Below are 114,461 nucleotides of genomic sequence, written 5' to 3' on the forward strand. Positions count from 1 at the left end.
GGCTTCTCGTCATTCGGTGTGCTGCTCTATTACCTGGTGGCGAACGTCGCTGCCTTCACCCAGCCAGGCGAGGATCGTCGCTACCCGAAGTTCCTGCAGGTGGCCGGTGCGGTTGCGTGCGTTGTTCTTGTCGCGACGCTGCCGCCGTTGTCCGCCGGGCTGGGTGTGCTGATGTTCGTTGTTGGTATCTCTTACAGGGTGATCCGTCTGCGGGTCAGCCGCTAGGCGGCTGAGCGGGCGGGAACCGGCAAGAATCGGCGGATTGCAACAGCCGAGACCACAGCGATAACGCCAGTGAACAGCCACGGCGAGGCGGCCGCCGTCGACGTTTGGTCAGCAAACTCGTATAACGGTGCCATGGCCGTGTTGCCGATCAGCACCATGGCACCTCCGCAACTGGCGAGGAGTCCGTAGTAGGCGCCGGTGGGGCGGCCGCCCGCGAAGTCGAGGACGAGCCGCATCGCCGTGGGAGTCGCGCACATGTTCCCCAGGCACAGGCCTGTGACGAGTGCCAGTGCCGGCAGAACCGGCAGCGAGGCGATGGGTGGCTGAGTAGCAAGGATTGCGACGGCGGTGAATCCTGCGGCTTTCAGACTGAGGCCTAAAGTCAGGGCGTTGCGCTCGCCGAATCGGCGCATGAGCTTGGCGACGGGCCACTGCAGTGTGACTGTCAACAACGAGGCGTACGCGAAAACCAAGCCGAGCGTGCCGGCGTCTAGACCGTTGCGTCGCAGCTCCACCGGGAGGCCGAAGTACAACTGATTGTGCGCCAGCAGGCTGACACTGAAGAAGCAGGCGAACGCCACGAAGCGCTTGTCGCGCAGGCAGGCCAGGAGCTGGTGTTTGGGGACTGCTGCGTCAGTTGGCTGTCCGCTGTGGTCGGCGCGTGGCAGGAAGCGCCAGAAGACGAAAGCCATGACCGCGAAGATGGCCGAGGCGACGTAGAGGGAGACTTCGAAGCCGAAACCCAGGAGCAGGCTGCCGAGCAGTGGGCCAGCCACGGCGCCGAATTCGCCGACGATGACCAGCGAAGCGAAGAGGGTTGGCCGGTGTTTCCCGGACGGTTCGCGTCGTTCCTCGGCTGCGGCGACCAGGCTTTCGAGCGCGGGCGAGAACAACGCGCCACCGACGCCGGTGACGATCGCACCCGCGAGGAAGAGACTGAAATTGTCGGCCGCCGCCAACAGCAAATAGCCACTGACCCGGACTATGCACCCGGCGACCATGGTGTAGCGGGCGCCCCAGCGATCGGAGATGGCACCGCCCACCAGGAACATCCCTTGCTGTGCGAAGGTCCGTGCTCCCAGGACGACGCCGATGGCCACCGCACTCATGGCGAAGTCGTTGGCCATGGTGAGGGCAATGAACGGCACCACAGAGTAGAACCCGATGTTGAAAATCAGCTGGCTGGAGAGCAGGAGCTTCGGGTTGGGCCTGGCTGGCCGTTCCACAGTCTGGAGGGGTGTCTGGGTGGAGCTGGTGGCGGGTTTCATGAACGGCTTTCCTTGGCGGCAGGCACGTTCGAGATTATCAATAATCGTTCTCGTTTACTCCTGTGACGACTCGCGGCGTCTCTGGCTAGGGCACGACTCCACCTGGGGGTAGACGGGTGGAGCCGTGCCGTAGTGCCTCCTACGCCAAAGCGGGTGGGGCTCCCGCCGGACACCGGGACTCCCGCTTCGGAGGCACAAGAGGAGACTATGGCCCGTTTCCCGGCACTAGGTGGCAAATCCGGGCAACTAGGTGCCGTCAGTGGAGAAATTAGGTGTTGGTGCGGAAGAAATAGGTGGTGGCGGGGAGCGCCTAGGTGGTGGCCGCCCGGCCGCTTGGCTTAGATGCCCGACTCACCCGCGTCGCCCGGCTCACACGGTTTGCGAAGCCGATCACCGCCTGCACCGCGAGGCGAAGAGTGACGGTGACGCTGACGACAATGAGGGAGATGGCGAACCCCCGCGCCATGGCCGGCGCCCAGATGCTCAGCAGCACGTCCCACGGCACTGAATCCGTGCTGGCCAACCAAAAGACAGCAACACCCATGGCACAGAGCGCCAGCGTCAGAGGTCCCGCGATGAACGTAGTGGCAGGACCAGTAGCGGGATTTACCAGGCAGAGCACGGCTGACACTGAAGCCCAGCACAGCACCGTTGTGCTTACCCAGAGGAAGTCGGCGTGGGAGGCGGCTTCCGCGGTCCTGATGGGACTGATCAGCAAGAGCTGCGACACGAGGAAAATGCTCCCTGCGATGCCTGCCACCAAGCCCAGGACCAAGGGCAACCAGAACGAACTGCCGGGAGCCTTAAGGTGAGGACGACGCTGGGAGTCAAGGCCGCCGTCGTCGTTGTTGTCGTTAAAGTACATCCAGCCACGGGCTTCACGTCCACGGAAGAACTGTCCATAACAAGCCGCGATGGTGGCTGTGATGCCCAGCACCAAGGCAACGCCGATTCCCGGCCACTCGTCGTAGCCGTACTGGATCCACAATGCGGCGCCCACCCATCCGAAGTTTGTGAGGGCAAGGTCCAAGCTGTCGGCCATCCAGGTGGTGACCACAAAAGTTGCGGTGCTGAGCAATGCCACAGGCAGCCAGAAATGCCGGGGACGCCTGGCCAGGACTGCCAGGGGGAGACCTATACTGGCGAAACCCGCGCAGATGAACACTGTTCCGAGCCCGGCGATGATGGGAGCGATCAACGTCATGGGATCCACCGGTGCTGAAACGTCCTGCCCTATTCCCGCGAACGACAGGACTTGCCCCAGCGCCAGGCCCACGGCAACACCGACGGCAACCCTGAAGACACCCGGCAACCCGTGCCCCGACAGTGGAACCCCCGCACTCCGGGCCGAATGAGGGGATACCGCCGGATAGGCCCCCGCTAACGCAACCGCGAACCGTGATCGCCAAAGATCAAGCCCGACGGTAAAACCGAGGAGCGATCCCGTCACCACCGCTGAAGCCCAGATGCCACCCAATACGACGCCGGATCCCATCAGCAGCGCGGTGGCGGTTCCCACCACCAAGGGACCGAGAGTCCCGGCGAGGGCACCGGCGCTCAGCGAGCGGAGGAAGTCGCTGGTGGCGGCTTTACTCGGAGCATTGAGGACAGCAAACCTCGCTTCGCGTGTCGGGTGGCGCATGCGCAGGCGCCGTATCCACGTGGCGGGGGTGCGGGGTCCGAGGAGTCCCAAACTGGCGCTGACCTTCCCGTATGAGCCCTGCGCGGCCCGCAGGTCGGCATCATGCTCACGTGACCTGAGCAGCGCAGCTGTCACAATCTCCACCACTACAGCCAGAAGGACCGCACGCCAGAGGTAGTACGGAAGCAGCGAAGGCCCTTCCCATATGGCGCCGGCGACGGGAACGAGAAGCACCACCAGGGTCACGTACCACGAGCTCCGAGCCAGCCACGCCAATTCAACGTCGCGGTGACGGATATGCGCGAACTCATGGAGAACGACGCCGTCGGCCGGTCCGGGCCGTACAAGCAGACCGACAATTTTTGGCGGCAGGGCAACCGCCGTTGAGCCGGGCCTGCCGAAGGAGAAAGCATCTCCCATTCGTGCCGGACCGATGAATAGCTTCGGTACACGACGCAGGCCGGCCTCGGACGCCAATTGGCCGAAACGTTCCACCACCGCGCTGTGCTTTGGCGCGGGCACCTGCAGGGCGCGCCGCCGTCGAATCACTAGTGGAACAACAAACATGACGGCCACGGCAAACACTGCCATGACCCCCGCTCCGGCCAGAGACCACAGACCCCGCCTGATCTCCAGCGGCGCCGTGCATTGCTGTTGCTGGGCGAAATCCAGGGCCAAACACTTACCCAACTCCTGGACCCATTCCCTGCCAAGGACCACGTTGTGCATCCATGAGCCCACAAACAAGCCGACCGCCAGAAGCGCAGCAATGAAGAGAACATACAGGCCAGTGGTGGGTGCGGGGAGGGCGAGTACGTTAACCCGGCGACGATCAACTGCTGGCGCCAACGGCTTCTGGTCCATGCTGACCGCCTTCTAAGGGTTGGAGAGCTACCTGCTGAGGACCCCGAGGATTGCGTTTCCCAGCAGATCTGCCTTGGTTTCGTCGAGGCCAAGCCGTTTGGACTGCTCTTTTGCGGCGGCGAAGACGCGGTCGCGCTGTTCCGCGGTGAGTTCGATCGCTGCACTGCTGGAATCCTGTGGGGAGCCCAGCCGCAACACCCTGCGAACGGCTCCCGTCACTGCGGGTTTGGCGGCGTCCTTCACCGCGTCCTTGGCCACGTCGCGGAGCAAGTCACCGAGGAAACCGATGATGAACTGGGCCACGGCGAGGGCAAAAGGTGCCAGCAAGGCCAGCTCCAGGCCGAAACCAACGGCCTCATCATTCCTGGCCGGGTTCAGAGTGGATTCGGGATCCGCGTAATACTCGTCGGCGACTTCGTCGAAGGTGAGCAGTTCATCCGGGGCGGCCCGCTCGATCATCAGTCGGGCCAGTTCAGTGCTCACATCACGTGTCTCGCCCATTGGGATGTCCGTGCCAAGCTCTCCCATGGTGCCCCCTTGGTGAGAATCGAACAGACTCGGAGGTCTGCCGTGGGACACATTGTCCGCCTGACGATGGGGGACCACAAGACCATTGGCCCGGGCCGTCGAGCTTCGCTTTTCGATCCGCGGAACGGAGCCGCTGATCTGGCGTCAACTGGCCCGGCGACTAGCAACCGAGCGGAAGAATGGTGCCGCGCCAAGTGGCTAGTGCGGTGCGGTTGCGCTCGGGGAGGTCGGCGGCCTCGATGAACTCGTGAAGGTCCAACCCGGCCAAAGCCGTCCTGAAGGCTCCTTCGGTGGTGGTCCCGTGGCGCTCGCAGAGTTCGTTGAGTAGGGATTCGGCATTGTTTCTGTTGCTGCTGGCAGCGCGGACGTCGCCGAGTCTTACGGTTTCGAGGTAGTCATCTACGATTTCCTCGGTGCCGGCGTTCACGGCCGACAGCAGAATCATGGCAATAATTCCGGTCCTGTCCCTGCCACCCATGCAGTGAAAAAGGACGCCGCCCGGCGCCGCGTTGAGTATGGCTGAGATAGCCGCCCCGGCTCGTTCGGGCATTTCATTGAGGTGCGGCAGGAAATACAGCGCCGTTCCCACCAAACCGTTGTCCCAGTAGTCAGCCCAGAACTCGGTGTTCTCAAGGCCGTCGAGATCCACGTTGATCGTGGTGAGCCAGGGTGGGCGTGTCCGGGTGTCCTTTTTACGTTCCCCAGGTTGCCGAAGATCGACGACGGTTCGGATGCCCGCCTCGTGGACTTGCTGCCAGCCATCGGGGCTTATCCGGTCCACGTTGTCGCTCCGGAAAAACACCCCGTGCGGCGTCAGGGTTCCGTCTGCACGTTCCAGACCGCCAAGATCCCGGGCGTTGACCAGACCATCAACCCGGAGCGCGCGGTCCTTCCTGCCAGACTCTTCCATGCCCCAAGTAAAGCAAAGCGGGCCCTACGCCCGTGCGTGCAACATGGGGGTGACCGCAGCCTCTCGGCCACGGTCACCCGCACGATGACTACTTCTCGCAGCCGACTCCGTCTCCGTCGCTATCGAGACCGTAGATGTCAGAACCGGTGACAGTCACAGGGCCTCGTACATATGCCGGGCCGTTGCCTTTGCCGCCAGCGCAATCGACGTCGGATGCAACAGGAACGCAACCAGAGTAGTTCGGATCGCAGTTACTTTGTGCCTGCGGCGCCGCCGGGACAGCAGCTTTGGGAACCAGCTTGGCAGCCGCGGCGTCAGCGGCCGCTCTGTCCGCTGCTGCCTTCTCGGCTGCTGCCTTTGCGGCCGCAGCTTGAGCTGCCGCTGCCTGGTCAGCTGCAGCTTTGTCAGCAGCTGCCTTATCCGCAGCGGCTTTGTCCGCTGCCGCCTTCTCAGCGGCAGCTTTGGTAGCCGCCTCAGCAGCTCGATCATCGGACAGTTTCTTGGCGGTCGCTGAGTCCAACCACGTTAATGTGCCGGCACGGTCAACCGCGCAGACGTACGTCTCGCCGGAAGAAGTTTGAGTCGCTTTCTCACTTTTGCAGGCCGTCCCAGCGACCTTGCTGGGTGTTGGCGATGGTGTCGCAGAAGGTGTTGACGTTGTGCTGTTCACCGAGCTGGCGCTTGTTGTCGCCCCCTGACCGCAGGCTGTGGTCATAGCCAGCATCGACGTGATCGCCACCAGCCCCAATGTCTTCCTGCGTTGAGTCCAGAAAGACTTGCCTGCTGTATGCCGGTTTTGGGCCGTGCGAATAGAACCGTTTTTCACTTATTGCCCCCTTGTAGATGCGCCGATGCGATGGCGCGTCCCGTGACCATAACATTCGGCGGAACGGCAAGGGGAGGGAAAGTTATCTATGACTTAGCGTGCTTCGCAGATGACAGGAGGCACACCAGACCTTCGGGCCCTACGCCCGCGCGTGCTTCTTCCCGCCGACACGTGTCGCAGCGGCACCCTCGCCCCGCTCCCCGGCAGTAACCGACCCCCCCCGTCCCCAAGCCGCGGACCGTCCACCCGGCACTCCGCCAGGCCTCAGCGTCCAGGACGTTTCGAGCGTCCAGCACCATCCGCCGTCGTACTAGGCCTCCCACAACGGAAGGCGACAGCGAGACGTATTCGTCCCACTCCGTCAGCAGCAGGACCAGTTCGGCGCCTTCGAGGGCGCGTTTTGTGTCGGCCTCGAAGCGGATTTGCGGGTAGCGGATCCAGGCGTTGTTGATGGCTTTGGGGTCCGTGACGGTGACGTGGGCGCCCGCGGCAGCGAGTTGTTGGGCGACGTCCAGGGCAGGGGAGTCGCGGATGTCGTCGGTGTCGGGCTTGAACGCTGCGCCCAGGATGGTCACCGTGCGGCCAGAGAGGAAGCCGCGGCACATCTCGCGGGCCACGTCCACGGCACGGGAACGCTGGTCCAGATTCACCGAATCAACCAGGGCCATCCACTTGTCCACGGACGGCACCGACAGTTCGCGGGCCTGCGCGCGGAACGACCGGATGTCCTTGGGCAGGCAGCCGCCACCGAACCCGAGCCCGGCGTGCAGGTAACGGTTGCCGATGCGCGGGTCCAGGCCCATCGCCTCGCTGAGCTCGCTCACGTCAGCGCCCGACGCGTCGCACAGCTCGGCCATCGCGTTGATGAAACTGACCTTGGTGGCCAGGAACGCATTCGACGCCGACTTGATCAGTTCCGCCGTCGCGAAATTGCAGACGAGCCGCGGAATACCGGCGCTGATCAGCGGTTCGTACACGGCATCCAGCACGGCGGTGACCGGTGCGCCGGCAGCGGCACCCTTGCCGCCCGGGACGCCGTAAACCAGACGATCGGGAACCAACGAATCCTTGACCGCAGTGCCCTGGCGCAGGAACTCGGGGTTCCAGCCGAGCAGCACATCGGAGCGTCGGGCCAGTATCGTGCGGAGCGTTTCCACCGTGCCTACCGGCACCGTCGATTTACCCACGACGGCGGCGCCCTTTGCCAGGTGCGGCAGGAGGCTCTTCGTGGCGCCCATCAAGTAGGAGAGATCGGCTGTGTCAGAAGTCTTGGACTGCGGGGTACCCACGCAGAGGAAGTGCACCTGGGCCTCGGCTGCGGTGGAGAAATCGGTGGTGAACACGAGGCGGCCAGTGGTGCGCCCGTCCTGAAGGAGCTCGTCCAAACCCGGTTCATGGAATGGCGCCACAGCTTTGTTGAGCTGTTCAACCTTGGAGGAATCGACGTCGATGCCCACCACACTGTGGCCCATCGAAGCGAGCGTTGCTGCATGGACTGCGCCGAGGTAGCCGCAGCCGATCACGGAAATCTTCATGAGGAGGGTCCTTTGCTTGAGGTGAGTTCTGTGGGCCCGTTTTCGCGGGAGAAGGAGGCGATGACTTCGGTGTAGTGCCGGACCAGGTCGGCGCTGAGCACAGGCCACGTCCGCCCCTGGACCGAGGCGGTTGCTGCCGTCGCGAACGCGCGGCGTTTGGCGTCGTCGCCCATCAAGTCCTGGACGTATGCCCTGAGTTGGGTGAGGTTTCCGGGCTCGTACAGCCAGCCGGTGCGGGAGTTTTCGACCAAGTCCAAGGGCCCGCCGCGTCCGGTAGCGACCACTGGAACGCCCGATGCCATGGCCTCCTGGATGGTCTGGCAGAAGGTCTCGAACTCGCCGGGATGAACAAAGAGGTCAAAACCCGCGACCGCCTCAGCCAGTGCATCCCCGCCGAGGAAACCCGTGAATACAGCGTCCGGCAGCTGAGCTTCCAGCGCCGCACGCTGCGGACCATCGCCCACAATCACCAGCTTCGTGTTGGGCAGATCAGCCAGCACGGCAAGATCCTCAACCTGTTTCTCCACGGCGAGCCGGCCGACGTAGCCGATGATCCGGTGACCGTCCGGCGCTACTGAGCTGCGCCACGCCGTCGAACGTTTGGCGGGGTTGAAGCGCGCGGTATCCACGCCGCGACGCCACATGTCCACGCGCAGGATGCCTCGCCCGCGCAACTGGTTCAGTGCGAATGTGGAGGGCACAAGGGTTCGGGTGGCCAGGAGGTGGATGTTGTCCACGCGGTTCCAGGCCCAGTTCTCCAGGAACGGCACGCCATAGCGGGCGGCGTAGCTGGGAACCTCGGTTTGGTAGATCGCCACGGTCGGGATGCCGAGTTGGTGGGCGGCCTGCACGGCGCGCCAGCCGAGGACGAAAGGGGAGGCGAGATGAACAACATCGGGGGAGAAATCGGCAAGGATTCGCTTGACCCGATTCACACCACCCAACGCAACCCGCACATTCGTGTAGCCGGCCAGCGGCACCGAAGGAAGCCGGTGCACATACGCACCCTTCTCGACGCTCGAAACATCAGTGTCCGACGTCGACGGCGCGATCACCATCACCTCATCCCCGCGCTCTTGCAGATGCTCCAACACCCGCAGGATGGAGTGGGTTACCCCGTTCATCAATGGCAGGAATGATTCGGCGACGATTGCGATCCTCACGCCTTCCACGGTGGTCGCGGCGGTTGGCGTGGCGGGTTCGAACGGGTGGCCTGTGGAGGAAGAGTTGGTTAACAGGTGGGGCTCCAGTTTGTCTCAGGGCGCGCGTAGACTCTGCTTCACCGACGCGCTGGGGCGTCATGACTTCTGGGGGTCTTGCCATGTTTGCTGCTGGGGATAATTCGCGCGCGCTTGGAGTACGACGGCGGCGCTGGGCGGCGGTGCGGTCAGTCGCTGTCGGTTTGGGCTTGGCGGTGTTGTTGGGAGCTTTCGGTTCGCCCGGATCGCCGGCTGTTGCTGACGCCGTGACGGACATCGTTCCTGTGGGCGACAAACCTGGTGCCATCGCCGTGAACCCTGTGACGAACAAGGCGTACGTTGCCTCATTCGAAGGCGTTTCGGTCATCAACGGAACGTCCGGCGGAGGCCTCCTGTACTCGGGAGACATGCCCGTGGACGTTGCCGTGAACTCGGCGACGAACAAGATCTACGTCAGCGAGATCGGCGGCTCGGTTGCTGTTGTAAATGGGGCTTCCGGTGCCGTGACGTGGGTTCCCGTGGGGGCTGAGCCAGGCGTTGTGGCGGTGAACGAAACGACCAACAAGATCTACGTGGCCGTGAAGACCGGCATCACCATCATTGATGGGGCTACGAACACGACCACCTCCGTGCCATTCGACGGAGGTGCGCAGGACATCCTGGTGAATTCCGTGACGGACAAGGTCTATGTTCAGTCCAGTGGCACCATCAAGGTCATCAACGCCAGCGGCAATCTCTCGTCAACGATCGTCATCGGCGCCGGCATCTTGGGCGCAGCGATGAACGAGACAACGAACAAGCTTTACATCACGACGATCAGCAGGTTCGGGCCACGGCTCTCCGTAATCAACGGCGCAACCGACACCAGTGGAGTGAGCCTCACATTCTCGCAGACCGTCGGTACCCTCGCGGTTAATCCTGGGACGAACAAGATATACGTAGCCGCAGACAGTGCTTCAACGGACGGCTTTGTGAAAATCATTGATGGGGCAACCTTCACGGAAGTGACCACCATCAGCACCGCCACGCGTGTCAGCGAGATCATCGTGAACCCCACGAGCAACAAGGTCTATGCGCCGACCAGCGGCGGTGGCACCGTCATCATCGATGGCCAGAGCAACAGCAGCTACGCCGTTTACACAGGCAGCGAGCCGGTCTCCGCTGCCGTCAACACCTCCACCAACAAGGCGTACGTCGTCAGCTACGGCACTGCTTCTGTACGGATCATCGACGGGACCGTGGAGCAGCCTGTCAAGAATGATTTCAACGGGGACGGGTTCACGGACGTTTTGGCTCGGGAAGCTTCCGGCGTCCTGTGGCTCTACCCGGGGGATGGCTCGGGCGGGTGGCTGAATCGCGTTCAAGTAGGGCAGGGCTGGAACATCATGACGGCTCTGGTTACTCCCGGCGACTTCAACGGCGACGGGAATGCCGACGTCCTTGCCCGTGATGGCGGAGGGCTGCTCTGGCTCTACCCCGGCAATGGCTCGAGTAGTTGGCTGCCTCGTGTGCAGGTAGGCATGGGCTGGGCTGGCATGACCGCGATCGAGTCCGTCGGGGACTTCAACGGCGACACGTTCGTGGATATCGCTGCCCGTACCGCCTCAGGCGTTCTGTGGGTGTACCGGGGTAACGGCTCCGGCGGTTGGCTGTCTGCCATCCAGGTGGGTACCGGTTGGAACGGAATGTCCGAGATGGCCGGCGTCGGCGACTTCAACAGCGACGGCACGCCCGATGTTGCCGCCCGGGACTCCTCCGGCGTGCTCTGGCTTTACCCAGGCAACGGCTCCGGTGGATGGCTGCCGCAGCGGGCTATTGGGCAGGGCTGGAACGTCATGAACTCGCTGCTTGGTCCAGGTGACTTCGACGGTGATGGACATGCAGACATCCTCGCGCGGAACGCCGCGGGTGAGCTGTGGTTGTATGCGGGCAGTGGGGGAGCTGCATGGCCCACGGCTTCCCGCGTGGGTACGGGGTGGGGCGGGATGACGGCGATTCTGTAAAGCAGGCGGCCAAAACGGGACGTGTCGACGTCATGGTTTGATGCCACCTTCCATTCACCACATCCAGTTGGCCTGTACTCCTTGACTTCTTCTCTTCCGTGGAGAGTGCTCAGGTCCGGGTCCCGGTAAGTGCACTGTTCACTCGCGGACTCAAGCGTCCCCACCCCGCGCCCGCTTCAGATCCTTCCGCAGCCCCCGATTATCAGCCCGGAGCTCCCGGTTGTCGTCAACCAGCCCCCGGTTGTCCTCCGTCAGCCCGCGGTTCTCCGCCTCCAACTCGAGCACCAGCTTCACTCCGGCCAGGTTCAGCCCCTCATCCAGGAGTGCGCCGATCCGCCGCAGGGTCGCAAGGTCGTCCTCGCTGTAACGCCGGGTGCCGCCGTCGGTCCTTTCCGGGGTGACCAGCCCTTTGCGCTCGTACTGCCTGATGTTTTGCTGCCCCGTGCCAACCAGTTCCGCCGCCACTGAGATCGCGTAGACGCCGCGAGCGTCCCGGCCACCGGCAGAGGTGCCGTCCGCCCCGGAAGAAGCCGGGCCGCCGTCGTGCGTCTCCGCAGCAGCGCCGTCCGAACCCGCCATCAAGAACCTCCGAAAATCTTCGAAAACCTACTTGCACCACTCTGTCTCTGGTGCTATAAAAAATCTATACCAGCCACCACAGATCAGGGAAGGCTGGGAGAACAACAAATCAGCATCACGACCAGAGGAGTGAGAACAAAATGCTGATGCGCACTGACCCGTTCCGCGAATTCGACAGGCTCGCCCAACAGGTTTTTGGCACAACAGCACGACCTGCAGGCATGCCCATGGATGCCTGGCAGGAGGGCGAGGAGTTTGTCGTTGCCTTTGATTTGCCCGGTGTGAGCCCCGACTCCGTCGACCTCGACGTCGAGCGCAACGTCCTCACGGTCAAGGCAGAACGGAAGTCGCCGGCCGGCGAGAACTCAGAGATGATCGCCGCCGAACGTCCGCAAGGCGTCTTCAGCCGGCAACTGATCCTGGGCGACACCTTGGACACCGAAGGCGTCAAGGCCAGCTACGACGCGGGCGTGCTTACACTCCGCATCCCCGTCGCCGAGAAGGCCAAGCCCCGGCGCATCGAAATCACGTCCAACGAACAACGTCAAGAGATCAACGCCTAATCCTCTGCCCTGCCGGAAGGCTTCCCCGGGGGTGGCCAACCGGCAGGGCGCCGACCGGGAACAACGGAGGCGGCCGCATCGGAATAGTTGGGCGCAGGCTTCGTGCCACGTCACAGCGTTTTTTAGCGCACATGAAAGCGGTCCCCGCCCGTCGTCTCCCGATTGATGGCCCCCGGTTCACCCCGGGGGCCATCCCCAAGTCTGCTGCAGGAAACCGGAACCAACCGTGAGCGATCAACCTGACCACTACGCCACTTTGCACGTGTCGCCGGACGCGACGACCCGTGAGATCGCCCGCGCCTACCGCACGCTGCTCCGGACCCATCACCCGGATACACGCCAAAAGGTCGACGACGGCGACACCACCTCCGCGGCCGACCTCCAGGAACTGCACGCCATCATGCAGGCGTACGTCGTTTTGTCGGACCCAGGAAAGCGGGCGGCTTACGATCAGGCGCGGCGGAGCGGTGTGCCCGCAGGAAGGCCCGGAACGCCGGTCAACGTGCGAGTCCATCGACACGAACCAGCGGCCAGCAAGGAACCAGGGCGTCCCCAGCCGCCCTTGTCTTTCGGGCCAACCCGTTGGGAGCCTTCATCCAGAACCCTCAGAACACCAAGGAGCCATTCATGAGTGCCTGGCGTCCCTACGACGGCCACATCATTCCCGCGTTCTACGAACGGTTCGAGAAACGCTGGGGGAGGGGAACGGCTCCATTCCTGGATCCCGAGGTCCACGAACAGCCGATGCCCCGTGCCCAGTGGATCAACCCGGATACCGGGGCTGCAGTTGCTGTGGTGCCCATCTGGACCGACGACCCCGAACATCGCTCATTTGGCGTGTTCTACCTCCCGCCGGCTGGGGACATCTGGATGCTCCGACCGGGCCCCACCACGTTCCTGGAACCCAGTGCAGGGGCCAGCGGGGAGCAGGTGACACTCCGCAACGACGCTTTCAAGAAGGCCGTCAACCACGCCAAGGAGTTCATCTACGGGCCCCAGCTCTAGCGGGCTCACCCGAGGGGTTGGCTCTCGGCCCTAAGCGAGCCCTCAAAGTGCTGAGATGTCGCCCCTCGGCGCTTGGAGCAAAAGCGGACGCATCCTGACCTCAAGTAGTCGTAGCCTGAAAGTACTGAACTCCCGACGAAGAGGACACAGTCATGACCGCGGCAAACCCGAGTATCAGCACAGTTCCCAGCGGCTACTCCAGCGTCAGTCCGTGGCTCATCACGCGTGACACCAACGCCCTCTTCGAGTTCATCACCGCAGCGTTTGGCGCAGAGGAGATCGACCGCGTCGTCGGGGAAGATGGCACCATCGGGCACGCGGAGGCGCGGATTGGCGACTCAGTAGTCCTCGCGTTCGATAGCCGGCCGCACTGGCCCGAAACGCCGTCGTACCTTCGCCTGTACACGCACGACGCCGACGCCGCCTTCCACGCCGCCCTCGCCGCGGGTGCCACCGCGGTTTCGGTCCTCGACAACAGCGCCTGGGGTGACCGGGGCGCCCGGATCCAGGACCCGTTGGGCAACGTCTGGTGGATCATGTCGCACATGGAGGACGTCTCCGACGACGAAGCGGCCAGCCGCTGGGACGCCCCGGAATACGCCGCCGGAATGGAGTACGCGGTCGAATCCCTCCGACGGCATATGACCGGTCAGCCGGATGCGCCGGTCCCGGATGAGGTCAAGGCGATGGCTCCGGTGACACGTACCGAAGGAGTCCCTGCCGTCCCGGCCGGATATCGATCCGTTGAGCCCTGGATAATCTCGCGCAGCACTCCGGAACTCCTCGATTTCATCACGGCTGCGTTCGGCGCCAAGGAAGCGTTTCGCGTCCCGATGGAGGATGGGTCGATCGGGCACGCTGAAGCCAAGATCGGCGACTCGAACATCCTCGCCTTTGATTCCCAGCCCGACTGGCCTCCTACTCCTGCTTTCCTGCGGGTCTACGTCGACGACGGCGATGCCGCCTTCGCTGCTGCCCTCGCCGCTGGTGCCACGGCAGTCACGAATATGACGGAGATGTTCTGGGGAGACGTGGTGGGCCGGGTCCGGGATCCTTTGGGAAATCTTTGGTGGATCCACTCCCGCGTTGCTGAGCCCACCGAAGAAGAGGCCTACGAGCGGATGATGGATCCGAAGTTCGTGAAAGCCATGGAGTACGTGTCGGGAGTGGACTTCTTCGCGAAGGGTTAGCTCTCGGCCGTAAAGCAACCACCCGCCGTCGTACTTCTCGCCGAGGGGTCAGCTCTCGGCACTAAGCGAGCCCCAAAGTGCCGAGACGTCGCCCCTCGGGGAAGGCGGGGAAGATCACGACCCAAAAGAAGGCTGGTGCAGCCTAAGGAGAGAATCCCGAGGCGGCTGCACCAGCTGCTAGTACGACTTTCTGTTATGAGTTGTGACACCTATCCATTGGCCGCTCCTAGTTCCCGGCTTCGATTGTTTCCGGGCCTTGCAAAGTCTGTGCAGGTGGGGGCGGAGCTGAGATGGTCGGTGAGGGCTCCGTGCCCCGGGAGAACACCTCCCATTTTACGGCGGCTTCGTGGAAAAAGCGCTGGAATTCGCGGTATTTCAGGGGCGCCTGCGGGGTGGGAGCGGCCTGCCGTGGCACGATAGATCACGATGAAACTGCGCGCTGATCAGACCGGAAACCGTGGCCTCCCGATGCCCCTTTGGCTGCAGGGTGGTTTGGAAGCGGCGCAGGCAGCGTTCATTTCGGCCATCGTTGTGGTGTTGCCGCTGGTGGGAGTGTGGGCAACCGATGGTTTCCAGGACCGGAACGTCGACTCCCTGGCCCGTTTGGGCGGCCAGGCGTGGCTGCTGATCCATGGTGTTCCGCTGGAGCTGGCGCAGGTCAATATCGGGACTGCGGCCCAGCCGGGGTCGGGTCTGCTGTCCCTCATTCCGCTGGGGTTGACGCTCATCCCGTTCCTGCTTGCGTGGCGTGCGGGTCGTCGGCTCGCCCGGGCCTCCTACACCGACCAACTGTGGCAGGCATTCCTCGGCGCTTTCGTTGTGTACGCCGCGTTCGGGGCAGCCACCGGCTTCGTGTGCCGCACCCCTGAAGTAGTCATCAACCTCTGGTTCGCCATGACCATCCCCCTGGTGTCCTTCGGCCTTGGCATGATTGTGGGCGCTCGCCGAGAGGCCGGTTCGTGGAGCCGACTGATCGGCGTCGACGCCGTTGCGTGGCTCGCCAAAACCAGCCAGCATTCGCGCTGGGCGGGCTCCTACGTGGGCTCGGCGTTGAAGGCCGGATTCGTCGCGGCGATGGCTTCGGTCTGTTTGGCCGCGGTCCTGCTGGCCGTCACCATCGTTTGGCACTGGACGGACATCATCGCCGTCTACGAAGGCATCCAGGCCGGCGCCCTCGGGGGAGCCGTGCTCACCATCGCGCAGCTGGGCTTCCTGCCGAACCTCGTCATTTTCGCTCTTTCATGGTCCACCGGCGCGGGCTTCTCGCTCGGCGTCGGCTCCACGGCGGGTCCGCTTGGTACGGCGGTCGGGCCGCTCCCGGCCGTTCCGGTCCTCGGTGCCCTCCCCGCAGGACAGCTCGACGCCGGCGCCATGGCACTCGCGCTGCCCGTCGTCGCCGGTATCCTCGCGGGCTGGTGGTTTCTCCGCGAAGGCGAGAACCACTTTGACGAGTGGCTCTCCATCAAGATCAAAGCCCGATGGTTCACAGCCGCCGCCTCAACCCTGTTCCTGGGTGTGTTCATTGGCGCCGTTGCGGGGCTCCTTGGTGGTGCCTTGGCGTGGATCTCCCGCGGTTCGGCCGGGATTGGGCGGCTCACGGAAATCGGACCCCACCCGCTGTGGACGGCAGTCTGGCTGGCCGCGGAAGTGGGTATCGGCGTCGTGATTGGCTACGCAGTGGGGCCGTGGCTGGAACGCAGCCAGAAGCAGCGCGAAGCGAACCTCGACGAAGCAGTGTACGACGACGAACACGCCTGAGCTGGTCCTCGTCCGTCAGCGCTGGGCAACTGCCGCGAACGGGGTTAGCGAAGCGGTCCCGGCATGGAGTTCTCGAGCTGCGTCAGGCACTGCGATTTGGCGGATTCCGTCAGCGCCCCGCGGGAGCAGTCCTGGTACTGGCTGACCTGGTTGAAGAAGAGCACCGACGTCAGGATGAGCAGGCACATCACGGCCGTGACCACCAGGCCTGAGATCGTCCCGAAGAGAATCAGCCGGGGGTGCTTGTACTTCAGCGTGCGGACCAGGACGACGATCCCCAGCACCATACCCGCGAGCGTCAGAATGGCGCTCAACCACACATAGTTCACGTTCAGGGAGAACACGAAGAACGCGCCCAACGCCGTCAAAAGGAATGCACGGAACAGGATCTGGGTCTTGCCGAGGGCGGACTTTTCGGCCTCGGAGCGGGGTTGCTGGCTCGGCTTGGGACCGACGTCGGGATTCATGTTTTCCAGCCTACGCGAGCCGCCCATAAGCTAGTGCAATGCGCATTGTTGTCCTCGTCTCCGGTACCGGTTCCAACCTTCAGGCAGTCATCGACGCCGTGAAGTCGGGTGAACTGGATGTCGAGATCGCCGCCGTGGGCGCCGACCGCCCCGACACGTACGGCGTGGAGCGCTCCGATGAGGCCGGCATTGAGACCTTCGTGGTCAACTTCAACTCGTTTGAAACCCGCGCTGAATGGGACACCGCCCTGCGCGACAAGGTGCTTTCCTACAGCCCGGACGTCGTGGTGTCCTCCGGATTCATGAGGATCGTCAGCGAAGACTTCATCAACGCTTTCGACGGCAAGTACGTCAACACACACCCCGCGCTCCTCCCGTCCTTCCCGGGCGCCCACGGAGTACGCGATGCCATGGCGTACGGCGTGAAGGTCACGGGCTGCACCGTTCACTGGGCCGACGCCGGCGTGGACACCGGGCCCATCATCGCCCAGGAAGCCGTCGCAGTGCTTCCGGAGGACTCCGAGGAAACCCTGCACGAGCGCATCAAGGTAGTGGAGCGCCGCCTGCTGGTCCAGACCCTGCGGGACCTCGCAGCCGCCCCCGCGTAGCGCGCCCCACCCAAGTAGCGCGCCCCACCCAACTGAGTAACAGCAAGTGTTCCACTCAGCCCTGAGTAGAGCGTTTGCTGTTACCTAGTTGGGTGGCAGGAACGAAAGGCTGTGGATAACTCCCCACGCTCCCGGCACATTTGCCAGCATGGGCTGATGAAGATCCCGCGGCCGCTCCCGGCAGACCTCACTGCGAAGCCCTTTACAAGGCAGGAAGCGCTCGACGCCGGAGTGTCAGGTGGGCGACTGCGTTACCGGGATCTGGACTCGCCAAGCCGTCAGATATATGTACCCGGCTCCGTTGACGAGTTGCAGTTGGCCGATCGCGCCAGACCCTTGACGTTGGTCACGCCGTTCTCCGCGGCTTCGCATGCGACGGCGTTCCTTCTTTGGGGGTTTCCCGGATTCCTCCCACGCAGCCATGAGCCGGGTATTCACATTTCGCGACCTGACACCGTCGGAATCCCGCGCCGCCGGGGCGTGATCGGGCATAGGGGACAGTTCTTCGAAGACGAGATCACCACTTTGGATGGAATGTACATCACCAGCCGGGCCCGGACATGGCTGGACTGTGCCCGGAGAATGGATATTGATGAGATCACTGTCGTGGCTGACCATCTGTTGCGTGTGCCCAAGCCGGAATTTGAAGGACGCAGTTCCCCGTATTGCACCATGGATGAGCTCGAAGAGATGCTTGACCGGCACTGGGGGACACCGGGTATGCGAAAGGCCCGCCCCGCCTTGGAACAAGCTTGCGTGGGTGCCGACTCCGCACCCAAAACGCGACTTAGGCTGGCGCTGAACAGGGCTGGGCTGCCCACAGCGGAAGTAAACGTGCCCACGGAACTGAGTCCCGGCGTCGTACGTCAACCGGACCTGGCGTATCGCGAACAGCGTGTTGCCGTGGAATACGAAGGTGAGGGTCATTCAGATCCGGAGCAGATTGTCCGGGACATAGCCCGTGAGGAAGACTTCAGCCGCGCAGGATGGACCTTGGTGAGGATCTCAAAGCGGCACATGGGCAACGACGCGAGGTCCGCCGTGGCCAAAGTGCGCAGGGCGCTCGAACAACGCGGCTGGGCTCCCAACTAGGTAACAGTAAACGTCCCACTGAGCGCTCAATGGGACGTTTACTGTTACCTAGTTGGGTTAGGAGAGGACGCGCTGCTTCGTCTCCGGGGCGAAGAACGCCATCCACAGCACGGACAGCAGCACCAGGCCGCCAGCCATCGCGAACGACTGCGCCAACCCGAACTCGGGCCAGAAGAAGGAGGCGAACACCAGCGGGCCGAAGCCGGCGCCGATGCGGGAGAACGTCGAAGCCCAGCCGAAGCCCGAGCCGCGAAGTTCGGTGGGGTACAGCTCGGACACGTAGGCATAGAGGACCGGAATGGCCACCTGGACCACGAAGCCGAACACCAGCAGCCAGAACACAGCAGCCGATGGCACATCCACCACGAACGCCACGATCACCAGCGTCAGCGCGGACAACGGACCGGTGATGGCAAGGATCCACTTGCGTCCCACCCGCTCCACCAGCAGCGCTGCCACCACCACGCCCAGAAGTCCGACGGCGGCCATGCTCGCCGTCGTGACGAACGCCTTGTACTCCTCGAATCCGGCGCCGATAAGAATGCGCGGCATCCACGTGAGGGACAAGTAATAGACCAACAGGATGCTGAAGAACAGGGCCCAGGCCGCGGTCGTAATCTTCCAATTGAACTGCCAGATCCCGCGCAACTGTGCCCACGCGCTGCCGGGGGAGAGGCGCGGTGCGGCCTGAGGCTCGGGCAAACTGTATGCGCGGGGCTCGGCACCGGTGGCTTCCACCAGACCGTCAATCACCGCCGCCGCCTCTTGCCGTCTACCCGCTCGAATCAAGAACAGCGGAGATTCCGGCACCGAACGCCGAACCCAGAAAACGAGCAATGCGGGCAACACCATGATGAGCATCGTGAGCCGCCAATCGCCGAAGGCAGCAACCAGGCCGGCGGAGACGAAACCACAGAGCGCAGCACCGATCGGCCACCACCCGTCCATGGCCGTCAGCACCTTGCCGCGTTGTTTCCGGGGAGTGAACTCACCCACCAGCGCGTAATCCACGGGGATGCAGCCGCCCAAGCCGAAGCCGGCCATGAAGCGGAAGATGCAGAACCACACGATGTCCGGCGCAAAAGCACCCAGGACCGTGAAGATGCTGAAAATCAGGAGGGTCGCTGTGAAGGCTTTCTTGCGGCCAATGGTGTCGGCAATGGTGCCCCACGCGAACGCACCCACGGCCATGCCGATCAGGTTGGCCGTGCCGATCCACGCAGCGTCAGTCGGTTGCAGCGACCAGTGCTTGGACAGCAGTGGTATCAGGATGCCGTTGAGCGTGACATCCCAAGCGTCGAACATGAACCCGAGCCCGCCGATCAGGAAAATCCGTCCCTGGACCTTCCACCGCCATGGCAGTTCCTGCACAACTTGCTCGCCGCTGGGCACGGCTGTGTATGTATTCATTGGGCCTCCTGCATGCAACTTTATGCGTTGTGCACCGAGCGGAAGTCCGCGTTACTTCTGGTTCTCGATTGCCCTTCGGAGGAAACCACCGGCTTCCTCCAACGCACCCTTGGCCTGACCAGCCTCGATACCTGTCAGGAGCACCAAAATAGCCGCCTTCACGGAACCACCAACGGCGTCCAAAGCAGTGGCAGCTTCTTGGGCCGACACTCCGGTGGCGTGCTGGACCGTCCGCTGCGAACGGGCGAGCAACTTCTCGTTCGTCGCCCGGAGATCCACCATCAGGTTTCCGTAGGTCTTGCCGAGCTTCACCATCACCAAAGTGCTAATCATGTTGAGGACAAGTTTCTGGGCGGTACCCGAGTTCAGCCTGGTCGAGCCCGCAATAAACTCCGGACCTACGACAACCTCAATCGCCGCGTCCGCCAGGTGACTCACGGCCGAGCCCTTGTTGCACGCCAGCGACGCCGTAAACGCACCCCGTTTCCGCGCTTCTTCCAGCGCACCGATCACGTACGGCGTCCTGCCGGAGGCGGTAATACCCACGACGGCGTCTGCTTCCGTCACGTTGATGTCGTGCAGGTCGCGCGCGCCAGCCGTTGCGTTGTCCTCTGCGTACTCCACCGGATGTTGGATGGCTTTGGTGCCGCCCGCAATAAGTCCGACGACGAGACCCGGCGGGGTGCCGAATGTCGGCGGGCACTCGCTCGCGTCGAGCACACCCAACCGTCCGGCCGTTCCCGCTCCCACATACAAAAGGCGCCCGCCGCGCTGGAGTCGCTCCGCAACGGCGTCGACCGTTTGAACTATCGCCGGGCTCGCAGCCTCAACGGCAGCATGTACTCCTGCACTGTGGGCAAGCATCGCCGAAACGAGTTCTTCAGTCCCCAGGATGTCCAGATTGTCCAAACCCTCGGCAGTGGCCTCGGTCGCCAACCCGGCGAGTTCCGTGCGCAGGCCCGCAAGTTTGTCGGCGTCAGTCGGGCCAGTTTGTTCCGTCACGGTGGATGTACCTTTCCTGGATGAGCCCGCGGCGCGTCGCAGCGAGGGCAGCACCATCCAAGCCATCGCCGAGCGGCGCCACCACCTCAATCCCAGCCGAAGCGAGGGACTTCCGCAAGAGCGCCGCGAAGAACTCCGATCCCACCACTCCACCCAGGAGCGCCACGCGCGGCGTGCTGCCGCGCTCACCACTGGACGCGAGCTTCACCGTGTGGGTCAGAATGCGGCACGCCTCGCCGATGATGTCATGCGCGACGGCGTCACCCGCCTCCGCTGCGTGCAGAACCAGCGGCGTGAACCGGGCCATCGCACGGTACGGGTTTTCGCTGGCAGCGAGCCAGCCCGGGAGCATCTCCGGCGACTCGACCAGGGCGCCGGCCGCGGCCGACAACGAGGTGGCGGGGCCGCCGTCGTGCGCTTCAAGAACTGCCTGCAGACCTTGCTGGCCAATCCATCGTCCGCTGCCGCGGTCGCCAAGGTAGGGGCCCCAGCCGTCGGCCCGGTGCAGGACTCCGGCTTCGTCGAAACGGAACGCCACGGCGCCGGTCCCCACGATGAGCGTGGTGCCCGGAGCGCCTTGGAGAGCCCCGAGCTGGGCGGCTGTCGCGTCTGAAAGGACGGCTGCGGGGACACTGAATCTCTGGGCCAGCATGGTGGCGAGTTCCCGGGATTTTTCGGCGGATGCTTCGACGCCGGCCACTGCGGCGCCGATTCCTGTCAACGTGCTGACGGGGAGACCGGGCGGCAACAAGCTGACCGTCTCGAGGAGCAGCTCGAACGCCAGCGTGGGCCCGTTGTCCACGTGCACGCCGGGGAAGCCGTGCTGGTCGGCCGCGCCCAGCAACTCGCCGCCGCTGCGCAACTCCACGCGGCAGCGGCTCTTCCCTACATCGGCAACAAGAACGACCTCGGTGGCTTCCATGGATCAACCCTATGTTGTGAGGCCCGTTCTGCAGGGCATGGGTCTCGCTTTGCCTGCAGAGTGGGCCTCGCAGTGGGTGGGCTTGGTGTTGTGAGGCCCGTTCTGCAGGGTATGGGTCGCGCTTTGTCTGCAGAGTGGGCCTCGCAACGCGGGCGCAACTTCTGTGGAGGAACAGTCGCAGCGCCCCCAGGGGCCAAATCTGTGGATAACGCAACACCGCCGACCGTTTCCGGCAAGCATGGTCCATTGCTGAAACCCACGCCCCTGCCGTCGGAGATCGACCCGGATGGCTTCCTTGTCCGAGATGCGTACGCGGCTGGCGTTCCCCGCGGGAGGTTGCAATCGGCGGGCCTCGTCACACCCAGCCGGGGAATCCGGCTCAACCGAAGCGATAGCCCCAACGTGGCGCTACTTGCACGACTGCATACGGCCATCACTCCCAGATGTGCGGTGAGCCATGTAACCGCGGCGCTCCTCTGGTCGATCCCACTTCCGATCTATCTGGAGGAGGAGGGCAACAACGGCGTTATCCATGTGACGCGTCGACACGAGATTGGGCGGGTTAAGCGTCGCGGTGTGGTGGGGCATCGGGCGCCGCTCTTGGCCAGGGATGTTCGTGTTGTGAACGGGGTCCAACTGACGTCGCCCGAGTGGACCTGGATGGATTTGGCCCGGCAGATAGGGCGGTCTTCGCTTGTGGCCGCCGGAGACTTTCTGTTGGCCCGGGAGAATCCGTTGTCCTCCATTGAGGCGATCCAGGAAGTCATTAACCGGCGACCGAAGGTAAAGGGAATCAGGATGGCCCGGGAGATACTGCCGTTGCTGCGCGTTGGAGTCGATTCTCCGCAGGAATCCCGGCTGCGGTTGAAAATCGTCGACGCCGGCCTGCCGGAGCCAGCGGTCACGCAGCCGATCTTTGATGAGCATGGCAGGTACATATCCACGCCGGACCTCCAGTACAAGGAATACAAAATTGCCATGGAGTATGAGGGGGACCATCACCGCTCCGATCCCGTGCAATGGGGTAAAGACATCGAACGTGACGATCGGCTTCGGGCTATGGGATGGATCGTGCTCAGGTTCTCCGATGTCCAGATGAAAGGTGGATGGGCCAACGCGGAACGTAAGGTTCGCGATGCGTTGGTGTCGCGCGGGTGGCGAGGCCCGGCGTCGTAATTCTCACGTACGGGTTGATTAGTGCGGAGTGGGCCTCGCATTGCAGGGGGTGTGTTTGTGGGGCCTGGTGTGCAGGGGTTGGGCGGGGTGTTGGGTGTGGAGTGGGCCTCGCATTGCAGGGGGTGTGTTTGTGGGGCCTGGTGTGCAGGGGTTGGGCGGGGTGTTGGGTGCGGAGTGGGCCTCGCATTGCAGGGGGTGTGTTTGTGGGGCCTGGTGTGCAGGGGTTGGGAGGGTTGATGGGTGCAGAGTAGGCCTCCCAATGCAAGGGGTGTGTTTGTGGGGCCTGGTGTGCAGGGGTTGGGGAGGGTTGATGGGTGTGGAGTGGGCCTCGCAACGCAGGGGGCGGGATTTGTGGGGCCTGGTGTGCAGGGGTTGGGAGGGTTGATGGGTGCGGAGTGGGCCGCGCAACGCAAGAGCCCCCAAAGACGCAAAACGAGCCATCGAGCGAAACGCGATAAACTCTCCGTATCCCACACCCGCGACACCACCCGCGACTTCTACGCGAACTAAGACGGAGACTTTTGTGAGCTTGACGCAGCTTGACCGTGTTCCCATCCGCCGTGCACTGATCTCGGTTTACGACAAGACGGGACTGGAGGAGCTCGCGAGGGGCCTGCACGCAGCCGGCGTTGCCATTGTTTCCACCGGCTCCACCGCCAAGAAGATCGCCGCCGCAGGCATCCCGGTCAAGGAAGTCGAAGAAGTCACCGGCTCCCCGGAAATGCTGGACGGCCGCGTCAAGACCCTGCATCCGCGCGTGCACGGCGGCATCCTGGCCGACCGCCGCGTCCCGTCCCATATGGACACCCTTGCGGGCATGGAGATCGAAACCTTCGACCTCGTGGTGGTGAACCTGTACCCGTTCGTCGAGACTGTGAAGTCCGGCGCAGCGCAGGACGACGTTGTTGAGCAGATCGACATCGGAGGCCCCGCGATGGTGCGTTCGGCCGCTAAGAACCACGCCGCCGTCGCCATTGTCACGGACCCCAACTTCTACGGCGAAGTGGTTGCCGCAGCACAGGAAGGCGGCTTCGACCTGAACACCCGCCGCCGCCTGGCTGCCAAGGCCTTTGCGCACACGGCCAGCTACGACAATGCTGTTGCTTCCTGGACCGCCAGCCAGTTCCTGGACGAAGACGGCGACGGCATCATCGACTGGCCCGCCTACGCCGGCCTGTCGCTGGAACGCTCCGAGGTCCTCCGCTACGGCGAAAACCCGCACCAGCAGGCGGCTCTCTACGTGGACAAGGCTGCTCCGGCTGGCATCGCCCAGGCCGACCAGCTGCACGGCAAGGCCATGAGCTACAACAACTTCGTCGACGCCGATGCCGCCCTGCGCGCTGCCTTCGACTTCGCCGAGCCGGCTGTCGCGATCATCAAGCACGCCAACCCTTGCGGTGTAGCTGTCGGTTCGGCCGACGCTGCAGACCCGATCGCCGACGCACACGCCAAGGCCCACGCCTGCGACCCCGTTTCCGCCTTCGGTGGCGTCATCGCTGCAAACCGCACCGTCACCGCAGGCATGGCCCGCACGGTTGCCGACATCTTCACCGAGGTTGTCATCGCCCCGGACTTCGAGCCCGAAGCCGTGGAGATCCTTTCCAAGAAGAAGAACATCCGCCTCCTCGCCCTGCCCGAGGGCTACGGCCGCTACCCCTCAGAGATGCGCCAGGTTTCCGGCGGCGTCCTGGTCCAGATGAGCGACAAGGTAGATGCCGACGGTGACAACCCCGCCAACTGGACCCTCGCTGCCGGCGAAGCCGCCGACGAAGCAACGCTCGCGGACCTCGCCTTTGCCTGGACCGCTTGCCGCGCTGCCAAGTCCAACGCCATCCTGATCGCCAACCACGGTGCAGCCGTGGGCATCGGCATGGGCCAGGTCAACCGCCTGGACTCGTGCCGCCTGGCCGTCGAGCGCGCCAACACGCTGGGCGTGACGGTAGAGTCCGACGTCGAAGGTGCCGGCGGCGCGTCCAACACCAGCGGTTCTGACGCACCTGAGCGCGCCCGCGGCGCCGTTGCATCCTCGGACGCGTTCTTCCCGTTCGCTGACGGCCTGCAGATCCTGATCGACGCCGGTGTCCGCGCCGTCGTCCAGCCGGGCGGTTCGGTCCGCGACGAGGAAGTCATCGCCGCAGCCAACGCTGCAGGCATCACGATGTACTTCACCGGCGCACGCCACTTCTTCCACTAGAAGAAGAGCCCGCCAGGGCCCTGGCACAAAGAACCACAACGCAACGGCGGCCGCCCCCGGGAGGGGACGGCCGCCGTCGTGCTTGATGCGCACGTACTTAACAGGGACGTGCCAGCAAAAGAGGGTCCGCTACGAAGCCGCTGCCGCGGTGTTGTACGTGGACTGGATCACGGTGCCCCAGTAGGGGCCGTACATGGTGGTGGAGTTGCTGCCATATCCGTAGCTGTTCACGGAGTTCTGGTAGCCCGAGGAGCTGGTGCCGATGAACCATGGACCGCCCGAGGAACCACCGGTCATGTTGCAGGGGATTCCCTGGCTGTTGAACTGCGGGTTGTAGGGATCATTGGTTGCCTTGCCGGAGCAGCTCTTGAGCGATTCACCGTTGAAGGGCGAGCCTGCCGGGTAGCCGAAGGCCTTGTAGCTCAGGCCGCGGGCGGCGTTGAACTGGACGCCGGAGGCCCCGACGACGTCGGCGAGCTTCTGGCCGTTGAGGGTGTTGACCACGGCGAAAGCGGTGTCGTACTGCATGTTGCCGTTGGATGCCCACTGGGTGGGGGCGTACAGCGCCTTTGCCGTCCACTTCCCGTAGGGTGCGGCACCGTTGAGGTAAGCCGGGACAAACACGAAGTTGGTGGCGTACGCGCCCGGGCCTTCGTTGAGGCAGTGGCCTGCAGTGGAGACCGTGCTCTTGTTGGTTGAGGTGACGGAGTTGCCGGAGCAGACGTAGTTGGAGCCACCCAGGGTGAAGAAGACCTTGCCGATGTGCTTGACGGGGGTTTCGCTCTGGTTGACCTTGCGGTCGATGGTCTTGGAGTCGGTGGTGGCCTGCTGGCCTGCGATGCTGCTGAGGGCGCCCGGGGCTTCGGTGACCGGGGCTTTGCCGAGGTTGAGGAGCTTGCCGCGGTCAAGTGCTTTGGCCGCGAGGATTTCGCCGGACTTGGCATTCTTCATGCGCTCCGGCGTCCAGTAGTCTGCAGCGCCGGTGTCCGACACTACATGGCTGCTGACCGCAGCGCCGATGGAGTCTGCGTTCTGGGCCGGTGCCGCGTTGGCGCTGGTGGTTCCAACCAGCGCCAGGATTGCGGCAGCGGACAGACTCAGCAGGCTTGTGGCCAGGGTCTTGGTTTTCGTCACGTTGTTCCTACCTATCGAGGGAGTGAGGCGGCCAGTGATGGCGACCGCCGACTGACGGAATTGAAGGTATCGAACGTATGACAAGTTTGTAAAGAGATGTTTCATAGTTTGTGATAATTTGGTGTCACTTCCTCGTCAAGTGGCGCGGTCCCTTTCGTGATCCCAGTGACAGCCCGTGGCAGGAGGCCGTCAGTGCTCTTTGACCGTGACTCTGTCAGGGAGGGGCTTGGGTGTGACGCCAGGCCATGAACCGTCCTGTGAGAGCAGGGATAGATTGCGCGCTCCCTCGGGATCGTCGGCGCTGAGCGGGATGATGATGGTGTTGTGCTGCGAAGGAGCCGAGGGCTGTCCGCCCATCCAGGCTGATCCCACGCCTGCAGTGGAGAGGTCGAAGAACGGCTCCCCGTCAGCGGTTCGGGCGCTGATCTGAATCTGAGTGTTGGGCATGTAACCCTCGCCTACAGACCAAACGTTCCGGACGATGTAATCGACCAGCAAATCGCCGTAAAGAACGGTGTAACCAGGGTCGATGGCTATCTGTACGGAGTATCCGGTGTTGCCCTTCACATTGGGGGGACCTCCTCCGGCGAAGCCAGTCACCGAGATCCCGGGGACGGCGTCGATTGCTTCGCGGGCTTCGGCCATCGTCTGGCCGGTGTCGGCATCGTGCGGGATGGTCTCCCGGGGTGTCGGCGCCGGGACAGCGCAAGCTGTCAGCGCGAGGAGAATCCCGGCCGCCAGGGCGGTCAGCCAGGCAGCAAAGGAGGTGGGTCGAATGGTGCGGGTCATGACTTCACTATGTTCGGTTTCGCCGTGAATGAGATGCTGGCGCGCCAGGGGACCAGACATTTGCCGGCAACCAGCCTGCAGGCAACCAGCTCTCCGCAACCAGGGTCCGACGGCGGCGGGCAGCAGCGGCGGTCAGGCCGCCGTCGGACGTTATCGCCGGAGAGTGGTAACGAACACGTGATCCCGGACACGAAGGGCCGCCTTATCCGTCTACTCGGGTAAGTTAGGAGATGTTGAAATCTGCAGACTTTCAGGGAGAACCCCGCCAATGGCCAAGATTATCTATACCCACACAGACGAAGCGCCGATGCTGGCAACGTACTCATTCCTGCCGATTGTGGAAGCGTACGCCTCGACCGCAGGTGTAGAGGTGGAGACCCGCGACATTTCGCTGGCCGGCCGCATCATCGCCGTTTTCGGCGATTTCCTGACCGAAGAGCAGCGTACGGGCAACGCCCTGGCTGAACTTGGTGAACTGGCAAAGCAGCCGGAAGCCAACATCATCAAGCTGCCCAACATCAGCGCCTCCGTGCCGCAGCTCAAGGCTGCCATTGCCGAACTCCAGGCCCAGGGCTACGCCCTCCCGGACTACCCGGACAACCCCTCCTCGGACACCGAGACGGACATCCGCTCGCGCTACGACAAGATCAAGGGCTCCGCTGTGAACCCGGTGCTGCGCGAAGGCAACTCCGACCGCCGCGCACCCCTGTCGGTGAAGAACTACGCCCGCCAGAACCCGCACTCCATGGGCGCCTGGACCCCGGAGTCCAAGACCAACGTTGCCACCATGGGCGAGAACGACTTCCGCTCCAACGAGAAGTCCGTTGTTCTCAAGGCCGACGACTCCCTGACCATCCAGCTGGTCCGCGAAGACGGCACCACCAAGGTCCTCAAGAAGGACTTCCCCGTCCTGGCCGGCGAAGTTGTTGACGCAACTGTCCTGCGCGCCGACGCCCTGGACGAGTTCCTCAAGGCACAGGTTGCCCGCGCCAAAGAAGAGGGCGTCCTCTTCTCGGCACACCTGAAGGCCACCATGATGAAGGTCTCGGACCCCATCATCTTCGGCCACGTGGTCAAGGCCTACTTCTCCGAGCTGTTCGACACCTACGGCAAGCAGCTCGCAGCCGCAGGCATCAGCCCGAACAATGGCCTGGCAGCCATCCTCAGTGGCCTGGAAGACCTGCCCGAGGACGTCCGTGAAGGCGTCAAGGCAGCCATCACCAAGGGCCTCGAAGACGGTCCCGCACTGGCCATGGTCGATTCCGACAAGGGCATCACCAGCCTGCACGTCCCTTCGGACATCATCGTTGACGCTTCCATGCCTGCCATGATCCGTTCCTCCGGCCACATGTGGGGCCCGGACGACAAGGAAGCCGACACCCTGGCGGTCATCCCGGACAGCTCCTACGCCGGCATCTACCAGGTTGTCCTGGACGACTGCCGCGCCAACGGTGCTTTCGATCCCACCACCATGGGCACCGTTCCCAACGTGGGCCTCATGGCGCAGGCAGCCGAAGAATACGGCAGCCACGACAAGACCTTCGAGATCCAGGCAGCCGGCACCGTCCAGCTCGTGGACAGCAAGGGCACGGTCCTCACCGAGCACCAGGTCTTCCCGGGCGACATCTGGCGTGCATGCCAGACCAAGGACATCCCGGTCCGCGACTGGGTCAAACTGGCCGTCACCCGCGCCCGCGCCTCCCAGACCCCGGCCGTGTTCTGGCTGGACGAGACCCGTGCGCACGACGCCAACCTGATCGCCAAGGTCAACGAGTACCTCAAGGAACACGACACCGAGGGCCTTGAGATCAAGATCCTCTCCCCGGTTGAGGCCACGGCCTTCACCCTGGAGCGCATCCGCAAGGGCGAGGACACCATCTCCGTCACGGGTAACGTCCTCCGCGACTACCTCACGGACCTGTTCCCGATCCTCGAGCTCGGCACCAGTGCCAAGATGCTCTCCATCGTTCCGCTGATCAACGGTGGCGGCCTGTTCGAGACCGGCGCCGGTGGCTCCGCTCCCAAGCACGTCCAGCAGCTGGTCAAGGAAAACCACCTCCGCTGGGACAGCCTGGGCGAATTCCTTGCCCTGGCAGTCAGCTTCGAGCACCTTGCCACCACCACGGGCAACGCCCGCGCCCAGGTCCTGGCTGACACGCTGGACCGCGCAACGGGTACGTTCCTGCTGGAAAACAAGTCCCCGCGCCGCAGCGTCGGCGAGCTGGACAACCGCGGAAGCCACTTCTACCTGGCCACCTACTGGGCTCAGGAGCTGGCCAAGCAGACCGAAGACGCCGAGTTGGCCCAGGACTTCGCAGCAATCGCTGACGCCCTGACCTCCAACGAAGAGGCCATTGTCGGCGAGCTGGCCGCAGTCCAGGGTCCCGCCGTCGATCTGGGCGGTTACTACCGTCCGGACGCCGCCAAGGCCGCTGAGATCATGCGCCCGTCAGCTACGTTCAACAAGGTCCTTGCTGACCTGAAGAAGTAGTCTCCGCAAAGCGAAACTGGCCCGCAGGCGTTGCCTGCGGGCCAGTTTGCTTTTAAGACCCTGTTCAGCGTTCGGCCAGGAACCGCTCCGGTGCCACGCCGCCGTCGACGATGTCCTTCAGCACCCGGCCAATAGCCGGCGTGAACTTGAACCCATGTCCGGAGAAGCCGGCACCCACCACCAGCGGACCGAAACGGTCCAGCACAAAGTCCTCGTTGGGCGTGGTGGTGTAGGTGCAGCTGATGGGTACCGCGGTGGAAGGGTCGACGCCGGGAAGCCACTCTTCTGCGTACCGCACCAACGCCTCGAGCTGCTGGGGGATGGGCTCGAAGGTGCGCTCGTCGGGGTCCATGACGGGACCGACTCCGTGCCAGCCTGCTTTCACGCCTTCGCCGGGAGTGAGCATGCCGTAGACGGGGCTGAACCAGTATTCGTAGAGTTCGTTGTTCGGATCGGGGTCCGGGTTGTGGTTGAAGCTGGGCCACACCAGGGTGTTGTCCGTCGGGGTGAAGTGAGCGGGTTGCTCCTGGGTCACCACCAACGCGGGGAGCTTGACGAGTCCGTTCAACACCTTCGTCGTCCAGGCGCCCGCTGTCACCACCACGCGGGTTGCCGTGTATTCGGTCTCCTCCGTCACAACCACTACCGTTTCGGCCCCATCGATGCGGATGTCGCGGACCGGCGTCGAGTACTTGAAGACGGCGCCATGGGCTTCAGCGGATTCCCGCAGCGCCACCAGGGCATCTGCCGACCGGATCCGACCGGAACCCGGCACGAACAGGACATCGGTGGCGAAGTTCATTCCCCGCCAGCGGTTGGCGGCCTCGTCGGCCGAGATGAAGTAGCTCTCGATGCCGCGCTCCTGGTGGGCCGCGTGGATCAGTTCCAGCTTGGGCACGTTGCCGTGGTTCGCCAATCCCACCATGTCCAGCAGGGGAGCGCCGTGCTGGGCTGCGAGTTCGTCCCAGAGCGTTTTGGATTCGGCCAGGAGATCCAGGTAATCAGCCTCGGCGTACGCGGTATTGAAGTTGCGGGTGGCGCCGTGGGAAGCACCAATGTGGTGTCCGGCTTCGAACTGCTCGAGCAGGACCACGGAACGGCCCGCCCGGGCGAGTTGCCACGCGGCCGCCGATCCCATGGCTCCTCCGCCAACAACTACAACGTCAACCTGCATGCCTGCTCCATCCACCGTTGGCCCTCTTGAGAATCGCACCCCCCGAAGAGGGCCACCTCCCATTCTGCCCCCACTCACCCAACTGAGTCGCAGCAAACGTCGTAATGGGGGCGCATTGGAGCGTTTGCTGTGACTCAGTTGGGCCAGGGCAGCAGTGTTACGCGGCCAGGCGCCTGCGGATCCACGCGGAGAACTGGTCCACCACGATGATCAGCACCAACACGATCAGGATGTGGGTGAGCATGGAGTCGAACTGGAACGACTTGATGGACTGGTTGATCAGCAGCCCGATGCCGCCGGCTCCCACCAGCCCGAGGACCAGCGAGGACCGCACGTTGACGTCGAAGCGGTACAGCAGCAGGCCCACGAACTGGGGGACCACCATGGGCAGCGTGGCATTGGCGACCTGCTGGATCCTGTTGGCACCGGCTGTGCGGAGTGCCTCCTGCGGCCCGGCATCGATTTCCTCCATGGACTCGGCCCACAGCTTCCCCATGACACCCGTGTTGTGGCAGATCAAGGCGAGCACGCCGGCAAAGGGACCGAGCCCCACTGCTGTGACGAAGATCAGCGCAAACACGATGTCCGGTACAGCCCGGAAGAACGACAAGACAGCCCGCGCTGCCTGGTACACGAGCCGATGCGGACTGGTGTTCCCAGCAGCCAGGGCCGCGAGCAGCAGGGCGAACGGCACGGACAACGTGGTTCCCAGCAGGCCAATCCACAGCGTCACCAGCGTCGCTTCGAGGCCGGGCTTGAGTGTCTTCTCCCAGCTCAGGTCCGGCGGGAACGCGTCGCCAATGAAGGCTGCCATGCCTTTCCAGCCGTCAACCAGGAGTTCCGGTTTGAAGTCCGTCCCCTCGATGGCCACGGCGTGAAGTCCGACGACGGCGGCTGCCACTGCCGCCGTCGTGATCCACCGCAGCGGCTTCTTGGGGCGGACCAGTGCCACGCGGGTTGTGCCGGTGGAGTCACGGCGGGCTACGGCCGGGGTCAGAGTGTGCGGAGTCATGCTGCCTGGGTCCTGTCTGAAACGACACTGTCTGAAACGTCCCGGTCCGGGGCGTACAACGTGTCGAGATGATCGGCTGTGACCTCTGTGGAGGGGAGGTCGAAGGTCATGGAGCCCTGGAGCAGCCCGATGGACCGGTCGGCGTAGCGCAGCGCGAGATCGGGCTGATGCAGGACTGCGGCCACTGCCAACCCTTCGGAGTGGGCGAGTTCACGCAGCAGAGCCATCACTTGCTCTGCGGCGTGCGGGTCCAGTGCGGAGACAGGTTCGTCGGCGAGTACGATGTCGGCCCGCTGGCAGAGTGCCCGGGCTACGGCGACACGCTGCTGCTGTCCGCCGGAAAGCCGGCCCACCCGGTCGAAGGCGCGATCGGCCAAGCCCACGCGGTCCAGACAGTCGAGGGCTTCCTGCTGGACGTCGGCCGGAAACAGCAGAGGACTGAGGGAACGAACCGTGGGGATGCGGGCCAAGGCGCCGGCGCAAACGTTGTCCAACGCCGTGCGCCGGGGGACCAGATGGATCTTCTGGAAAATCATGGCCATGCGTTGGCGCGCTTGCTGCAGGTCACGCCCTTGGAGGGTTTCCAGCGCAGTTCCGTCGATGCTGATGCTGCCGGAATGCCGAGCGGTGATACCCATGACGCAGCGCAGTGTGGTGGACTTTCCGGAGCCATTGGCGCCCAGGAACGCGACGAGTTCGCCGGCTGCAACGGAGAAGTCCACGCCTTGAAGGACATTCCTGCCGCTGAAGGACTTCCGCAAGCCTCGGACGGCGAGAAGGGGGTCAGGCATTACAGATCCTTCTCGGTGAGGCCCATGGTCTCGGCGAGTTCGAACAGCGGCGTGTAGTTGTCCTTGGTGACTTCCAGCAGCGGGCCCGGAGGGGTGACGTCCAGGAACTCGCCCACCTTGGCCACGTCGGCGGGTTCCAGGCTGAGGAAAGCGTCCTTGACGGCTGCCTTGAACGCTGGGTCCGCGTCGCCGCGCACGGTGATGGGGTCGTTGGGGATGGGGTTGGACGTCCACACCTGGCGGAAGTCGTCCTTCTTGAAGGTGCCTGCGGCAATGGCGGTGGCCAATGTCTGGGAGTTGATCTCCGCTGCATCAACCTTGCCGTTGGTCAGCGCGAGCAGGGCTTCAGGATGACCGCCCGTGTAGTCCATCGTGATGTCGGCGTCGGCGATTCCGGCTTCACGGAGGCCGAAGCGGGGCAGGACGTCGCCCGAGGTGGATCCGACGCTGCCCAGGGCGAGGGACTTACCCTTCAAATCCCCGATGGCCTGGATCGGGCTGTCCTTGGCAACCCAAATCCCGGCCGTGTACGTGCTGAGTTCCTTCTCGGCAGTGCCAAAGGAAACCAGCGGCTCGGCGCCGGCCTTGGCATCAGCGAATACGTAGCCCAGCGGGCCGAACTGGCCCAGGTCCAGTTTGCCGTTGCGCATGGCCAGGACCTCGGCAGCGTAGTCCTCAACCACCTGGACGCTGACGGGGCATTCGAGCTTCTTGGACAGCGCGGCCGCAAGGACGTCGTACGCGGGCTTCAGCTTGGCGGGGTCTTCGTACGGCTCGATGCCGAACTTGATCTCCCCGTTGGGGCAGGTGGCGGACGTCGGCTCAGGTGAGGACTGGGCTGAACCGCTACAGGCGGTAAGTGCCAGAACGGTAGCGAGGGCAAGCGCGGAACCGGTGAAGAGCGGGGTTTTCATGGGAATCCTTATGCGAAGGGGAGGGGGAGAACGGGCAAATTCAGGACAAGATGAGTCAGTACAGGCGCGATACGTTGCGGTGTGCCAAACCGAAGGACAGGGTCATGCCCACGCCGGAGGTCACGGACACCACCGTGACGCCGGGCTGAACCTCGCGGACCAGGATGGGTGCTACGTCGGAGGAAGCGTAGATGCCTTGCCACCGCTGGATGATCTCCAGTGGTTCGCCGATCCGGCCGGTGATTTCAGCGTTGAGCGTGGAGGTGACACCTTCATCCAGGAACGGATCGGCGGTGCGGTGGTAGTGGTGGGAATCGCCCAGAATGACCGTGCCGTCCGGGCGTTGGGTGAACATAACGTTGGCCCCGATCTCCAGCAATTCGGGCTGGTTCTCCAACACCTGGGAGCGGAGGGCTGCAGCGGCGGGCATGTCCGTGAACGCCGGGTACCGGAGCATGGACGTTGCGGTGAGGACTGCGGGAGCGAATTCGACGCCGGAAGGCTTGGCCGCCAGCGACATCTGCAGAGCACACCGCTGGATCCGGTGTTCTTCGGCGAGGTCCGGGAAGAGGTAGTCGACGTCGTGGCCAACACATACAAAGACCTGCTTCGCTCGAAGCCCGCCGCGCGACGTCTGGACGGTGACGCCCTCCGAGGACCCGCTGAAGCCCAGTGCGGCGGTGTTCCAGTGAAGGTCGACGCCGGGCTGCCGGCTCAGCCATTCGGCCAACGTTGCGACCGTGGTGCGGGGGTCGACGCGAAGGTCGTCCCGGAGGAAGGCGCCGCCAACGAGGCCCGGCCACTGAGCGCCCGAAGTGCCGCCGTCGTCGTGAGCTTCTTCCACAGCGAAAGCCGAAGTGCCCAGCCGTTCCCGGGTCCCGGCGGGGGAGAGCAGCTCGACTTGTCCAGGCTCGCGCACCTCGGAGAGTTCGCGGAGGACATCCATCTCCGCCTCGGTGCGGGCCAGGACGACGGCACCGGATTCGGCGGCCCAGAATCCGGCGTGCTCGGCGAACTCCAGCCAGTACTTCCGCGAGGTCTGTGCGAGTTCGTAGAGCTCACCGGACTGCGCGGTGATGCAGCAATGGCCGAAGTTGCGGACGGAGGCGCCGGCGGCGTGGTGGTCGCGCTCGATGATGGTGACGGTCAGGCCGTTGGCAACAGCGTGGGCGGCATGCGCCAGGCCCACGATTCCGGCACCGACAATGATGACATCGGTGGCCTGGTTCGCGGTCCTGTTGGCGGTAGTGGGGGAAGTGCTTGGGTTGTTCACACCACTGACAATGTCGGCTTCGGGAGAGTGAATCAAGCCAAAATGGCACTTGTATATACAAGTTAACCTAATTTTAACTTCTGTTCATGTGAGTTCATGCCAAGTTCATCTGCAGGCCCTGAGAACAGCTGTTTTCCCACCAGCGGACTTGTATTATCAACTGGTGACCACACAGACGAACGCGCCCCTCCACGTCAAGCTGAGCGAAGAATTCATGCGCCGGATCAACGACGGCGACTGGCCGCCGGGCTTCCAACTGCCCAGTGAAGCGGAGCTGTGCCGCGAGTTCGGGACGTCGCGTGGCCCGATCCGTCAGGCGCTCGCGTTCCTCCGTTCCGAAGGTGCTGTCACAGGCGGACGGGGGCGCCCTCCCATGGTTCGCTCGTCTGTGCCGTCGCAGTCGTTCTCCACGTTCAACTCGTTCACTGAGTGGGCCAGCGGGATCGGAAAAAAGCCCGGCCAGCGGACACTCGAAGTGGCACGGCGCGAAGCCAGTCCGGAAGCCGCTGAGGCACTCGGCCTGATGCCTGGCACCACTGTGGTGGAGGTCCTTCGCGTCCGTTACCTGGACGAGGCGCCGGCCATGATCGAGCGCACCACTTTCATTTTGGACGTGGGACGCAAGCTGTTCGACTTCGACACCGACTCCGGGTCCATCTTCGCGTTCCTCAAAGAGCAGGGTGTAGACCTGCACAGTGCGCGCCACACCATCGACGCCGTTGCTGCCAGTGACGAGGACGCCGAACTGTTGGAGCAACCCGAAGGTATTCCGCTTCTGCGTGAACGCCGCATCACCCGCTCCGCCGACGGGCAGCCCCTGGAATACTCCGAGGACCGCTACCTGCCGGCACTGACCAACTTCACCATCGACAACACAGTGGAGCGCAGGGCCGCCCTGGTCCGCATCCACACTGAAGGAGCCACCCCATGATCAAGCTTGTTGCCTGCGATATGGCCGGAACCACCATCGACGAACACGGCGATGTGTACGTAGCACTTGCCCGCTGCGTTGAGGAAACCGGGGTGACCACCACACCTGAGGCTGTGCAGGAATGGATGGGCGCGGACAAGGTTGAGGCCATCACAGCCCTCATCGAAGCCGGTGGGGGAGCGGCCACCCCGGAAGTGGTGGCGGCCGCATTCAAGCGCTTCAAGGAATTGCTCGTGGAGTTCTACGACGCCAACCCGCCAGTCGCGCTGGAGGGCGTGGAAGACGCCTTCCGCGCACTCCGCAGCCAAGGCATCAAAGTGGCCCTGACAACCGGATTTTCCCGCGACGTTGCCGAACCTCTCCTGGAGCGGCTGGGCTGGAGCGTCGATGACGATACGCTGCTGGACGCCGTCGTCTGCTCCGACGAGGTAGCCGCCGGACGACCGGCACCACACATGATTCACCGGGCCATGGAACTGACCGGAGTCCAGGACGTCCGCGCTGTGATGGCCGCGGGCGACACCGTGAATGACCTCGCCGCTGCCAACAACGCCGGCGTCACGGCCGTGGGCGTCCTAACCGGCAAACTGGGCCGCGAAGACTTGTCCGTGCACCCGCACCACCACATCCTGGACGGCGTGAAGGACATTCCGGCGCTGCTTTCCTGATCCTCAGCGTCGGGCCCGTACAGCCCGGCGTTTTGGCGCCCAGCCCCAGGCATGGAAGATTGGAACGCGTGAAATTCCTTCACCCGTCACCCAAGTCCTCCGCCCGCGGCGTCACCATCCTGCGCGTGGTTTTCGGCGCGCTCATCATGGTCCACGGCATCCAGAAGCTCATGGCCGGGCACGCTGCCTTTGCTGCGTCGGTTGCCGCCATGGGCGTGCAGAAGCCGGAGATCGTGGCGTGGCTGGTGATCGCCGGCGAGCTGGGCCTGGGCCTGCTTCTGGTCCTCGGCGCCCTGACCCGGGTGGCAGGGTTCTTTGCCGCCATCATGTTTGCTGGAATCTGGTTCGTTACCGAGGCCGGCAAACCCTTGCTCACGGACAAGGCAGGGGTGACTGCCGAGCTCCTGATCATCTACGCAGCAATCTCGGTAGCGTTCGTCTTCCTGGGACCCGGAGCTTTGTCCTTGGACCGCAAGCTGGCCCGGCAATCAGCCGGCTCGCGGCGTTAGCCCTTCGGGACGCCTCACCGCGCGTCGTTCGGATACCGGATGCCCAGCTGGGAGCGCACGCCGTCGAAGAGGCGCATGACGTTGACGGAGTCCTCCAGCGGCATCACCGGGCTCTCAGTGAGGCCTTGCTGGATGCAGCGCGTCACTTCCCGGAGCTCGTACGTGTAGCCGGTACCCACCACATCGAAGTGCTCGTGTCGCGGTTCGTCCCAGCCGACCCGGATCATCAGCTCGCGAGGATTGTTCACTGAGCCAACGGTCTGCAGGAATCCGAGCCCGCCCGCAACGGTGGCTGTCCGGGGTCCGTGCGCCATCAGGGACGACGTCAGCTGAACCTGGGCACCACTGGAGTAGCCCAACGTCAGGGCGTTCTGGGTGTCCACGCCGTCGTCGTTGAGGGTGCCGATCGCGGTGACGGACTGCGGGAAACCCAGCGTGCCCAAGGCCCAGAGCAGCGGGTAGACGGTGATGTCCAGAAGTGCGCCACCACCATCATTGAGAGCCCAGATACGGGCCGAAGGGTCGTAGGGCGCCGGGAAGCCAAGATCCGCGCTGACCCATTGGATCTGTCCAAGCTCGCCGGAAGCAGCGATTTCGAACGCCCGCTGCATGCTCGGCAGGAAGCGGCTCCACACGGCCTCCATGAAGAACACGTTGTTCTCCCGGGCCATTTTCACCAGCTCGGAGGCCTCACGGGCGTTGATGGTGAGGGCCTTCTCGCAGAGCACGTGCTTGCCGGCACGCAGGGCGGCCGAGGCGATCAGGAAGTGCTGGGCATGGGGTGTGGCCACATAGACCACATCCACTGCGGGGTCCTCCACCAGGCGCTGGTAGCCGGGAACACCGCCGTCGTCCCCGTAGCCCTTGGCGAAACCCAGCGTGTGCGCGAACGCATCAGCGGCAGCCTGCGTCCGGGAACTCACGGCGTAAGGCTCCGCATCTTCCAGCAGGGCCAGGTCCTTGGAAACACTGTTGGCAATGTTGCCTGTAGACACGACGCCCCACTTCAAGCGCCGGCCGGTAGCTGCCCGGGGATCCTTGTTGGTCTGGGTGGACAGCCATGGCACGGCGATAGGGAGAGTCATGTCTGACATCCTCTCATTTCGGCCGCCGCTAACCGGGAAGTTGCAGCTGCTCCAAATCAGCCAAGGTTCCCGTTGATTCGAACGTCAGCCTGACATTGACGTTGTACGCGCCAGGCCTTCCAAGGTCCGGTATCCAAACTTCAGCGACACCGGCGTCATGGTTCGTGGTGGCCACGATCCTGTAGGCGAGGTTCTCGGCCTTCCAACTTTCGGAAATATCAACGCCATCCAGGGACCAGGTCAGAAGCATCGGTACGTGGGCCAGTCCCTCAAGGTCCAGTCTCACGGCTACAGTCCACCCGAGGGGGTCCTTTCCCTGGGTACCGTCGACGACCAGCACTTCCTCCAAGGCCTTGACCAGTTCTGCTGCCACTTGCGCGGGTGGAAGCAGTTCGCCGGCATCGTTGACGGTCACCGGTGGGAGCAGCGCTGGAAGGACTATGAGGGCTCCGGGAACGTAGCCTTCCAACACCTTCTGTTCCTTCACCGCGGACCGATACTCCTCCGGCGGACGGGAAGTGATCTTGGTTGCCATGGTGGGCGATCCAGTGGACGTGCCCTGGGTAGTTGATGTTGTCACGGGGGTTGTGGGAAGAGTGGGGGTGATGGTCGCCGTGGACGTCGTCGGAGGAGGCGTGGTGGGCGGAACAGTGGTGGGCGTCGGCTTTTTGGTGCCGGTAGACGCGGCACGACCAACGGAATACGGCTCTAGGGCGGCTGCTGCGGCCGGGTTGAGTGTCAGGTCCTTGCCCAAGTCAGCCGGGGCGAATGCCGCAAGCGAGGTCTGCTTGATGATGGTGATCGATTCGATGTCGGCAACATCTTCGGTATTGGGCGGAATGATCCGGTCCCACAGGGCGATGATGCTGATGAGGGCTGCGGCGATGGCTCCCGCGGTAATGATCCAGGTCTTGCCGCGTCGATGCCAGGGAGTCTTTTTTCCTTTTTTCTTGTGTGCGGACACGCCCGCCACCTCCTGCCCTGCTCACAGATTGCTCCCGCGCCGGAGCAGCGTCAACCCTGCGCGGCGATGAATCCCCGGCGACACGTAAGCAATCTGTCAAGTCACAGGAATGCCCCGCCCGCGGAATTTCCTCGCCTAGGCTTAGGCCATCATCCCTCGCAGAGGTTCTGTGGGGAGTTACCGAAATGGAGCAGGGATGGGTATCTTTCGGCGCGTCATTTTGCCGGTTTCCTGGTTGTTGGTTTTCGCGGTTATCGCGGTGGCGTTGGTCAAGATCGCTTTTGTCGATGGTCTTGAAGCGTCCGGATCCGAGCCGGCGCCGTTGGCCCAGGTGGATATCCCGGTGGTCCCCGCCACCCGCGCCACTGTGACCAATACCGTGCAGATCAAGGGAACCGTCCAGAGCGACGTCGCCGACACCGTCCGGAGCACGTCCGCAGGCAAGGTCATCAAGATCTTCGTTGAAGAAGGCGGAACCGTAGCCGAGGGTCAAGCCTTGTTCCAGGTCAAAGCTGAGCGACCTGTCACCACCCCACAGCTTTCCAAGGACGGCACACCAACTACGCCCAAGCCTGTGTACGACTACTTCGACATCCTCGCTCCCAGCGCCGGCACCCTGCAGCAGCTCACAACGCTCATCGACCAGCAGGTAACCGTCGGCGAGGCGGTGGGCAAGATCGATCCCGGAACCTACACGGTGGCCGGCTCAGTGACAGCGGCCCAGCAGTACCGTCTGCTGGGCAAGCCCGGCCCAGCGGAGATTGCGTTGGTGGGTGGACCGGCGCCGTTCCAGTGCGCCGAAGTGACGCTCAAGAACAACGCGTCCGACGACGGCGGCAGCGCCTCAGGCGGGTTGGCCGCCACTGGCGGAGGTGCCGGCATGGGCGTGGGCGCAGCGATCGCGGGACCTGGCGCCGGCGGGAGCCAGCCGGAAGAAGGCGGAACCCCCACGGGAACGCTGAGCTGTGCGGTCCCCTCAGACCAGCAGGTTTTCGCCGGGCTCGGAGCCACCATGACCGTCAGTGCTGGAGTGGCCCCGGACGTGGTGACGGTTCCGTTGACCTCCGTCAAGGGCAGCGTCAAGGACGGAATCGTCTGGATTGCCGGGCCGGGCGGAACAGGCGCTGCGCCCGAGCAGCGCACGGTCCAGCTGGGCCTCAACGACGGAAACGTTGTGGAAGTGACCTCTGGCCTGGCCGAGGGCGAGCAGGTCCTGGAGTTCGTTCCCGGTGCACCGGCTGCCCCGGGCCCCATGATGGGGCCGGGCCAGGTCGCCTACGCTCCGGCGGGCTAGGGCCATGGAAGAAGCACGCGAACGTCCACGTCGGGAAACCGCCAAAGTTAGCGCCGAGGTGGCCGCCAAGGAAACGCTGGTCAGCCTGCGATCAGTCACCCGGTCTGTCACACTGCCGGACGAGCAGCAGCTGCATATCCTCAGGGGCATCGACCTTGAGGTGTACAGCGGCGATCACACCGCAATTGTCGGCCGTTCCGGTTGCGGCAAATCGACGCTGCTGAATCTGCTCGGCCTCCTGGACGTCCCTACGTCGGGTGAGCTGGAGTTCCTCGGCCAACCCGCGGACCAGCTCGGTAACAACGCCCGGGCACGCCTGCGCGGCTCCACCGTGGGCTTTGTGTTCCAGCAGTTCAACCTGTTGCCCGGACGCAGCGCCCTGGACAACGTGATCACCCCGTTGTTCTACGCCAAGGGCAAGGAGTTCTGGCGCCGCCGGGAGATCGCTATGGACATGCTGGACCGCGTGGGCCTCGCCGCCCGGGCCAACACCATGCCCAACATGCTCTCCGGCGGTGAGCAGCAGCGTGTAGCCATTGCCCGTGCCTTGGTCCGGAGGCCACGGCTCATCCTGGCTGATGAACCCACGGGGGCATTGGATGTGGAAACCGGCCAGTCCGTCATGGCACTGCTGGACACCGTCGCCACGGAAACCGCGGCGGCTTTGGTGACCATCACCCACGACACCAACGTGGCAGCCCTGGCCCGGGCCTGTTACCGGCTGGACTCCGGCGTGCTCAGTCCACTGTCGGTTCCCGCAGCAGCAGGTGCCAGCGCATGACCGGCTTTGTTTCCACGCTGGTTGAAGCGTGGCAGGAGCTTCGCATCAATAAAGTCCGGATCCTCTTGGCGCTGATGGGCGTGGCGTTGTCCGTGGCAGCGTTGACCTCCGTGGTGGGCGTCGGGAATCTGGCCCGTGAAGGCTACAAGGTACAGTCCGAACGAAACGGCGGACGGGTGGCAACGTTGTCGCTGAGCGTCAATGGACCAAGCATGCCGGACCCGGTGAAACTCGAGAAGGCATACCAAGGGATCCAGCAGCGCTACGGCATCACCACTTCCACCCACGTCGGTCAGACGCAGGCCGGCTTTCAATTTCCCCGCGGCGTGACCGCCGTGAGCATGACCATCGTGGACATCGGCTACGGCACCATCCACCGGGTTCCGCTTCAACAGGGAAGCTGGTTCGCAGCCGATGACGGTCAGAGGCTCGCACCCGCCGTCGTGGTTTCCGAGTCCTTCTACAACCAGGCGGGCAGGCCCAACCTCACCACCCATCCCACGGTGAGCATCCCCGGTGACCGGCCAGCTACGGCGGTGATTATCGGCGTCGTCCCTGATACGTACCCCGATACGCCGCCGTCCGCGTTCATCCTCAGCGAGGGTGCGGCCATGACTGGGATGGAACCGCAGACGTCCCAGTTCAAGATGTGGGTGGGCGAGGAGCAGTCCGACGCACTCAAAGCGGCGATCTCCGCTGACCTCCAAGGCCAGTTTCCCGGCTATTACGCCCAAGCCGACCGCATGGACTACGCGGCGTGGGGCGACCCCTTGGCTCCCGTGCAGTTGGTGGTAGGCGGTGTAGCAGGCTTGGTGCTGCTGCTCGGCGCCGTGGGGATGCTGAACATCTCCATGGTCACTGTGCGCTACAGGGTCCGCGAGATCGGCATCCGCCGCAGCTTCGGAGCAACGTCGGGCCGGATCTTTGTTGGCGTGATGATGGAATCCGTGGTGGCCACCGCAGTCGCCGGCGTGGCCGGTGTCATGCTGGCGGTCGCGGTGGTCAAGCACCCGTGGATTGAATCGAAGGTTGCGCCCGGCCTCACCGAGTACCCGGCATTCCCCATCGACGCCGCGCTCCTTGGATTCGGTGCGGCCGTCCTGGTGGGCGCACTCGCCGGAGCCATTCCTGCACTCGTGGCGGTGCGCGTCAAGGTCATCGACGCGATCCGGTTCTGACCTCCTCCGTGAGCCTGCCCTGCTGAAGCCGGAAGCAACGCTCGGTTTTCTGCGCCAGGCTGCGGTCATGCGTAACCACCAGGATGGTGGTGTTGTGATCGCGGCTCAGTGAGCTGAGCAGCTCGATGATGTGCTCACCGGTTTGTTCGTCCAGGTTGCCTGTGGGCTCATCAGCGAGGATCAGCTTTGGCTCATTGGCCAGGGCACGGGCAATTGCCACGCGCTGCTGCTCGCCGCCGGACAGACGGTTGGTCCGGCGTGCGTGCTTCTCCGGATCCAACTGCACCTGCTCCAGCAACTCCTTGGCCCGCTGCAGCCTGGCTGCCTTGCGGACGCCCGCGAACTCCATGGGCAGCATGACGTTGTCCACGGCACTGAGGTTGGGAATCAGGTTGAACTGCTGGAACACGAAGCCGATGTCCCGGCGACGGTACTCAGTCAGCTTGCCGTCCGGGAGTCCCGCCAGGCTGACGCCATCCACGACGACGTCACCTGAGGTGGGCTTATCCAGCGCACCCAAGAGGGACAACAGCGTGCTTTTGCCGCTGCCGCTTTTGCCCACGATGGATGCCAGCGAGCCCTTTTCGAGCTCGAAGCTCACGCCGTTGACGGGCTTGATGGTCCGGTCACCGGACTTGAACTGACGGACCAGGTCCTTGACGACGATCACGGCTATTCTCCTCGGAGTACTTCGATGGGACGGATACGGGCAGTCAGCAAGGCCGGGACCAGCGCGCCGATGATGGCCACCGCGAACACTGCTGCGATGCCGGCTGCGAGGACGCCGGGGGAGACGCTCGCGGTCACGGAGGTGAGCAGTTGCGACGCGCCGCCGAAGGGGCCGCCTTGTCCGCCGCCCGGGAAGCCACCGGGCATTCCGCCACCCGGGACCGCGCCGTTGGGCATGGCCCCGGCAAGACCGCCGCCCCGCTGGGTGGTGGTGGCCGCCGTCGTGCTTGAATTCGAACTGATGAGCGCCGATGCGATACCGCCGCTGGCCAGTGACGCAATCACCGCACCCACCACGCTGCCGAGGGCCACCAGAACCAGCGACTCGAGGACGAACTGCAGGCCGATGGTGCGGTTACGGGCACCGATCGCCTTCAGGACACCGATTTCGCGGCGGCGCTCGCGGACCAGCATCACCATGATGAGCAGGATGATGATGCCGGCGGTAGCCAGGGCTGCGATGAAGGCGATCAGGGAGATGTTCTTGACGCTGTCCAGCGAGCTGACAGCGGTCTCAAGGTTGCGCTGGCCCTGGGTGACGTCGGCCTTGTCCGTGCCGAGTGCGTCCTGGACGGCCGTTTTGGTGCTGTCCACGTTTTCCATGCTGTTGACCGTGACGATCATGCTTGAGAGTTCGTCAGGGGTTTCGGCCAACGTCTGGGCTTCCGGGAGCGTCACGTAGACGGCGTTGTTGCCAAAGGTGGTGCCGGCGTCGAAGATGCCCGCCACGGTGAAGGTCTTGTCCTGGATGGTGAACGTGGAACCGACTGTCAGGCTGTTCTTCTCCGCAAGCGAGGTGCCCACCAGTGCCTTGGCTTCGGCTGCGGTGTAGTCGCCCAGTCCTGCGCCGCCGGTGATGTCCAAAGCTTTGCCGGTGCTGTCAACCTCCGCACCGATGCCCGTTGCGGTGATCGGCAAAGTACGCACAGGCTGGGTGGTGCTGCCCGTAGTTCCCGCGGAGCCGTTCCGGTTGCCCAGCGTACCGGCGTCGACGGCGGCCGTCAGGTTGGTGCTGACCGTCGCCTGCTGCCCGCCGGGACCGAATCCGCCGCCGGGTCCAACCTGCTGGGTGGCGCCGGCGGCCGCGTCGCCGGTGGCTGTGGCAGTGGCCGCCGTCTGGAGGCGCAGTGCTTTGGTGCCCACCACCGATGTTACGTTGGCGACGGAAGCCGCAGTCTCGGCCTCCGCCGTCGTGAGTGGCTCGCCGCCGCCTTCAAAGCCTTGGCCGCCCGCGGGGTTCACCGTCAGGGTAGTTCCCACGGACGCGTTGAGCTCCTGGACCTTGGCGCCGACGGCCTGGTTGGCCACCAGCATGGCCAGCGCCAAGCCGATGGCGACGGCCAGCACGGCGACTACCGCTGCCGTTCTGATCTTGTTGCGGAAGGCATTGCCTACGCTTCGGGCAAGGACGCTCACGTTTCTCCTCTTGACCTGCAGGTGTGTTCGGCCCGCTGAACGCGGGCTGCAACTCCTACCTTGCTGAGCGCTGCTGTGCGGCAAGCCAGCCGAAGCTATGCGTGGGCTGTGAAAGCACCTGCGTCCGCGGTGCGGGAGGCAAGCGAAAGCCCCGGCCCGCCTGCTGGCGGACCGGGGCTGACTGTCGTGCTTTAAGGGGTGTTACTTGGTGATCGGGCCGAGTACCGGATCGTCAACGTAAGCCGTCTTGACGTTCTCTGCCGTAACAATCTGCGGCGGGAGGAGGTAAGCCGGGACGGTCTTAACGCCGTTCTTGTAGGAGTCCTTGTCGTTGATTTCCAGTTCCTTGCCGGCCTGGAGGTCCTTCACCATGGTGATGGCGTGCTCAACGAGCTTGCGGGTGTCCTTGTTGATGGTGGAGTACTGCTCGCCGGCGATGATCGACTTCACAGACTCAACTTCGGAGTCCTGGCCGGTGACAACCGGGAGCGGCTTGCCGGCGGCCTTGACGGACGTCAGCACTGCGCGGGCCAGGGTATCGTTCGGGGACAGGACACCGTCCAGGGAAACGGTGCCGTAGCTGCCGGTGAGCAGCGTGTCAGCGCGACGCTGGGCGTTTTCTGCCTTCCAACCCTGGGTCACAGCCTGCTCGAACGAGGTCTGGCCGGAGACTACCTTGAGGGTGCCGTCGTCGATCTTCGGCTTCAGGACGCTCATGGCGCCGTCAAAGAAGACCTTCGCGTTGGCATCATCCGGGGAGCCTGCGAACAGCTCGATGTTGTACGGACCGTTTGCCTTCTTGGCCTTCATGCCGTCCAACAGGGCCTGGCCCTGCAGTTCGCCCACCTTGAAGTTGTCGTAGGCCACGTAGTAGTCCACGTTCTCGGTGTTCAGGAGCAGGCGGTCATAAGCGATGACCGTTGCGCCGGAGTCCTTGGCCTGCTGGAGCTGAGTGCCCAGCTGCGCACCGTCGATGGCACCGACGATGATGACCTTGGCACCCTTGGTGACCATGGCACTGATCTGGTTCTGCTGCTCGGATACGCCGCCGTTGGCGAACTGGACGTCCGGCTTGAAGCCGGCGCTGGTGAGGCCGTCGTTGAACAGCTTCTCCGCGAGGACCCAGTTTTCACTGGTCTTCTGCGGAAGTGCGACGCCGATCAGCGAGTCCTTGGGGAACGCTTCCCCGCCTGCTGTGCTGCTGCTTGAGCCGCTGTCAGAGCGGCCGCAGGCTGTCAGCGCCAGTGCCGCGATGGCAGCGACTGCTGCTGCCTTTCCTGCTTTACCAAACATTCGCATATCTTGGTTCACTTTCTGTGTGGGTGGGGTGGAGCGAGTCTGTGAGGAAGCGGATCACGCTTCCTTGGAGATGACCTCTTTGGTGGATGTGGTTTCGTCGGGCTTGATCTCGTTGTTGCGCTGGAAGTTCTTCATCAGCAGTCCGGTAATGGACCGCTTGCCCTGTGACTTGTTGTAGACATCGAAGGCGACTGCTGCCAGGAGCACCAGGCCCTTGATGATCTGGGTCAGGTCGGCGCCTACGCCCAGCAGCTGGAGGCCGTTGTTGAGCACAGCCATGACCAGGCCACCGACGATCGAGCCGATCACGGTGCCAACACCACCGGTGACGGCTGCGCCACCGATGAACACTGCTGCGATGGCGTCCAGTTCCCACCCGACGCCGTCAAAGGGGCCGGATGCGGTGGAACGTCCGACGAAGATCATGCCTGCCAAGCCCGCAAGGACGGACATGTTCATCATGACCAGGAAGTTGACCTTCTTGGACTGAACGCCGGACAGCTCAGCTGCGTGGCGGTTGCCACCCACGGCGTAGACGTGGCGGCCCAGGACGGTCTTGTCGGCGATGAATCCGTAGATGAGGACCAGGACGGCCAGGATCAAGCCGGGGATGGGGAAGGAAGTGCCGGGGCGGCCGGTGGCGAACAGGTACGTGGCGTAGAGGATCGCGCCGCAGATCAGGACCAGTTTGGTGACCTCGACCCAGAGCTCGGGTACGTCGGCGCCAAGTGCCTTGGCGGTAGCGCGGGCACGCAGGGACATGATGACCACGAAAGCTACGGCGATCAGGCCGAGCAACACCGTGAGGTTGTTGAAGCCCGTTTCCGGTCCAACCTCAGGCAGGTAGCCGGAACCGAGGAACTGGAACTCTTTAGGGACGGGGATGGTGTTGGACTTACCGACGAACTGGTTGAAGCCTCGGAACAGGAGCATGCCCGCCAGGGTCACGATGAAGGCAGGGATGCCCACATACGCCACCCAGAACCCTTGCCAGGCGCCAATCACAGCTCCCAGGACCAGTCCGAAGAGCACGCCTGCCCACCAGGGGAAGCCCCAGTCACGCATTGCCAGGGCTACGAAAACCCCCACGAAGGCGGCCACGGACCCCACGGAAAGGTCAATGTGTCCGGCGATAATGACCAAGACCATGCCGATGGCCAGGATCAGGATGTAGGAGTTGCCGTTGAACAGGTTGATCACGTTGCCGGGGGTCAGCGTGCGGCCCTCGGTGAAGATCTGGAAGAAGACGATAAGTGCCACCAGGGCGAAGATCATGCCAAACTGGCGGGTATTGCCACCAAATAGCTTCTTGAGCGCGTTCATTGTTTTGGTCCTTGTGTCAGGAAGGGGCGAGGCTGGGCCAACGGGTCAGGCGGTTTTGCGGGCGGAAGTCATGAGCTTCATGAGGCTTTCCTGGCTTGCTTCGTTCTTGTCCAGGACGCCGGTGATGGCGCCTTCGAAGATGGTGTATATGCGGTCGGACAGGCCCAGGAGCTCCGGGAGCTCCGAGGAAATGACAATCACTCCCTTGCCCTGGTTGGCGAGTTTCTGAATGATGCCGTAAATCTCGTACTTGGCACCCACATCGATTCCGCGGGTGGGTTCGTCCAGGATCAGGAGGTCCGGATCGGTGAACATCCACTTGGCCAGGACCACTTTTTGCTGGTTGCCGCCGGAGAGCTTGGCTACGCCTTCTTCCACCGACGGGGTCTTTGTCCGCAAAGACTTCCGGTACTCCTCGGCAACGGAGAATTCCTTGCGGGTATCCACTACCGAGTAGTTGCTGATCTTGTTCAGCGCCGCCGAAACTGTGGTGGTCTTGATGTCATCCAGCAGGTTCAGGCCCAGGGACTTGCGGTCCTCAGTGACGTAACCCAGTCCGGCGTCGATTGCTGCTTTGACCGAGCGGAGGTTGACCTGCTTGCCGTCCTTGTAGACCTGGCCCTTGATGAAGCGGCCGTAAGAGTGTCCAAAGAGGGACCGGGCAAGTTCCGTGCGGCCGGCGCCCATGAGGCCTGCGAAACCGACAATCTCGCCACGGCGGACAAAGAAGTTCGAACCCTTGCAGATCAGGCGGTCCTGGATCTGTGGGTGGCCGACCGTCCAGTCCTTGACCTCGAAGAAGACCTCGCCGATCTTGGGTTCGTGATCCGGGAAGCGGGACTCCAAGGTCCTGCCCACCATGCCCTTGATGATCCGGTCCTCGTCCACGCCATCACGCTTGACGTTCAGGGTCTCGATGGACTTGCCGTCACGGATGATGGTGATCTCGTCCGCAATTTGTTCGATCTCGTTGAGCTTGTGGGAAATGATGATCGAGGTGATGCCCTTGCCCTTGAGGCCCAGGATCAGGTCCAGAAGGTGCTGGGAGTCGGATTCATTCAGTGCAGCCGTGGGCTCATCCAGGATCAGGAGTTTCACGGACTTGTTTAATGCCTTGGCGATTTCCACCAGCTGCTGCTTGCCGACGCCGATTTCCTTAATGGGGGTATCGGGATCCTCGCGGAGCCCAACGCGGGCCAGGAGTTCGAGGGAGCGCTTGCGGGCCTCGGCCCAGTCGATCACACCCCACTTGGTGGGTTCGTTGCCGAGGAAGATGTTCTCCATGATGGACAGTTCCGGGATCAGGGCCAGTTCCTGGTGGATGATCACGATGCCGGCCGCTTCACTGGCGCGGATGTCCTTGAACTGCTGGGTTTCGGCTTGGTACACGATGTCTCCCGTGTAGCTTCCGTACCCGTAAACGCCGGAAAGAACCTTCATGAGCGTGGACTTGCCGGCACCGTTTTCCCCGCAGATTGCGTGGATTTCGCCGGCCATCACGCGCAGGCTCACGTTCGACAAGGCCTTCACGCCGGGGAATTCCTTCGTGATCGAGCGCATCTCCAAAAGGATGGGATCACCTTGCGTGTCGAGGGATGTCATCAGCCCTTACGCCTCCAATGCATGACTTCGTTGTCGGCCCCGCAATGGCGAGGCTGTCTGATGAAAAAGTAAACTGGATCACCCGTCTTGTCGTCAAGACTTGAACGCATGATCCAGCTAACGATTTCGTTACCTACCGGTAATACCTGCGTGTTGGAACACCAAAGCGGCAGCTCCCAAGGCCTCTGCGCGTGCACCCAGCGACGACATCGCGAGGTGGGTTGTCTCGCCCACCACTGGCACGGCGTGCCGCACCAGGCCCCTGCGGATCGGGTCCAGCAAGAGGTCGCCGAGGCCCGCCAAGGGGCCGCCCACCACAATCACTTCAGGGTTGATGAGGTTGGAAACGTTGCCCAAAGCGCGTCCTACCGCCAGTCCGGCGTCGTCCACCACCCGCTGTGTTGCGGAGTCGCCGGAGAGGCAGTTGCGGACGATGTCCTGTGGCGTCAGCAAGGTCTCCTGGCCGCGGCCCAACAGTTCGATCATGGTGGTGGTGGACGCTATGGTTTCGAGGCAACCCCTGTTCCCACAGCGGCACACCAGGCCGTGCTCATGGATGGTCGCATGGCCTATTTCACCCGTGATGCCCACATTGCCGTAATAGGGGAAACCGTTGAGAATCAGGCCCGCGCCGATGCCCGAACCGATCTTGAGGAACATCAGGTTGGACACCCCGCTGTGGGGTCCCCACGTCACTTCGGACAACGCACCGAGGTTGGCGTCGTTGTCAACAAAGACGGGGCAATTCAGCGCTTCCTCCAGCCGGTGGAGAATATCGATGCCCACCCATTCCGGGAGGATTGCGCCTTGCGCCACCGTGCCGGAACGGCGGTCGATCGGGCCAGGAATGCCCGCTCCTGCGCCCACTACGGCAGTGCGGTCGATGCCGTTTTCGCGGAGCAGTTTTTCCAGCAGCAGGACAGCCGCCGCGATGCCTTCTTCCGCCTGGTGGCCCAGCGGTAATTCGATGTAATCCTCGGCAATGACGTGGTAGCCCAGTGAAGCAAGGACTACGCGCAGGTGGCGGCGTCCGAAGTCGATGCCGACGGCCACGGCGCCGTTGCTGTTCAGCCTGACGTTGGTTGCGCGGCGACCGGAACTGGTGGTGGGTTCGGTGGAAACGAGGCCAGCGTCCTGCATGATTTTCACGATGTTGGAAATCGTTGCGGTGGACAGCCCGGTCTGCCGTGAAAGCTCGGCCTGCGTTGATGGTCCGCTCAGCAGGCACTCGATGATGCGCTGCTGGTTCAGGTGGCGCAGTGCGGACTGCGAGCCGGGTTTTCTTGGGTGGCTCTTCGTTGAGCGCTGCGTAGCGGGCATGACAAGAAGATTGCCCCACAAGCGACGTTGTAGTCAAGAAGTGAACACAAGGAGTCAACTCACCGCGACATACTCCAACGCAAGAACATGGGATAAGTACCCCCTTTAGGGCCCGCTAATCGTTCGAAATCCATGTCGTGGGGCGCAGGACGGGCCCCGCAACGGGAGGAATGGCGGGCAATGCGTCCCGCTTCGGCGGCCCCCGGGTCCAATTGCCCCGCCCAACGTCCGCGGGCCGCGCCTACGCTGGAAGCAAGAAACATCCCGGGCACGTGTACGAGGCATCGGGAACAGGCGAAAACCTAGGTGGTAATGATGCTGCTCTCAGTCCTGCAGGCGAACGCTTCCGTCATGGACGTCGACGCCAATCTCCGAACGATCGACGACGCCGCGCAGCGCGCCGCCCAGGCAGGAGCAGGCCTGCTGCTCACTCCGGAGCTGTTCCCCGTGGGATACGCTCCGCTGCGCCTCCATGCCGAACTGGATCCGGCCACGCTTCCCATCATCCGGGAACGCCTGGCCGGCATCGCCCTCCGGCACAGCATAGGCCTGGTGTACAGCCTTCCGGCAGTCGCCAACGACCAGAACGCCTGGCACATCACCGCCACTCTGCTGGACGCATCAGGCGCCGAGATCCTGAACTACGCCAAGGTCCACCTCTTTGGCCCGGAAGAGCACAAGGCGTTCATTGGCGCCCAAGAACCTCCCGCCGTCGTGGATTTCAACGGGATCCGCACATCGATGCTGATCTGCTACGACGTCGAATTCCCGGAGGCGGTGCGGGCTGCTGCCACCCGCGGGGCTGAACTCCTCCTGGTGCCAACGGCCCTGTCCGCGGGGTTCGACAACGTGCCGCAGGTCCTGATCCGTGCCCGTGCGTTGGAAAGCCAGCTCAACGTGGCCTATGCCAACCACTCCGGCCACGAGGACGTCTACACCTTCCTGGGCGGCAGCGTCGTGGCCGGTCCTGACGGATCGTTGCTCGCCGCAGCCGGGGAGTCCCCGGCTCTGCTGTTCGCGGAGGTCGGCACGGATTCAGTGAACGCAGCCCGCGAGGAAGTCCCCTACCTGCGCGAACGCCGGACGGAACTCTACGAGGAGTGGGACAAGCGCGCCTAGTCGCCGTTCCCGTCCGCGGGAAGGCCCGCCACCAACTCGTCCACGTACTGCAACGCAAACCACAGCTCGGCTCGAACCTGGGCCTGGTTGAGGTCCATGTCCAGAAGGTCGGCCAGCACGCCGATCTGCCGCCGCACGCTGTTACGGTGCAGGCCCAGCAGTTTGGCCGAGCCGTCCCAGCTGCCGTTTTCGCTGAGCCAACCCCTCAACACGGCAAGAAGCGGGTCTCGCCTCTCCGGCTCGAGCGCCAGCACGGGTGCAAGGAGGCGTTCGGCCAGCATGGTCCCGGCTTCGCGGCCCAGGAGGCCTGCGACAGACCACGTGACCTCGTCCACGCGTGCGCTCTTGCCGCTCTGCTGGACGCGGCTGCGCAGCGAGCCCACCCGCTGATAGGCCGCTTGGAGTCCAAGAAGCTCCGTCGGTTCTCCGATGACCAGTCGCCAGCCGAGTTTCTCGATGTCCGCCAGGAGCGAATCGTCCACCTTCAGCCGCGTAATCGCCGCGAAACCATACTCCGTGATCTCCACAAGCTTGGTGTCGAAGAGCCTCCGCCATTGCAGCAGTTCACGGACAGGCCCGTCCTCAGCAGCGCCATCCACCCGGACCCCTTGCACCACGCGCATCTGCCCGGATCTGGTGGAGGACAGACTCTGGGCGAGCAGGTCCTTGAGGCCGTTGACATGCTTGGTGGAGCCGGACGTCAGCGAGTCCGGGTGAAGCAGCACCGCCGTGGCCAGTTGGCTGGGAGCCAGCGACCCACTGGTCCTTTGCCGCACCAGCAGTTCCAACAACCCCACAGCCGACTGCACCACGTTGTTCTGCGCAGACGTCAGCGGTGCATCGGAGCCCAAGATCAAGGCCCCGAGGTTGGCGTCCTTGGTGCTCCGCAATGGATGCCCAAACACCAGCGCTGAACCGGGTTGTTCGAAGCCGTCCATTTCAACGCGCGGCCCGCTGCCGGACAGCAGCCGCTCCAGCATGGGCGACAGCAATGAATGCTCGACGCCGGTGCTCCCGCCGGCGTTGTGCCCCCGCGCCCGGACCCGTCCGTCAGCCCCCACCAGCACGGCCCACACCGGCACCCGCTGAACCAGCGCTGCCAGCAGTTCGTGTTCCGGTCTGGGGGAGAGGACTGCCCGCATGAGTTGGCGGTTGGTCTCGGCAAGTTGGCGGAAGACCCGCGCATTGTCCGTCTCCAGAAGCTGGGAGAACTCCAGCCCGATCGCAGCGAATGGCACGGATTCCGGGACCTCGAACAACGTGAGGTTGTGCTTGCGGCAAGCGTCCAGCAGCACCTCCGGTACGGCGTCGAAGTACGGCCTGATGCCGAAGCCCAGCGCCGCCACTTTCGCGTCCACCAGCCGCTGGACGTAGGCATCCACCTTGGCCGCCGAGCCGCCCTTCCCCAGGAAAGGCAGCCCGGCGGTGAGGAGGAACTCGCCCTCGGGAAGGTACGGCGTGGGGTCTTCGAGCTCACTCGGTTCCACCCACCTCAGCAGCGAGCCGCCGCTGCCGCCGTCGTGAAGCATTGTCAACTCCGGCGGCAGCTGCTCCACAAACTGTGCGAGCGTGACGAAACTCAGGCGGGCGGTGGCGGGCTCAGGCGACATGGTCCTGCCCGGCGGCGGCCGGCTCCTGGTAGTCGGGGCACTGGTAAGCAGTAGTTGCATACGCACGGGGGAGGCGCGGGGCGATCCTGTTGATGATCTCGTCGCCATGGCTGCCGATCGCGGCTCCCCAGTCGTCGGCGCTCGCCGCTCCGCACGCAGGGTCGCCGAACAACACCGCGGTGTCACCGACGTCGATTCCTTCCGCATCCGGTCCCAGGTCCACCATGAACTGGTCCATGCAGACCTTGCCGATCACCGGCACGCTGCGGCCCGCGATGTTCACTACGGACCGGCCACTGATGCCCTTGGGGATGCCATCTGCGTAACCGAGTGGAATGAGCCCGAGGTAGCGCGGCTCGTACGTGATGGCCTGGTGTTCGTAGCTGACCCCGGTCCCCGCCGGAACCTTCTTGACCATGACCAGCGGTGCCGTCACGCTGAGTGCCGGACGCAGGCCGAAATCCGCCGGGTTGAGGTGGTCAGCCGGTGCAAGGCCGTAGATGGCCAGCCCTGCCCGGACCATGTCGAAATGGAATTCGGGCCGGTCCAGGATGTTCGCCGAACTGGAAACATGCCGGAGCTGCGGGTTCAGGCCGGCTTCACGGGCTTCCCGCACAGCGTCCTCGAACTCTGCGACGGCGGTGGCGTTGCCCGGGTGGGCGGGCACATCGGCCCAGGCCAGGTGGGTCCAGAGGCCGCGCACGCGGAGGGTCCCGTCCACTTCAGCCTTGCGGGCGGCGGCGACAAGTTCCGCCCAATCTTCCTTGCGTGCACCGCCGCGGCTCAGTCCGCTGTCCAGTTCGAGATGTACGACGGCGGGGCGGCCAACGCGGTCTGCGATGCCAGCCAGGACCTCGAGTTGCGTGACGCTTCCGAGCGAAACATCGATGTCGTTTTCCAGCGCCTCGAGAATGGTGGAGCTTGTCTGGGATGCCAGATAGAGCCACGAAAGTATGGGGACTGTGATCCCTGCATGGCGAAGGGCTATGGCTTCGGTGAGCTGGGCTGTTCCCAGCCAGTCCGCCCCGGCCTGGACGGCAGTGCGGGCTACCTCCACCAGTCCGTGGCCATAGGCATTTCCCTTGACTACGGCCATGAAGGAGGGCGCTTCAGTGCGCTTTTTCAGGGCTTTGACATTGTCTGAAATCGCGGACAGGTCAACGGTGACCTGCCCCGACAGAGCCGCCGGAGCGGCTCCTTGATAGTGTGCATTACGTCTCATGGTTGAACACTATAGGTCATTTTGCACCGCAGTGAGAGGTGGCTCACATGCCAGTCTTGTGGAGGGGAAATCGAAACTACTTTGAAGGGACGTCAAGGGTGACTGTGCCTGTGAACACCAAAAACACTGCGGCGGAGAGTGCCACCAGGCCGAGCCTCGGAGCTCAGCTTCTGCGCCGCAAGCCGATCGGCCAGATGGTCAGCGAAGCCGGAAGCAGCGAGGGCGGTACGCCTTTGGTCCGCAGCTTCGGCGTTCTTCAGCTGACCATGATCAGCGTCGGTGCCACGCTTGGCACCGGCATCCTGGTGATCCTTGGAGAATCCGTACCGCTGGCCGGCCCGGCGATCTGGATCTCGTTTGTCATCGCTGGCCTCGCTGCGCTGCTCTCCGCTGTGTCGTATGCGGAAATGGCGGGCCTTGTCCCGGTGGCCGGCTCCAGCTACTCCTACTCCTACGCAACCATGGGCGAGGGCATGGCCTGGGTCTGCGGCTGGTGCCTCGTGCTGGAGTACGCGGTCTCCGTTGCGGCTGTCGCTGTAGGCGCGGGGCAGTACGTCAACGAGACCCTCGCCGCATTTGGCCAGTTCCTGCCGGACGCGATCAGCCAGCCGCCGGGAGACGGCGGCCTGGTGAACGTGCCTGCCATGGTGATCGTGATCCTGGCCATGCTTCTGCTGGTCCGAGGCGCCCGCGAGAGTGCATGGATTAACACGGCGATTGTCGTCGTCAAGGTAGGCATCCTGCTCTTCTTCTGCGCAGTAGCCTTCACCGCTTTCAACGCAGGCAACTTCGAGCCTTTGCTGCCCATGGGCGCCGCTGGTGTTTCTGCTGCCGCGTCCAGCGTTTTCTTCTCCTACATCGGCTTCGACGCCGCCTCCACGGCGGGTGAGGAAGCCAAGAACCCCAAGCGGGATCTTCCCCGGGCCATCATGCTGTCCATGGTGATCGTCACCAGTATCTACGTCCTGGTTGCCGTCGCGGCCATTGGTGCCCGTCCGTGGGGTTGGTTCGACGGTACAGAAGCTGCATTGGTGCAGATCCTGCACGAGATCACCGGGCAGCCGTGGATCGCCCTGGTCTTCTCCATCGGTGCAGTCCTTGCGATTGCCAGCATTGTGCTGACCGTGTTGTACGGCCAGACCCGGATCATGCTCTCCATGTCCCGCGACGGCATGGTGCCCAAGGTCTTTGGGCGCATCTCCCGCCGAACCGGCACCCCTGTCGCTGGAACATTGATCGTCGGTATCGCCGTCGCCCTTGCCGCTGGCCTGGTCCCACTTGGTGCCCTTGCGGACGCCACCAGCATCGGAACCCTCTTCGCGTTCGCGCTGGTCAACGTTGCCGTCATCTACCTGCGACGCAACCGTCCAGATCTCGAGCGGAGCTTCCGGGTCCCGCTGTACCCGATCACTCCCATCCTGGGCACGCTGATGTGCGCTTACCTGATGCTCAACCTCGGCGCCGACACCTGGATCACCTTCGGCGTATGGATGCTGGTGGGTATCGCCATCTACTTCGGCTATGGACGCCGGAATTCCAAGGTAGCCGCGCTCAGCGAGCAGGACTACCGTGAACTAACCACCAGGGCCGTGAGCCCGGAACCTGTGAAAGCAGCAAACTCATGACCATCGCCACCGAACTACCCGTCGTCGATGAACCGGGAGCGCCTGCCGGCGCACCGATCACCATGCTGAACCCGGACTTCCCGTTCAGCTATGACCACTACCTGGCCCACCCCGGCGGACTGGGCTCCGTTCCCGAGGAGCTCCTCGGCACGGAAGTTGCCATCATCGGCGCCGGCCTGTCCGGACTCGTCACCGCCTACGAGTTGATGAAGCTTGGCCTCAAGCCAGTGATCTACGAGGCCGACCAGATCGGTGGGCGTCTCCGGACCGCGAGCTTCCCGTCAGCGCCCGGCGTCGTGGCAGACCTTGGCGGCATGCGATTCCCGGTCTCCGGCAAGGCCTTCTACCACTACGTTGACCTGCTCGGCCTGGACACCCAGGACTTTCCCAACCCCATGGCGCCGGCAACCTCCTCCACCGTGATCGAGCTCGCGGGCAAGAAGCACTACGCCGCTACGGCAGATGAACTGCCGGAGTTTTTCCGCGAAGTGGCTGATGCCTGGAAGGCTGCAGTAAACGACGGCGCAGCCTTCGCCGAGATGCAGGAAGCCATCAAGGCCCACGACACCAAGCGGATCAAGGAAATCTGGAACGCGCTCCTCCCGGAACTCGACGAGCAGACCTTCTACGGCTTCATCGCCGCCAGCAAGTCCTTCAAGGAAGCCGGCTTCGCACACCGCGAGGCGTTCGGCCAAGTGGGCTTCGGTACCGGCGGTTGGGACACCGACTTCCCCAACTCCATCCTCGAAATCCTCCGCGTGGTCTACACCGACGCGGACGATCAGCACCGCTCCATTGCGGGAGGAGCGCAAAGGCTCCCCGAGGCACTCTGGAACCATGCGCCGTCGAACCTTACTTACTGGCCCCAAGGCACCTCGTTGGCGTCCCTGCACAGCGGTTCCCCGCGCGGAGCCGTGGACAACATTCGCCGCGCAGGGAACGGCGACCTGCTGGTCCGCGAAAACTGGGGACGCGAAGCCACCTACCAAGCAGTGGTGACCACCTGCCAGTCCTGGCTGCTGTCCACGCGCATCCACACCGAGGAAGCGTTGTTCCCGGCAGGGCTGTGGACCGCGATCGAGCGTTCGCACTACATGCAGTCCTCAAAGACCTTCGTGATGGTGGACCGGCCGTTCTGGAAGGACATCGATCCCGAAACCGGCCGCGAGGTCCTGTCCATGACGCTCACCGACCGCCTCAACCGGGCCACGTACCTGCTCGACGACGGGCCGGACAAGCCCGCCGTCATGCTCCTGTCTTACACGTGGAACGATGACGCCCTGAAATGGCTGGCCCTCAGTGCTGACGAACGCGTCAAGCTGATGCTCCACTCGCTGCAGCAGATCTACCCGGGGGTGGATATTGCCAGCCACATCGTCGGGCAGCCGATCACCGTGTCGTGGGAAGCGGATCCCAACTTCATGGGTGCGTTCAAGGCCAACCTGCCCGGGCACTACCGTTACCAGCAGCGCCTGTTCACGCACTTCAAGCAGGACCAGTTGCCGGAGCACCAACGCGGCATCTTCCTCGCCGGAGATGACGTGTCCTTCACCGCAGGCTGGGCCGAGGGCGCCGTGACTACGGGCCTCAATGCCGTGTGGGGTGTGGTGAACCATCTGGGCGGCACGTCCGCTGCCGGTAACCCCGGACCGGGCGACCTCTTGGACGAGCTCGGCCCGATCAGCCTGGACTAGTCTCTGTGGGGATGCGGGCCCCGCCCTGCATCCCCACCGCCTCCCTGACTTCGCAAGCTCAGCCAGGGAACCCGGGCGGTGTGGGCCCTGCGATGGGTTTGGGATGCAGGGCGGGCCCCGCATTCGTGCTTAAGCGTGCATGTCCCGGTGCGCCGCAGCGAGTTCCTTGTAGTGCGCGGCGTTGTGCTTCACGCCCTCAAACTCCTCATCGGTGAGTTCACGGCGGACCTTCGCGGGCACGCCGGCCACCAGGGAGCGTGGGGGAATAACCGTGCCCTCCAACACCACGGCGCCGGCGGCAATGAGCGAGCCCGTGCCGATGACCGCGCCGTTGAGGATGGTGGCGCTCATGCCGATCAGGCAGTCATCCTCCACAGTGCACCCGTGGACTACGGCGCTGTGCCCCACGGAGACGCGCTCGCCGACGGTGCAGGGGAAGCCCGGGTCGGCGTGGAGGACTACGTTGTCCTGGAGGTTCGAACCTGCGCCGACGCTGATTGCAGCCGTATCTGCGCGGACGGAGACACCGTAGAAGGCGCTGGAGTCCTGGGCCAACGTGGCCTTGCCGATAATGGATGCGGTGGGTGCCACGAAGGCGGATTCATGGATGGCCGGGGTGTCCCCGGCGAAAGTGTAAGAGGGAGCCATGGTGCCCAGCTTATTTCCCAACTGGGTAACAGCACATGTCGCACTGGGCTCTCAGTGGGACGTTTGCTGTTACCTACATGGGCAAAGGGGTGCGGAGGACCAGGAATTGGTAGTGCTGGACCCAGTTGCCCGCGCCGGGACCGGACTCCACGCCCACACCCTCGGGCCACGTCCGGAAATGCTCGATCGAGCCGTGCTCACCAAAGATGCGGCGCACAGTATCGTCGCTGCGGCGGCTGAAGAACCGCCGCGGTTCATCGAGGTCCTCCGGGTTGAGGACTTCCTCATCGTCACCTGACCAGAGTCCGACGGCGATGGGCGCACCAGGTGCGGTGACCCGCACCAGTTCGCTGACGACGTCGTGAATTCCGCTGTTGGGGACATGCAGAAGTGTGCTCATGGTCCACGCCGCATCGAAGACCGCATCCGGAAACGGCAGGTTCCGGCCGCTGGCCACAGTTGCCTCAAGTCCGGCCGCGCACGCCAGGTGAACACTTTCCGAGGACAAATCCACGCCGGTGTAGTGCAATCCGGCGCGGACGAACTCCAAGCCCTCAACGCCTGTGCCGCACCCCAGCTCGAACAAGGAATGACGGTGTTCGGACTTCAGGAGCCGGATGAACCATTCTCTGCTCTCGACACGGTGTGGCGTGAGCGCGCGGGTGTTCCGAACAGGCGCCTGACGGTCGTAGTAGACCGCCAAATCAGCCTCGTGCTCGGCGTGAGGAATGCCCCGCATACACCCAGCATAGGAGCGGCGTTAGTTGAACACCACGGTCCGGGTGCCATCCAGGAGCACACGGTGTTCGGCGTGCCACTGAACCGCTTGGGCCAGCGTTCGGCCTTCGACGTCGCGACCCATCTGGACAAACTGTGCAGCCGTGCGCGCGTGGTCGACGCGGATGACTTCCTGCTCGATGATCGGGCCCTCGTCGAGGTCGGCCGTCACGTAGTGGGCGGTGGCGCCGATGATCTTGACACCGCGCGCGTGGGCCTGGTGGTACGGCTTCGCGCCCTTGAAGGAAGGCAGGAAGGAGTGGTGGATGTTGATGGCCTTGCCATTCAACTCCGTGCATAGATCGTTGGAGAGGACCTGCATGTAGCGGGCCAGGACGGTCAACTCGACGTCGTGATCGGCAATGAGCTTCAACAGCTGCGCCTCGGCCTGGGGCTTGGTTTCCGGCGTCACCGGGATGTGGTGGAACGGGATGCCGTAGAACTCCGCCAGCGGCTCAAGGTCACGGTGGTTGGACACGATGGCAGGGACCTCAATGGGCAGGGTGCCGGTGCGCTGCTGGAACAGGAGGTCGTTCAGGCAGTGCGCGTCCTTGGAGCACAGGATGATGGTGCGGACCTTTTCGCCAACAGGATTGATCTGCCAGGTCATTCCGAACGATTCGGCTACCGGACGCAGGGCAGAGGCCAGTTCGTCCTGGGTGCTCGACGTCGTTGCCTCCACGCGCATGAAGAAGTTGCCTGTGCTGGGGCTTCCGTACTGCTGGGAGTCGGCGATATTGCAGCCGGCCGTAAGCAGGGCTCCGGCTACCGCGTGGACGATGCCGGGGCGGTCGGGGCAGGAAAGTGTTACTACGAAAGCGGTGGATTCAGTCACACGATCAAGCCTACCCGTGCCGCGTTGTTGTACTGTTAATGGGTCGCAACTGGCGTTGGGTGGACTACCACCAGGGAGCGGCAATCATGAAGACCACGGATCGTACGCCTGGGCCGAGGGTCATGTCTTACCGCCGCATGCACGTGACCGATCCCTCTGTAATCAAGGGGACGCGGGAATGCTGCTGCCGGTAGCCTGACCTGTAGCACCACCCGTTGCCTAGCCAGGAGATCTCCGTGACTACCACAACCACTTCCGCGTCTGTCAGCAACCAGTCGCTCGCCGATCTCGATCCCGAGATTGCAGCAGTCCTCAACCAGGAACTTGGCCGCCAGCGCGGCACCCTGGAAATGATTGCCTCCGAAAACTTCGCTCCCCGCGCCGTCATGGAAGCGCAGGGCTCAGTCCTGACCAACAAGTACGCCGAGGGCTACCCGGGCCGCCGTTACTACGGCGGTTGTGAATACGTCGACGTCGCTGAGCAGCTCGCCATCGACCGCGTCAAGGAACTGTTCGGCGCCGAGTACGCCAACGTCCAGCCGCACTCCGGTGCCCAGGCAAACGCTGCAGCGCTGTCGGCCATGATCACCCCGGGCGACAAGATCCTTGGTCTTTCCCTGGCACACGGTGGCCACCTGACCCACGGCATGAAGCTCAACTTCTCCGGCAAGCTCTACAACGTAGCTGCTTACCAGGTTGAAGAAGACAACTTCCGCATTGACATGGACAAGCTCCGCGAGCAGGCCATCGCCGAGAAGCCGCAGGTCATCATCGCTGGTTGGTCGGCCTACCCCCGCCACCTCGATTTCGCCGCCTTCCGCTCCATCGCCGACGAGGTTGGCGCCCTTCTCTGGACGGACATGGCACACTTCGCCGGTCTGGTTGCTGCAGGCCTGCACCCGAGCCCGGTCCCGCACTCCGACGTCGTCACCTCCACGGTGCACAAGACCCTCGCAGGTCCGCGTTCCGGTGTGATCCTTGGCAAGCAGGAGTGGGCCAAGAAGCTCAACTCCAACGTCTTCCCGGGCCAGCAGGGCGGTCCGCTCATGCACGTCATCGCGGCCAAGGCTGTTGCCTTTAAGATCGCTGGCAGCGAAGAGTTCAAGGAGCGCCAGGAGCGTGTCCTCGAGGGTGCCAAGATCATCGCTGACCGTTTGAACCAGTCCGACGTCGCCGAAGCCGGTGTCTCGGTCCTCACCGGCGGCACCGACGTTCACCTGGTCCTGGTTGACCTGCGCAACTCGCAGCTGGACGGCCAGCAGGCCGAAGACCTCCTGCACTCCGTAGGCATCACCGTGAACCGCAACGCTGTTCCGTTCGACCCCCGCCCGCCGATGGTCACCTCCGGCCTCCGCATCGGTACGCCTGCCTTGGCCACCCGCGGATTCGGTGCCACCGAGTTCACCGAGGTTGCCGAGATCATCGCCACCGCGCTGAAGGCGGGCTCGGCAGCTGATGTCGAGTCCCTCCAGGCCCGTGTCGACAAGCTGGCCGCTGACTTCCCGCTGTACCCGCAGCACGAGCAGTGGTAATTCCGCGATTCCGCGGCTAAGTAACGCATCACCCGGGCACTGAACCGGAGCCCACGGGATCCGCCGCCACATCTTCGGCGGCGGGTCCCGTTGGCATGAGCCATTAGGTCACCCACCAGAAAGAGCAGATGGAATGACACAGTCCACCGCACAGATCCTTGACGGCAAGGCCACCGCCGCAGCCATCAAGGCAGAACTGACCACTCGCGTTTCCGTCCTCGCCGCCCAGGGAATCGTCCCCGGCCTGGGCACCATCCTGGTGGGTTCCGACCCCGGCAGCACCTGGTACGTCGGCGGCAAGCACAAGGACTGCGCCGAGGTTGGCATCCAGTCCATCCGCCGCGACCTCCCCGAGGACATCAGCCAGGAGGACCTCTTGGAGGTTGTGCGCGAGCTCAACGACAACCCGGAATGCACCGGCTACATCGTCCAGCTTCCGCTGCCCAAGCACATTGACCAGGACGTCATCCTCGAAGCCATGGACCCTGACAAGGACGCCGATGGCCTGCACCCGATGAACCTTGGCCGCCTGGTGGCCAACGTCAACGGCGAGATGAAGTCCCCGCTGCCCTGCACCCCCAAAGGCTGTGTGGAGTTGCTCCGCCGCCACAACATTGAACTCAAGGGCAAGCGCGTCCTGGTGGTTGGCCGCGGCGTCACCATCGGTCGCCCCATCGGCCTCCTGCTGACCCGCAAGGAAGTCAACGCGACGGTCATCCTCGCCCACACCGGAACGGTGGACCTGCCGGCGGAACTGAAGCAGGCCGACGTCGTGATTGCCGCTGCCGGCGTGCCGCACATGATCAAGGCTGAAGACCTCAAGCCGGGTGCAATAGTGCTCGACGTCGGCGTCAGCCGAGTGGACGACGGCAACGGCAAGGCCGTGGTCACCGGAGATGTGGACCCGGCAGCTGCCGACGTCGCCGCCTGGCTCTCCCCGAACCCGGGTGGCGTAGGCCCGATGACCCGTGCCATGCTGCTCGCGAACGTCGTGGAGAGTGCTGAGCGCCAGGCGAGCATCGCCTAGGTTCACACGCGCTAAACGAGAGGGCTCTTGCAAGATTATGTGCAAGAGCCCTTTCACATGTCGGTGGGCGCTACTAGTCTGCTGAGGGTGCACAATGAAGCAACCCGCTCCGCAACTCCCACTGAATCGTCGCAAACCCGCTTCGACATGAACCGACCCACCGTCATCAGCGCGCAAAACCTCACCAAGACCTATGGTGACCTCACTGCCGTGGACAACATCTCCTTCGACGTACCGGCGGGGGAGTCCTTCGGGCTGCTGGGCCCCAACGGTGCCGGCAAGTCCACCACCATGAAAATGATCGGTGGCGTCTCCCAACGCACCTCGGGAACGCTCAGCATCATGGGCTTGGATCCTGAGTCGCACGGCCCTGAAGTCCGGGCGCATTTGGGGGTGGTCCCGCAGCAGGACAACCTCGACGAAGAGCTGAAGGTCCGCGAGAACCTGATTGTCTACGGGCGCTACTTCGGCCTGCCAATGAGCTACTTGAAACCGAAAGCCGACGAGCTCCTTGAGTTCGCGCAGCTGACGGACAAGGCAAACTCGAAGGTCGATGCCCTGTCCGGCGGTATGAAGCGGCGGCTCACCATTGCCCGCTCGCTGATCAACGAGCCACGGATCCTCCTCTTGGACGAGCCCACCACCGGCCTGGATCCCCAAGCGCGCCACATCCTCTGGGACCGGCTCTTCCGGCTCAAGGAAAATGGCGTCACCCTCATCCTCACCACGCACTATATGGACGAGGCAGAGCAACTCTGCGATCGCCTGATCGTGGTGGACAAGGGCCGCATCATGGCCGAGGGGTCTCCGGCGAACCTCATCCGCGAGCACTCATCGCGCGAAGTGCTCGAGCTCCGGTTCGGGTCCGAGCGGAACGCGACCATCGGCGTCGAACTTCAAGGCATCGGCGAGCGGCTCGAAACCCTGCCCGACCGCGTGCTCATTTATGCACACGACGGCGAGGCCGCGCTGGAGCAGGTCACTGCCCGCGGGCTCCGCCCCATGACCTCGCTGGTGCGCCGCTCGTCGCTGGAGGACGTGTTCCTGCGGCTCACGGGCAGGAGTCTCGTTGACTAGCGGCACTGACAAACCACTTACGACGGCGGCGCCGCCGTTGCGGGCCCACTCGCCTGAGGTTTCGGCTGCCCGGGCGCGGCGATGGGGCGCCTTTTTCTACGCAGAGCAAGTACTTCGCGTCATGCGCAACTACGGCTGGTCCGTGATCCTGTACAGCGTGGGGCAACCCGTGGCGTACCTCTTTGCCATGGGCGTTGGTTTGGCCAGCCTGGTGGACGCCAACAGCGAAGCCACGTTCGGCGGTGTCAGCTACTTGGAGTTCGTGGCTCCGGCGTTGTTGGTCTCGGCTGCGGTGATGACTGCCTCCGGGGAGTTCTCCTATCCCATCATGGACGGCTTCAAGTGGCGCCGTGTTTTTTATGGCCCACACGCCTCACCGTTGATTCCCGAGCAAATCGCCAGCGGACACATCATGGCCAGCACCCTGAGGTTCCTCCTGCAGTCGGTGGTCTACTTCGTGGTGGTGGCATTGTTCGGTGCTTCGCCGGGTCCGTGGGGCTGGGTGTCGGCCCTCGTCGCTACCGTTGCGGCGCTGTCCTTTGGCCTGCCGCTGATGGCTTATGCGGCCAGCATCAAACAGGACAAGGGGCAGTTTGCGCTGGTGCAACGCTTCATTGTGATGCCGCTGTTCCTGTTCTCGGGGACGTTCTTCCCCCTGGATTCCCTCCCGATCGCTGTCCGTTGGATTGGATGGATTTCACCGGTGTGGCACGGGACTGAGCTGAGCCGCGTATTCACCTACGGGATGGATCAGAGCCCTGTGCTGACCATCATCCACGTGGTGTTCCTGCTGGCCACGGCCGCAGTTGGCTGGATGGTCGTCCGCCGCCAGTTCGTGAAAAGGATGGGCTCATGAGTGTCCTGACAGGTGGCCACAGTGCCACGGATCGTGCGCGGGAGCGGAAGTTCGGCTCTCTTTATTCACGCAATGCCAAAGCCGTGGTGGGCCGCGGATTGATGGCGGCCAAGTCCAGCACATGGCTGGTCATGGTCTCCGGGTTCTTTGAGCCCGTGCTGTTCCTGCTGGCCATGGGCGTGGGCATGGGCTCCATCGTGGGCACTGTCCAAGGCCCTGCCGGCGAGGAGATCAGCTACGCGGCCTACATTGCACCGGCGCTGCTGGCCGTTTCGGCGATGAACGGGGCGATCTACGACTCCACGTGGAACGTGTTCTTCAAGATGAACTTCGCCAAGCTGTACCAGGGGATGCTCTACACCTCCTTGGGACCGCTGGATGTCGCGATCGGTGAGATCTTCCTGGCGCTCCTGCGGGGCCTGCTCTACGCCACTGGATTCACCGCCGTCATGGGCGTCATGGGTTTGCTCACCAGTTGGTGGGCCATCCTGGTCATTCCTGCCTCGGTGCTGATCGCCTTCGGATTCGCGAGCTTCGGAATGGGCATCACCAGCTTCATGAAGACTTTCCAGCAGATGGACTGGATCAACTTCTTCCTGTTGCCCATGTTCCTGTTCAGCGCCACGTTCTATCCGCTCAGCGTCTACCCGCAGGTCATCCAATGGTTCATCCAGGCCATGCCCCTGTGGCACGGCGTGGAGTTGCTGCGGCAGATCAGTGTGGGCTCGTTCAGCCCGGCCACCGCAATCCACGTGGGTTATTACCTGGTGATGATCGCTCTCGGGATCATGCTGACCACAGGAAGGCTGCGCCAGCTTTTCCTCAAGTGAAAGGTCCGGTGTTCGCCGTCCGTGGAAGCTGGCACAGGCACCTTCGTGGATTTGAGAGAATAGGTCCATGCAATCTCTCGGTGACCCGCACCCGTCCACGTCCCCCGCCGGCAAAGGCATGTTCAAGGGCTTCCGCATTGGCGGCCTGGGGATGACCGTCGTCATCATCGCGTTCCTGGTGGCCGTCATTTTCGCGGCAAACCAGAACGATGTTGTGGGTTGGGTTGTCGCAGTAGTGGCCTTCGGTTGGTTGGCTCTGGCCTCTTTCGTGGTGTTGAGCATCCGCAAGGCCGCGCAGCGGGCAGGTGCAAAACTGACCGAAGCGCAAAATGCCTTTAACGCCGCAGCCGGCCGCGCGCCGTCGTCGTCCGCTGCTGACAGTGGCGGCACGCGCGTCGTGGCCGAACGCAGCAAGTCAGATGAGGTTCGCGACCTCAAACTGGACCACTCCTTCAAGATCGTCCAGGTGCAGGTCCGTGTTGTGGATGAGGAGCGGGCAAAGGGCGGTGCCGCCGATCAGGACACCATCAACCGCGCACTGGAAACCATCGCCATTACGGCCACCAATGCGCGCGACATGATCAAGTCCTCCGGCGGCTCGGACGAGCCCGTAGCCGGCACCATCATCGACTAGAGTGGACCGGGTGAGTACGGCATTGAAGAAGGACTTCCTTCGCATCGCGTCAGTTAACGTCAACGGCCTGAGGGCTGCCTACAAGAACGGCATGGCGGAATGGCTGGAGCCCCGCGAGGTTGACATTCTCTGCCTCCAGGAAGTCCGGGCACCTGATGACATCGTCAGGAAGCTGATCGGCGAAGGCTGGCACATCCTCCACACCGAAGCTGAGGCCAAGGGCCGCGCCGGTGTTGCCATCGCGTCCCGCGAGGAACCTACTGCCACCCGCGTCGGTATTGGCGATGACTACTTTGACACGTCCGGACGCTGGGTTGAAGCCGATTACACCGTCAAGAACGGTGCCGGCGAATCCACCACGCTCACGGTCGTCAGCGCCTACGTGCACTCCGGAGAAGTGGGAACCCCCAAGCAGGATGACAAGTTCCGTTTCCTCGACGCCATGACGGTACGCCTGCCTGAGCTCGCCAAGCACAGCGACCACGCTTTGGTAGTGGGCGACCTCAACGTCGGTCACACAGAGTTGGACATCAAGAACTGGAAGGGCAACGTCAAGCGTGCCGGCTTCCTCCCGGAGGAGCGCGCGTACTTTGACCGCTTCCTCGGCGAAGAAATCGGATGGAGGGATGTCCACAGGGGCCTGGCAGGAAATGTCGCCGGCCCCTACACCTGGTGGTCCCAGCGCGGTAAAGCCTTTGACACTGACACTGGCTGGCGCATCGACTACCACCTGGCCACGCCGGGCCTCGCGGCAGCCGCTTTCTCGGCTGTCGTGGACCGGGCGCCTTCGTGGGACACCCGCTTCTCCGACCACGCACCGCTGGTAGTCGACTACCGGCTCTAAGCTCCCTAAGGTATTCCTCCATGACTAGTTCCACCACGACTGAAACCGGCGCACCCGCTGATGCATCCGCCGACCCCAGGGCTGTGACATCCACCAAGCCAGCCGTAGGCGCCAAGCATCGTGTCTTGTCCGGCATGCAGCCCTCCGCTGACTCCTTGCACCTGGGCAACTACCTCGGCGCACTGGTCAACTGGGTCCGGATGCAGGACGAGTACGACGCCGTGTACTTCATCCCGGACCTGCACGCCATCACCGTGCCCCAGGACCCGGCCGAGCTCGCCCACCGCACTCGAGTCACCGCCGCCCAGTACATCGCCGGCGGCGTGGACGTGGAGAAGTGCACCCTCTTCGTCCAGTCCCAGGTCCCTGAGCACGCCCAACTCGCGTGGGTCTTGAACTGCATCACTGGCATGGGCGAAGCTGCCCGCATGACGCAGTTCAAGGACAAGGCGCAGAAGCAGGGGTCGGACCACGCCAGCGTTGGCCTTTTCACGTACCCGATCCTGCAAGCTGCCGATATCCTCCTCTACCAGCCGCACGGTGTGCCGGTGGGCGAAGACCAGCGGCAGCACGTGGAGCTCAGCCGTGACCTCGCCAACCGCTTCAACAGCCGGTTCGGGGAGACGTTCCAGGTTCCCGAAGCCTTCATCCAGAAGGAATCGGCAAAGATCTACGATCTTCAGAACCCGAACGCCAAGATGTCCAAGTCTGCGGAATCACCCGCCGGACTGATCAACCTCCTGGATGATCCCAAGACCGTGGCCAAGCGCATCAAGTCGGCCGTCACGGACACTGAAACCGAGATCCGCTACGACCGCGAGAACAAGCCGGGTGTCTCAAACCTGCTGACCATCTACTCGGCCATCAGCGGAACACCGGTAGAGAAGATCGTGGCTGACTACCAAGGCAAGATGTACGGGCACCTCAAGGTTGACCTCGCTGAACTCGTCTCCGGTCACCTGGCACCCATCCGGGAGCGGGCCAATGAGCTCCTGGCCGATCCCGCTGAACTCGACCGGCTCCTCGCCCTCGGAGCAGACAAGGCACGCGACATCGCGTCAGCTACTCTCGCGGACGTCTATTCCAAGGTCGGTTTCCTGCCCTACCGCGGAGATGCCCACCGCGACCTGGGAGTCCGCTAACTCCATGTGCTCCGCTGGCCAGCTCAACGTCAAGACCGACACCCGCAAGGGTGTCGGTCCGGACGACTCTCGCCAGACGGGTGTTGCCGGCACCGACTGCGGCGACGGTGACACCATGTGTGTTGGTGTCATCCTCGGCTTTCCACCGGAGATCGCCCGCGAACTCCAGGAATGGCGCGCCTCCTTCGGTGACCCGATGGCCGAGGTTATTCCTGCCCACATCACACTGATCACCACCACACCTACTCAGGACTGGGCCGCTACCCGCGAGCATGTACGGGAAGTGGCCCGGACCCAGGAACCCTTCCACATCACCATTTCCGGCACGGGTTCGTTCCGGCCCGTGTCACCGGTGGTCTTCGTGAACGTTGAAGAGGGCTTTGAAGAGTGCGTGCAGTTGCACGAGAAACTTCAAACCGGGCCGCTGGAACGGTTGCTCCCGTTCCCATACCACCCGCACGTCACGGTGGCCCACGACGTCGCCCAGGAAAATCTGGATGAGGCCGAAACGGTCCTCAGAGATTACCGGGCGACCTTCCCTGTGGTTAGCATGGGACTTTACGAGCACGACACCAATGGAATATGGCAGCTACGGGAAGAGCTCGACTTTGGCGGCGATACTGACGAAGAACAGCAAACGGATTCACGCCACGCAGGCGGACGCTCCTCCGCTGCCAACTGAGCTGGCCAAGCTCAAACTTGAGCTGCTTCGCAAGAGGCAGGAATGGGGCCAGTCCAAGCGCGCCGGTGATGGCCTGCCGAAGAAGGCCGGAGCGTTCTTTGCCCTCTTCATGGCCAGGCTGAACACCAACCGTGCCTTGCGTTCTTTCCAGCACTACACACGCCAGCATGGGCCTCTGTTGAGTGCGGGTATTGGCTTCAACATGTTCTTCTCCGTGACGGGTCTGCTGACCACTGGCTTTGCAGTGGCGGGAATTGTTTTGGGGGGAAGCCCGGCGCTTCAGGACGCCGTCATCGACAGCGTGGCCGCGGCGGCCCCCGGGCTCCTTCAAGTGGATGGCGGCGAAGGACTGGTGGATCCCCAGTCGTTGCTCAACCCGTCCGGACTTGGCTGGACAGCCCTGATCGCGGCGGTAGTGACTGTCTTCATCTCCCTGGGCTGGATAGCAAGCATCCGGGAGGGCATCCGGGGGATCATGAACGCCGCTCCGTTGGTGCGTAATGCTGTCCTCCAGAAGCTCATCGACGCCGGTACCCTGTTGCTCCTCGGAGTCCTTCTGGTCATCAGCGCAGGCGCCTCCCTGATTTTTGGGACAGCCGCCGATTGGTTCATCGGTTTGCTGAAGTTGGACGAGACAGTGGCCGCACCTATCGCCGCCACCGTCAAGATTGTGGTTCCCCTCCTGCTGAACTGCGCGACGGCGGCAGTTCTCTTCCGTATCGCCGCCGGCCTTAAGCTGGGGAGGCGCGCGTTCCTTGAAGCGGTGGTGCTCGCCGGCACAGGGACCACTGTCCTTCAACTTTTCAGCACCGAACTCCTGGCCCGGTCAGGAAACAACCCCGTTCTGGCGTCCTTCGCCATCATCATTGGCCTGCTGATCTGGTTCAACCTGGTGAGCCAGGTGTACCTCGTCTCGGCGTCGTGGTCGGCCATTCGTGAGGCCGATACTGAGTCGGGGGAGACCCCGCGCAAGAAAGTCCTTGGGTCGCGTCGCGTGGCGCCCCGCACCTGACAGTTCTTTCTCCCGGGAGGCGCCATGAACAATCAACTGTGGATCGGCTGCCTCCTCGGGGCTGCCGTTGGTCTCATTGTGGGGCAACTGATCTTTAAGTCCCCTTTCCTGGGCATCCTCATCGGGGTGGGGCTGGGGGCACTTGTCGGGGCTGCAGTGGGACCGCGCCGGGGATAGTGGGCGTGTCCCCTGGGCTGAGGCTAGGGTGCTTGCACCAGCCCTTCCCAAGCCACGGTCCAGTCGGCCGGAAACCCGGGGGCGTGGCGGTCCGGACCGTTGTCCCATCCAGCTGCCATGAGAGCGACAGCGGCCAGCAGCCCACCATTTCCTGGCAGGTAGAGCGGCAACGAGTCCGTCTGCCGGTTGTGCCCGTTGGGCAGGACCGTGTTCTTGCCCGCGCTGAGGAGGAGCGCATCCACTGCGGCCTCCGGGTCCTCAAGCCGTGCTGCGGTCATGGCCATCACTGGGTAATCCCAGCCCCAGGTGCTGCCCCAGTCCCAGTCGGACAGCACGCCCGAGAGTGTTGCCCGCATGATCTCCGGATCGATGATGTCTGTCAGCGGGAGGACTCCGAGGGCGCACAGCATGGACGGATGGTCGGTGCGGATGGTGAAGGGTTCACTATCGATCGCTGCGTACACGCCGCCGATCACCCGCGGAGGAACCATGCCCTCTGCTACGTCGGACCATCCAGGCACCGGTTCCAGGCCCAGACGCTCCCGCCACGCTGAAGCCGTGCGCAGGCCCCACTGCCAGTAGGCCAGCTCGAAGGTGGGGTTGGTGACCTTGGACCGGATGGACCCGTAGCTTTCCTGCGCCGGGATCAGGGGTGGCCCCAGCTCGAATCCCCGCGAGGTGGGGTGGGCAAAGCCGGCCATGAAAGCAGCTGTCTCAAAGACGATCTCCGCGAACTCTTTCAGGACGTCGCAGCTGGGGTTGGCCCGATACACCAGTTCGGCCAGGTGGATGGGGTGCGGCTGCTGCCAAATGAGGAATGTGCCGATCGGACTGGGGCTCTCCCGACCGTCCGGCCCCACCTGCTTGGGCCAGCGAACGCCGTCGAATCCTTGCGCTTTGGCCGTCTGCCGTGAAGTCTCCAACACCGTGGAGTACCACCGCAACGACGGCAGGAGCAGCTCCACACGGTTCCAGTACGCAAAGTGGGCCGCATGCCACCAGTGCATCTCCAGATGGAAGCGGCCACGCCACGAGTTGCACACGAGCCCCGTTTCCTGCGGCGGCAAGGAACCCGCGCAATTAATCGCCGTGAGGTATTGGGACAACACAATCCGGCGTTCCAATTCCTTGGCGCGCGGATCATCGGTGGCATCGAGCTCGATCGCCCCGCCCGAGGACCAGAACTCAGGCCAGTAGGCGGCGGATGCTTCGAAGATTGAACGTGCCGGTGAAAGTGCGACGCCGGTCCGCGCCTCCGCAGGGCCCTCCGGCTGGTGGGCGTGGTTGGCTGGCCTGTTGTTGCCCCTCGCGATACAGTCGCCATCCCCGGCCGACACGAACGCCACGGAGAAGTCCAGCACCGTATCGCTGCCCGGTGTTCCAGGCGACGCCGGGGCGATGCGGAGATCATGCTGACCGGCCTGTACCACGGCCAGGCTCTGACCAGTGATCACCACCTCGTAGCGGGAATCGTCCAGTTCGCGCTGGGCGGTCCATGCTGTGGATCCGTTGTTTCCCACTGGTGACGGTCCACTGAGCGTGGTGGTGTGGGCATCCGGTCGATCCCAGTCCGCGGCGTCATGCCAGGCCTCGGACCCGTAGGGGAAGCCGACGCCGACAAACAATCCGCCACCAAGCGCAGTGGACTCCACACGGAAGCCGAGCTCATCCCGGTCCGGGTGGCACGCCGTCGTCACTTTCACCCGGTGACCTGCCACTGTGAACAGGCTGGTGATGGCTCCTGTCCAGAGGTCCAGTGTTTGTTCCGTGTCAGTGATGTCCGCTGCATTCAACGGACGCTCGGTGCCATCGTGCAGCCAGCGAAAGCCGATGCGCCCCAAGTCCAGCCGGTGCGCGTTCGACCTGAGCCACGTTTCCGCCACGGAGGTGTCGGTTTCACGATCGTTCACGATGTCACCCACCATGTCCACGTAAGGGACTGGGCCGCGGGGCGAATCGTAAAGGACGGTGGATCCAGCGAGGTGGTAGGGGTGGGGTGGTGGAACGGAGTGCCAGCCCCACTGCGCTTGCGTTCCCAGGAGTGTCCCGGGTGGCAGGTCGTCACGTGCGCCCACGGGGTAGTCGGTGGGTAATGACTGCAGCCCGGTGAGGTCCACGGTGAAGGCGAACTCGCCGTTGCCGACGGAGACGGGGCTGCGAGGATCCAGTTGCTGCTGCCGGACGTTGTGCCGCCGGACCAGTGCCTTGCGATCAATAGCGGGGTGTGGCGGGTTCATGTCAGCCTTTCTGAAGGGATGACGCCGGCGAGCGTCACGGTGTCCTCAAGTTCAAGGAGCGGGAAGAACGCTGCCCGTTCGTAGGGAGTTTCGTTTGGCTGGTGCAACGTCAGGAACAGGCTTCCGTCCAGGTGGCGGCCAATCATTCCATGGCCGCCATCTGCGCTCCAGAGAGGATCGGGCTCTTGCTTCCAGGGGCCCAGCACTGTCCCTGATTCGCTGCGGGCAATCCCCATGGCGTAACCGTTGTCACCGAAGCTGGACCACAGCATGATGAGTTTTCCGCTTGAAAGCCGGAAGAGGAACGGACCATCGGTGACATACACAGGAAACCCGCGGTCCCGGACGGATGGGACATCAAGGGCGCGGGACCAAGGAGCCTCCGATGCGCTGAAAAGGAACACCGGCACGCCCTTGGCGCTGCGCAGGTCCGGGTCGAGGCGCTGGGCCATCATGGCGCCGTCGTGCACCTGCTTCCATTCATGGCAGAAGACCAACCACGGCGTTCCGTCGTCGTCCACATGGAGCGTGCCGTCCAAGCATTGCCAATTTCCGGGCGTGACCGGACCGTCGCTCCATGGTTCGTAGGGACCCTCGGGCTTGTCTGCTGCCAGTATCTGCGTTCCGCGGAGGCGCCCGGGCGCAATGAAGGTGGCGAACATGAAGAAGCGCCCTTGGTACTCATGGACTTCGGGGGCCCAGTACTGCTCCTGGCTCCAAAATCCGCGCGGCGGCCTGAACGCCTCAAGGGGGCCCTGCCAGGTGAGCAGGTCGCTGCTTCGATAACAGTCGAATCCAGTGGCCTGTCCTGACCAGATGTTTTTGTCCGTGCTGCCGAACAGGAGATAATCGCCGGACGTGGGCTGGGTCAGCACGAAGGGGTCCCGGATCTGGATCTGGTTCAATCGTAGGTCCACTGCGTCCTCCTTGACGGATCCAAATAGTTCATATTCCAAACTATTGACGAATATACACCGCCTTGATACGTTTCAGGAACCGTTTTCTTGAGCCTGAAAGAAGCTTACCCAATGACGCGTAAATCTCTCCGACATCTCCGTAAGTCCATCGCTTTCGTAGCAGCCGTCAGCATGCTGGGCCTCACTGCGGCCTGCTCCAGCCCCTCCTCCAACCAGCCGGAAGATGGGCCAGTGGAGATCAGGTTCTCGTGGTGGGGCAACGCCACCCGGGCCGACCTCACCAACAAGGCCATCAAGGAATTCGAGGCGGCCAACCCCAATATCAAGGTCAAGCCGGAATACGGCGACATCGGCGGCTACTTCGACAAGCTGGCCACCCAAGTTGCAGCCAACGATGCCCCTGACGTCATCACCATGGGTGGCGCCTACCCGGCCGAGTACGCCAACCGTGGCGCCCTCCTGGATCTGTCCAAGGTGGAGGGTTCGCTGGATCTGTCCAAGATGGACCAGGGAGCACTGGAAAATGGGCAGGTCCAGGGCAAGCAGTACGGCGTCTCCACCGGTGCCAACGCCCTGGCCATCGTCGTCAACCCTGCCGTGTTCCAGGCTGCGGGTGTTGCCTTGCCGGATGACAGCAAATGGTCCTGGGACGATTTCGCCAAGACGGCAGAGGACATCACAGCCAAGAGTCCCAAGGGGACCTACGGCACCGCTACCGTCCTGACGCATGACTCGCTGGATGCCTTCGCCCGACAGCGCGGGAAGTCCCTCTATACCCAGGACGGCCAGTTGGGTCTGGACAAGGACACCGTGCGGGATTATTTCGATTTCTCGGTGAAACTCAGTGAATCAGGCGCCGCTCCCAGCGCCTCGGAGACGGTGGAGAAGCTCAACGTCAGCACCGAGCAGACACTCATGGGCATGGGCCAGGCCGGCATGATGTTGACCTGGACCAACTCACTGACTGCCCTCAGCAAGGCCTCCGGTGCAGACTTGAAACTGCTTAAACTGCCTGGCGAGACGCCCACACCCGGGATCTGGCTCCAGTCTTCGCAGTTCTACACCATTTCAGCCCGGAGCAAGCACGCGGATGCTGCCGCCAAGCTGGTCAGTTTCCTGGTGAACAATGAGGCCGCAGCAAAAATCATCCAGAGCGACCGCGGGGTGCCCAGCAACTCCGGCATGCGCACGGCCATCCAGGACCTCCTGACGCCCCAGGGAAAAGTGGAAGCCGCCTATATCGACCAGATCGGCAAGATGGACTTCGCGCCAACGTTCATCGGTCCCACCGGTTCCACGGCGGTCTCCGAGATCACGGCCCGCATCAACACCGAAGTCCTCTTCAAGCGGTTGAGCCCGAAGAAGGCAGCAGAGCAGTGGCTGAGCGAGAGTAAAGCGGCCATCGGCAAGTAGTACCCAACTAGGTGACAGCAAATGCTCTACTGAGGCGTCAGTGGAGCGTTTGCTGTTACCTACATGGGCGGCTGGGCCCTCAGCCGGCGTCGCGGACCTAGCTGACTTCCAGGTAGGGGTCCGCCCACGCTCCGATGATGCGCGCAACCCGTGCGGCCTGGCCCTTTCCGGTAAGGAGATGCTCGCTGCCCTCCAGGGAGATGAAACTCCGGGGGTGCCGGGCCGTACGGAAGATCTCGCTGGCGTTGTCGATCCCCACGGTGTTGTCGGTGGGGGAGTGCATCACCATCAGCGGCTTGTGAAGGGTGCGAATGCAGTCGCGCAAGTCGGCGCGTTCCACGTCCTCCACAAAGTGGCGGCGTACCTCCATGGGACGTCCGCCGAGGTCAACCACGGCGCTGCCGTCGCGCAGGATGTCCTCAATCTCCGTGTCGAACATGTGCTCGACGTGCTTGGGCTCGTACGGTGCGGCAACGGTCACCACGGCGTTCAGGCCAGGGACGTCGCGGGCTGCGGCCAACACGGCTGCACCGCCGAAGGAGTGGCCCACCAGCAAGGAGATTCCCCGGCCCTGCTCCCTCATGAACTCCGCGGCCAGGATGGTGTCGGCCACCTTCACGCTGAACGATCCCGCTGACCATTCACCGGCAGAACCGCCCAAACCCAGGTTGTCGAAACGCAGCATGCCGACGCCCTGCTCAGCCAATCCCTTGCAGATGCGGGAAGCGGCGGGGCTGTCCTTGCCGAGGGTCAGTCCGTGTGAGTACAAGCCCCAGCCGCGGAGGGGCCCTTCCGGGACGTCCACGATGCCGGCCAGGGTGTCGCCGGTACTTCCCGTGAAGCTGATCTTTTCAGAGCGTGACACGCTGATCTCCTTGCATTGCGGTGGCGTTTTCCGTGACGGATCCGGCGGCGGCTGGCTTCGACACTTGGTTAACGACGACGGCGCCCCTCACCAGCAGTGGTGAGTGGCGCCGTCGTCGTGGTTGTTCTTGTACGAAACGCGAACTAGATCTTGCGGGACAGGATGGCCTGCTTGACCTCTGCGATTGCCTGGGTCACCTGGATGCCACGGGGGCAGGCTTCCGAGCAGTTGAAGGTGGTGCGGCAGCGCCACACGCCTTCTTTGTCGTTGAGGATCTCAAGGCGCATGTCGCCGGCATCATCACGGGAATCGAAGATGAAGCGGTGCGCGTTGACGATCGCTGCCGGACCAAAGTACTGGCCGTCGGTCCAGAAGACCGGGCAGGATGAGGTGCAAGCGGCGCACAGGATGCACTTGGTGGTGTCATCAAAGCGCTCACGGTCCTCAACGGACTGCAGGCGTTCCTTGGTGGGCTCGTGGCCCTTGTTGATAAGGAACGGCATGACTTCGCGGAAGGACTGGAAGAAGGGTTCCATATCCACGATCAGGTCCTTCTCCACGGGGAGGCCCTTGATCGGCTCGACGGTGATGGGCTTGGTGGTGTCCAGGTCCTTCAGCAGCGTCTTGCAGGCGAGGCGGTTGCGGCCGTTGATGCGCATGGCGTCTGAACCACAGACACCGTGGGCGCAGGAGCGGCGGAAGGAAACGCTGCCGTCGATCTCCCACTTGACCTTGTGGAGGGCATCCAACACGCGGTCCGTGCCATACATGGTCAGCTTGTAGTCATCCCAGCGTGCCTCGTCCGAAATTTCGGGATCGTAGCGGCGCACGCGGAGCGTGATGTGGAACGTGGGGATTTCACCGTCGCCGGCAACACTTGCCGGGAGCTCGATCTTGGAAGCGGGCTCTGCCATTTCGGTCGTCATTAGTACTTACGCTCCATCGGCTCGTAACGGGTGAAGATAACGGGCTTCGTCTCAAGACGGATGCCCGCGACGGATTCCGCCGAGGAGTCGACGGTGACGGAGGTGTCCAGGTAGGCCATGGAGTGCTTCATGAACTTCTCGTCATTGCGGTCCGGGAAGTCTTCGCGGTAGTGGCCGCCGCGGGACTCTTCACGGTGCAGTGCACCAACAGTCATGACCTTGGCCATGTCCAGGAGGAAGCCCAGTTCCACGGCTTCCAGGAGGTCAAGGTTGAAGCGCTTGCCCTTGTCCTGAACGGTGACGTGCTTGTACCGCTCCTCGAAGGAAGCGATGTCGCGAAGGACCTGTTCCAGGGATTCCTTGGTACGGAACACCTGCATGTTGGCGTCCATGGTGTCCTGCAGTTCCTTGCGGATCTGCGCAACACGCTCGGTGCCGTTGCCGGTGAGCAGGCCGTCCAGGATGCCGCGGGTCATTGCCTCGGGGTCCTCGGGCAGCTCGACGTAGTCGGCCGTCTTGGCGTACTCCGCAGCAGCGATGCCCGCGCGCTTGCCGAACACGTTGATGTCCAGGAGCGAGTTGGTGCCGAGGCGGTTGGAGCCGTGCACGGACACACAAGCAACTTCACCGGCTGCGTAAAGGCCCGGGACGATCGTGTCGTTGTCCTGGAGCACTTCCGTGGTGATGTTGGTGGGGATGCCACCCATGGCGTAGTGCGCCGTGGGGAACACGGGAACCGGATCGGTGAACGGTTCCACACCAAGGTAGGTGCGGGCGAACTCCGTGATGTCCGGAAGCTTGGCTTCGATGTGAGCCGGCTCAAGGTGGGTCAGGTCCAGGAGGACATAGTCCTTGTTAGGGCCGCAACCGCGGCCTTCGCGCACTTCGTTCGCCATGGCACGGGCCACGATGTCACGGGGTGCGAGGTCCTTGATGGTGGGGGCGTAGCGTTCCATGAAGCGCTCACCCTCTGAGTTGCGCAGGATGGCACCTTCACCACGTGCACCCTCGGTGAGGAGGATGCCCAGGCCGGCGAGGCCGGTCGGGTGGAACTGGAAGAACTCCATGTCTTCCAGGGGGATGCCGCGGCGGAAGGCAATGCCCATGCCGTCACCCGTGAGGGTGTGGGCGTTGGACGTGGTCTTGAAGACCTTGCCGGCGCCGCCCGAGGCGAACACCACGGACTTGGCCTGGAAGACGTGAAGTTCGCCGGAAGCGAGGTCGTAGGAGACCACGCCGGCAACGCGCTTCTGCTTGTACGGGGTACCGTCTTCGCGCACTGCGTCTTCTTCGACGATCAGCAGGTCCAGAACGTAGTACTCGTTGTAGAACTCAACGTTGTGCTTGACGCAGTTTTGGTACAGCGTCTGCAGGATCATGTGGCCCGTACGGTCGGCTGCATAACAAGCACGGCGGACGGGAGCCTTGCCGTGGTCACGGGTGTGGCCACCGAAACGGCGCTGGTCAATGCGGCCTTCGGGCGTGCGGTTGAACGGCAGGCCCATCTTTTCCAGGTCCAGCACGGCGTCGATGGCTTCCTTCGCCATGACCTCGGCTGCGTCCTGGTCAACCAGGTAGTCGCCACCCTTGATGGTGTCAAAGGTGTGCCATTCCCAGTTGTCTTCTTCGACGTTGGCCAGTGCTGCACACATTCCACCCTGGGCTGCACCGGTGTGCGAACGGGTGGGGTAGAGCTTGGTCAGTACCGCTGTGCGTGCGCGCTGACCGGACTCGATCGCGGCGCGCATGCCGGCGCCACCTGCACCGACAATAACGACGTCGTACTTATGGACCTGCATACCAGATGCTCTCTCTTTCAAAATTCAGATGGTCTGCGGAGGCTGCTCCGCTACGTCAGGCGAACCGGTTCACTCCGCAGAGCCACCGGAAACGCTGCTACGGGGCCGGGCAGAATCCGCCAGGAAGCTGAACGCCGTCAACAACAGGGCACGGGTTGAAGGTGAAGATCACCAGCGTGCCCAGGATGATGATGACCAGGGTGGCCGCGTAGAGGACCATCTTGAGCCAGAAGCGCGTGGAATCCTTCTCGGCGTAGTCGTTGATGATGGTGCGGACGCCGTTGGTTCCGTGCAGCATGGCAAGCCACAGCATGGCGAGGTCCCAGAACTGCCAGAACGGATCTGCCCACTTGCCGGCAACAAAGCCGAAGTCGATCGCGTGGATGCCTTCGCCTACCAGCAGGTTCACGAAGAGGTGGCCGAAGATCAGCACCACCAGGACGATGCCGGAAAGGCGCATGAAGAGCCAGGCGATCATCTCGAAGTTGCCCCGGCTGGAGCCGGTGCGGTTGTACTTCGGGGCGATTTTTCCGCTGCGCGGGGATTCGATGGTTGTCATGGCTTAGTGGCCTCCCAGCGCGAGGGAAAGGTGGCGGATGGCGAAGCCGGCGAACGTGACCAGCCACAGCGCAAGCACGATCCACAGCATCTGGCGCTGGTACTTGGCGCCCTTCTTCCAGAAGTCGATGGCAATCACGCGCAGGCCGTTGAAGGCGTGGAAAATGATCGCAGCGACCAGGCCCGTTTCCCCCAGGGCCATGAGGGGGTTCTTGTAAGCACCAATGACGGCCGTGTAGGCCTCAGGGGACACGCGCACCAATGAGGTGTCCAACACATGGACCAACAAGAAGAAAAAGATCACTACACCGGTAATACGATGTCCAACCCAGGACCACATGCCTTCACGGCCGCGGTACAAGGTGCCAGCTGGTTTTGTCGGCACTGATTAAACCTTCCTGCAACACAGCGGCGCTGGCATGGGATCCACGCGGGGGGAACGCCTGCTGCGAGAGCACTCGTAGCTCACGCCTAAATCTAGGCTTCGCTCACAGCATATTCAATTTAGGACGGGCTTCTCTCCTTGTTAATTCCATGTTTCCTGCCAGTATTCAGGCGATTTTGCCCAGTCCCTGAGACGAACGCCACATGCGTGGCGTACTGCGGGGCTTCGCGCTTGCGTCGGATAAAGTGTTGCGGTGAGTACAGAAGACGCGAAATACCCGGAATCGCCCATGAACCGCTTCCATGCGGTTATTCCGGCCGGCGGTGTGGGGACCCGGTTGTGGCCGCTCTCGCGGGCCGCTGCGCCCAAGTTCCTCCACGACCTGACCGGTTCCGGCAGTACGTTGTTGAGGGCCACCTATGACCGCCTGGAGCCGCTGGCCGGTGAAAGGGTGCTCGTAGTGACAGGCGAGGCCCACCGTGCCGCTGTTTGCCGCCAGCTCCCTGAAATCGGGGACGACGAACTGGTGCTCGAGAGCGAGCCCAAGGACTCCGGTGCTGCGATTGGACTGGCCGCTGCCATCCTGTACCGCCGCGACCCGGACACCATCATGGGCTCCTTCGCAGCGGACCAGGTCATCAGCCCGGACCATCTTTTCCAGGAAACGGTGCGCGAGGCCATCTACACGGCCGCCATGGGCAAGATCGTCACCATCGGCATTAAGCCCACGCACCCCTCCACCGGTTTTGGCTACATCCGTTCCGGCGCTGCCCTCAACGTGGAAGGCGCACCGAACGCGCTGGCGGTGGCTGAGTTCGTGGAGAAGCCAAGCCAGGAAGTCGCCAATAAATATGTAGAAGCAGGGGACTACGTCTGGAACGCGGGCATGTTCGTTGCTCCCGTGGCGCTCATGCTGAAGCACCTTGAAGCCAACCAGCCCGAACTGTTCAAGGGCCTCCAGGAAATCGCAGAGGCCTGGGACACTCCCCAGCGCGCCGAAGTCACCGCGCGGGTGTGGCCCACGTTGCCCAAGATCGCGATCGACTATGCCGTGGCCGAGCCCGCAGCGGCAGCCGGCGATGTCGCCGTCGTGCCTGGCACTTTCCGTTGGGACGACGTTGGCGACTTCGCTGCGATCGGCCGCCTCAACAATGCCGGCGATGTGGACGAGGTGACCGTGCTCGGTGAAGGCGCCCGTGTGTTCGCGGAGAATGCCAGCGGCGTGGTGGTCTCCGACACCAAGCGCGTCATCGCCCTGATCGGCATCAAGGACGTGGTCATCGTGGACACCCCGGACGCGCTCCTGGTCACCACCAAGGAACACGCGCAATTGGTCAAGGGGACCGTTGACGCCCTCAAAGCCAGCGGCGATACGGACGTGCTGTAACGCAGCTCCTTATACCGTGAGCCACCTCTTTGGTTGTCCTGCGCCTGAACGCAGCGTAACCAAGAGGTGGCTTTCGTTCTTTGCGTGCCGCGGATGGCTAGAGTTGTGACGTGCGCAATTACACGACTGAAACCGAGCCCGCTCCCGTTGTGAGTCCTTGGGTTGATGAACTGCTGCCCGGACTCATCGAATTCCGGCGTGACCTCCATGCGCACCCCGAACTCTCCTTCAAGGAATTCCGCACTACGGACAAACTCGTGGAGCGGCTCGAAGCGGCAGGACTGAAGCCGCGGCGGCTGGAGGAGACCGGGCTGACGGTTGACGTGGGCGAGGGCCCCATTGCCACCGCCCTCCGTGGCGACATCGACGCACTGCCGATCATCGAGGAGACCGGCCTGCCCTTCGCTTCGAAGAACCATGGCGTTACCCATGCTTGCGGGCACGACGTCCACACCACCGCCATGCTCGGCATTGCCTTGACGCTGCAGCGGATGCACAAGAACAATCCTCTGGGCGGCACAGTCCGGATCATCTTCCAGCCGGCCGAGGAAACCATGCCGGGTGGGGCGCTGTCCTGCATTGAGCAGGGAGTCCTTGAGGGTGTGCCGCGCATCCTTGCGCTGCACTGCGATCCCCGGATCAACGTGGGCCAGATCGGCACCCGCATCGGGGCGATTACCTCTGCCTCGGACACCATCAAGATTGAGCTTTCCGGCCGGGGCGGCCACACGTCCAGGCCACACCTGACCGAGGACCTTGTGTTCGCGCTGGCCCAAATAGCGGTCAATGTTCCGGCCGTCCTTTCCCGCCGGGTGGACGTCCGCAGTGGCGTGTCCGTTGTCTGGGGCCAGATCTCCGCAGGCTCTGCCCCCAATGCCATCCCCGGCTCCGGTTACATGGCCGGCACCATGCGTTGCCTCGACCGCGATGCCTGGCACAGCGCGGGGGAGCTGCTGGACGACGTCGTCCGGCAAGTTGCTGCGCCGTACGGCGTGGACGTCCACCTCGAACACACCCGTGGCGTGCCGCCTGTGGTCAACTCCGAGCACGAGACCGCCCTCATCGAAGCTTCCGCCCGCGCTGAGCTGGGTGAAAACGCTGTGGTGCTCACGCCTCAGTCCATGGGAGGCGAGGACTTTGCCTGGTTCCTGGCAGACCTCCCAGGTGCCATGATGCGCTTGGGCACGCACACCCCCGGCGGCGAAGAATACGATCTCCACCGTGGTGACTTCATCGTGGATGAGCGTGCCCTGGGCTACGCCATCCGCGTCCTGACCGCCGCCGCCCTGCGCACCATCCGCGACCTCGAGCAGTAGACCCAACCAAGCCGCAGTTAAGTGCGTTTTGACCGCCTCAAAACGCACTTAACTGCGGCTCAGTTGGGTGCGGTCGGCGCAGATAAGTTGTGCACAATTGAATTGTGCACTATCGTTTTATCCATGAGTGATGCACCCCGCCTCCGCCACCAGGTCTGCTTTGCGCTGTATTCGGCGTCCAAAGCCGCGACGGCGGTCTACCGCCCCGTGCTGGAGGACCTTGGCCTGACGTACCCGCAGTACCTGGTGATGCTGGTGCTGTGGGAGCAGGAGCCGCGGAGTGTTCGCGACCTCGGCGCCGAACTGGGACTTGATTCAGGCACATTGTCGCCCCTCCTGAAGCGCCTTGAGGGCCTGGGGTTGGTGGAACGCCGCCGGTCCGCCGAGGACGAGCGCCGCGTGGACGTGATCTTGACCGACGCCGGGACCGCCTTGAGCGACCGTGCCCAGGCTGTGCCCCAGCGCCTCGCGGACGCCGCCGGACTTTCTGCCGGTGAGATCGAACAACTCCACGCCACCCTCGGCAAGCTCACGAAAGCCCTCAACGGCTCACTCTGACAAACTCCCGGAAAATCCCGAGACGTCCATTCCCGAAGAGAAACGGAAACACCATGAAGACTCTCTACACTGCCGAGGCACTGGCCTCCGGCGAAGGCCGCGACGGCAACGCCCGCACCAATGACGGCAAACTGGATGTAGCACTCGCCAGCCCCGTGGAACTCGGTGGCAACGGTGAAGGCACCAACCCCGAGCAGCTTTTCGCCGCCGGCTACGCAGCCTGCTTCCACTCCGCGTTGCGCTTGGTGGGCCGCAAGGAACGTGTTGACCTCAGTGATTCCGCCGTTGCCGCCAAGATCCACTTCGGTGCACTGACTGACAGCGAAGGCTACGGCCTGGCTGCAGAACTCGAGATCGCGCTGCCTGCCCTGGACCGCACCACCGCTGAAGAGTTGATGGTCAAGGCGCACCAGATCTGCCCGTACTCCAACGCCACCCGCGGCAACATGGACGTAGACCTCAAGCTCGTGGAGTTCGCAGCATGAGCGCCGCCACTACCGAAACCCGCGAAATCCAGCTTGCTTCCCGCCCGGTGGGCCGTCCGGTTCCGGAGAATTTCCGGCTGGCAACAGCGCAGCTCCCCGAGCTCGCCGAGGGACAGCTCCTGGTGAAGAACCAGTTCATGTCAGTGGACCCCTACATGCGTGGCCGCATGAACGACGTCAAGTCCTACTCGGCGCCGTTCCGCCTCGATGCAGCGCTCGACGGCGGTGCGGTAGGTGAGGTCATCGCGTCCCGGTCCGACGCGCACAAGGTGGGTGACGTCGTCGTGCATCAACTCGGCTGGCGTGAGCACGCCGTAGTGGACGCCGCGGCAACCACTCCGGTTCTGTCGGGACTGGCCCCAACCTCCGCGTTCCTTGGCGCCCTGGGCATGACCGGCCTGACTGCCTATGCCGGACTGCTCAAGGTGGCAGAGTTCAAGGAAGGCGACGTGGTGTTCGTCTCCGGCGCGGCAGGTGCAGTCGGCTCAATGGTGGGCCAGATCGCCAAGGCCATGGGCGCCTCCAAGGTCATCGGCAGTGCAGGATCGCCGGAGAAGGTAGCCCGGCTGCTGGAGCTTGGATTTGATGCTGCCTTCAACTACAACGATGCGCCCGTGCTGGAGCAGCTGAAGGCAGCTGCGGGGGAGCGCGGCATCGATGTGTACTTCGACAACGTCGGCGGGGAGCACTTGGAAGCCGCGTTGGCCACCCTCACCGTCGGTGGCCGGGTTGCCATGTGTGGAGCCATTGCGCAGTACAACTCCACCGAGCCCCCGGTGGCGCCAAGGAACCTGGCCGTGGCGATCGGCAAGCAGCTGACACTGCGCGGATTCCTGGTGGGTGGACAACGGCAGCACGCCGCTGAATTCGCGCAGAAGATGGCCGGCTGGCTCGCCGACGGCAGCGTCAGCTATGACGAAACGATCGTCGACGGCTTGGAAAATGCACCACAGGCCTTCATCGACCTCCTGGATGGCGCCAACACCGGAAAGATGCTTGTCCGCCTCTGATCCACAGGTGAATCGCGTGTGACTTGCGCACCCAGCTACTGCTTGGTAACAAAAGGTCAACAATCTGACCTGGAGTGATCAATTGTGGTAGCTGGGTGTGTTCCAGGCCACTAGTGTGGGTTTCATCAATGCGCTTCGGCGCAGCTGCGAGCATCAGTGAAAACAGAATTTCTGCCTCAGGTATAGGAAACGGACACTCATTGACCATCCGTCGTAGCGCCAAACACTTTCTTCCTGGAGGAAAATTGAAGAAACCACTGCGTGCCACCCTGAAGCGCGGTTCAATGGCCGGTGTTGCCACAGTCGGCGCAGCAGCGCTCCTGCTGACCGGCTGCGGACAGGCCCCCGACGCCGGATCCGGCACCGCTACCAAGAGCGACTTTGTTGGATGCATCGTGTCCGACTCCGGCGGATTCGATGACCAGTCCTTCAACCAGTCCTCGTTCGAAGGCCTCAAGAAGGCCGAGACGGATTTGGGCATCACGGTAAAGTCGGCCGAATCGAAGGCCAACAGCGACTTCGAAACCAACCTCAACGGCATGATCTCCGCCGGCTGCAACCTCACGGTGACCGTTGGCTTCCTCCTGGGCGATGCCACCAAGGCCGCCGCCGAGAAGAACACCGACAAGCACTTCGCGATCGTCGACTACACGTACGAGACTCCGATCGCCAACGTCAAGCCGATCGTCTACGACACGGCGCAGGCGGCATACCTGGCCGGATACGCGGCTGCGGCCACCTCCAAGACCGGCAAGGTAGGTACCTTCGGCGGCATCAAGATCCCCACGGTCACCATCTTCATGGACGGCTTCTACGACGGCGTCCAGGCCTACAACAAGGCCAAGAACAAGACCGTCCAGGTTGTTGGCTGGGACAAGACCACCCAGGACGGTTCGTTCACGGGTGACTTCGAGAAGCAGGACACGGGCAAGCAGGTCACCATCAACCTGCTGGACCAGGGCGCGGACATCATCATGCCTGTCGCCGGACCTGTTGGTAAGGGCGCAGGCGCTGCGCTGAAGGAAGCCAAGGCAGCCGGCAAGGACGTCAAGCTCATCTGGGTTGACTCCGATGGCTACCTCACCGCTCCTGAGTACAAGGACCTCATGCTGACCTCCGTGGTCAAGCAGATGGGCGAAGCTGTTGAAGCCGTGGTGAAGGATGACACGGAAGGCAAGTTCAACAACGCAGCCTACGTCGGCACCTTGGAGAACGATGGCGTTGCCATCGCTCCGTTCCACGATCTTGACTCCGCTGTCACCGCTGAAACCAAGTCCGAGCTCGATGCCCTGAAGGCTGACATCGTCTCCGGCAAGCTGGTTGTCGAATCGGCAGCGAGCCCCAAGAAGTAAATCAATTCCTGGACGCGCCGCCAGTACCGAGCCCCGGTACTGGCGGCGCGTTTTTGCCCTGACTACGCTGGGCTCAAAGCCAGTGGCTTTGGAGCAGTACAGCCGTCCCTCGGACTCACAGAACGGTGGGAGTTGTGAAACTCGAATTGAAGGGGATCTCGAAAGCCTTCGGGACCTTCTACGCCAACCAAGACATCGACCTCGTGGTCGAATCCGGCCAGATCCATTGCCTTCTCGGCGAAAACGGTGCCGGAAAATCAACCCTTATGAACGTGCTGTACGGGCTGTACGAGCCCACAGCCGGCCAGATCCTGGTCAATGACCAGCCGGTCAGTTTCCGCGGCCCCGGTGATGCCATGGCGGCCGGCATCGGTATGGTGCACCAGCACTTCATGCTGGTCCCCGTCTTCACGGTGGCGGAAAACGTGGCCCTCGGTGCGGAGCCGACCTCGTTCGGCGGTGTGCTCAGCATGGACGAAACCCGGAAGAAGATTCGGGAAATCTCTGATAAATACGGCTTTGACGTGGATCCCGACGCCTTGGTGGAGGACCTGCCCGTGGGCGTCCAGCAACGTGTCGAGATCATCAAGGCACTGGTCCGCGAAGCCAAGGTCCTCATCCTGGACGAGCCCACCGCAGTGCTGACGCCGCAGGAAACCGATGAACTTCTGGACATCATGCGGCAGCTCAAAGCCGGTGGCACGTCCATCGTCTTCATCTCGCACAAGCTGCGTGAGGTGAAGGCTGTCTCCGACGTCATCACCGTCATTCGCCGCGGCAAAGTAGTGGGGGATGCGCCTCCCACGGCCTCCGCCACCGAACTGGCATCCATGATGGTGGGCCGCCCTGTCAGCCTGAGCCTGGACAAGGCACCCGCGCAGCCGAAGGAAACCACGTTCGTGGTGGAAAACCTGACGGTCCGCGCTGCCAACGGCACCAACGTGGTGGACGGGATCAGTTTCGACATCGCCCAAGGTGAGATCCTCGCCGTCGCGGGTGTCCAAGGCAATGGCCAAACGGAACTGACCGAAGCCATCCTGGGCGTGCAGGAGCACGTCACAGGTTCGGTGACCCTGGACGGCAAGCAACTGCTGGGCCTTCCGGTCAAGGAAGTGCTGCGTTCGGGCGTCGGCTTTGTCCCAGAGGACCGCACTGTGGATGGACTGGTTGGACCTTTCTCGGTCGCCGAAAACCTGGTGCTTGACCTGTATGACCAAGCACCTTTTGCCAGCGGCATCAGCATGAAGCCGGGCAAGGTTGCTGAACATGCCAAGGCCAAGATCGAAGAATTCGATATCCGGACTCCCTCTGCGGGGTCGGCCGCTGGAACACTGTCCGGCGGAAACCAGCAGAAAGTGGTCATGGCGCGGGAGCTGTCCAGGCCCTTGCGGTTGTTCATCGCGAGCCAGCCGACCCGTGGCGTGGATGTCGGCTCCATCGAGTTCCTGCACAAGCGCATCGTTGCCGAACGCGACGTCGGTACGCCGGTCATGATCGTTTCCACTGAACTTGATGAGGTCATCGAACTCGCGGACCGGATTGCCGTGCTCTACAAGGGCAAGCTCGTGGGCATCGTCCCCGCCGGAACGCCCCGCGACACCCTTGGCTTGATGATGGCCGGCGTCGGCCCGGAAGGAGGCTCTGATGACTGAGAAGGATCAGTCCAAGAGCGAACCAACACCCGCCCTGCCCGCTGAGGACCAGTCCACAGCGGACCTCCGTGCGGCAGATGTCTCACTTGATACCGCGGGAGGCATGCTGGAACCATCCATCGTTCCGGTGTCTTCCCAAAGCGGCGATTCCGGAGCTCAGCAGGGCAGCCTTATGCGCCGCATCGTGATGGGCAACGGCTTCGTGTCCGTCCTGGCCGTCATCGTGGCACTGTTCCTGGGTGGCCTGCTGATTGCCAGCACGGACGCCCAGGTTGCCAAAACCGCAGGCTACTTGTTCGCCCGGCCCACGGACTTCCTCAGCGCGTTGTGGTCTGCCATGACCGAGAGCTATGTTGCCCTTTTCCAGGGGTCGATCTTCAACCCCCGGCAGGGACTGCAGCCGCTGCTTGAAACCATGACGGTGGCAACCCCGCTGATCTGTGCAGGCCTTGGTGTTGCCTTGGCCTTCCGCGCCGGCCTGTTCAACATCGGCGCACAGGGACAGATCATCATCAGCGCCACGCTGGCTGCCTACGCAGGGTTCGCCTGGCACTTGCCGTTCGGCCTGCACCTGCTGGTGGTCATCATCATGGGGGTCCTGGGTGGTGCACTTTGGGGTGCCATCGTTGGCATCCTCAAAGCACGGACCGGTGCACACGAGGTGATCGTCACCATCATGCTGAACTACGTGGCCTTGTTCCTGCTGGACTTCCTGCTGAACACTGCTGCGTTCCGGCGTCCGGGGGACAACAGCCCCATCTCGCCACGCCTGGACGAGTCGGCAACGTATCCCGTCCTCATCCCCGGCTCCCGTCTCCACGTGGGATTCCTGGTGGCCATAGCGCTGACCTTCGGCGTGTGGTGGCTGTTGAACCGGTCCACGATCGGCTTCGAATTCCGTGCTGTCGGCGCCAACCCCATCGCTGCACGGACCGCCGGCGTCAAGGTATCCCGCGCCACCATCCTGGTGATGGCCATGGCCGGTGCCCTCGCCGCTTTCGGCGGTATTGCCCAGGTTGCCGGTACGGAAAAGGTGCTGACCGGCGGCGTCGCTGCCCAGATCGGCTTCGACGCCATCACGGTTGCCCTGCTGGGACGCAGCACGCCGTGGGGGGCGTTCTTCGCCGGCCTGCTGTTCGGAGCCTTCCGCGCAGGGGCAGTGCAGATGCAGATCCAGACGGGAACGCCCATCGACATCGTGCTGGTGGTGCAGTCCTTGATCGTGCTCTTCATCGCGGCACCTCCACTCATCCGGTCGATTTTCCGGCTTGAACCCAAGAAGAAGAACAAGACACCTAAGGCGGCTCCCAAGGCTGCCCTCGTCAACGCCTCCGGAGGTGCCAAATGAGCGCGACAACCACCGCTCCGAAGTCGGGTTCAACGGCCCTGCCGGCGTTCCGGCCTTCCATGAAAGTCCCGCTCTCGCTCGGCATCCTTGCCCTCATAGCCTTGGTCTTCTTCGGCTTCCTGGGTCCGGACCAGACAGCCGAGATGAAGATCAGCGACGCCGGTGACGCCGTCGCCGTCCCGGCGCTCATGATTCCGGGGCAGGTGGGCGGGGTGGTCTTCGGCATCCTGCTGCTGGCTATGGCCGCCTACTCCATCTACCTCTGGACGCAGGGGGAGCGTTCACCCAAGTGGCTGCCCATTGCCTTTGCCGTGGTATTCGTGTTCGCGTTGCTCGTCTGGATCGTGGCCGGCGCACGGCAGCCGTCCATTTCGCTGGCAGGCCTCGTAGCGGGGTCGGTAACACTGGCCGTACCTCTGGTCTTCGGTTCATTGTCAGGGGTGTTGTGTGAGCGCGTGGGCGTGGTGAACATCGCTATTGAGGGACAACTCCTGGGCGGCGCCTTCACCGCCGCGCTGGTAGCCACCATGACGGGCAGCCCCTATATCGGCCTGATCGCGGCGGCTGCTGCCGGGGCCGCGGTCTCCATGGTCCTGGCGGTCTTCAGCATCAAATACCTGGTCAACCAGATCATTGTGGGCGTTGTCCTCAACGTGCTGGTCTCCGGCCTCACCGGCTTCCTTTACGGCACGCTGATGGTCCCCAACAAGGAGCAGTTCAACACCCCGGGGCGCCTGGACATCCTGCCGATCCCGCTGCTCTCGGACATCCCCATCATCGGGCCCATCCTGTTTGAGCAGTCCATTGCCGGCTACCTCATGTACATTGCCGTGGCCGTGGTGTGGTTCGGCCTGTTCAAGACCCGGTGGGGCCTGCGGGTCCGCGCCGTCGGCGAGCACCCGCAGGCTGCCGACACCCTGGGTATCAATGTCAACGCCACCCGCTTCTGGAACGTCACCCTGGGTGGTGCCATCGCAGGTATCGGTGGCGCAGTCTTCACCCTGGTGACCATCGATTCCTTCACCAAGGACATCTCCGGCGGCCGAGGCTTCATCGCCTTGGCAGCCTTGATCTTTGGCCGGTGGAACCCGATCGGCGCGTTCCTGGCATCGCTGCTGTTCGGCTTCGCGTACAACCTGCAATCCATCCTGGGCATCATCGGTACACCGGTGCCCAGCCAGTTCATGGCCATGCTGCCGTACTTGGTGACCATCTTCGCCGTCGCCGGTTTGGTGGGTAAGTCGCGGCCACCGGCCGCAAGCGGCATACCGTACGTGAAGGGTTGACGATGCCTGCGGATGACATCGATTGGCAGGCACTGGAAGAGGCAGCACAGCAGGCCATGCGCCACGCCTATGCGCCCTACTCCAAGTTCCCGGTGGGCGCTGCGGCCCTCACCGAGGATGGTCGGATCGTTACTGGCTGCAATGTGGAGAACGCCAGCTACGGGCTGACCCTCTGCGCCGAATGCGCACTTGTTGGGCAGCTCCACATGACAGGCGGTGGCCGGCTCGCCGCGTTCTATTGCGTGGACGGGCAGGGCAACGTCCTCATGCCGTGCGGCCGGTGCCGGCAGTTGCTCTACGAGTTCCGGGCGCCCGGCATGCAGCTCATGACCACGCAGGGAATCAAAACCATGGACCAGGTGCTCCCTGATGCCTTCGGTCCCGAAAACCTGGAGGAAACCACGTGACCAACACTGAAGCGTTCGACGCCGTCCAGATCATCTCCATCAAGCGCGACAAAGGCACCCTCACTCCCGAGCAGATCGACTGGACCATTGATGCCTACACCCGGGGTGTCATCGCCGAGGAACAAATGGCCGCGCTGAACATGGCCATCCTGCTCAACGGAATGGACCGCGCCGAGATTTCGCGGTGGACGTCCGCCATGATCGCCTCGGGCGAGCGGATGGACTTTTCGTCCCTGACAAGGCCCGACGGCGGACGCAAGGCTACCAGCGACAAACACTCCACCGGTGGGGTCGGGGACAAGATCACGCTCCCCCTGGCGCCGCTCGTTGCCGTGTTCGGCGTCGCAGTTCCTCAGCTCTCAGGCCGCGGGCTGGGCCACACGGGTGGAACGTTGGACAAGCTCGAAGCCATCCCCGGGTGGCGCGCCAACCTGAGCAGCGACGAGATCATGGCCCAGCTCCAGGACGTGGGTGCAGTCATCTGCGCGGCAGGTTCCGGGCTGGCTCCTGCCGACAAGAAGCTCTACGCGCTGCGTGATGTCACGGGCACGGTGGAGGCGATCCCGTTGATTGCTTCCTCGATCATGAGCAAGAAGATCGCCGAAGGCACGGGCTCCTTGGTGCTGGACGTCAAGGTGGGTTCCGGTGCCTTCATGAAGGATGAGGCACGGGCCCGCGAGCTTGCCGAGACCATGGTGGCCCTGGGCAAGGATGCCGGTGTGCACACCGTCGCCCTGATGACAGATATGTCCACGCCGTTGGGTTTGACCGCCGGAAACGCGATCGAAGTTGAGGAATCCGTGGAGGTCCTTGCCGGCGGCGGCCCGGAAGACGTCGTCGAACTGACTGTCCGCCTGGCTGAGGAGATGCTGGCCGGCGCCGGCATCCACGACGCCGACCCCGCGGCTGCCTTGAAGGACGGCCGTGCCATGGATGTCTGGAACCGGATGATCGAAGCACAGGGTGGCGACCCGCGTGCTGCGCTGCCGGTGGCCAAGGAATCCGAGGTTGTCTATGCTCCCGCGGACGGTGTCCTGGTGGAACTGGATGCGCTTTCTGTCGGTGTTGCGGCCTGGCGCCTGGGCGCCGGGCGGGCCCGCAAGGAGGACCAGGTCCAAGCCGGTGCCGGTGTCCGCATGCACGCCAAACCGGGCGCATTGGTCCGTGCGGGGGAGCCTCTGATGACACTCCTGACGGACACTCCCGGGAAGTTTGAACGGGCCAAGGAAGCGCTCCAGGATGCCGTGGTGATCGCGCCCGAGGGGTCACGCCCGGCACATCAGCTCATCATCGACCGCATCGCCTAGGCTTAAGTGTTCCGGGCCGTTCGGCAAGAACGGCCCGGAACACCAGTCATCCGGCGCCTGTGGGGGAGCCGGCTACCGTAAGGAAACCGTGCAGGGCATCAACGATTTCATCCTCGCCGCGGCGGAGCAGCCATGGGTGTTGTTCCTGGTGTTGGCCTGCTGCGTGATAGATGGCTTCTTCCCACCCATTCCGAGCGAATCCGTGGTGGTGGGCCTGAGTGCCGTGTCCGGGAGCAGCGGCGCGCCCAATGTATGGCTGCTCGGCGTGATGGCAGCCTTGGGAGCGTTCTCGGGGGACAACATCGCGTACATCATCGGCCGCCGCATAGGGATCCAGCGGTGGCGGTGGATGCGCACGCAGCGGATGCAGGGCGCCTTCCGTTGGGCAGGCAAGGAACTCCGACGCCGGTCGGCCTCGCTCATCATGGTGGCCCGCTTCATCCCCATTGGCAGGGTGGCCGTCAACCTGACGGCCGGTGCCACACACTTCCACCACCGACGCTTCGTGGCCCTTACTGCCATGTCCGCCGTCCTGTGGGCCACGTATTCGGTGATCCTGGGCTACTTCTTTGGAGTCTGGTTCGAGGACAACCATCTCCTGGGCGCCGTCATAGCGATCGTGGTTGCCGTGATCCTGGGCATCATCATCGATCGGATCATCAGCAAAGTCCGTGGATCAGTGCCGTTGGACGGCAAGAACATCCCCGAGGAAGACGCTCCGACTCCACCCACGGTATGACGCCTCCGGCCCCGGAAGATCAGCCCGGCGGTTGACGACGGCACCTTATCAGCCCCTATAGCGTTAAGCGTGTGATCCCAAGGCTGGGACGTAGCGAACGACGTCCCGGCCGTGGGACACTAGAGCGACTTCCGTCACACCGTCAAGTCATATTCGTCTAGGAGCTACCGCCGCGTGGAGTTTTTGAACCAAATGCTCGAGCATGCAGCCGGGCAGCCCTGGATATACCCGGTCCTGCTGGTCTTCTTCTTCATTGACGGATTTGCCACCATCCTTCCCAGCGAAACAGCCATCGTTGGCCTCTCGGCGCTGTCCCTTCACAGCGGAGAGCCCAACCTGTGGATCCTGGGAGCCACCGCACTGGTAGGTGCCATGGCAGGCGACAACATGGCCTACTTGCTGGGCCGGAAGATCGGCCTCACCCGCTGGAAGTGGATGCGCCGGCCCAAGGTCCAGAAGATGTTCGCCTGGGCGCAGTATGAGCTGGATAAGCGCGGCGCGGTCCTCATCTTCACGGCCCGCTACATTCCCTGGGGCCGCGTAGCGGTGAACTACGTGGCCGGACAAACCGGCTTCCGCCACCGGACTTTCTTCTGGTTGGACGCCTTCGCCTGCATCACGTGGGTAGGCTACTCCATCGGTATCGGCCTCCTCGCGGGCCAGTGGGTGCACCACAACCCGCTCCTGGGAGTCGGCATCGCGGTTGCCTTCGCCGTGGTCCTGGGCATTGTGGTGGATCACGCCCTCCGTTGGTGGCACAAATACCTGGAGAAGAAGGACCTCGCCAGGGAGGCTGCTGCCAGCACCGAAGTGACAGCTGTCGATCCCGCGGAAAAGGCGATCGCCGGCGTCGACCTCTCCAAGCCCGCCAGCTAAGGCGACCGGCAGTACCAGCCAGAGCGGCTGTGGGGATTAGTCTTAGTACGTGACTGAGCCCATACTTGACGCCGCCCCTGCCCTTGACTTCGATCTGAAGAGCCTCCCCAAGGTTTCCCTCCACGACCACCTGGACGGAGGCCTCCGCCCCGCCACCATCATCGAGCTCGCTGAGGCGGTCGGCCACACGCTGCCGTCCACCGACCCCGTTGCGCTGGGTGAATGGTTCCGCGAATCAGCCGACTCCGGCTCACTGGTCCGCTACCTCGAAACGTTCGACCACACCATTGCTGTCATGCAGACCAAGGAAGGCCTCTTCAGGGTCGCCAAGGAATTCGTGGAAGACCTCGCCGAGGACGGCGTGGTCTACGGCGAAGTCCGCTGGGCACCGGAACAGCACCTGCAGAAGGGCCTCACCCTGGACGAGGTTGTTGAAGCCGTCCAGACCGGCCTTGAAGCCGGTGTTGATGCTGCTGACGAGCGCGGCCAGCAGATCCAGGTGGGCCAGCTCATCACCGCGATGCGCCACGCCGATCGTGGCCAGGAGATCGCAGAGCTCGCTGTCCGCCACCGTGCCAATGGCGCTGTGGGCTTTGACATTGCCGGCGCCGAAGACGGTTTCCTCCCGTCCCGTTTCAAGGACGCCTTCACATACCTTGCCGAAAACAACTTCCCGGCCACCGTCCACGCCGGTGAAGCAGCGGGCCTGGAGAGCATCCAGTCAGCCCTGGTCGATGGCCGTGCCCTGCGCCTGGGCCACGGCGTCCGGATCGCCGAGGACATTTCGGTGGAGTTTGAGGACAACTCCGACGACGACGGCGAGGACACCGTCGGCATGGTGACCATCGGCAGCGTGGCGGCTTGGGTCCGCGACCGCGGCATCGCCCTGGAAATCTGCCCTTCCTCCAACCTTCAGACCGGTGCGGTTTCCGGCTTTGGCGATGGCATCGAGAGCCACCCCGTGGACATGCTGTTCCAGCTCGGCTTCAACGTCACCATCAACACGGACAACCGACTCATGAGTGGCGTCACCCTGACGGACGAGTTCGAACTGCTGGTGGAAACCTTTGACTACGACCTCGATGACCTCCTTGAACTGACGCTCAACGCCGCCGAGGCAGCCTTCCTGCCGCTGGACGAACGCGAAGCCTTGGTTGAGTACATCAACGATGCCTACGCCAACCTCGGCTAACAACGCCGACGGACTCACGGAGCTCATTGGGACGATCGCCGCGCTGCGTGAGCACTGTCCTTGGATGGGTGCGCTGACGCACGAATCGCTGGTGGAATACCTGATCGAGGAAGCCTACGAAGTGGTGGATTCGATCGAAGCCGGCGACTCCCCGGAAAGGGACAGCGAGCTCCTGGGCGAGCTGGGCGATGTACTGCTTCAGGTAGTACTCCACGCCCGGCTCGCCGAGGAGCGCGGCAGCTTCGATTTCGCGGACGTGGTGCGCAGCATCAACGCCAAAATGGTCCGGCGGAACCAGCACGTCTTCAAGGCCGATGGATCCCTGCGGGAGAGTTTCCCGGCCAGCGTCGAAGAAATCATCGTCAAATGGGACGCCGCCAAACGTGCCGAGAAGCCGGAACGGAAGGATCCCTTTGAAGGCATCCCGCCGCACCTTCCTGCGTTGGCAGCAGCACAGAAGTCCCTGGATAGGGCAGCCCGCGCAGGGGTGAAGGTCGACGCGCAAGGCCCCGTGGCCGCCGTCGGGCTTCCCGTCATCCCGGCCTCGGAAGAGGAGCTCGGTGAGCTGCTGCTGACTGTCGTGGCCGGTGCCCGGGAGCAAGGACTCGACGCCGAACGGGCCCTCCGTTCCGCTGTTCGATCGTTTCAGAACAGCCAGTCCCAGCCTTCATGACGTGGGTCTTTGGAAGTTGTTCCGTAACCTAAGCCACTCTGGACTACGCTAGTAGCGACGAGGACGTTGAGAATTTCCCTCCTCATTCCTGTAATTTGCCCATAAGGAGCACATCCATGGCGCTTATCGATGCCATCCACGCACGCGAGATCCTTGATTCCCGCGGAAACCCGACCGTAGAAGTTGAGGTCCTGCTCTCCGACGGCCAGATCGGCCGTGCAGCAGTTCCCTCCGGTGCTTCCACCGGCGAGCACGAGGCCGTTGAGCTTCGCGACGGTGACAAAGGCCGTTACCTCGGCAAGGGTGTCCAGAAGGCCGTTGACGCCGTCATCGACGAGATCTCCCCGGCCCTGATTGGTTTCGACGCCACTGACCAGCGCAGCATCGACCAGGCCATGATCGACCTGGACGGCACGCCCAACAAGGGCAAGCTCGGCGCCAACGCCATCCTGGGTGTTTCCCTGGCCGTCGCCAACGCTGCAGCAGCTTCGGCTGACCTGCCGCTGTACAAGTACCTGGGCGGCCCGAACGCCCACGTCCTGCCGGTTCCGCTGATGAACATCCTCAACGGTGGCTCGCACGCGGACTCCGACGTGGACATCCAGGAATTCATGATCGCCCCGATCGGTGCCGAGACCTTCTCCGAGGGCCTGCGCTGGGGTGTTGAGGTCTACCACAACCTCAAGGCTGTCCTCCAGGAAAAGGGCCTCTCCACGGGCCTCGGCGACGAGGGTGGCTTCGCCCCCAACCTGCCGTCCAACCGCGCTGCACTGGATCTGATCCAGGAAGCCATCAAGAACGCCGGCTACACCCCGGGCACGGACATCGCCCTGGCACTGGACGTTGCATCCTCCGAGTTCTTCAAGGACGGTGCCTACCAGTTCGAAGGCAAGGCACTTTCCGCTACCGAGATGAGCGCGTACTACGCTGAGCTCGTTGCCGACTACCCGCTGGTTTCCATCGAGGACCCGCTGGACGAGAACGACTGGGAAGGCTGGAAGACCCTCACCGATACCATCGGTGACAAGGTCCAGCTGGTGGGCGACGACCTCTTCGTCACCAACCCGGTCCGCCTGCAGCAGGGCATCGATTCTGCAACGGCCAACTCCCTCCTGGTCAAGGTCAACCAGATCGGTTCCCTGACCGAGACGCTGGACGCCGTTTCCCTGGCCCAGCGCTCCGGCTACACCACCATCACCTCGCACCGCTCCGGCGAAACCGAGGACACCACCATTGCTGACATCGCCGTTGCCACCAACGCGGGCCAGATCAAGACCGGTGCCCCGGCCCGCTCCGAGCGCGTCGCAAAGTACAACCAGCTGCTGCGCATCGAAGAAGAACTCGACGACGCCGCACGTTACGCCGGCCGCAGCGCGTTCCCGCGTTTCAAGGGCTAGCCTTCAGCGAAAACACGTAACCGGTGGCTATGGTGGAAAGACCATGGCCGCCGGTTCTGTTTAACGCGGGCCAGGTCAACAACAGCAAGCGCAGCAACCCGCCAGGCAAGCACCGGGCATTACAGGAGTGTCATGGCCACCCGTCGTCCAAAGGTACCCAGGGCCGACGCACTGGGCCCCTCCAGTGCAGGCCGTTCCTCCGGCGCGGGCCGTCCCGCCAGCGAAACCCGGGCCACCGGCGCCAGTCCGCGAACTGCCGCCAAGAGCACTGAGGGTGCAGGGACAAAAGGTTCCGGTTCCAGTAGCGGCGATGTCATCAAAGCCGAGTTTGGCGGACCGCGGATAACTGCCAAAACCCCGACGCCGGCAGGCGGCACCAAAGCACCCGCCGGCAAGAAGCCATCCGTGGGCCAACAAAAGCCCACGGACAAGGCATCCGGCAAGCCGGGCACCAAGGCCACATCTGACCATGATCTGGATCCAGTGCCGGCCAAGGCGTTTTCCGGCAGGATGCTGGCGCTGGCAGTGGTCATGATTGCGATCACCATTATGCTGGCCCCCACGGTGAAGATTTTCCTGGAAAAGCGCGCCGAAATTTCGGCGCTGGAAGCCGAAATTGCAGGACGGAAAGCAGAGCAGGCCGAGCTCAACAAGCAGCTTTCCCGGTGGCAGGACCCCAACTACGTGAAACAACAGGCCCGCGACCGCATTAACATGGTTATGCCGGGTGAAACAGGTTACTGGGTGTTTGGGGGAGAAGAAGCCGCCGGCACGCCGGGTGGCCGCACCGGCTCCGGATCGTCTGCAAACCCGGAAAATCTGCCCTGGGTGGATGCCCTCTGGGAGTCAATCAGACGATCGGCAACTGACTAGACGCGGTGCCCACCGCCGTCGTGTCCGCAGTGGACACGGCAACAAGGGCAGGAAGGGTGGCAGCGCAAGTGGAAGAGAACACGGCAGCCGAGCCGCAGGAATCCCGCCAGCCATCAGCACATGATCTTGAGGTCCTCAGCCGCCAGCTCGGCAGGCCGGTACGGGATGTCGTTGAGATCCCTGCGCGGTGCGTCTGCGGCAATCCACTGGTGGCCGCTACCGCACCGCGGCTCAGCAACGGAACACCGTTCCCCACCACGTTCTACCTGACCCACCCCGTCATTACCTCCGCGGTGTCGCGGTTGGAAGCGGGCGGCCTCATGAACGAGATGAATCATCGCCTCACGGCCGACCAGGACCTGGCGGGCGCCTACCGCAGCGCCCACGAGGCCTACCTCCAGGCCCGCGATGACATCGCCGGCCGCTCCGGAACCGGCGCTGTCCCCGAAATCGACGGCATCTCCGCCGGTGGCATGCCCACCAGGGTGAAGTGCCTCCACGTCCTGGTTGGGCATTCCCTGGCTGCTGGGCCGGGAGTCAACCCGCTGGGAGACGAAGCACTGGGCGCCATCACGGAGTGGTGGACCAAGGACCGTTGTTACTGCGATGGTGCGTGGGACACTGCCGGTGAGGCACCGTCCCGGGACCTGAGCCGGCACGGACCGCAGGGGCTGCCGGACATCGTGGGGCGTCCAGCGCCGGTTCGTACCCCGAAGACGGACACTCCGGGCCACCAGGAAGGCACTGCATGAGCCGCGTTGCAGCGATCGACTGTGGAACCAACTCCATCCGCCTCCTCATCGCGGATGCTTCAGCAGACGGCGCGCCGGGCCCGCTGGCCGACGTCGTGCGTGAGATGCGCGTGGTTCGGCTCGGCCAGGGTGTGGATGCCACCGGCGAGCTTGCACCCGAGGCCTTGGAACGCACGTTTGAAGCAACACGTGACTACGCCGAACTGATCAAGGCGCACGGCGCCGGGCACGTCCGTTTCGCCGCTACGTCCGCCACCCGTGACGCCCGCAACCGGCAGGTTTTCGTGGACGGCATCCGGGATCTCCTGGGTGTGGAGCCCGAGGTCATTTCCGGGGACGAGGAAGCGGCGCTTTCCTTCGCCGGCGCCAGCAGTGTCCTGCCGGCCACGGGGGAGGACCCCATCCTGGTGGTGGACCTCGGTGGCGGCAGCACTGAGTTCGTCCTGGGCGACTCCACTGGCGTCATCGCGGCACGCTCCGTGGACATCGGGTGCGTGCGGCTCACCGAACGTCACCTTCGCAGCGATCCGCCCACCGCTGCGCAAATCGCGGCAGCAGAGGCCGACGTCGATGCCGCACTTGATCTTGCTGCGCAGACGGTACCGCTTGACCGCGCCACGGCCGTAGTGGGCGTTGCCGGTTCCATCACCACCATCACCGCCCACGCGTTGGGCCTGGACGAATACCAGCCGGACCGGATCCATGGTGCGTCACTGGATCTCGAAACCATCACCGACGCGTGCACCAACCTGCTGGAAATGACGCGGGACGAGCGCGCAGCGCTTCCGTACATGCATCCGGGCCGCGTGGACGTCATCGGCGCCGGCGCCTTGGTGTGGCGCCGGATCCTTGCCCGCCTGGCCAGTGTCAGCAGTGGCAGGATTGCTGCGGCCGTCTCCAGCGAGCACGACATCCTGGACGGCATCGCCCTCAGCATCCGGGACGCGGCATGACGTTGCGTTTTCACCGGACCCTCTCCGCTGCCCTTGCCACGGTCTTGGCAGGCGGGGCGTTGGCCGGTGCGCTGTTGACGGCCCCTGCCGCCACCGCAGACGCGTGGCGCGACAAAGAGTTCTGGCTCAAGGATTCGGGTGTCACCAACGCCTGGCAGGTTTCCAAGGGTGCCGGAGTGAAGGTTGCGATCATCGACAGCGGCATTGATGGCAACCACCCGGACCTCAAAGGCGTGGTGGTGGGCGGGACGGACGTCTCGGGCGCGGGAGCACCCAACGGGCAAAAGAGTATTGGTGCCAAGACCGAGCACGGAACCTTGGTTGCCACGATGCTCGCCGGGCGCGGCCACACCACACCCACGGCCTCGCCTTCACCAACGGGGTCCGCGCCGCCTCCAGTACCACCCACGGTCCCTCCTGCAGGGGGACCGGATGGGATCATCGGTGTCGCTCCTGAAGCGCAAATCCTGGCCGTCTCCACCTGGCTCGGATCACCCAACCCGGGTGGCAAAACGGACCAGGAGCAGATTCCGGACGCCGTGCGCTGGGCCGTGGACAACGGCGCCAAGGTCATCAACATCTCCTTGGGCAGTACCTCGCCGGACTGGCCGCAGAGTTGGGACGCGGCCTTCCTTTATGCAGAGCAGAAGGATGTGGTGATCGTCGCGGCCGCCGGGAACCGCGTGGGCGGCAACGTCCAGGTCGGAGCCCCGGCAACCATTCCCGGTGTCCTGACTGTCGCCGGACTCGACGGTGAGGGGCGCGCCAGCGTCGACTCCTCATCCCAGGGCATCAGCATCGGCGTCGCCGCACCGGCCGAGAAGCTGGTAGGCGGCATCCCCGGCGGTGGATACGCCGATTGGGCGGGAACGTCCGGTGCTGCCCCGATCGTTTCCGGTGTGGCTGCCCTGATCCGTTCCAAATGGCCGGAGATGAGTGCCAATCAGGTCATCAACAGAATTGTGAGCACGGCCAAGGACGCGGGAGCTCCGGGCAAGGACCCCCTCTACGGTTACGGCATCCTTAACGCCGAGGCGGCACTGAAGGATGAGGTGGCTGCCACCAGCAGCAACCCGTTGGGTTCCATCGCTGACTGGATCCGGGTCCACCGCCGGGGAGATTTCAGCGAGCCGTCGCAGGCTCCCGTGGCGAGCCCCACCAGCGCAGCACCCACGCTCGCCGATCCGACCGTTCCGGCCGCGAAGACGCCGGCGACCGTCGACGACGCCCTGCCGGCCGCCGTCGTGCTTGGATTTGGAGCCTTGTTCCTTGCCCTGGTGACGGGGGCCGCGATCCAATTGAGGAGGGTCGCCAAAAACGCTCCAGCGGTGGCCGAGGAGGCCGAAACGGGCGCGCTTCTGAAAGTGGATCCACCCGCCCGGACGTAGTTAGTGAAGATTTTCACAAAGTACTGTACTCTGGACTCATGGCAACCACCCCAGAGCTCATTGACCGTCCCCGGGTTCTCGTCGTCGGCGGCGGCTACGTCGGCCTGTACGTAGCCCTCAAACTGCAGAAGAAGATTGCGAACGCGGGCGGCATCGTCACCGTCGTTGATCCACTGCCGTACATGACCTACCAGCCCTTCCTCCCGGAAGTAGCAGGTGGCAACATCGAGGCACGCCACGCCGTCGTCTCCCACCGTCAGCACCTGAAGCAGACTGAGCTCATCCAGGGCCGCGTCACCAGCATCGACCACGCCAACCGGACCGCGGTCATCGCCCCGTCCGATGGCGGCGACAACTTCGAAATCCCGTACTTCGATGTCGTCATCGCAGCAGGCGCCATTACCCGGACCTTCCCCATCAAGGGCCTCGCGGACAAGGGCATTGGCCTGAAGACCATCGAGGAAGCCGTTGCACTGCGCAACAAGGTCCTGGAGCGCATTGAAGCCGCATCCACCATGACCGACCCCGCAGAGCGCGCCAAGGCACTGACCTTCGTAGTGGTGGGTGGCGGCTTCGCCGGCATCGAGTGCCTCACCGAAATGGAAGACCTCGCCCGCGCCGCAGTGCGCAACAACCCGCGCATCCGCCAGGAAGAAATCCGTTTCATCCTTGTCGAAGCCATGGGCCGCATCATGCCCGAGGTCACTGCCTCGCAGGCCGAGTGGGTTGTGGAGCACCTCCGCAGCCGTGGCATCGAAGTACTCCTCAACACTTCCCTTGACAGCGCCGAGGGCAACCTCAAGCTGATCAACCTCCCGGACAAGACCCCGGCCCAGGAAGTTGAAGCAGACACCTTGGTATGGGCTGCCGGCGTGCAGGCCAACCCGATGATCCGCTCCACCGACTTCCCGCTGGAACCCCGTGGCCGTGTCCGCGTCCTCCCGGACCTGCGCATCGCAGGCGACGAGGGCATCGTGGAGAACGCCTGGGCCGCCGGCGACATCGCCGCTGTTCCGGACCTCACGGGCAAGGGCCTGCCGGACGGCACTTGCGTCCCCAACGCCCAGCACGCTCTTCGCCAGGCCAAGAAGCTCGCCAAGAACCTGTGGGCTTCCCGCTGGGACAAGCCGCTGCACGACTACAAGCACAAGAACCTTGGCGCTGTGGCCGGCTTCGGCGAGTGGAAGGGTGTTGCCAATATCAACCTGCTCGGCCGCATCGGTCTCAAGGGCGGCCTCGCCTGGCTGGCACACCGTGGTTACCACGGCATGGCCATGCCCACGGTTGAGCGCAAGTTCCGTGTGATCTTCGGCTGGATCCTGGCCTTCTTCGCCGGCCGCGATACCACGCAGCTGATGGACCTCGACAACCCGCGCGGTGCCTTCGTGGCCGCTGCAACGCCCGCTCCCAAGCCCGCTGCCGCTCCGGCACCTGTAGAGGCCAAGCCTGCGGCTGAGGAAGCCAAGACTCCGGTCACTGCCGCCGCCAAGTAGTCAACGCACGGCGCAGTCAACGCACGACGGCGGCCGCTCCCTTTCGGGGAGTGGCCGCCGTCGGCGTTTAAGCAGGTGTGCCCACGGCGGTGGCGGGTTGCTGCGCCCCTAGACTGTTGCCATGTCCGGTGAAACCGATCTGAAGACACTCCTGCAATCCCTCCACCCCGTAGCCCGCGATGGCGACTACGTCTACGCCCTGTGGCCACATGGCAGGCCGCTGGAGGGCGGGATCGAGGCGGCTGTGCGCGAGGCCGAGGGCCTTACGGTTGTCCTCCGCCGGGACGAGGCTGATGCGCTGGGTCTGAGCTACGACTTCGTGGCCTCGTGGATCACGCTCCAGGTCCACTCGGCACTCGAAGCGGTGGGCCTCACGGCCGCCGTGAGCGCCGCCCTGACCCACGCGGGAATCAGCTGCAACGTCCTGGCGGGTTTCCACCACGACCACCTCCTGGTGCCTTCGGCCGACGCGGGCCGGGCCATGGATGTGCTCCGGCTTTTGGGAAAAGGTCTCGTGCTCCGAAGTGAGCGTCCCGAGGACCGCGCCGAGATTCTGGAACTGACTGCCCAGGCCTTCTCCGTCTCGCCGGTAACCGGTGAACCCGTGGACGGCGTGCCGATTGAAGCAGGGCTGCTGCGCAAGCTATTTGAGTGCCCTGAGTACCTTCCGGAGTTCAGTATCGTCGCCGAGATGGGTGGGGAGATTGTGGGGCATGCCATCAGCACGAGGGGCTGGATCGGAGACTTGGAACTGCTGGGGCTGGGTCCGATCGGCGTGCTTCCCGCCTTTCAGAAGCGCGGGGTAGGTTCAGCCTTGATGCGGGAGACGACGGCCCGTGCCACAGCCGCAGGGGAGCCCGGCATTGCCTTGCTCGGCAGCCCCCTGTACTACATGCGTTTCGGTTACGTGCCGGCAGCCTCTGTGGGTGTGCAACCGCCGGAGGCGATGTGGGGCGATCACTTCCAGTTGTTGACGCTTCCCGCATGGCCCGACGACGTCCGCGGCACCTTCCGCTACGCCGGGCCATTCAGCGGGCTGTAGCTGGGATACCATGGTGCGGGCGCCCCAGTAGCCCAATTGGCAGAGGCAGCGGACTTAAAATCCGCGTGTTGTGGGTTCGAGTCCCACCTGGGGCACACACAGAAATACCCCCGAAACCCTTGCGAACAAAGGGATTCGGGGGTATTTCCGTTTCAACCGAGCGGCGCCATCACCGTGCTGGTGGTTGCCATTTTGGTTGCCATTAGTTGCTAGATGCCTGAAACCATAGGTCCGTAATACCGTCCGGCCAATGGATTTCCCACACCTCGCCTCCGTCAGCCTCAACGCGCCCGGCAATGGTGCCGAACTCGCCTTCCCCTCGCACGACGGCTTGCGTGCACCCGTCCGGCCCGCATCCCAACACAGGCCGAATCTGATCAACCATCAATAAAACCCCCTCGGTTTGAACCTTCAACGTAAATGACAGGGCAGACAAAAAAGACCCCGGCTGGAAACAAATCCAACCGGGGCCTTAACCTCTGCTCAGTGCAGGATAGGTCCACTTCCGTAACACTTACAAATCGGGAGTTCGCTACCGCGAGAGGTCCCGCCATTCAAGCTTGTAATCAGGGTGGTCGCTGTAGACGGCAGCCATGGCGGCCATGAGCATTCGGCCCGTCGACGAGTCAGGCTTGCTCCACCCGGCGACGATTCCGCGCTTGACTATGCACTCTCTGATGACACGGTCAGGATCGAACCGAGCGATGTGCTCCGCATGAAACGCTGCATCCGTCGTCGCTACAGGATGCACGCCGGCGCCAAGCACCACTTGCGAGCTGGAACGCCATGGCCCGCCACTGCCTGCAATGGCGGCCTTTGCCGCCTCGGCACCAAGCTCGTCCTCCGCTATCCGGGCAAGCAGGAAGTCCGTTATCTCTGTCATGGGGGCTATGCCTTTCGTCGTGCGCGGAAGTCTGCCATGGAGACGACGCCGCTGTTCTCGGGTTCAGGTTCAGCTGGTGCCGCCCAGAGAGCCGCACCCATCTTCTTGGCTGCCTCGACGCGCATGACGTCGAGGACGTGCTGGTAACGCTTGAGCATGGAAGCTACGGACCAGCCCATGATGTCCATGACCACACGGCCATCCACGCCCATCAGGAGGAGCAGGGTGGCGGCAGTGTGCCTGGCGTCGTGCACACGGACAGCCGGCACGTCCGAGGCAGCCAGGAACTTCTTCCACGACTGCCAATCCTTGGACGACTGGATGGCGTTGCCGTCGCGCTGGCAGAAGACCAGGTCAAGCGTCTCGCCGCTGGCGGCCGTGAATCCTCGCCACCGCGTGCCTTCCTCGGTTCGGGCGCGGAGCTGCTCCGCGCGATGCTGCAGGAGTGCCGGCACCAGCTGCTCGGGCAGCGGCACGGTTCGCTTACCGGCATCCGACTTCGGCACGCTGACGAACCGTCCTCCGGAGTGTCGGTCCTTGCAGTGATCGGCCCGACGTCCACAGGGCTTCTTGGCTCTGGGGTCCGCTTCGGACTCAGGGCAGCCGTGCTTCCATGGCAGTGAGTACAGCTCACGGTGAACGTGGAGCTGTCCGCCTTCGAGGTCGATCTTGTCCCAGGCGAGGCCGAGTGCTTCGCCCTGGCGCAGGCCGAGAGCAAGGGCGATGAGCCATCGCGCGCCGCCAGGGGTGTTCTCTGCCGCGACTCGCAGCTTGCGCGCGTCATCGGGGGAGAGGATCTCCGGCTCGAAGGCTGCTTGTTGTGGAGCGTCCATGCGCTGGGCCGGGTTGGTGGCCACTCGTCCGCGGCGGACAGCCACAGTGAGCGCGCGGGAAAGTATGCGGTGCAGCTGCGCGACGGTGGACTCAGAGCGGCCGGCATCGCGCATCGGCTTGTAGAGCTGCTCGAGGTGCTCAGGAGTCAGCTTGTCCAGGCGCGTCTTGGCAACTTGGGAAGTATCCACCCAGTTGCGCACGTAGGAGCGGTAACCAACGAGGGTTCGCGGGCGCACTTTGGTAGGGGCGATGTTCTCAAGCCAGTGGTGCATCCATTCGCCCAGTGTGGGCGGACGTCCGTTGATGAGGATCCCGTTGTCGCGATCCGCGATGACTGCGCGGAGGTTCCGGGAGCATTCCTTGCTGGTTGCACCGTAAACGACGATGCGCTGCAACTTGCCGTTCGAATCTCGGCCGTTACGGAGGTATGCCTTCCAGCGTCCATCAGGGAGTAGCCGCGGGGCAGTCCCCTCGCCGTTTGGCCGGCGGGCCTCCTTGTCCATGGGTTAGTCCCGGCCCTGCTCTGCTTGCAAGCGATCAATCGCTGCATTGAACAGGACACGGTAGTCCTGCTCACCTAAGGCGGCGCAGATCTTCTCAATGTCCGTGATGGTGAAGGCGGCCTCATCGCGGAGGCGAGTGGCGATGTAGTTCTGGGACATCCCGGTCAATTTGGACAGCTGGTTACCGCTTACGCGGGCCCGCCCCATGGCTGCGCGCACCTCAGCGGCCACAGCAATGGCAAGGGGACCAGATTTATCTTCTTTTCCTAGCGGCATATTCATAGACACTAACCCATCTCCCACTCAAAAGGCTCTCTAGACGCCCGTTTTAACCCATATGGCGTCGTTAACTAGCTCATCATACACACATAAACGTATATAAGGGCGATTAAGCTTAAACACGCTCACTTAACCCTGTGAGTTGTCATCTGTACTTATATGGGTTAGGTTTCCAGCATGGTTCATACCTGTTTACCCCCTTGGAAGTACTCACACGAAGGAAGCGCACTACTTGGAAACCACGGAAGCAGTACCCAATAAGCCACCCGCCACCGCAGCCGAGAAGGCTGCAACTGAAATCCGGGGACTGATGGGCGCCAAGCAGCTCAGCATCCCTGACCTCGCGAAACAGCTGAAAGTCTCCCGTGACACCGCAGTACGGCGGCTGAACGGGGATGGCTACATGACCATCAACGAGCTTGAAGAAATCGCCAAATGGCTGAAGGTGCCCGTCATGCGGATCATCGCACCTGACCCAGGCACTGGCTACGGCGAATAAAAAAGTCCCCCGCCTAGCAGCAACTAGGCGAGGGACTCTGTTGAAAACCAACCTCACCAAGGAGCATACCTTGTCTACCTCCACAGAAACACTCCCGTCCTCGGCTCTGCCGTTGCACACCGTGGCCGACGCGGCCAAGCAGCTCGGCGTATCGCTCAATTTCCTGTACGAGCGGATCCGCGGCAACGAGATTCCCACGGTAAACCTGGGCACCGACAGTCAGAAGAAGTTGCGCATCGCGACGACAGCCTCCGCGCCTGGGTTGAGGCCCGTACTACTCGGATAGCCGCATGAGCGCGGGGGCGCAGGCCGAAGCTGCACCAAGGACGGGGCGGCGTGCTGACACCAGCCGCACCTCGTACATGGAGCACTGGGCCGAGCGCTACCACCGCAGACAGGAAGCCGTCGAACGGGCACGGCTCCGCAAGGGCAAAGCCAAGTACCGGGCACACCGCGAACCGCTCGCAGGGAAACCGGCCAAGGCATGAGCAGTATCGACGCCTTCTGGGAAGTCCCCGGCTTCTGGGCCATGGCCGGAGTACTCATTCTCTTCGCGGCCGTAGCCACCCTCCTCGTCGTGACCGGGCCAACCGAGGCCCCTTACGACGACAACGACGACCAGTTCTAGACCTCAGACAAGGAACAACATGACCACCGAAGAATCGACCACCAATGGACTCCCTGCCGGCAGCCTCGAAGAGCAAGTCACCTGGGTAGCTTCGCTCATCGCGCAGCATGAAGCCGACGTCGTAGCCCTCGCCGCCGAGGCCAAGAAGCACGTGGCCGAGATTGACAGCCTCAAGGCCACGGTCCGCCAGCTGCTCCCCGTGGGGAAGCACAAGTTCGGCAACATCACCGTGAGTATCACCAACCCGAACCGATCGTTCGACGCGGACGCGTTCATGAAGTCCTACCCAGTGGAAGTGAATCCTGCACTGTACAAGGCAGTGATTGACAGTGCAGCGCTTCCGCCGAAGCTCAAGGACCAGTTCATGGTTGAGGGCACTGGCGACCCGAAGGTTGCCATCAAGTGAGCGCCGCCGAGAAAACGCTGACCTGCGACTCCTGCCCCGAGGAATCGCCTGACGTCCAGGCAGCAATGAAGCACGTCACGGCCAACACGGACCACAAGATGTCCGCCGTCATCGACGAGGAAGGGTCAACCATCACCGTCAGCATCAACGACGGCGACGAGAACGCCGGCGACCTGTGGGGCTTCGGCGGAGACGACCAGTGACCCTGGTCAACGCGGAGGGAGTGCGGCACAAGCACTCCTACTACCTCGACGCGGACCACGAGTTTGGGGCACGGGCCAAGAGCATCGCGGACCAGGCCTTCGACATCATGATCGAGGAGATGGTCAACCAGCCGCGCTCCCTCCAGAAGCGCATCGGACCCTCAGAAATGGGGATCGACTGCACCAGGGCAATCCTGCACAAGCTGGCACGCACACCGGAACCTCCCCGCGGGCCCGCATGGAAGCCGCAGGTTGGCACCGCCCTCCACGACCAGCAGGAACGCTGGTTCAAGAAGGCAGCATCCGCCGGCGCTTCCGAAGAGAACCGCTGGCTGTGCGAGGAATCCGTAGTCGTCGGTCAGATCAGCGGCGAGGACCACACAGGATCCACGGACCTCTTCGACACCTGGGGCCACGCCGTAGGGGACTGGAAGTTCGTCGGTCCAAGCCGACTCAAGCACTACCGCTCCAAGGGTCCAAGTAACCAGTACCGCACCCAAGCCCACCTGTACGGGCGGGGCTGGGACATCGAGGGTTTCAAGGTCGATCTGGTGATGATCTTCTTCATCCCCAGGGACGGCGAACTCTCCGACTCCTACGTCTGGTCCGAGCCCTACAACGAGACCATCGCCCTCAACGCGCTGGCCCGAATGAACCAGCTCGACGGCCTACAGAAAGCCATCGGACTGGAACAGGCACTCAGCCTCTACCCGCCCTGTGACGACCGGTTCTGCAACTGGTGCGCCCCACAAAACAGAGTGACCCAGCTTCAGCAAACCAACCCATTCGCACGACGCTAACCAAGTAACAGGAGAACCAAGCAAATGAACGGCAACGGACTCGACGCTTTCAAGAAGCGCGGCAACAGCAAGTTCAAGAAATTCGAGCAGCCCGGCGACACCGTAGCAGGGGTCATCACCGAAATCAGTGACCAGAAGCAGGCCACCAAGTTCAACCCCAACCCCCAGGCGAAGAGGGAACTCGACTTCTGGCCGTCCGGCGATCCGGTCATGGAAGTCTGGATCACCTTCCAGACCCAGGAACGGGACCCGCAGGACCCGGAGGACACCGGCCTTCGCACCGACATCGTCACGGTCAACCAGAAAGCCGGCGGAAAGCTCGCCGCCATCATGGACGCCTGCGAAGCTGTTGGCGCCCCAACGCCTCTGCCCGGCGGCTTCCTCGCGGTGACGTTCACTGGCTTCGACCCCCAGTCACAGAACCCGCAGAACCCCCGCAAGCTGTACGCCGCCCAGTACCAGCCGCCGGCACCCGGCGGAGGAGCGTTCCAACAGCCGCAGACCCAGCCGGCACAGCAGGCGCCGGTACAGCAGTACAACGAGTTCAACCCGCCTCCGCAGCAGGCAGCTCCAGTGCAGCAGTTCCAGCAGCCGCCAGTGCAGCAGGCTCCGGCATGGACTCAGCCACAGGCAGCGCCAGCTCAGGCAGTCCCGCCGGCCCAGCAGGCTTACCAGCCTCCTGTCCAGGTGAACACCAACACCGGGGAAATCGCACCGCAGCAGCAGGCAGCTCCGGTCCAGCAGTTCCAGCAGCCGCAGGCCCAGCAGGCTCCGGTGCAGCAGCAGGCCCCCGCTCAGCAAGGCGGGGGAGTGGACGCCGTGCAGATCCAGGCGCTCATTGCCCAGGGCATGGATGACAACACCATCAACGCCACCACCGGAGCGCCTCACGCGGCCATCGCAGCTATCCGCTCCATCAGCTAAGCACCAACCACCCGCGGTGCCCGGTCAAGCAGTCGGCCGGGCACCGCAACCAACCTCAACCCAAAGGAAAAAGAATGCCTACACGAGAAGAACTCCCTGAGTTCGCCCGTAACCATCAGCTGGGGAAGCTCGCGGTCCGTACCGAACCTGTCTACAACAAGGACGGCGACCTGACTGATGAAGAGCTGAAACACCTTGCTTCCGAGGGTGACTACGACGCTGACACTGAGTTCGTCGACGAACCTGATGACGCGGAAGTTGTACTCTCGCTCACCGGCCAGAAGATCGGGGACACAGTCCCGTTGCACCGGCCGGTCTTTGATGTTGACTTCCCCGTCTCAGCGATTCCTTCATCTACCCCGGGACACTTCCATCTTTACCTCGACAAGGAACTGACCTGGTTGCAATATCGTCGCCTGCTCGAAGCGCTGAACTTCGCAGGGATTATCGAGGGCGGCTATCTCCAAGCCTCTGTTGCTCGCGGGTTCACGTCCGTCCGGATGCCCTCAGTCAAGAAGGCAGCACCCGTTCCCGTCGACCTGTGAGCGGGCCGCACAAGAACTTCCCACTTACACAGCGGGAGTTTCACGAGCAGGCGGCAGCAATCGCCTTCCAGCCAAACCACTGGCCGGACCTCCCACCCCGTACAGAACAAGCACCACAGGCAGTCGCAGCACCTAACCCATTCGTCAGGAACCCCGCACTCGTAAAGGAAGAACCGTGACTGAACAGCACGCCAAACCCTTCGCAGACTTCCTCGCCCAGCAAGGCCGGGCACATGAGGAACTCACCGAAGGCCTACACCAGGTAATCGCCGCCGTCGAAGACACCGGCAAGGCCGGCTCCATCACCCTGGTCATCAAGGTCGAACCGGACAAGAAAGCATCCGGCATCTTCCGCATCAGCGACAACGTCACCGTCAAGGTCCCCGAACACGACCGCGGCGCCCGCATCTACTTCAAGGACGGCACAGGCAACCTGTCCCGCTCCAACCCCAACCAGCCCGAACTCGAAGGACTCCGCGACGTCTCCGCACCCGCCGAAGTCCGCCAGCTCAAGGAAGTGAACTAAACAATGACCGAAGAACGCACCGAGGCCGCGTCTGTCGCCGAACTCGCCCAGCAAGCGCACGAGCCCTCCGAGCTGGAGGCAGGGAAGCTATACCTCGTAGCCACCAGCGACGGCGGAGTAAAGCAGATCGATACCCTCGACTACGCAACAACCCCGCTGCGCAAGAAGGGCGTCAACATCGTCGCCAACTTCGAGTCCTTCCAGCAGTACCTGGACAAGCATGGCCGCAGCGGCGAAACCGAAGTCACCGCCAACGTCACGCAGAGCATCTTCACCGCCATCGTCAACGCCGGCGACGATGAGCACCCCGGCTGGGCAGACCACTCGGTGACGCTGCGTCTGACCAAGTCGCCGGAGTGGCAGCGCTGGGCAGCACTGTCAGGCAAACTCATCTCCCAGACCGAGTTCGCCGAGTTCATAGAGGACAACGCAAAAGACATCTTCGACCCATCTAGCGGCGAGATTCTCGAAATTGCCCAGTCCCTCCAGGTGAAGCGCGGCGTGGAATTCGAGTCCGGCACCCGTCTCTCCGACGGCAACGTCCAGTTCGGGTACCGCGAAACCACCACGGCAACCGCTGGCGCTGTGGGTCAGCTGACCATCCCGGAAAAGATCACTCTCGGTCTGCGCCCGTTCAAGGGCGGCGAGCAGTACAAGGTTGAGGCCCTATTCCGGTACCGGCTCTACGGCAAGGAACTAAGCCTTGGCTTCAAGCTGCAGGACCCCGAGAAGGTCATCGAGGACGCTTTCGAAAGCGTCGCAAGAGAAGTAGGAGAGTACGCCGCACAGCGTGACTTCCTCTACCTGATCGCAGGCTAACCAGCCGCATCACCTGGCACAGCCTCGTTACCTGGCCCGTGCGCCTGGGGCTGTGCCAGAACAGGGCCTGATAGGCAACCCACTACCCGAAGCTCCAATTCCCCCATTTCAGGCGGCGACGGACGGGACCCGGTTCGAATCCGGGCAGGCCCACCACCACGACAACCAACCTCACCACCAACCGAAAGGAGCCACAGCAATGGCTCGCAACTTCACCCCCACGATTGTCAACCCTGATGGCAGCCGGACCATCCACGTTCATCGTTACTGCAACGGCTGCAACCGCAACATCGGCGATGTGACTGACGCTGAAATGGACGCGTCAATCGCTGGCCTTTCGCTCCCTGACGTCCGTGAAGAATGCGGATGCATCCCGCTGAAAACCCCAGTCATGGGAGCTACCTGCACCTTCGGCAGCGGCAAGACCGTATGGGAAATCGTCAAGGTCAACCACAACCAGGACGGCACCATCAAAGACCTGCACCTGTCGAAGTACTTGGGCGACGGCTACACCAACCGCTGGGCTCAGGTCAGTGAGATCCGCAACCTCAAAGCACAAACCCTCCGCGTCTCCCTGGCAACCATCCTCGCCCTCCGCGAAGAAGCAGAGAAGGCAGCCAAGAAGGTCCAGGACACCATCCGTTCCAAAGCCCGCCCCGGGCAGCTCATGGAAATCGTCGGAAACACCAACTCCACCCTCGCCAACTACGCCCACGTCTACGCCATTCACCTCGAAGACGTCGCCAAGGAAGCCGAGGCCCAGTCATGAGCCGCCGCGTCCCCGAAATCGAAACCACCGTCACCCACGAATGCGGCTTCACCAAAACCGCCCGCACTCCGGGTCTCGCAGCCAAGTCGCTTGCGCGTCACTCCTGCGAACGCCAGCGAGAGATTCAGGACCGCGCTGCCCGGGTAGAGGCTCGCCGCACCCGGGAAGGCGTCAAGCGTGACTGCCAGTGCAAAATCGCCAACCACGTCCACGGCACACGTCTCGCCTACGTTGTCGACAAGTGCCGCTGCCGCCCCTGCACCGACGCAGCCACCCAGGCGGAGAGCAACAGGAACAAGCAGATCGCTTTCGGACGCTACGACACCGGCCGCGTAGACGCCACCGAAGTCCGCGCCCACATCCTGGCACTCATGGAAGCCGGTGTCTCCATGAAGCGTCTCGGCAAAATCGCAGGGATGGCACACTCCACGATTTCCGCCGTCGTCTACGGGCGCACTGAACGCGGGCACACTGCCTACCGCCGCGTCCATAAGGACACAGCAGCGAAGATCCTGGCCATCCAGCCGTCCATGGAGAACATGGCACCCAACCGCTACATCGACTCATGCGGCACCATCCGCAGACTCCAAGCCCTCGTGGCCATCGGCTGGTCACAAAACCGGCTGTGCGAGCAGTTGGGCATAAGCCGTCGCAACTTCGGCACCTTCATGAACGCCGACAAGTGCACCGTCCGTAAAGCGCTCGCCGTCCGGGACCTCTACAACCAGCTCTGGAACCAGCCACAGACCGGCGTGGAATGGCACAGCAAGACATCCGCAACGAGGGCCCGCAACCACGCGAAGGCCCGCGGCTGGGCACCGCCCCTGGCATGGGATGACGAAACAATCGACAACCCTGACGCTCAGCCGGAGTTCGGGACCAAGCTCAAGCTCCGCGACACCATCGCCGAAGACGTCGAGTTCATGCACAAGACCGGCGCCAGCATCGACGAAATCTCCGAACGCCTCGGCAACCCCTGGCAGTCCATCGAACGCCAGCTGCACCGCATGGGCCGCGGCGAGCTGGTCACCCTCGTCAAGACCGACAACCGCGACAACGGCCGGAAGGCCAGCAGGAAACGAGCAGCATGAGCAAGCCCATCGCCACCGGCAACATCCGCCGATTCCTCACCGGCTGCCGTTGCGGCCGCGCCTTCGAATCAGACCAGCCCCTCGATCTGATTCCGGACCACGTGCACAACCACCGCCTCATCAGCGGCAACAACGTCCACACCTGCACCGGCTGCACCTGGGAGGTCGAGACCTTCACCCCGGCCGAAGACCCCGCCACCATCACCGCGGTAAACGCGGCCTTCGCCAAGCACCTACTTACCACCGCAATCGAGGAGTCAGCATGATCTACCGTGGCCGCACCGACGGCGCTTGCCAGTCACCCGAAGTTGACGAACACGACGAGCAGAACCCTTTTCCGCCGACTGACAAAGCCTCCGAGCGAATCCTTGAGTTCGTCGCTTGGTTCGGCGACGGCGAGATCATCGGGGACGACTACGGCACGGTCAACCCGCCACTGTTTGCTCGCGACCTCGAAGCCGCAGCAAAAGCCGCCGTCGTTCCGTCACCCGAGGTCCTCGCCTTCATCAATCAGCGCAGCGAGTACGTGACCGCAGCAAGGAACTCCGGCGGCGACGTCGCCGACTATTACCGCTGGCAAGGTCACATGGAAGCCCGCCGGCAGTTGGCCGAAAAGCTCGGCTACACAGTTCCCTATGAGGCAAAAGACCGGACTGAGAAGGTCCTGCCCAACCTCGAAGACATAGAACCATGACGCCGGCGGAACGGGTGGAGCAGCTCAGCACTTGCTGTCCGCAGCTGGCCCGAAATCTGTCACTTCTCACCGCGGAGCAGCTGGCCGACGTCCTCGCCGAAACCACAGACGCCGGCGCTGACTGATGGCCCACTGCCAAGGATGCGGGCACCACCACCGCACCCACGAGGCCCGCTGCGAAGCGATCACCACGAACGAAAGTGGGGGAGCGCAACGGTGCACCTGCCCCAAACCGAACCAAGAACAAAGGACCGCCAGTTGAGCACCCTCACCGCAGCCCAGCAACTCGCCGCAGCAGGACTGTCCGTCGTACCCGTCATGACAGACGGCACCAAACGCCCCGCCGGCAACTGGAAGGAATACCAGGAACTCCGCGCCTCCAACACCAAGCTCGCCGAATGGTTCACGACTGGCAATTACGGCGTCGGCATCATCACAGGCACCATCAGCGGCAACGTCGAAATGGCCGAAGTCGAAGGCCGCGGCGCCGACCGCCTCCCAGAAATCGCCCAACTCGCCACCGACTCCGGCATGGGCGACCTCTGGGCCAAGCTCTGCAACGGCTGGCTCGAACAGTCACCATCCGGCGGATGGCACTGGTTCTACAAGATCGCCTACCCGGAGAACTTCAAGTTCCCTGGCAACACCAAGCTCGCTTCCCGCCCGTCCACAGCTACAGAGCTGGCGGCGAACCCCAGGCAGCGCAAGCAAGTACTTGCCGAGACGCGCTCCGAGGGCGGGTTCGTTGTCATGGCTCCATCAGGTGGCACTGTCCACCCGTCCGGGAAGCCCTGGGTGCGAGTGGCCGGCGGACCGGAAACCATGCCAACCATCACCCCAGACGAGCGCGAGGCATTTCACTCCATCCTCGGCACTCTTCACGAACCCATGCCAGAGGAAACCACCCAAGGCACCTTCAACGTCACTCCTGTTGAACGGGATCCCCTGGACGGCATCATGCCCGGGGACGACTACGAGAACAAGACCACCTGGCCGGACATCCTCGGCCCGGCAGGCTGGACGAAGCTCTTCACCTCCGGACGCACCACCTACTGGCGCAGGCCCGGGAAGAACCTCGGCATCTCAGCCACCACAGGAAACGCTGAAGACCGCGACCGCCTGTTCGTGTTCACGTCCTCTACCGAGTTCGAGCAGGAAACCCCGTACACGAAGTTCGGGGCTTACGCGCTCCTGCATCACCGCGGGGACCACGCCGCAGCAGCATCCGCACTCCGCAAGGCCGGCCATGGATCCGAACCGCAGCGGCCCGTTCGCGTGCCGCTGCCCGGAAAACTCGTCACAACACCCCCGGTTACCGTTTCATCGACCCCGAATATGCACCAACCGTCCGAAATTATGCAGACGGCCGGGAACAACGCACTCGCGACCGTGCACCAGCTGGACGACCACCGCGACACAGTAACCCTTGCCCGGTCCGACGACGGCAACGCCCAGGCACTCATCGACGAATACGGCGACCGGCTCCGGTACTGCTCCGACCGTGGCCGCTGGCTCGCCTGGTCAGGGAATGTGTGGCAGTGGCAGCAAGGCACCGGCGGAGCCGCCCGTGAGTACGCGAAAGCTATTGCAAGGGCCTTGCCAGAAGCTGGCACCGAGGCCCAGAACCACAAGCGCCGGGCACTCTCGGCCAAGGGCACCTCGGACATGCTCACCCAGGCGCAAACGGACCCGCGCATCACCGTCACCATCGACATGCTTGACGCCCACCCCTGGGAGCTCAACACCCCCGGCGGAATCATCGACCTCCGCACAGGCCGACTCTCACCACCGGACCCGGCGAAACTCCACACCCGCATCACCACCTGCGCCCCGGACTTCAACGCGGACGGCACCATGTGGGACACCTTCCTCGCCCAGACCTTCCCCGAAGGTGAGGAGCTCATCGGCTACATGCAACGCCTCATCGGCTACTCGGCCGTCGGCGAGGTCCGCGAACACCTCCTGCCGTTCGGTTACGGCGGCGGCGGTAATGGCAAGGGTGTGCTGCTTGAAACCATCCGCGCCGTCCTGGGCGACTACGCCACCACCTCACCCAACGGGTTCCTCATGGCCACCAACTACTCAGCCCACACCACCGAGATAGCCCGCCTCGCCGGCGTCCGGTTCGTCATCTGCTCCGAAGTCAACGAAACCGACCGCTTCGACGAAGCCAAGGTCAAGCTGCTGGCCGGCGGCGACACCCTCACCGCACGCTTCATGCGCCAGGACGACTTCACGTTCACGCCCACCCACCAGCTGTGGCTCCTCGGCAACCACCAACCAGCCGTTGAATCCGGCGGACACTCATTCTGGAGACGCCTACGCCTCATCCCCTTCACCCACACCGTCCCCGACGACAAACGCATAGACGACCTCCAAGGAATCCTCGCCCGCGACCACGGCCCAGCCGTCATGGCATGGATAGCCCGTGGAGCCGCAGCCTACGCAGCCAAAGGCCTCCAAGAGCCAGCAGGCGTCAAAGCAGC

General features: G+C 63.5%; 115 protein-coding genes and 2 tRNA genes (2 of these 117 running past the window's edge). 74 read left to right on the forward strand and 43 right to left on the reverse strand.

Annotated features, from left to right (window positions below; all coding sequences use genetic code 11):
* Nucleotides 1-225, forward strand: partial view of an APC family permease gene (locus QEH68_RS06060; RefSeq protein ID WP_280627341.1) — the 3' portion only. The gene continues 1,029 nt to the left of window position 1, outside the view; 225 of the gene's 1,254 nt are visible here — the last part of the coding sequence; the start codon falls outside the window, past its left edge; the stop codon is at nt 223-225.
* On the opposite strand, the gene QEH68_RS06065 is transcribed toward QEH68_RS06060, so the two are convergent.
* The 8 genes from QEH68_RS06065 to QEH68_RS06100 form a co-directional block, all read right to left on the reverse strand.
* A complete protein-coding gene (locus QEH68_RS06065; protein WP_280627343.1) occupies nt 222-1,493 on the reverse strand; it encodes an MFS transporter in 1,272 nt (423 codons plus the stop codon). The genes QEH68_RS06060 and QEH68_RS06065 overlap by 4 nt on opposite strands.
* Before the next feature lie 310 nt (nt 1,494-1,803).
* Nucleotides 1,804-3,999 (reverse strand): M48 family metalloprotease, encoded by a 2,196-nt coding sequence (locus tag QEH68_RS06070; protein ID WP_280627345.1) that lies wholly within the window; start codon nt 3,997-3,999, stop codon nt 1,804-1,806.
* A 27-nt stretch (nt 4,000-4,026) separates the two neighbouring features.
* Nucleotides 4,027-4,482, reverse strand: coding sequence for a hypothetical protein (locus tag QEH68_RS06075; RefSeq protein ID WP_280627348.1), 456 nt, complete (start codon nt 4,480-4,482; stop codon nt 4,027-4,029).
* Nucleotides 4,483-4,687: 205 nt separating this feature from the next.
* Nucleotides 4,688-5,437, reverse strand: a complete 750-nt coding sequence (locus QEH68_RS06080) for a tyrosine-protein phosphatase (RefSeq protein ID WP_280627350.1) — start codon at nt 5,435-5,437, stop codon at nt 4,688-4,690.
* Nucleotides 5,438-5,525: 88 nt separating this feature from the next.
* The gene (locus QEH68_RS06085) at nt 5,526-5,957 is read right to left on the reverse strand and encodes a hypothetical protein (RefSeq protein WP_280627352.1); all 432 of its coding nucleotides are present in this window, start codon (nt 5,955-5,957) and stop codon (nt 5,526-5,528) included.
* 70 nt (nt 5,958-6,027) lie between these two features.
* Nucleotides 6,028-6,333: a hypothetical protein gene (locus QEH68_RS06090; RefSeq protein WP_280627354.1), complete on the reverse strand. Its 306-nt coding sequence runs from the start codon at nt 6,331-6,333 to the stop codon at nt 6,028-6,030.
* 16 nt (nt 6,334-6,349) lie between these two features.
* Nucleotides 6,350-7,798, reverse strand: a complete 1,449-nt coding sequence (locus tag QEH68_RS06095; RefSeq protein WP_280627356.1) for a UDP-glucose/GDP-mannose dehydrogenase family protein — start codon at nt 7,796-7,798, stop codon at nt 6,350-6,352.
* On the reverse strand, nt 7,795-8,961 hold the full coding sequence (locus tag QEH68_RS06100) for a glycosyltransferase family 1 protein (protein WP_207596710.1): 1,167 nt from the start codon (nt 8,959-8,961) through the stop codon (nt 7,795-7,797). The genes QEH68_RS06095 and QEH68_RS06100 overlap by 4 nt, the downstream gene beginning before the upstream one ends.
* Before the next feature lie 218 nt (nt 8,962-9,179).
* Between QEH68_RS06100 and QEH68_RS06105 the strand changes: the two genes are divergently transcribed.
* Nucleotides 9,180-11,000, forward strand: coding sequence for an FG-GAP-like repeat-containing protein (locus QEH68_RS06105; RefSeq protein WP_280627358.1), 1,821 nt, complete (start codon nt 9,180-9,182; stop codon nt 10,998-11,000).
* Nucleotides 11,001-11,150: 150 nt separating this feature from the next.
* On the opposite strand, the gene QEH68_RS06110 is transcribed toward QEH68_RS06105, so the two are convergent.
* Nucleotides 11,151-11,579, reverse strand: a complete 429-nt coding sequence (locus QEH68_RS06110; RefSeq protein WP_280627360.1) for a MerR family transcriptional regulator — start codon at nt 11,577-11,579, stop codon at nt 11,151-11,153.
* Nucleotides 11,580-11,719: 140 nt separating this feature from the next.
* On the opposite strand from QEH68_RS06110, the gene QEH68_RS06115 reads away from it, so the two are divergent.
* From QEH68_RS06115 to QEH68_RS06135, 5 genes are all read left to right on the forward strand, one after another.
* Complete coding sequence (locus QEH68_RS06115; protein WP_207596713.1) at nt 11,720-12,142, forward strand: HSP20 family small heat-shock protein; 423 nt, start codon at nt 11,720-11,722, stop codon at nt 12,140-12,142.
* Nucleotides 12,143-12,368: 226 nt separating this feature from the next.
* Nucleotides 12,369-12,773 (forward strand): J domain-containing protein, encoded by a 405-nt coding sequence (locus QEH68_RS06120; RefSeq protein ID WP_207596714.1) that lies wholly within the window; start codon nt 12,369-12,371, stop codon nt 12,771-12,773.
* Nucleotides 12,770-13,147 (forward strand): hypothetical protein, encoded by a 378-nt coding sequence (locus tag QEH68_RS06125; protein ID WP_207596715.1) that lies wholly within the window; start codon nt 12,770-12,772, stop codon nt 13,145-13,147. Before QEH68_RS06120 ends, QEH68_RS06125 begins: the two co-directional genes overlap by 4 nt.
* A gap of 152 nt (nt 13,148-13,299) precedes the next feature.
* Entirely contained in the window at nt 13,300-14,337 is a 1,038-nt protein-coding gene (locus QEH68_RS06130; RefSeq protein ID WP_280627365.1) for a VOC family protein, read from the forward strand.
* A gap of 426 nt (nt 14,338-14,763) precedes the next feature.
* A complete protein-coding gene (locus QEH68_RS06135) occupies nt 14,764-16,095 on the forward strand; it encodes a DUF6350 family protein (RefSeq protein WP_280627367.1) in 1,332 nt (443 codons plus the stop codon).
* Between the two features lie 44 nt (nt 16,096-16,139).
* On the opposite strand, the gene QEH68_RS06140 is transcribed toward QEH68_RS06135, so the two are convergent.
* On the reverse strand, nt 16,140-16,589 hold the full coding sequence (locus QEH68_RS06140) for a hypothetical protein (RefSeq protein WP_280627369.1): 450 nt from the start codon (nt 16,587-16,589) through the stop codon (nt 16,140-16,142).
* 11 nt (nt 16,590-16,600) lie between these two features.
* Here QEH68_RS06140 and purN point away from each other — a divergent pair, with 11 nt between their 5' ends.
* Together purN and QEH68_RS06150 are read left to right on the forward strand one after the other, a co-directional pair.
* On the forward strand, nt 16,601-17,170 hold the full coding sequence (gene purN / locus QEH68_RS06145; RefSeq protein ID WP_280627371.1) for a phosphoribosylglycinamide formyltransferase: 570 nt from the start codon (nt 16,601-16,603) through the stop codon (nt 17,168-17,170).
* Nucleotides 17,171-17,326: 156 nt separating this feature from the next.
* Nucleotides 17,327-18,262 (forward strand): hypothetical protein, encoded by a 936-nt coding sequence (locus tag QEH68_RS06150; protein WP_280627374.1) that lies wholly within the window; start codon nt 17,327-17,329, stop codon nt 18,260-18,262.
* 57 nt (nt 18,263-18,319) lie between these two features.
* Here the strand turns inward: QEH68_RS06150 and QEH68_RS06155 are convergent, their stop codons facing one another.
* Genes QEH68_RS06155 through QEH68_RS06165 form a run of 3 tightly spaced genes read right to left on the reverse strand, consistent with a single transcriptional unit; the run spans nt 18,320 to nt 21,596 of the window.
* A complete protein-coding gene (locus QEH68_RS06155; protein ID WP_207596721.1) occupies nt 18,320-19,672 on the reverse strand; it encodes an MFS transporter in 1,353 nt (450 codons plus the stop codon).
* A 51-nt stretch (nt 19,673-19,723) separates the two neighbouring features.
* The gene (murQ, locus tag QEH68_RS06160; RefSeq protein WP_280627377.1) at nt 19,724-20,674 is read right to left on the reverse strand and encodes an N-acetylmuramic acid 6-phosphate etherase; all 951 of its coding nucleotides are present in this window, start codon (nt 20,672-20,674) and stop codon (nt 19,724-19,726) included.
* Entirely contained in the window at nt 20,649-21,596 is a 948-nt protein-coding gene (locus tag QEH68_RS06165; RefSeq protein WP_280627379.1) for a BadF/BadG/BcrA/BcrD ATPase family protein, read from the reverse strand. The genes murQ and QEH68_RS06165 overlap by 26 nt, the downstream gene beginning before the upstream one ends.
* Nucleotides 21,597-22,046: 450 nt before the next feature.
* Here QEH68_RS06165 and QEH68_RS06170 point away from each other — a divergent pair, with 450 nt between their 5' ends.
* Together QEH68_RS06170 and purH are read left to right on the forward strand one after the other, a co-directional pair.
* A complete protein-coding gene (locus QEH68_RS06170) occupies nt 22,047-22,772 on the forward strand; it encodes a DUF559 domain-containing protein (protein ID WP_242703550.1) in 726 nt (241 codons plus the stop codon).
* 523 nt (nt 22,773-23,295) lie between these two features.
* On the forward strand, nt 23,296-24,966 hold the full coding sequence (gene purH, locus QEH68_RS06175) for a bifunctional phosphoribosylaminoimidazolecarboxamide formyltransferase/IMP cyclohydrolase (RefSeq protein WP_280627382.1): 1,671 nt from the start codon (nt 23,296-23,298) through the stop codon (nt 24,964-24,966).
* A gap of 129 nt (nt 24,967-25,095) precedes the next feature.
* On the opposite strand, the gene QEH68_RS06180 is transcribed toward purH, so the two are convergent.
* A complete protein-coding gene (locus tag QEH68_RS06180) occupies nt 25,096-26,100 on the reverse strand; it encodes a hypothetical protein (protein ID WP_280627384.1) in 1,005 nt (334 codons plus the stop codon).
* Nucleotides 26,101-26,289: 189 nt separating this feature from the next.
* The gene (locus QEH68_RS06185; protein WP_280627386.1) at nt 26,290-26,889 is read right to left on the reverse strand and encodes a hypothetical protein; all 600 of its coding nucleotides are present in this window, start codon (nt 26,887-26,889) and stop codon (nt 26,290-26,292) included.
* A gap of 268 nt (nt 26,890-27,157) precedes the next feature.
* On the opposite strand from QEH68_RS06185, the gene QEH68_RS06190 reads away from it, so the two are divergent.
* Nucleotides 27,158-29,380: an NADP-dependent isocitrate dehydrogenase gene (locus QEH68_RS06190; protein WP_280627388.1), complete on the forward strand. Its 2,223-nt coding sequence runs from the start codon at nt 27,158-27,160 to the stop codon at nt 29,378-29,380.
* 64 nt (nt 29,381-29,444) lie between these two features.
* On the opposite strand, the gene QEH68_RS06195 is transcribed toward QEH68_RS06190, so the two are convergent.
* From QEH68_RS06195 to QEH68_RS06215, 5 genes are all read right to left on the reverse strand, one after another.
* Nucleotides 29,445-30,554, reverse strand: a complete 1,110-nt coding sequence (locus tag QEH68_RS06195) for an FAD-dependent oxidoreductase (protein WP_207596729.1) — start codon at nt 30,552-30,554, stop codon at nt 29,445-29,447.
* Between the two features lie 157 nt (nt 30,555-30,711).
* Nucleotides 30,712-31,566 carry a phosphonate ABC transporter, permease protein PhnE gene (gene phnE, locus QEH68_RS06200; RefSeq protein ID WP_280627390.1) on the reverse strand — a complete coding sequence of 285 codons (855 nt, stop codon included), beginning with the start codon at nt 31,564-31,566 and terminating at the stop codon, nt 30,712-30,714.
* A complete protein-coding gene (locus QEH68_RS06205) occupies nt 31,563-32,357 on the reverse strand; it encodes a phosphonate ABC transporter ATP-binding protein (protein ID WP_280627391.1) in 795 nt (264 codons plus the stop codon). The genes phnE and QEH68_RS06205 overlap by 4 nt, the downstream gene beginning before the upstream one ends.
* Nucleotides 32,357-33,271, reverse strand: coding sequence for a phosphate/phosphite/phosphonate ABC transporter substrate-binding protein (locus tag QEH68_RS06210; RefSeq protein ID WP_280627392.1), 915 nt, complete (start codon nt 33,269-33,271; stop codon nt 32,357-32,359). Before QEH68_RS06210 ends, QEH68_RS06205 begins: the two co-directional genes overlap by 1 nt.
* 55 nt (nt 33,272-33,326) lie before the next feature.
* Nucleotides 33,327-34,544 carry a TIGR03364 family FAD-dependent oxidoreductase gene (locus QEH68_RS06215; protein ID WP_280627394.1) on the reverse strand — a complete coding sequence of 406 codons (1,218 nt, stop codon included), beginning with the start codon at nt 34,542-34,544 and terminating at the stop codon, nt 33,327-33,329.
* A gap of 163 nt (nt 34,545-34,707) precedes the next feature.
* Between QEH68_RS06215 and QEH68_RS06220 the strand changes: the two genes are divergently transcribed.
* The 3 genes from QEH68_RS06220 to QEH68_RS06230 all read left to right on the forward strand — a co-directional run bounded on the left by QEH68_RS06220 (nt 34,708) and on the right by QEH68_RS06230 (nt 36,652).
* Nucleotides 34,708-35,475, forward strand: coding sequence for a GntR family transcriptional regulator (locus QEH68_RS06220; protein ID WP_207596733.1), 768 nt, complete (start codon nt 34,708-34,710; stop codon nt 35,473-35,475).
* Nucleotides 35,472-36,143 carry a phosphonatase-like hydrolase gene (locus QEH68_RS06225; RefSeq protein ID WP_207596734.1) on the forward strand — a complete coding sequence of 224 codons (672 nt, stop codon included), beginning with the start codon at nt 35,472-35,474 and terminating at the stop codon, nt 36,141-36,143. Before QEH68_RS06220 ends, QEH68_RS06225 begins: the two co-directional genes overlap by 4 nt.
* A 68-nt stretch (nt 36,144-36,211) precedes the next feature.
* On the forward strand, nt 36,212-36,652 hold the full coding sequence (locus QEH68_RS06230; RefSeq protein WP_280627397.1) for a DoxX family protein: 441 nt from the start codon (nt 36,212-36,214) through the stop codon (nt 36,650-36,652).
* Nucleotides 36,653-36,666: 14 nt separating this feature from the next.
* Here QEH68_RS06230 and QEH68_RS06235 read toward each other — a convergent pair whose 3' ends face one another.
* Nucleotides 36,667-37,737, reverse strand: coding sequence for a Gfo/Idh/MocA family oxidoreductase (locus QEH68_RS06235; protein ID WP_280627399.1), 1,071 nt, complete (start codon nt 37,735-37,737; stop codon nt 36,667-36,669).
* Between the two features lie 28 nt (nt 37,738-37,765).
* Nucleotides 37,766-38,701, reverse strand: coding sequence for a hypothetical protein (locus QEH68_RS06240; RefSeq protein ID WP_280627401.1), 936 nt, complete (start codon nt 38,699-38,701; stop codon nt 37,766-37,768).
* 196 nt (nt 38,702-38,897) lie between these two features.
* Here QEH68_RS06240 and QEH68_RS06245 point away from each other — a divergent pair, with 196 nt between their 5' ends.
* From QEH68_RS06245 to QEH68_RS06255, 3 genes are read left to right on the forward strand one after another with little or no spacing between them, the layout of a single operon-like run.
* Complete coding sequence (locus tag QEH68_RS06245) at nt 38,898-39,995, forward strand: efflux RND transporter periplasmic adaptor subunit (protein ID WP_280627403.1); 1,098 nt, start codon at nt 38,898-38,900, stop codon at nt 39,993-39,995.
* 4 nt (nt 39,996-39,999) lie between these two features.
* Complete coding sequence (locus QEH68_RS06250) at nt 40,000-40,776, forward strand: ABC transporter ATP-binding protein (protein WP_280627405.1); 777 nt, start codon at nt 40,000-40,002, stop codon at nt 40,774-40,776.
* The gene (locus QEH68_RS06255; RefSeq protein WP_280627407.1) at nt 40,773-41,954 is read left to right on the forward strand and encodes an ABC transporter permease; all 1,182 of its coding nucleotides are present in this window, start codon (nt 40,773-40,775) and stop codon (nt 41,952-41,954) included. Before QEH68_RS06250 ends, QEH68_RS06255 begins: the two co-directional genes overlap by 4 nt.
* Here QEH68_RS06255 and QEH68_RS06260 read toward each other — a convergent pair.
* From QEH68_RS06260 to QEH68_RS06285, 6 genes are all read right to left on the reverse strand, one after another.
* Complete coding sequence (locus QEH68_RS06260) at nt 41,932-42,624, reverse strand: ABC transporter ATP-binding protein (RefSeq protein ID WP_207596738.1); 693 nt, start codon at nt 42,622-42,624, stop codon at nt 41,932-41,934. The genes QEH68_RS06255 and QEH68_RS06260 overlap by 23 nt on opposite strands.
* Nucleotides 42,625-42,626: 2 nt before the next feature.
* Nucleotides 42,627-44,099 carry an FtsX-like permease family protein gene (locus tag QEH68_RS06265; protein WP_280627410.1) on the reverse strand — a complete coding sequence of 491 codons (1,473 nt, stop codon included), beginning with the start codon at nt 44,097-44,099 and terminating at the stop codon, nt 42,627-42,629.
* Between the two features lie 201 nt (nt 44,100-44,300).
* Nucleotides 44,301-45,398: a sugar-binding protein gene (locus tag QEH68_RS06270; RefSeq protein ID WP_280627412.1), complete on the reverse strand. Its 1,098-nt coding sequence runs from the start codon at nt 45,396-45,398 to the stop codon at nt 44,301-44,303.
* 54 nt (nt 45,399-45,452) lie between these two features.
* A complete protein-coding gene (gene mmsB / locus QEH68_RS06275) occupies nt 45,453-46,721 on the reverse strand; it encodes a multiple monosaccharide ABC transporter permease (protein WP_207596741.1) in 1,269 nt (422 codons plus the stop codon).
* 45 nt (nt 46,722-46,766) lie between these two features.
* Nucleotides 46,767-48,323 carry a multiple monosaccharide ABC transporter ATP-binding protein gene (mmsA, locus tag QEH68_RS06280; RefSeq protein ID WP_280627414.1) on the reverse strand — a complete coding sequence of 519 codons (1,557 nt, stop codon included), beginning with the start codon at nt 48,321-48,323 and terminating at the stop codon, nt 46,767-46,769.
* Nucleotides 48,324-48,452: 129 nt separating this feature from the next.
* The gene (locus QEH68_RS06285; RefSeq protein ID WP_089594117.1) at nt 48,453-49,643 is read right to left on the reverse strand and encodes an ROK family transcriptional regulator; all 1,191 of its coding nucleotides are present in this window, start codon (nt 49,641-49,643) and stop codon (nt 48,453-48,455) included.
* Nucleotides 49,644-49,955: 312 nt separating this feature from the next.
* Here QEH68_RS06285 and QEH68_RS06290 point away from each other — a divergent pair, with 312 nt between their 5' ends.
* Nucleotides 49,956-50,762, forward strand: a complete 807-nt coding sequence (locus QEH68_RS06290) for a carbon-nitrogen hydrolase family protein (protein WP_280627417.1) — start codon at nt 49,956-49,958, stop codon at nt 50,760-50,762.
* Here QEH68_RS06290 and QEH68_RS06295 read toward each other — a convergent pair.
* Nucleotides 50,759-52,372, reverse strand: a complete 1,614-nt coding sequence (locus QEH68_RS06295; RefSeq protein ID WP_280627418.1) for a PucR family transcriptional regulator — start codon at nt 52,370-52,372, stop codon at nt 50,759-50,761. The two genes, QEH68_RS06290 and QEH68_RS06295, sit on opposite strands and share 4 nt — an antisense overlap.
* The gene (gene alr, locus QEH68_RS06300; protein ID WP_280627419.1) at nt 52,362-53,594 is read right to left on the reverse strand and encodes an alanine racemase; all 1,233 of its coding nucleotides are present in this window, start codon (nt 53,592-53,594) and stop codon (nt 52,362-52,364) included. Before alr ends, QEH68_RS06295 begins: the two co-directional genes overlap by 11 nt.
* Before the next feature lie 194 nt (nt 53,595-53,788).
* Between alr and QEH68_RS06305 the strand changes: the two genes are divergently transcribed.
* Nucleotides 53,789-55,219: an amino acid permease gene (locus QEH68_RS06305; protein ID WP_242703617.1), complete on the forward strand. Its 1,431-nt coding sequence runs from the start codon at nt 53,789-53,791 to the stop codon at nt 55,217-55,219.
* The gene (locus QEH68_RS06310) at nt 55,216-56,913 is read left to right on the forward strand and encodes an NAD(P)/FAD-dependent oxidoreductase (RefSeq protein WP_280627420.1); all 1,698 of its coding nucleotides are present in this window, start codon (nt 55,216-55,218) and stop codon (nt 56,911-56,913) included. Before QEH68_RS06305 ends, QEH68_RS06310 begins: the two co-directional genes overlap by 4 nt.
* Nucleotides 56,914-57,042: 129 nt before the next feature.
* Here the strand turns inward: QEH68_RS06310 and QEH68_RS06315 are convergent, their stop codons facing one another.
* The 3 genes from QEH68_RS06315 to purU form a co-directional block, all read right to left on the reverse strand.
* Nucleotides 57,043-57,561, reverse strand: coding sequence for a gamma carbonic anhydrase family protein (locus tag QEH68_RS06315; RefSeq protein ID WP_089594121.1), 519 nt, complete (start codon nt 57,559-57,561; stop codon nt 57,043-57,045).
* 73 nt (nt 57,562-57,634) lie between these two features.
* A complete protein-coding gene (locus tag QEH68_RS06320; RefSeq protein WP_280627421.1) occupies nt 57,635-58,300 on the reverse strand; it encodes a class I SAM-dependent methyltransferase in 666 nt (221 codons plus the stop codon).
* Between the two features lie 21 nt (nt 58,301-58,321).
* Nucleotides 58,322-59,173, reverse strand: a complete 852-nt coding sequence (gene purU / locus QEH68_RS06325; protein ID WP_280627422.1) for a formyltetrahydrofolate deformylase — start codon at nt 59,171-59,173, stop codon at nt 58,322-58,324.
* 236 nt (nt 59,174-59,409) lie between these two features.
* Here purU and glyA point away from each other — a divergent pair, with 236 nt between their 5' ends.
* From glyA to QEH68_RS06380, 11 genes are all read left to right on the forward strand, one after another.
* On the forward strand, nt 59,410-60,705 hold the full coding sequence (gene glyA / locus QEH68_RS06330) for a serine hydroxymethyltransferase (RefSeq protein WP_280627423.1): 1,296 nt from the start codon (nt 59,410-59,412) through the stop codon (nt 60,703-60,705).
* A gap of 133 nt (nt 60,706-60,838) precedes the next feature.
* Complete coding sequence (locus QEH68_RS06335) at nt 60,839-61,732, forward strand: bifunctional methylenetetrahydrofolate dehydrogenase/methenyltetrahydrofolate cyclohydrolase (protein WP_280627424.1); 894 nt, start codon at nt 60,839-60,841, stop codon at nt 61,730-61,732.
* A gap of 147 nt (nt 61,733-61,879) precedes the next feature.
* Nucleotides 61,880-62,809, forward strand: coding sequence for an ABC transporter ATP-binding protein (locus QEH68_RS06340; RefSeq protein WP_280627984.1), 930 nt, complete (start codon nt 61,880-61,882; stop codon nt 62,807-62,809).
* Nucleotides 62,802-63,665 (forward strand): ABC transporter permease, encoded by an 864-nt coding sequence (locus QEH68_RS06345; RefSeq protein WP_280627425.1) that lies wholly within the window; start codon nt 62,802-62,804, stop codon nt 63,663-63,665. The genes QEH68_RS06340 and QEH68_RS06345 overlap by 8 nt, the downstream gene beginning before the upstream one ends.
* Nucleotides 63,662-64,495, forward strand: coding sequence for an ABC transporter permease (locus tag QEH68_RS06350; RefSeq protein ID WP_280627426.1), 834 nt, complete (start codon nt 63,662-63,664; stop codon nt 64,493-64,495). The genes QEH68_RS06345 and QEH68_RS06350 overlap by 4 nt, the downstream gene beginning before the upstream one ends.
* A gap of 67 nt (nt 64,496-64,562) precedes the next feature.
* Nucleotides 64,563-65,129, forward strand: coding sequence for a hypothetical protein (locus tag QEH68_RS06355; protein ID WP_089594128.1), 567 nt, complete (start codon nt 64,563-64,565; stop codon nt 65,127-65,129).
* A 10-nt stretch (nt 65,130-65,139) separates the two neighbouring features.
* Complete coding sequence (locus QEH68_RS06360; RefSeq protein ID WP_207596756.1) at nt 65,140-65,973, forward strand: exodeoxyribonuclease III; 834 nt, start codon at nt 65,140-65,142, stop codon at nt 65,971-65,973.
* Between the two features lie 20 nt (nt 65,974-65,993).
* Nucleotides 65,994-67,115 (forward strand): tryptophan--tRNA ligase, encoded by a 1,122-nt coding sequence (trpS, locus tag QEH68_RS06365; protein ID WP_207596757.1) that lies wholly within the window; start codon nt 65,994-65,996, stop codon nt 67,113-67,115.
* Between the two features lie 4 nt (nt 67,116-67,119).
* Nucleotides 67,120-67,797, forward strand: a complete 678-nt coding sequence (locus tag QEH68_RS06370) for a 2'-5' RNA ligase family protein (RefSeq protein ID WP_207596758.1) — start codon at nt 67,120-67,122, stop codon at nt 67,795-67,797.
* The gene (locus QEH68_RS06375) at nt 67,724-68,809 is read left to right on the forward strand and encodes a YihY/virulence factor BrkB family protein (RefSeq protein WP_280627427.1); all 1,086 of its coding nucleotides are present in this window, start codon (nt 67,724-67,726) and stop codon (nt 68,807-68,809) included. The genes QEH68_RS06370 and QEH68_RS06375 overlap by 74 nt, the downstream gene beginning before the upstream one ends.
* A 24-nt stretch (nt 68,810-68,833) precedes the next feature.
* Nucleotides 68,834-68,986: a glycine zipper domain-containing protein gene (locus QEH68_RS06380; protein ID WP_280627428.1), complete on the forward strand. Its 153-nt coding sequence runs from the start codon at nt 68,834-68,836 to the stop codon at nt 68,984-68,986.
* A 23-nt stretch (nt 68,987-69,009) separates the two neighbouring features.
* Here QEH68_RS06380 and QEH68_RS06385 read toward each other — a convergent pair whose 3' ends face one another.
* On the reverse strand, nt 69,010-71,223 hold the full coding sequence (locus QEH68_RS06385) for a hypothetical protein (RefSeq protein ID WP_280627429.1): 2,214 nt from the start codon (nt 71,221-71,223) through the stop codon (nt 69,010-69,012).
* The gene (locus tag QEH68_RS06390) at nt 71,220-72,140 is read right to left on the reverse strand and encodes a glycoside hydrolase family 43 protein (RefSeq protein ID WP_280627430.1); all 921 of its coding nucleotides are present in this window, start codon (nt 72,138-72,140) and stop codon (nt 71,220-71,222) included. The genes QEH68_RS06385 and QEH68_RS06390 overlap by 4 nt, the downstream gene beginning before the upstream one ends.
* 111 nt (nt 72,141-72,251) lie before the next feature.
* On the opposite strand from QEH68_RS06390, the gene QEH68_RS06395 reads away from it, so the two are divergent.
* Nucleotides 72,252-73,553, forward strand: coding sequence for a sugar ABC transporter substrate-binding protein (locus QEH68_RS06395; protein ID WP_280627431.1), 1,302 nt, complete (start codon nt 72,252-72,254; stop codon nt 73,551-73,553).
* Nucleotides 73,554-73,650: 97 nt separating this feature from the next.
* Here QEH68_RS06395 and QEH68_RS06400 read toward each other — a convergent pair whose 3' ends face one another.
* The 5 genes from QEH68_RS06400 to sdhC form a co-directional block, all read right to left on the reverse strand.
* A complete protein-coding gene (locus QEH68_RS06400) occupies nt 73,651-74,418 on the reverse strand; it encodes an alpha/beta fold hydrolase (protein WP_280627432.1) in 768 nt (255 codons plus the stop codon).
* A gap of 143 nt (nt 74,419-74,561) precedes the next feature.
* A complete protein-coding gene (locus tag QEH68_RS06405; RefSeq protein WP_026542862.1) occupies nt 74,562-75,344 on the reverse strand; it encodes a succinate dehydrogenase iron-sulfur subunit in 783 nt (260 codons plus the stop codon).
* Entirely contained in the window at nt 75,344-77,143 is a 1,800-nt protein-coding gene (sdhA, locus tag QEH68_RS06410) for a succinate dehydrogenase flavoprotein subunit (protein WP_207596763.1), read from the reverse strand. The genes QEH68_RS06405 and sdhA overlap by 1 nt, the downstream gene beginning before the upstream one ends.
* 97 nt (nt 77,144-77,240) lie before the next feature.
* Complete coding sequence (locus QEH68_RS06415) at nt 77,241-77,702, reverse strand: succinate dehydrogenase hydrophobic membrane anchor subunit (protein ID WP_017197835.1); 462 nt, start codon at nt 77,700-77,702, stop codon at nt 77,241-77,243.
* A gap of 3 nt (nt 77,703-77,705) precedes the next feature.
* Nucleotides 77,706-78,041 carry a succinate dehydrogenase, cytochrome b556 subunit gene (sdhC, locus tag QEH68_RS06420; protein WP_231343329.1) on the reverse strand — a complete coding sequence of 112 codons (336 nt, stop codon included), beginning with the start codon at nt 78,039-78,041 and terminating at the stop codon, nt 77,706-77,708.
* Nucleotides 78,042-78,339: 298 nt separating this feature from the next.
* Here sdhC and QEH68_RS06425 point away from each other — a divergent pair, with 298 nt between their 5' ends.
* From QEH68_RS06425 to QEH68_RS06535, 23 genes are all read left to right on the forward strand, one after another.
* Nucleotides 78,340-79,473, forward strand: a complete 1,134-nt coding sequence (locus tag QEH68_RS06425) for a sugar phosphate nucleotidyltransferase (protein ID WP_207596764.1) — start codon at nt 78,340-78,342, stop codon at nt 79,471-79,473.
* 110 nt (nt 79,474-79,583) lie between these two features.
* Complete coding sequence (locus QEH68_RS06430; RefSeq protein ID WP_024820064.1) at nt 79,584-80,789, forward strand: amidohydrolase; 1,206 nt, start codon at nt 79,584-79,586, stop codon at nt 80,787-80,789.
* A 123-nt stretch (nt 80,790-80,912) separates the two neighbouring features.
* Complete coding sequence (locus QEH68_RS06435) at nt 80,913-81,347, forward strand: MarR family transcriptional regulator (RefSeq protein ID WP_207596765.1); 435 nt, start codon at nt 80,913-80,915, stop codon at nt 81,345-81,347.
* Nucleotides 81,348-81,400: 53 nt separating this feature from the next.
* On the forward strand, nt 81,401-81,832 hold the full coding sequence (locus QEH68_RS06440) for an organic hydroperoxide resistance protein (RefSeq protein ID WP_280627433.1): 432 nt from the start codon (nt 81,401-81,403) through the stop codon (nt 81,830-81,832).
* Nucleotides 81,829-82,842 carry an NADP-dependent oxidoreductase gene (locus tag QEH68_RS06445; protein ID WP_280627434.1) on the forward strand — a complete coding sequence of 338 codons (1,014 nt, stop codon included), beginning with the start codon at nt 81,829-81,831 and terminating at the stop codon, nt 82,840-82,842. The genes QEH68_RS06440 and QEH68_RS06445 overlap by 4 nt, the downstream gene beginning before the upstream one ends.
* Before the next feature lie 113 nt (nt 82,843-82,955).
* The gene (locus QEH68_RS06450) at nt 82,956-84,194 is read left to right on the forward strand and encodes a BMP family ABC transporter substrate-binding protein (protein ID WP_207596768.1); all 1,239 of its coding nucleotides are present in this window, start codon (nt 82,956-82,958) and stop codon (nt 84,192-84,194) included.
* Nucleotides 84,195-84,328: 134 nt separating this feature from the next.
* Nucleotides 84,329-85,846, forward strand: a complete 1,518-nt coding sequence (locus QEH68_RS06455; protein WP_280627435.1) for an ABC transporter ATP-binding protein — start codon at nt 84,329-84,331, stop codon at nt 85,844-85,846.
* Nucleotides 85,839-87,194, forward strand: a complete 1,356-nt coding sequence (locus QEH68_RS06460) for an ABC transporter permease (RefSeq protein ID WP_280627436.1) — start codon at nt 85,839-85,841, stop codon at nt 87,192-87,194. The genes QEH68_RS06455 and QEH68_RS06460 overlap by 8 nt, the downstream gene beginning before the upstream one ends.
* Nucleotides 87,191-88,480 (forward strand): ABC transporter permease, encoded by a 1,290-nt coding sequence (locus QEH68_RS06465; RefSeq protein ID WP_089594145.1) that lies wholly within the window; start codon nt 87,191-87,193, stop codon nt 88,478-88,480. The genes QEH68_RS06460 and QEH68_RS06465 overlap by 4 nt, the downstream gene beginning before the upstream one ends.
* Nucleotides 88,481-88,482: 2 nt before the next feature.
* Nucleotides 88,483-88,887, forward strand: a complete 405-nt coding sequence (locus QEH68_RS06470; protein ID WP_280627437.1) for a cytidine deaminase — start codon at nt 88,483-88,485, stop codon at nt 88,885-88,887.
* Nucleotides 88,884-90,194 carry a thymidine phosphorylase gene (locus tag QEH68_RS06475; RefSeq protein WP_280627438.1) on the forward strand — a complete coding sequence of 437 codons (1,311 nt, stop codon included), beginning with the start codon at nt 88,884-88,886 and terminating at the stop codon, nt 90,192-90,194. The genes QEH68_RS06470 and QEH68_RS06475 overlap by 4 nt, the downstream gene beginning before the upstream one ends.
* 88 nt (nt 90,195-90,282) lie before the next feature.
* The gene (locus QEH68_RS06480) at nt 90,283-90,933 is read left to right on the forward strand and encodes a DedA family protein (protein WP_207596773.1); all 651 of its coding nucleotides are present in this window, start codon (nt 90,283-90,285) and stop codon (nt 90,931-90,933) included.
* Between the two features lie 192 nt (nt 90,934-91,125).
* Nucleotides 91,126-91,809 (forward strand): DedA family protein, encoded by a 684-nt coding sequence (locus QEH68_RS06485; protein ID WP_207597504.1) that lies wholly within the window; start codon nt 91,126-91,128, stop codon nt 91,807-91,809.
* 49 nt (nt 91,810-91,858) lie between these two features.
* The gene (locus QEH68_RS06490) at nt 91,859-93,001 is read left to right on the forward strand and encodes an adenosine deaminase (protein ID WP_207596774.1); all 1,143 of its coding nucleotides are present in this window, start codon (nt 91,859-91,861) and stop codon (nt 92,999-93,001) included.
* The gene (locus QEH68_RS06495) at nt 92,979-93,674 is read left to right on the forward strand and encodes a MazG nucleotide pyrophosphohydrolase domain-containing protein (protein ID WP_207596775.1); all 696 of its coding nucleotides are present in this window, start codon (nt 92,979-92,981) and stop codon (nt 93,672-93,674) included. Before QEH68_RS06490 ends, QEH68_RS06495 begins: the two co-directional genes overlap by 23 nt.
* Nucleotides 93,675-93,790: 116 nt before the next feature.
* Entirely contained in the window at nt 93,791-95,071 is a 1,281-nt protein-coding gene (gene eno, locus QEH68_RS06500; RefSeq protein ID WP_207596776.1) for a phosphopyruvate hydratase, read from the forward strand.
* 132 nt (nt 95,072-95,203) lie between these two features.
* The gene (locus QEH68_RS06505; protein ID WP_207596777.1) at nt 95,204-95,944 is read left to right on the forward strand and encodes a septum formation initiator family protein; all 741 of its coding nucleotides are present in this window, start codon (nt 95,204-95,206) and stop codon (nt 95,942-95,944) included.
* Nucleotides 95,945-96,012: 68 nt separating this feature from the next.
* Complete coding sequence (locus QEH68_RS06510) at nt 96,013-96,696, forward strand: DUF501 domain-containing protein (protein WP_280627439.1); 684 nt, start codon at nt 96,013-96,015, stop codon at nt 96,694-96,696.
* Nucleotides 96,693-97,649, forward strand: a complete 957-nt coding sequence (locus QEH68_RS06515; RefSeq protein ID WP_280627440.1) for a Ppx/GppA phosphatase family protein — start codon at nt 96,693-96,695, stop codon at nt 97,647-97,649. Before QEH68_RS06510 ends, QEH68_RS06515 begins: the two co-directional genes overlap by 4 nt.
* Nucleotides 97,646-99,037, forward strand: a complete 1,392-nt coding sequence (locus tag QEH68_RS06520; protein ID WP_280627441.1) for a S8 family serine peptidase — start codon at nt 97,646-97,648, stop codon at nt 99,035-99,037. Before QEH68_RS06515 ends, QEH68_RS06520 begins: the two co-directional genes overlap by 4 nt.
* A 38-nt stretch (nt 99,038-99,075) precedes the next feature.
* Nucleotides 99,076-100,530: an FAD-dependent oxidoreductase gene (locus QEH68_RS06525; RefSeq protein WP_207596780.1), complete on the forward strand. Its 1,455-nt coding sequence runs from the start codon at nt 99,076-99,078 to the stop codon at nt 100,528-100,530.
* A gap of 121 nt (nt 100,531-100,651) precedes the next feature.
* Nucleotides 100,652-101,572 (forward strand): N-acetyltransferase, encoded by a 921-nt coding sequence (locus QEH68_RS06530; protein WP_280627442.1) that lies wholly within the window; start codon nt 100,652-100,654, stop codon nt 101,570-101,572.
* Nucleotides 101,573-101,593: 21 nt separating this feature from the next.
* A tRNA-Leu gene (locus QEH68_RS06535) sits at nt 101,594-101,667 on the forward strand.
* Between the two features lie 437 nt (nt 101,668-102,104).
* Here the strand turns inward: QEH68_RS06535 and QEH68_RS06540 are convergent.
* Genes QEH68_RS06540 through QEH68_RS22525 form a run of 3 tightly spaced genes read right to left on the reverse strand, consistent with a single transcriptional unit; the run spans nt 102,105 to nt 104,074 of the window.
* On the reverse strand, nt 102,105-102,455 hold the full coding sequence (locus QEH68_RS06540; RefSeq protein WP_280627443.1) for a DUF6221 family protein: 351 nt from the start codon (nt 102,453-102,455) through the stop codon (nt 102,105-102,107).
* A gap of 5 nt (nt 102,456-102,460) precedes the next feature.
* Nucleotides 102,461-103,792, reverse strand: a complete 1,332-nt coding sequence (locus QEH68_RS06545; protein ID WP_280627444.1) for a site-specific integrase — start codon at nt 103,790-103,792, stop codon at nt 102,461-102,463.
* A 3-nt stretch (nt 103,793-103,795) separates the two neighbouring features.
* Nucleotides 103,796-104,074: a helix-turn-helix transcriptional regulator gene (locus tag QEH68_RS22525; RefSeq protein ID WP_348537384.1), complete on the reverse strand. Its 279-nt coding sequence runs from the start codon at nt 104,072-104,074 to the stop codon at nt 103,796-103,798.
* 229 nt (nt 104,075-104,303) lie between these two features.
* Here QEH68_RS22525 and QEH68_RS06555 point away from each other — a divergent pair, with 229 nt between their 5' ends.
* The 18 genes from QEH68_RS06555 to QEH68_RS06640 form a co-directional block, all read left to right on the forward strand.
* Nucleotides 104,304-104,570, forward strand: coding sequence for a helix-turn-helix transcriptional regulator (locus QEH68_RS06555; RefSeq protein WP_280627446.1), 267 nt, complete (start codon nt 104,304-104,306; stop codon nt 104,568-104,570).
* Between the two features lie 70 nt (nt 104,571-104,640).
* Nucleotides 104,641-104,856 carry a helix-turn-helix domain-containing protein gene (locus QEH68_RS06560; RefSeq protein WP_280627447.1) on the forward strand — a complete coding sequence of 72 codons (216 nt, stop codon included), beginning with the start codon at nt 104,641-104,643 and terminating at the stop codon, nt 104,854-104,856.
* A 4-nt stretch (nt 104,857-104,860) separates the two neighbouring features.
* On the forward strand, nt 104,861-105,058 hold the full coding sequence (locus QEH68_RS06565; protein ID WP_280627448.1) for a hypothetical protein: 198 nt from the start codon (nt 104,861-104,863) through the stop codon (nt 105,056-105,058).
* A complete protein-coding gene (locus QEH68_RS06570) occupies nt 105,055-105,198 on the forward strand; it encodes a hypothetical protein (protein ID WP_280627449.1) in 144 nt (47 codons plus the stop codon). The genes QEH68_RS06565 and QEH68_RS06570 overlap by 4 nt, the downstream gene beginning before the upstream one ends.
* Nucleotides 105,199-105,217: 19 nt before the next feature.
* Nucleotides 105,218-105,604, forward strand: coding sequence for a hypothetical protein (locus QEH68_RS06575; protein ID WP_280627450.1), 387 nt, complete (start codon nt 105,218-105,220; stop codon nt 105,602-105,604).
* Nucleotides 105,601-105,807 (forward strand): hypothetical protein, encoded by a 207-nt coding sequence (locus tag QEH68_RS06580; protein ID WP_280627451.1) that lies wholly within the window; start codon nt 105,601-105,603, stop codon nt 105,805-105,807. Before QEH68_RS06575 ends, QEH68_RS06580 begins: the two co-directional genes overlap by 4 nt.
* The gene (locus QEH68_RS06585; RefSeq protein ID WP_280627452.1) at nt 105,804-106,607 is read left to right on the forward strand and encodes a hypothetical protein; all 804 of its coding nucleotides are present in this window, start codon (nt 105,804-105,806) and stop codon (nt 106,605-106,607) included. The genes QEH68_RS06580 and QEH68_RS06585 overlap by 4 nt, the downstream gene beginning before the upstream one ends.
* Before the next feature lie 24 nt (nt 106,608-106,631).
* Entirely contained in the window at nt 106,632-107,531 is a 900-nt protein-coding gene (locus QEH68_RS06590) for a hypothetical protein (protein WP_280627453.1), read from the forward strand.
* Nucleotides 107,532-107,605: 74 nt separating this feature from the next.
* Nucleotides 107,606-108,076, forward strand: a complete 471-nt coding sequence (locus QEH68_RS06595; RefSeq protein ID WP_280627454.1) for a hypothetical protein — start codon at nt 107,606-107,608, stop codon at nt 108,074-108,076.
* 175 nt (nt 108,077-108,251) lie between these two features.
* Entirely contained in the window at nt 108,252-108,602 is a 351-nt protein-coding gene (locus tag QEH68_RS06600) for a hypothetical protein (protein WP_280627455.1), read from the forward strand.
* A 3-nt stretch (nt 108,603-108,605) separates the two neighbouring features.
* Nucleotides 108,606-109,421, forward strand: coding sequence for a DUF2303 family protein (locus tag QEH68_RS06605; RefSeq protein ID WP_280627456.1), 816 nt, complete (start codon nt 108,606-108,608; stop codon nt 109,419-109,421).
* A 63-nt stretch (nt 109,422-109,484) separates the two neighbouring features.
* Nucleotides 109,485-109,577 (forward strand) — tRNA-OTHER (locus QEH68_RS06610).
* Between the two features lie 43 nt (nt 109,578-109,620).
* On the forward strand, nt 109,621-110,190 hold the full coding sequence (locus QEH68_RS06615; protein WP_280627457.1) for a hypothetical protein: 570 nt from the start codon (nt 109,621-109,623) through the stop codon (nt 110,188-110,190).
* Complete coding sequence (locus QEH68_RS06620) at nt 110,187-111,281, forward strand: hypothetical protein (protein ID WP_280627458.1); 1,095 nt, start codon at nt 110,187-110,189, stop codon at nt 111,279-111,281. Before QEH68_RS06615 ends, QEH68_RS06620 begins: the two co-directional genes overlap by 4 nt.
* Nucleotides 111,278-111,547 carry a hypothetical protein gene (locus QEH68_RS06625; protein WP_280627459.1) on the forward strand — a complete coding sequence of 90 codons (270 nt, stop codon included), beginning with the start codon at nt 111,278-111,280 and terminating at the stop codon, nt 111,545-111,547. The genes QEH68_RS06620 and QEH68_RS06625 overlap by 4 nt, the downstream gene beginning before the upstream one ends.
* Nucleotides 111,544-111,975 carry a hypothetical protein gene (locus tag QEH68_RS06630; protein WP_280627460.1) on the forward strand — a complete coding sequence of 144 codons (432 nt, stop codon included), beginning with the start codon at nt 111,544-111,546 and terminating at the stop codon, nt 111,973-111,975. The genes QEH68_RS06625 and QEH68_RS06630 overlap by 4 nt, the downstream gene beginning before the upstream one ends.
* A complete protein-coding gene (locus tag QEH68_RS06635; RefSeq protein WP_280627461.1) occupies nt 111,972-112,100 on the forward strand; it encodes a hypothetical protein in 129 nt (42 codons plus the stop codon). Before QEH68_RS06630 ends, QEH68_RS06635 begins: the two co-directional genes overlap by 4 nt.
* Before the next feature lie 133 nt (nt 112,101-112,233).
* Nucleotides 112,234-114,461: the 5' portion of a phage/plasmid primase, P4 family gene (locus tag QEH68_RS06640; protein WP_280627462.1), read on the forward strand. The gene runs 319 nt beyond the window's last position; 2,228 of the gene's 2,547 nt are visible here — the first part of the coding sequence; the start codon lies at nt 112,234-112,236; its stop codon lies beyond the right edge, outside the window.

This window comes from Paenarthrobacter sp. OM7, assembly GCF_029873575.1.
In the GTDB taxonomy this organism is placed as follows: Bacteria; Actinomycetota; Actinomycetes; order Actinomycetales; family Micrococcaceae; genus Arthrobacter.

Coding starts and splice junctions, on each gene's coding strand:
- QEH68_RS06485 (WP_207597504.1), top strand. CDS start 91,126: ATGCTCGAGCATGCAGCCGGGCAGCCCTGGATATACCCGGTCCTGCTG.
- QEH68_RS06255 (WP_280627407.1), top strand. CDS start 40,773: ATGACCGGCTTTGTTTCCACGCTGGTTGAAGCGTGGCAGGAGCTTCGC.
- QEH68_RS06305 (WP_242703617.1), top strand. CDS start 53,789: ATGGTCAGCGAAGCCGGAAGCAGCGAGGGCGGTACGCCTTTGGTCCGC.
- mmsB (WP_207596741.1), bottom strand. CDS start 46,721: ATGAACGCGCTCAAGAAGCTATTTGGTGGCAATACCCGCCAGTTTGGC.
- QEH68_RS06110 (WP_280627360.1), bottom strand. CDS start 11,579: ATGGCGGGTTCGGACGGCGCTGCTGCGGAGACGCACGACGGCGGCCCG.
- QEH68_RS06625 (WP_280627459.1), top strand. CDS start 111,278: ATGAGCAAGCCCATCGCCACCGGCAACATCCGCCGATTCCTCACCGGC.
- QEH68_RS06130 (WP_280627365.1), top strand. CDS start 13,300: ATGACCGCGGCAAACCCGAGTATCAGCACAGTTCCCAGCGGCTACTCC.
- QEH68_RS06515 (WP_280627440.1), top strand. CDS start 96,693: ATGAGCCGCGTTGCAGCGATCGACTGTGGAACCAACTCCATCCGCCTC.
- purN (WP_280627371.1), top strand. CDS start 16,601: ATGCGCATTGTTGTCCTCGTCTCCGGTACCGGTTCCAACCTTCAGGCA.
- QEH68_RS06405 (WP_026542862.1), bottom strand. CDS start 75,344: ATGACGACCGAAATGGCAGAGCCCGCTTCCAAGATCGAGCTCCCGGCA.
- QEH68_RS06125 (WP_207596715.1), top strand. CDS start 12,770: ATGAGTGCCTGGCGTCCCTACGACGGCCACATCATTCCCGCGTTCTAC.
- QEH68_RS06095 (WP_280627356.1), bottom strand. CDS start 7,798: ATGAAGATTTCCGTGATCGGCTGCGGCTACCTCGGCGCAGTCCATGCA.
- trpS (WP_207596757.1), top strand. CDS start 65,994: ATGACTAGTTCCACCACGACTGAAACCGGCGCACCCGCTGATGCATCC.
- QEH68_RS06295 (WP_280627418.1), bottom strand. CDS start 52,372: ATGTCGCCTGAGCCCGCCACCGCCCGCCTGAGTTTCGTCACGCTCGCA.
- QEH68_RS06165 (WP_280627379.1), bottom strand. CDS start 21,596: ATGGAAGCCACCGAGGTCGTTCTTGTTGCCGATGTAGGGAAGAGCCGC.
- QEH68_RS06605 (WP_280627456.1), top strand. CDS start 108,606: ATGACCGAAGAACGCACCGAGGCCGCGTCTGTCGCCGAACTCGCCCAG.
- sdhA (WP_207596763.1), bottom strand. CDS start 77,143: ATGCAGGTCCATAAGTACGACGTCGTTATTGTCGGTGCAGGTGGCGCC.
- QEH68_RS06440 (WP_280627433.1), top strand. CDS start 81,401: ATGAAGACTCTCTACACTGCCGAGGCACTGGCCTCCGGCGAAGGCCGC.
- QEH68_RS06315 (WP_089594121.1), bottom strand. CDS start 57,561: ATGGCTCCCTCTTACACTTTCGCCGGGGACACCCCGGCCATCCATGAA.
- QEH68_RS06590 (WP_280627453.1), top strand. CDS start 106,632: ATGAACGGCAACGGACTCGACGCTTTCAAGAAGCGCGGCAACAGCAAG.
- QEH68_RS06505 (WP_207596777.1), top strand. CDS start 95,204: ATGGCCACCCGTCGTCCAAAGGTACCCAGGGCCGACGCACTGGGCCCC.
- QEH68_RS06225 (WP_207596734.1), top strand. CDS start 35,472: ATGATCAAGCTTGTTGCCTGCGATATGGCCGGAACCACCATCGACGAA.
- QEH68_RS06190 (WP_280627388.1), top strand. CDS start 27,158: ATGGCCAAGATTATCTATACCCACACAGACGAAGCGCCGATGCTGGCA.
- QEH68_RS06195 (WP_207596729.1), bottom strand. CDS start 30,554: ATGCAGGTTGACGTTGTAGTTGTTGGCGGAGGAGCCATGGGATCGGCG.
- QEH68_RS06380 (WP_280627428.1), top strand. CDS start 68,834: ATGAACAATCAACTGTGGATCGGCTGCCTCCTCGGGGCTGCCGTTGGT.
- QEH68_RS06525 (WP_207596780.1), top strand. CDS start 99,076: ATGGCAACCACCCCAGAGCTCATTGACCGTCCCCGGGTTCTCGTCGTC.
- mmsA (WP_280627414.1), bottom strand. CDS start 48,323: ATGACATCCCTCGACACGCAAGGTGATCCCATCCTTTTGGAGATGCGC.
- QEH68_RS06395 (WP_280627431.1), top strand. CDS start 72,252: ATGACGCGTAAATCTCTCCGACATCTCCGTAAGTCCATCGCTTTCGTA.
- alr (WP_280627419.1), bottom strand. CDS start 53,594: ATGAGACGTAATGCACACTATCAAGGAGCCGCTCCGGCGGCTCTGTCG.
- QEH68_RS06135 (WP_280627367.1), top strand. CDS start 14,764: ATGAAACTGCGCGCTGATCAGACCGGAAACCGTGGCCTCCCGATGCCC.
- QEH68_RS06460 (WP_280627436.1), top strand. CDS start 85,839: ATGACTGAGAAGGATCAGTCCAAGAGCGAACCAACACCCGCCCTGCCC.
- QEH68_RS06140 (WP_280627369.1), bottom strand. CDS start 16,589: ATGGGCGGCTCGCGTAGGCTGGAAAACATGAATCCCGACGTCGGTCCC.
- QEH68_RS06545 (WP_280627444.1), bottom strand. CDS start 103,792: ATGGACAAGGAGGCCCGCCGGCCAAACGGCGAGGGGACTGCCCCGCGG.
- QEH68_RS06335 (WP_280627424.1), top strand. CDS start 60,839: ATGACACAGTCCACCGCACAGATCCTTGACGGCAAGGCCACCGCCGCA.
- QEH68_RS06520 (WP_280627441.1), top strand. CDS start 97,646: ATGACGTTGCGTTTTCACCGGACCCTCTCCGCTGCCCTTGCCACGGTC.
- QEH68_RS06250 (WP_280627405.1), top strand. CDS start 40,000: ATGGAAGAAGCACGCGAACGTCCACGTCGGGAAACCGCCAAAGTTAGC.
- QEH68_RS06115 (WP_207596713.1), top strand. CDS start 11,720: ATGCTGATGCGCACTGACCCGTTCCGCGAATTCGACAGGCTCGCCCAA.
- eno (WP_207596776.1), top strand. CDS start 93,791: ATGGCGCTTATCGATGCCATCCACGCACGCGAGATCCTTGATTCCCGC.
- QEH68_RS06290 (WP_280627417.1), top strand. CDS start 49,956: ATGATGCTGCTCTCAGTCCTGCAGGCGAACGCTTCCGTCATGGACGTC.
- QEH68_RS06415 (WP_017197835.1), bottom strand. CDS start 77,702: ATGACAACCATCGAATCCCCGCGCAGCGGAAAAATCGCCCCGAAGTAC.
- QEH68_RS06575 (WP_280627450.1), top strand. CDS start 105,218: ATGACCACCGAAGAATCGACCACCAATGGACTCCCTGCCGGCAGCCTC.
- QEH68_RS06385 (WP_280627429.1), bottom strand. CDS start 71,223: ATGAACCCGCCACACCCCGCTATTGATCGCAAGGCACTGGTCCGGCGG.
- QEH68_RS06530 (WP_280627442.1), top strand. CDS start 100,652: ATGTCCGGTGAAACCGATCTGAAGACACTCCTGCAATCCCTCCACCCC.
- QEH68_RS06565 (WP_280627448.1), top strand. CDS start 104,861: ATGAGCGCGGGGGCGCAGGCCGAAGCTGCACCAAGGACGGGGCGGCGT.
- QEH68_RS06245 (WP_280627403.1), top strand. CDS start 38,898: ATGGGTATCTTTCGGCGCGTCATTTTGCCGGTTTCCTGGTTGTTGGTT.
- QEH68_RS06435 (WP_207596765.1), top strand. CDS start 80,913: ATGAGTGATGCACCCCGCCTCCGCCACCAGGTCTGCTTTGCGCTGTAT.
- phnE (WP_280627390.1), bottom strand. CDS start 31,566: ATGACTCCGCACACTCTGACCCCGGCCGTAGCCCGCCGTGACTCCACC.
- QEH68_RS06540 (WP_280627443.1), bottom strand. CDS start 102,455: ATGACAGAGATAACGGACTTCCTGCTTGCCCGGATAGCGGAGGACGAG.
- QEH68_RS06355 (WP_089594128.1), top strand. CDS start 64,563: ATGCAATCTCTCGGTGACCCGCACCCGTCCACGTCCCCCGCCGGCAAA.
- QEH68_RS06080 (WP_280627350.1), bottom strand. CDS start 5,437: ATGGAAGAGTCTGGCAGGAAGGACCGCGCGCTCCGGGTTGATGGTCTG.
- QEH68_RS06495 (WP_207596775.1), top strand. CDS start 92,979: ATGCCTACGCCAACCTCGGCTAACAACGCCGACGGACTCACGGAGCTC.
- QEH68_RS06635 (WP_280627461.1), top strand. CDS start 111,972: ATGACGCCGGCGGAACGGGTGGAGCAGCTCAGCACTTGCTGTCCGCAG.
- QEH68_RS06185 (WP_280627386.1), bottom strand. CDS start 26,889: ATGACCCGCACCATTCGACCCACCTCCTTTGCTGCCTGGCTGACCGCC.
- QEH68_RS06320 (WP_280627421.1), bottom strand. CDS start 58,300: ATGCGGGGCATTCCTCACGCCGAGCACGAGGCTGATTTGGCGGTCTAC.
- QEH68_RS22525 (WP_348537384.1), bottom strand. CDS start 104,074: ATGAATATGCCGCTAGGAAAAGAAGATAAATCTGGTCCCCTTGCCATT.
- QEH68_RS06470 (WP_280627437.1), top strand. CDS start 88,483: ATGCCTGCGGATGACATCGATTGGCAGGCACTGGAAGAGGCAGCACAG.
- QEH68_RS06310 (WP_280627420.1), top strand. CDS start 55,216: ATGACCATCGCCACCGAACTACCCGTCGTCGATGAACCGGGAGCGCCT.
- QEH68_RS06150 (WP_280627374.1), top strand. CDS start 17,327: ATGAAGATCCCGCGGCCGCTCCCGGCAGACCTCACTGCGAAGCCCTTT.
- QEH68_RS06465 (WP_089594145.1), top strand. CDS start 87,191: ATGAGCGCGACAACCACCGCTCCGAAGTCGGGTTCAACGGCCCTGCCG.
- QEH68_RS06340 (WP_280627984.1), top strand. CDS start 61,880: ATGAACCGACCCACCGTCATCAGCGCGCAAAACCTCACCAAGACCTAT.
- QEH68_RS06570 (WP_280627449.1), top strand. CDS start 105,055: ATGAGCAGTATCGACGCCTTCTGGGAAGTCCCCGGCTTCTGGGCCATG.
- QEH68_RS06445 (WP_280627434.1), top strand. CDS start 81,829: ATGAGCGCCGCCACTACCGAAACCCGCGAAATCCAGCTTGCTTCCCGC.
- QEH68_RS06205 (WP_280627391.1), bottom strand. CDS start 32,357: ATGCCTGACCCCCTTCTCGCCGTCCGAGGCTTGCGGAAGTCCTTCAGC.
- QEH68_RS06595 (WP_280627454.1), top strand. CDS start 107,606: ATGCCTACACGAGAAGAACTCCCTGAGTTCGCCCGTAACCATCAGCTG.
- QEH68_RS06350 (WP_280627426.1), top strand. CDS start 63,662: ATGAGTGTCCTGACAGGTGGCCACAGTGCCACGGATCGTGCGCGGGAG.
- QEH68_RS06285 (WP_089594117.1), bottom strand. CDS start 49,643: ATGCCCGCTACGCAGCGCTCAACGAAGAGCCACCCAAGAAAACCCGGC.
- QEH68_RS06370 (WP_207596758.1), top strand. CDS start 67,120: ATGTGCTCCGCTGGCCAGCTCAACGTCAAGACCGACACCCGCAAGGGT.
- QEH68_RS06630 (WP_280627460.1), top strand. CDS start 111,544: ATGATCTACCGTGGCCGCACCGACGGCGCTTGCCAGTCACCCGAAGTT.
- QEH68_RS06065 (WP_280627343.1), bottom strand. CDS start 1,493: ATGAAACCCGCCACCAGCTCCACCCAGACACCCCTCCAGACTGTGGAA.
- QEH68_RS06615 (WP_280627457.1), top strand. CDS start 109,621: ATGGCTCGCAACTTCACCCCCACGATTGTCAACCCTGATGGCAGCCGG.
- QEH68_RS06270 (WP_280627412.1), bottom strand. CDS start 45,398: ATGCGAATGTTTGGTAAAGCAGGAAAGGCAGCAGCAGTCGCTGCCATC.
- QEH68_RS06235 (WP_280627399.1), bottom strand. CDS start 37,737: ATGACTCTCCCTATCGCCGTGCCATGGCTGTCCACCCAGACCAACAAG.
- sdhC (WP_231343329.1), bottom strand. CDS start 78,041: ATGTGGTCCTGGGTTGGACATCGTATTACCGGTGTAGTGATCTTTTTC.
- QEH68_RS06620 (WP_280627458.1), top strand. CDS start 110,187: ATGAGCCGCCGCGTCCCCGAAATCGAAACCACCGTCACCCACGAATGC.
- QEH68_RS06070 (WP_280627345.1), bottom strand. CDS start 3,999: ATGGACCAGAAGCCGTTGGCGCCAGCAGTTGATCGTCGCCGGGTTAAC.
- QEH68_RS06155 (WP_207596721.1), bottom strand. CDS start 19,672: ATGAATACATACACAGCCGTGCCCAGCGGCGAGCAAGTTGTGCAGGAA.
- QEH68_RS06210 (WP_280627392.1), bottom strand. CDS start 33,271: ATGAAAACCCCGCTCTTCACCGGTTCCGCGCTTGCCCTCGCTACCGTT.